This is a genomic window from Cryobacterium adonitolivorans (assembly GCF_004402695.1).
GTDB classification, from domain to species: domain Bacteria; phylum Actinomycetota; class Actinomycetes; order Actinomycetales; family Microbacteriaceae; genus Cryobacterium; species Cryobacterium adonitolivorans.
Map to the genome: position 1 here is coordinate 1 of NZ_SOFL01000036.1, position 113122 is coordinate 113122.

The 113122-nt window shown below is 62.7% G+C and carries 109 protein-coding genes and 6 pseudogenes (1 of these 115 cut by a window edge); 48 read left to right on the forward strand and 67 right to left on the reverse strand.

Annotation, left to right across the window (positions count from 1 at the left end; all coding sequences use genetic code 11):
* The 3 genes from E3O42_RS10795 to E3O42_RS10805 all read right to left on the reverse strand — a co-directional run.
* On the reverse strand, window positions 1–691 hold a 691-nt coding region (locus tag E3O42_RS10795; protein WP_134453953.1), incomplete at its 3' end, for a cytochrome c biogenesis CcdA family protein.
* A gap of 66 nt (window positions 692–757) precedes the next feature.
* Entirely contained in the window at window positions 758–1021 is a 264-nt protein-coding gene (locus E3O42_RS10800; RefSeq protein WP_134453954.1) for a hypothetical protein, read from the reverse strand.
* 273 nt (window positions 1022–1294) lie between these two features.
* Entirely contained in the window at window positions 1295–1930 is a 636-nt protein-coding gene (locus E3O42_RS10805) for a DUF3105 domain-containing protein (RefSeq protein ID WP_134453955.1), read from the reverse strand.
* A 648-nt stretch (window positions 1931–2578) separates the two neighbouring features.
* On the opposite strand from E3O42_RS10805, the gene E3O42_RS10810 reads away from it, so the two are divergent.
* From E3O42_RS10810 to E3O42_RS10820, 3 genes are all read left to right on the forward strand, one after another.
* Entirely contained in the window at window positions 2579–2836 is a 258-nt protein-coding gene (locus tag E3O42_RS10810; RefSeq protein ID WP_134453956.1) for an SHOCT domain-containing protein, read from the forward strand.
* 240 nt (window positions 2837–3076) lie between these two features.
* Window positions 3077–3601, forward strand: coding sequence for a YncE family protein (locus tag E3O42_RS10815; RefSeq protein ID WP_134453957.1), 525 nt, complete (start codon window positions 3077–3079; stop codon window positions 3599–3601).
* A 70-nt stretch (window positions 3602–3671) separates the two neighbouring features.
* Entirely contained in the window at window positions 3672–3959 is a 288-nt protein-coding gene (locus tag E3O42_RS10820; RefSeq protein WP_134453958.1) for a YncE family protein, read from the forward strand.
* Between the two features lie 160 nt (window positions 3960–4119).
* Here E3O42_RS10820 and E3O42_RS10825 read toward each other — a convergent pair whose 3' ends face one another.
* From E3O42_RS10825 to E3O42_RS10845, 5 genes are all read right to left on the reverse strand, one after another.
* Entirely contained in the window at window positions 4120–6075 is a 1956-nt protein-coding gene (locus tag E3O42_RS10825) for a heavy metal translocating P-type ATPase (protein ID WP_134453959.1), read from the reverse strand.
* On the reverse strand, window positions 6072–6458 hold the full coding sequence (locus tag E3O42_RS10830) for an ArsR/SmtB family transcription factor (protein ID WP_134453960.1): 387 nt from the start codon (window positions 6456–6458) through the stop codon (window positions 6072–6074). The genes E3O42_RS10825 and E3O42_RS10830 overlap by 4 nt, the downstream gene beginning before the upstream one ends.
* 66 nt (window positions 6459–6524) lie before the next feature.
* On the reverse strand, window positions 6525–7775 hold the full coding sequence (locus E3O42_RS10835; protein ID WP_134453961.1) for an MFS transporter: 1251 nt from the start codon (window positions 7773–7775) through the stop codon (window positions 6525–6527).
* The gene (locus E3O42_RS10840) at window positions 7768–8157 is read right to left on the reverse strand and encodes an ArsR/SmtB family transcription factor (RefSeq protein ID WP_134453962.1); all 390 of its coding nucleotides are present in this window, start codon (window positions 8155–8157) and stop codon (window positions 7768–7770) included. The genes E3O42_RS10835 and E3O42_RS10840 overlap by 8 nt, the downstream gene beginning before the upstream one ends.
* Window positions 8158–8581: 424 nt before the next feature.
* Complete coding sequence (locus tag E3O42_RS10845) at window positions 8582–8869, reverse strand: hypothetical protein (protein WP_134453963.1); 288 nt, start codon at window positions 8867–8869, stop codon at window positions 8582–8584.
* Window positions 8870–9105: 236 nt separating this feature from the next.
* On the opposite strand from E3O42_RS10845, the gene E3O42_RS10850 reads away from it, so the two are divergent.
* From E3O42_RS10850 to E3O42_RS10860, 3 genes are read left to right on the forward strand one after another with little or no spacing between them, the layout of a single operon-like run.
* A complete protein-coding gene (locus tag E3O42_RS10850) occupies window positions 9106–9819 on the forward strand; it encodes a phosphatase PAP2 family protein (RefSeq protein WP_134453964.1) in 714 nt (237 codons plus the stop codon).
* A complete protein-coding gene (locus tag E3O42_RS10855) occupies window positions 9809–10483 on the forward strand; it encodes a response regulator transcription factor (protein WP_134453965.1) in 675 nt (224 codons plus the stop codon). The genes E3O42_RS10850 and E3O42_RS10855 overlap by 11 nt, the downstream gene beginning before the upstream one ends.
* Window positions 10480–11493 carry a sensor histidine kinase gene (locus tag E3O42_RS10860; RefSeq protein WP_134453966.1) on the forward strand — a complete coding sequence of 338 codons (1014 nt, stop codon included), beginning with the start codon at window positions 10480–10482 and terminating at the stop codon, window positions 11491–11493. The genes E3O42_RS10855 and E3O42_RS10860 overlap by 4 nt, the downstream gene beginning before the upstream one ends.
* Before the next feature lie 27 nt (window positions 11494–11520).
* Here the strand turns inward: E3O42_RS10860 and E3O42_RS10865 are convergent, their stop codons facing one another.
* A complete protein-coding gene (locus E3O42_RS10865; protein ID WP_134453967.1) occupies window positions 11521–12171 on the reverse strand; it encodes a DedA family protein in 651 nt (216 codons plus the stop codon).
* Window positions 12172–12374: 203 nt separating this feature from the next.
* Here E3O42_RS10865 and E3O42_RS10870 point away from each other — a divergent pair, with 203 nt between their 5' ends.
* Window positions 12375–13172, forward strand: coding sequence for a COG4705 family protein (locus E3O42_RS10870; RefSeq protein WP_134453968.1), 798 nt, complete (start codon window positions 12375–12377; stop codon window positions 13170–13172).
* A 33-nt stretch (window positions 13173–13205) separates the two neighbouring features.
* Window positions 13206–14059 (forward strand): annotated as a pseudogene (locus E3O42_RS10875) (undecaprenyl-diphosphate phosphatase).
* A 6-nt stretch (window positions 14060–14065) separates the two neighbouring features.
* On the opposite strand, the gene E3O42_RS18530 reads toward E3O42_RS10875, so the two are convergent.
* A complete protein-coding gene (locus E3O42_RS18530) occupies window positions 14066–14482 on the reverse strand; it encodes a GtrA family protein (protein WP_241984770.1) in 417 nt (138 codons plus the stop codon).
* Window positions 14483–14524: 42 nt separating this feature from the next.
* Window positions 14525–15196: a polyprenol monophosphomannose synthase gene (locus E3O42_RS18535; RefSeq protein ID WP_241984771.1), complete on the reverse strand. Its 672-nt coding sequence runs from the start codon at window positions 15194–15196 to the stop codon at window positions 14525–14527.
* A 257-nt stretch (window positions 15197–15453) separates the two neighbouring features.
* On the opposite strand from E3O42_RS18535, the gene E3O42_RS10885 reads away from it, so the two are divergent.
* Window positions 15454–16890: a glycosyltransferase family 39 protein gene (locus E3O42_RS10885; RefSeq protein WP_206751226.1), complete on the forward strand. Its 1437-nt coding sequence runs from the start codon at window positions 15454–15456 to the stop codon at window positions 16888–16890.
* Between the two features lie 168 nt (window positions 16891–17058).
* On the opposite strand, the gene E3O42_RS10890 is transcribed toward E3O42_RS10885, so the two are convergent.
* The 11 genes from E3O42_RS10890 to E3O42_RS10940 all read right to left on the reverse strand — a co-directional run bounded on the left by E3O42_RS10890 (window position 17059) and on the right by E3O42_RS10940 (window position 27182).
* Window positions 17059–18003 (reverse strand): sensor histidine kinase, encoded by a 945-nt coding sequence (locus E3O42_RS10890; RefSeq protein WP_134453970.1) that lies wholly within the window; start codon window positions 18001–18003, stop codon window positions 17059–17061.
* Window positions 18000–18680, reverse strand: a complete 681-nt coding sequence (locus E3O42_RS10895) for a response regulator transcription factor (protein ID WP_134453971.1) — start codon at window positions 18678–18680, stop codon at window positions 18000–18002. The genes E3O42_RS10890 and E3O42_RS10895 overlap by 4 nt, the downstream gene beginning before the upstream one ends.
* Before the next feature lie 21 nt (window positions 18681–18701).
* On the reverse strand, window positions 18702–19130 hold the full coding sequence (locus tag E3O42_RS10900) for a hypothetical protein (protein ID WP_241984772.1): 429 nt from the start codon (window positions 19128–19130) through the stop codon (window positions 18702–18704).
* A gap of 143 nt (window positions 19131–19273) precedes the next feature.
* A complete protein-coding gene (locus tag E3O42_RS10905) occupies window positions 19274–20245 on the reverse strand; it encodes an ABC transporter permease (protein ID WP_134453973.1) in 972 nt (323 codons plus the stop codon).
* A complete protein-coding gene (locus E3O42_RS10910) occupies window positions 20238–21137 on the reverse strand; it encodes an ABC transporter permease (protein ID WP_134453974.1) in 900 nt (299 codons plus the stop codon). The genes E3O42_RS10905 and E3O42_RS10910 overlap by 8 nt, the downstream gene beginning before the upstream one ends.
* Window positions 21134–21871, reverse strand: a complete 738-nt coding sequence (locus tag E3O42_RS10915) for an ABC transporter ATP-binding protein (RefSeq protein WP_134453975.1) — start codon at window positions 21869–21871, stop codon at window positions 21134–21136. The genes E3O42_RS10910 and E3O42_RS10915 overlap by 4 nt, the downstream gene beginning before the upstream one ends.
* A 711-nt stretch (window positions 21872–22582) precedes the next feature.
* The gene (locus E3O42_RS10920; RefSeq protein ID WP_166787968.1) at window positions 22583–23740 is read right to left on the reverse strand and encodes a sensor histidine kinase; all 1158 of its coding nucleotides are present in this window, start codon (window positions 23738–23740) and stop codon (window positions 22583–22585) included.
* Between the two features lie 95 nt (window positions 23741–23835).
* Complete coding sequence (locus tag E3O42_RS10925; RefSeq protein ID WP_174844258.1) at window positions 23836–24504, reverse strand: response regulator transcription factor; 669 nt, start codon at window positions 24502–24504, stop codon at window positions 23836–23838.
* 44 nt (window positions 24505–24548) lie between these two features.
* Window positions 24549–25313, reverse strand: coding sequence for an FAD:protein FMN transferase (locus E3O42_RS10930; protein ID WP_241984773.1), 765 nt, complete (start codon window positions 25311–25313; stop codon window positions 24549–24551).
* A gap of 1 nt (window position 25314) precedes the next feature.
* Complete coding sequence (locus E3O42_RS10935) at window positions 25315–25773, reverse strand: FMN-binding protein (RefSeq protein ID WP_241984774.1); 459 nt, start codon at window positions 25771–25773, stop codon at window positions 25315–25317.
* Window positions 25770–27182, reverse strand: a complete 1413-nt coding sequence (locus tag E3O42_RS10940; protein ID WP_134453977.1) for a ferredoxin reductase family protein — start codon at window positions 27180–27182, stop codon at window positions 25770–25772. The genes E3O42_RS10935 and E3O42_RS10940 overlap by 4 nt, the downstream gene beginning before the upstream one ends.
* Window positions 27183–27306: 124 nt before the next feature.
* On the opposite strand from E3O42_RS10940, the pseudogene E3O42_RS10945 reads away from it, so the two are divergent.
* Together E3O42_RS10945 and E3O42_RS10950 are read left to right on the forward strand one after the other, a co-directional pair.
* Window positions 27307–27706, forward strand: a pseudogene (locus tag E3O42_RS10945) (VIT1/CCC1 transporter family protein); the annotation flags it as partial.
* 109 nt (window positions 27707–27815) lie between these two features.
* Window positions 27816–28244: a hypothetical protein gene (locus E3O42_RS10950; protein WP_134453978.1), complete on the forward strand. Its 429-nt coding sequence runs from the start codon at window positions 27816–27818 to the stop codon at window positions 28242–28244.
* 219 nt (window positions 28245–28463) lie between these two features.
* Here E3O42_RS10950 and E3O42_RS18030 read toward each other — a convergent pair whose 3' ends face one another.
* Window positions 28464–28622: a hypothetical protein gene (locus E3O42_RS18030; protein WP_166787969.1), complete on the reverse strand. Its 159-nt coding sequence runs from the start codon at window positions 28620–28622 to the stop codon at window positions 28464–28466.
* 144 nt (window positions 28623–28766) lie between these two features.
* Complete coding sequence (locus E3O42_RS10955) at window positions 28767–29696, reverse strand: NmrA family NAD(P)-binding protein (protein ID WP_134453979.1); 930 nt, start codon at window positions 29694–29696, stop codon at window positions 28767–28769.
* A 17-nt stretch (window positions 29697–29713) separates the two neighbouring features.
* Here E3O42_RS10955 and E3O42_RS10960 point away from each other — a divergent pair, with 17 nt between their 5' ends.
* Entirely contained in the window at window positions 29714–30163 is a 450-nt protein-coding gene (locus tag E3O42_RS10960) for a MarR family winged helix-turn-helix transcriptional regulator (protein WP_134453980.1), read from the forward strand.
* A gap of 126 nt (window positions 30164–30289) precedes the next feature.
* Here E3O42_RS10960 and E3O42_RS10965 read toward each other — a convergent pair whose 3' ends face one another.
* From E3O42_RS10965 to E3O42_RS10985, 5 genes are all read right to left on the reverse strand, one after another.
* Window positions 30290–31462, reverse strand: coding sequence for an MFS transporter (locus E3O42_RS10965; protein ID WP_241984775.1), 1173 nt, complete (start codon window positions 31460–31462; stop codon window positions 30290–30292).
* Window positions 31463–31536: 74 nt separating this feature from the next.
* Window positions 31537–32292 carry a respiratory nitrate reductase subunit gamma gene (gene narI / locus E3O42_RS10970; RefSeq protein ID WP_134454121.1) on the reverse strand — a complete coding sequence of 252 codons (756 nt, stop codon included), beginning with the start codon at window positions 32290–32292 and terminating at the stop codon, window positions 31537–31539.
* Window positions 32292–32897, reverse strand: a complete 606-nt coding sequence (narJ, locus tag E3O42_RS10975; protein ID WP_134453982.1) for a nitrate reductase molybdenum cofactor assembly chaperone — start codon at window positions 32895–32897, stop codon at window positions 32292–32294. Before narJ ends, narI begins: the two co-directional genes overlap by 1 nt.
* 38 nt (window positions 32898–32935) lie before the next feature.
* Complete coding sequence (narH, locus tag E3O42_RS10980) at window positions 32936–34657, reverse strand: nitrate reductase subunit beta (RefSeq protein WP_134453983.1); 1722 nt, start codon at window positions 34655–34657, stop codon at window positions 32936–32938.
* On the reverse strand, window positions 34657–38385 hold the full coding sequence (locus tag E3O42_RS10985; protein ID WP_134453984.1) for a nitrate reductase subunit alpha: 3729 nt from the start codon (window positions 38383–38385) through the stop codon (window positions 34657–34659). Before E3O42_RS10985 ends, narH begins: the two co-directional genes overlap by 1 nt.
* 218 nt (window positions 38386–38603) lie before the next feature.
* On the opposite strand from E3O42_RS10985, the gene E3O42_RS10990 reads away from it, so the two are divergent.
* The 4 genes from E3O42_RS10990 to E3O42_RS11005 are packed head-to-tail and all read left to right on the forward strand — an operon-like array spanning window position 38604 to window position 42940.
* Window positions 38604–41021, forward strand: a complete 2418-nt coding sequence (locus E3O42_RS10990) for a nitric-oxide reductase large subunit (RefSeq protein ID WP_241984776.1) — start codon at window positions 38604–38606, stop codon at window positions 41019–41021.
* Window positions 41021–41722, forward strand: coding sequence for a hypothetical protein (locus E3O42_RS18185; protein WP_174844259.1), 702 nt, complete (start codon window positions 41021–41023; stop codon window positions 41720–41722). Before E3O42_RS10990 ends, E3O42_RS18185 begins: the two co-directional genes overlap by 1 nt.
* Window positions 41719–42633, forward strand: coding sequence for a slipin family protein (locus E3O42_RS11000; RefSeq protein ID WP_134453985.1), 915 nt, complete (start codon window positions 41719–41721; stop codon window positions 42631–42633). The genes E3O42_RS18185 and E3O42_RS11000 overlap by 4 nt, the downstream gene beginning before the upstream one ends.
* Window positions 42626–42940 carry a hypothetical protein gene (locus tag E3O42_RS11005; protein WP_134453986.1) on the forward strand — a complete coding sequence of 105 codons (315 nt, stop codon included), beginning with the start codon at window positions 42626–42628 and terminating at the stop codon, window positions 42938–42940. The genes E3O42_RS11000 and E3O42_RS11005 overlap by 8 nt, the downstream gene beginning before the upstream one ends.
* Before the next feature lie 4 nt (window positions 42941–42944).
* On the opposite strand, the gene hemG is transcribed toward E3O42_RS11005, so the two are convergent.
* From hemG to E3O42_RS11025, 4 genes are all read right to left on the reverse strand, one after another.
* Complete coding sequence (gene hemG, locus E3O42_RS11010; protein WP_166787970.1) at window positions 42945–44429, reverse strand: protoporphyrinogen oxidase; 1485 nt, start codon at window positions 44427–44429, stop codon at window positions 42945–42947.
* Between the two features lie 48 nt (window positions 44430–44477).
* On the reverse strand, window positions 44478–45680 hold the full coding sequence (locus tag E3O42_RS11015) for a TIGR04053 family radical SAM/SPASM domain-containing protein (protein WP_338144948.1): 1203 nt from the start codon (window positions 45678–45680) through the stop codon (window positions 44478–44480).
* A 285-nt stretch (window positions 45681–45965) separates the two neighbouring features.
* Window positions 45966–46097: a transketolase C-terminal domain-containing protein gene (locus E3O42_RS18540; RefSeq protein WP_338144952.1), complete on the reverse strand. Its 132-nt coding sequence runs from the start codon at window positions 46095–46097 to the stop codon at window positions 45966–45968.
* Window positions 46098–46300: 203 nt separating this feature from the next.
* Entirely contained in the window at window positions 46301–46708 is a 408-nt protein-coding gene (locus E3O42_RS11025; protein ID WP_134453988.1) for a hypothetical protein, read from the reverse strand.
* Window positions 46709–47310: 602 nt separating this feature from the next.
* On the opposite strand from E3O42_RS11025, the pseudogene E3O42_RS18550 reads away from it, so the two are divergent.
* Window positions 47311–47537, forward strand: a pseudogene (locus tag E3O42_RS18550) (transposase); the annotation flags it as partial.
* A 30-nt stretch (window positions 47538–47567) separates the two neighbouring features.
* On the opposite strand, the gene E3O42_RS11035 reads toward E3O42_RS18550, so the two are convergent.
* The 3 genes from E3O42_RS11035 to E3O42_RS11045 form a co-directional block, all read right to left on the reverse strand.
* On the reverse strand, window positions 47568–47762 hold the full coding sequence (locus tag E3O42_RS11035) for a helix-turn-helix domain-containing protein (RefSeq protein WP_241984777.1): 195 nt from the start codon (window positions 47760–47762) through the stop codon (window positions 47568–47570).
* 55 nt (window positions 47763–47817) lie between these two features.
* Complete coding sequence (locus tag E3O42_RS11040) at window positions 47818–48156, reverse strand: response regulator (protein WP_198414118.1); 339 nt, start codon at window positions 48154–48156, stop codon at window positions 47818–47820.
* A 160-nt stretch (window positions 48157–48316) separates the two neighbouring features.
* On the reverse strand, window positions 48317–48643 hold the full coding sequence (locus E3O42_RS11045; protein ID WP_134453990.1) for a PepSY domain-containing protein: 327 nt from the start codon (window positions 48641–48643) through the stop codon (window positions 48317–48319).
* Between the two features lie 313 nt (window positions 48644–48956).
* Here E3O42_RS11045 and E3O42_RS11050 point away from each other — a divergent pair, with 313 nt between their 5' ends.
* Window positions 48957–50936: an APC family permease gene (locus E3O42_RS11050; RefSeq protein WP_134453991.1), complete on the forward strand. Its 1980-nt coding sequence runs from the start codon at window positions 48957–48959 to the stop codon at window positions 50934–50936.
* Window positions 50937–51590: 654 nt separating this feature from the next.
* On the opposite strand, the gene E3O42_RS11055 is transcribed toward E3O42_RS11050, so the two are convergent.
* The 6 genes from E3O42_RS11055 to E3O42_RS11080 are packed head-to-tail and all read right to left on the reverse strand — an operon-like array spanning window position 51591 to window position 59425.
* On the reverse strand, window positions 51591–52292 hold the full coding sequence (locus E3O42_RS11055; protein WP_134453992.1) for a response regulator: 702 nt from the start codon (window positions 52290–52292) through the stop codon (window positions 51591–51593).
* On the reverse strand, window positions 52273–54852 hold the full coding sequence (locus tag E3O42_RS11060; RefSeq protein WP_134453993.1) for a sensor histidine kinase: 2580 nt from the start codon (window positions 54850–54852) through the stop codon (window positions 52273–52275). Before E3O42_RS11060 ends, E3O42_RS11055 begins: the two co-directional genes overlap by 20 nt.
* A 3-nt stretch (window positions 54853–54855) precedes the next feature.
* Window positions 54856–55464: a potassium-transporting ATPase subunit KdpC gene (gene kdpC / locus E3O42_RS11065; RefSeq protein WP_134453994.1), complete on the reverse strand. Its 609-nt coding sequence runs from the start codon at window positions 55462–55464 to the stop codon at window positions 54856–54858.
* A 32-nt stretch (window positions 55465–55496) separates the two neighbouring features.
* Entirely contained in the window at window positions 55497–57659 is a 2163-nt protein-coding gene (gene kdpB / locus E3O42_RS11070) for a potassium-transporting ATPase subunit KdpB (protein ID WP_134453995.1), read from the reverse strand.
* A 2-nt stretch (window positions 57660–57661) separates the two neighbouring features.
* Complete coding sequence (gene kdpA, locus E3O42_RS11075; protein WP_134453996.1) at window positions 57662–59335, reverse strand: potassium-transporting ATPase subunit KdpA; 1674 nt, start codon at window positions 59333–59335, stop codon at window positions 57662–57664.
* On the reverse strand, window positions 59336–59425 hold the full coding sequence (locus tag E3O42_RS11080; RefSeq protein ID WP_103461949.1) for a potassium-transporting ATPase subunit F: 90 nt from the start codon (window positions 59423–59425) through the stop codon (window positions 59336–59338).
* A 680-nt stretch (window positions 59426–60105) separates the two neighbouring features.
* On the opposite strand from E3O42_RS11080, the gene E3O42_RS11085 reads away from it, so the two are divergent.
* Both E3O42_RS11085 and E3O42_RS11090 read left to right on the forward strand, forming a co-directional pair.
* A complete protein-coding gene (locus tag E3O42_RS11085) occupies window positions 60106–60420 on the forward strand; it encodes a hypothetical protein (protein WP_134453997.1) in 315 nt (104 codons plus the stop codon).
* Between the two features lie 24 nt (window positions 60421–60444).
* Window positions 60445–60654 carry a hypothetical protein gene (locus E3O42_RS11090; protein WP_166787971.1) on the forward strand — a complete coding sequence of 70 codons (210 nt, stop codon included), beginning with the start codon at window positions 60445–60447 and terminating at the stop codon, window positions 60652–60654.
* A 496-nt stretch (window positions 60655–61150) separates the two neighbouring features.
* On the opposite strand, the pseudogene E3O42_RS18965 reads toward E3O42_RS11090, so the two are convergent.
* Window positions 61151–61716: pseudogene (locus E3O42_RS18965) on the reverse strand (DUF6611 family protein).
* An 89-nt stretch (window positions 61717–61805) separates the two neighbouring features.
* Window positions 61806–63620 carry an APC family permease gene (locus E3O42_RS11095; protein WP_241984797.1) on the reverse strand — a complete coding sequence of 605 codons (1815 nt, stop codon included), beginning with the start codon at window positions 63618–63620 and terminating at the stop codon, window positions 61806–61808.
* A gap of 309 nt (window positions 63621–63929) precedes the next feature.
* Between E3O42_RS11095 and E3O42_RS11100 the strand changes: the two genes are divergently transcribed.
* Window positions 63930–64604, forward strand: coding sequence for an NAD(P)H-binding protein (locus E3O42_RS11100; RefSeq protein ID WP_166787972.1), 675 nt, complete (start codon window positions 63930–63932; stop codon window positions 64602–64604).
* 657 nt (window positions 64605–65261) lie between these two features.
* Here the strand turns inward: E3O42_RS11100 and E3O42_RS18745 are convergent.
* Together E3O42_RS18745 and E3O42_RS18555 are read right to left on the reverse strand one after the other, a co-directional pair.
* Window positions 65262–65390, reverse strand: coding sequence for a hypothetical protein (locus E3O42_RS18745; protein WP_255455071.1), 129 nt, complete (start codon window positions 65388–65390; stop codon window positions 65262–65264).
* A gap of 122 nt (window positions 65391–65512) precedes the next feature.
* Window positions 65513–65869, reverse strand: coding sequence for a cation efflux transmembrane domain-containing protein (locus tag E3O42_RS18555; RefSeq protein ID WP_241984778.1), 357 nt, complete (start codon window positions 65867–65869; stop codon window positions 65513–65515).
* Window positions 65870–65940: 71 nt separating this feature from the next.
* Between E3O42_RS18555 and E3O42_RS11110 the strand changes: the two are divergent.
* Window positions 65941–66360, forward strand: a pseudogene (locus tag E3O42_RS11110) (ABC transporter permease subunit); the annotation flags it as partial.
* A gap of 66 nt (window positions 66361–66426) precedes the next feature.
* Here the strand turns inward: E3O42_RS11110 and E3O42_RS11115 are convergent.
* The 7 genes from E3O42_RS11115 to kduI form a co-directional block, all read right to left on the reverse strand.
* A complete protein-coding gene (locus E3O42_RS11115) occupies window positions 66427–67926 on the reverse strand; it encodes an aldehyde dehydrogenase family protein (RefSeq protein ID WP_134454001.1) in 1500 nt (499 codons plus the stop codon).
* A 30-nt stretch (window positions 67927–67956) separates the two neighbouring features.
* Window positions 67957–68916 carry an ABC transporter permease gene (locus tag E3O42_RS11120; RefSeq protein WP_166787973.1) on the reverse strand — a complete coding sequence of 320 codons (960 nt, stop codon included), beginning with the start codon at window positions 68914–68916 and terminating at the stop codon, window positions 67957–67959.
* Between the two features lie 29 nt (window positions 68917–68945).
* Window positions 68946–70466: a sugar ABC transporter ATP-binding protein gene (locus E3O42_RS11125; protein WP_134454003.1), complete on the reverse strand. Its 1521-nt coding sequence runs from the start codon at window positions 70464–70466 to the stop codon at window positions 68946–68948.
* On the reverse strand, window positions 70463–71308 hold the full coding sequence (locus E3O42_RS11130; protein ID WP_241984779.1) for an ABC transporter permease: 846 nt from the start codon (window positions 71306–71308) through the stop codon (window positions 70463–70465). The genes E3O42_RS11125 and E3O42_RS11130 overlap by 4 nt, the downstream gene beginning before the upstream one ends.
* Before the next feature lie 203 nt (window positions 71309–71511).
* Window positions 71512–72543: a sugar ABC transporter substrate-binding protein gene (locus tag E3O42_RS11135; RefSeq protein WP_241984780.1), complete on the reverse strand. Its 1032-nt coding sequence runs from the start codon at window positions 72541–72543 to the stop codon at window positions 71512–71514.
* A 116-nt stretch (window positions 72544–72659) separates the two neighbouring features.
* Window positions 72660–73424 carry an SDR family oxidoreductase gene (locus E3O42_RS11140; protein WP_134454125.1) on the reverse strand — a complete coding sequence of 255 codons (765 nt, stop codon included), beginning with the start codon at window positions 73422–73424 and terminating at the stop codon, window positions 72660–72662.
* 5 nt (window positions 73425–73429) lie between these two features.
* Window positions 73430–74248 (reverse strand): 5-dehydro-4-deoxy-D-glucuronate isomerase, encoded by an 819-nt coding sequence (gene kduI / locus E3O42_RS11145; RefSeq protein ID WP_134454006.1) that lies wholly within the window; start codon window positions 74246–74248, stop codon window positions 73430–73432.
* A gap of 110 nt (window positions 74249–74358) precedes the next feature.
* Here kduI and E3O42_RS11150 point away from each other — a divergent pair, with 110 nt between their 5' ends.
* Together E3O42_RS11150 and E3O42_RS11155 are read left to right on the forward strand one after the other, a co-directional pair.
* Window positions 74359–75144 carry an IclR family transcriptional regulator gene (locus E3O42_RS11150; protein ID WP_198414121.1) on the forward strand — a complete coding sequence of 262 codons (786 nt, stop codon included), beginning with the start codon at window positions 74359–74361 and terminating at the stop codon, window positions 75142–75144.
* An 11-nt stretch (window positions 75145–75155) separates the two neighbouring features.
* Complete coding sequence (locus E3O42_RS11155; protein ID WP_134454007.1) at window positions 75156–75383, forward strand: tautomerase family protein; 228 nt, start codon at window positions 75156–75158, stop codon at window positions 75381–75383.
* Between the two features lie 297 nt (window positions 75384–75680).
* Here E3O42_RS11155 and E3O42_RS11160 read toward each other — a convergent pair whose 3' ends face one another.
* The 5 genes from E3O42_RS11160 to E3O42_RS11180 form a co-directional block, all read right to left on the reverse strand.
* Window positions 75681–76493, reverse strand: coding sequence for a helix-turn-helix transcriptional regulator (locus E3O42_RS11160; RefSeq protein ID WP_134454008.1), 813 nt, complete (start codon window positions 76491–76493; stop codon window positions 75681–75683).
* 121 nt (window positions 76494–76614) lie between these two features.
* Window positions 76615–78051: an MFS transporter gene (locus tag E3O42_RS11165; RefSeq protein ID WP_134454009.1), complete on the reverse strand. Its 1437-nt coding sequence runs from the start codon at window positions 78049–78051 to the stop codon at window positions 76615–76617.
* A 1-nt stretch (window position 78052) separates the two neighbouring features.
* A complete protein-coding gene (locus E3O42_RS11170; protein ID WP_134454010.1) occupies window positions 78053–78583 on the reverse strand; it encodes an NADPH-dependent FMN reductase in 531 nt (176 codons plus the stop codon).
* 128 nt (window positions 78584–78711) lie between these two features.
* Window positions 78712–79584 carry an alpha/beta fold hydrolase gene (locus E3O42_RS11175; protein WP_241984781.1) on the reverse strand — a complete coding sequence of 291 codons (873 nt, stop codon included), beginning with the start codon at window positions 79582–79584 and terminating at the stop codon, window positions 78712–78714.
* Complete coding sequence (locus E3O42_RS11180) at window positions 79581–80159, reverse strand: alpha/beta fold hydrolase (RefSeq protein ID WP_134454011.1); 579 nt, start codon at window positions 80157–80159, stop codon at window positions 79581–79583. Before E3O42_RS11180 ends, E3O42_RS11175 begins: the two co-directional genes overlap by 4 nt.
* A gap of 180 nt (window positions 80160–80339) precedes the next feature.
* Between E3O42_RS11180 and E3O42_RS11185 the strand changes: the two genes are divergently transcribed.
* Window positions 80340–80867 (forward strand): MmyB family transcriptional regulator, encoded by a 528-nt coding sequence (locus E3O42_RS11185; RefSeq protein WP_134454012.1) that lies wholly within the window; start codon window positions 80340–80342, stop codon window positions 80865–80867.
* A gap of 7 nt (window positions 80868–80874) precedes the next feature.
* On the opposite strand, the gene E3O42_RS11190 is transcribed toward E3O42_RS11185, so the two are convergent.
* Window positions 80875–81672: a helix-turn-helix transcriptional regulator gene (locus E3O42_RS11190; protein ID WP_134454013.1), complete on the reverse strand. Its 798-nt coding sequence runs from the start codon at window positions 81670–81672 to the stop codon at window positions 80875–80877.
* Between the two features lie 103 nt (window positions 81673–81775).
* On the opposite strand from E3O42_RS11190, the gene E3O42_RS11195 reads away from it, so the two are divergent.
* The 9 genes from E3O42_RS11195 to E3O42_RS11235 all read left to right on the forward strand — a co-directional run bounded on the left by E3O42_RS11195 (window position 81776) and on the right by E3O42_RS11235 (window position 90860).
* Window positions 81776–82717: a helix-turn-helix transcriptional regulator gene (locus tag E3O42_RS11195; RefSeq protein ID WP_134454014.1), complete on the forward strand. Its 942-nt coding sequence runs from the start codon at window positions 81776–81778 to the stop codon at window positions 82715–82717.
* Window positions 82702–83496 carry an SDR family NAD(P)-dependent oxidoreductase gene (locus tag E3O42_RS11200; RefSeq protein ID WP_134454015.1) on the forward strand — a complete coding sequence of 265 codons (795 nt, stop codon included), beginning with the start codon at window positions 82702–82704 and terminating at the stop codon, window positions 83494–83496. Before E3O42_RS11195 ends, E3O42_RS11200 begins: the two co-directional genes overlap by 16 nt.
* Before the next feature lie 47 nt (window positions 83497–83543).
* The gene (locus E3O42_RS11205) at window positions 83544–84383 is read left to right on the forward strand and encodes an alpha/beta hydrolase (protein WP_134454016.1); all 840 of its coding nucleotides are present in this window, start codon (window positions 83544–83546) and stop codon (window positions 84381–84383) included.
* Entirely contained in the window at window positions 84364–84546 is a 183-nt protein-coding gene (locus tag E3O42_RS11210) for a hypothetical protein (RefSeq protein WP_134454017.1), read from the forward strand. Before E3O42_RS11205 ends, E3O42_RS11210 begins: the two co-directional genes overlap by 20 nt.
* A 424-nt stretch (window positions 84547–84970) precedes the next feature.
* Window positions 84971–85318: a cupin domain-containing protein gene (locus E3O42_RS11215; RefSeq protein ID WP_134454018.1), complete on the forward strand. Its 348-nt coding sequence runs from the start codon at window positions 84971–84973 to the stop codon at window positions 85316–85318.
* Between the two features lie 169 nt (window positions 85319–85487).
* Complete coding sequence (locus E3O42_RS11220) at window positions 85488–86669, forward strand: ROK family transcriptional regulator (RefSeq protein ID WP_134454019.1); 1182 nt, start codon at window positions 85488–85490, stop codon at window positions 86667–86669.
* Between the two features lie 144 nt (window positions 86670–86813).
* Window positions 86814–88334, forward strand: coding sequence for a multiple monosaccharide ABC transporter ATP-binding protein (mmsA, locus tag E3O42_RS11225; protein ID WP_241984798.1), 1521 nt, complete (start codon window positions 86814–86816; stop codon window positions 88332–88334).
* Window positions 88335–88372: 38 nt separating this feature from the next.
* Window positions 88373–89674 (forward strand): multiple monosaccharide ABC transporter permease, encoded by a 1302-nt coding sequence (gene mmsB / locus E3O42_RS11230; RefSeq protein ID WP_134454128.1) that lies wholly within the window; start codon window positions 88373–88375, stop codon window positions 89672–89674.
* A gap of 76 nt (window positions 89675–89750) precedes the next feature.
* Window positions 89751–90860 carry a substrate-binding domain-containing protein gene (locus tag E3O42_RS11235; protein ID WP_134454021.1) on the forward strand — a complete coding sequence of 370 codons (1110 nt, stop codon included), beginning with the start codon at window positions 89751–89753 and terminating at the stop codon, window positions 90858–90860.
* Window positions 90861–91034: 174 nt separating this feature from the next.
* Here the strand turns inward: E3O42_RS11235 and E3O42_RS11240 are convergent, their stop codons facing one another.
* Entirely contained in the window at window positions 91035–93548 is a 2514-nt protein-coding gene (locus tag E3O42_RS11240; protein WP_134454022.1) for an MMPL family transporter, read from the reverse strand.
* A gap of 142 nt (window positions 93549–93690) precedes the next feature.
* Here E3O42_RS11240 and E3O42_RS11245 point away from each other — a divergent pair, with 142 nt between their 5' ends.
* Together E3O42_RS11245 and E3O42_RS18970 are read left to right on the forward strand one after the other, a co-directional pair.
* Window positions 93691–94266 (forward strand): TetR/AcrR family transcriptional regulator, encoded by a 576-nt coding sequence (locus tag E3O42_RS11245; protein ID WP_134454023.1) that lies wholly within the window; start codon window positions 93691–93693, stop codon window positions 94264–94266.
* A 332-nt stretch (window positions 94267–94598) separates the two neighbouring features.
* On the forward strand, window positions 94599–95390 hold the full coding sequence (locus E3O42_RS18970; protein WP_198414122.1) for a CocE/NonD family hydrolase C-terminal non-catalytic domain-containing protein: 792 nt from the start codon (window positions 94599–94601) through the stop codon (window positions 95388–95390).
* 129 nt (window positions 95391–95519) lie between these two features.
* On the opposite strand, the gene E3O42_RS11255 is transcribed toward E3O42_RS18970, so the two are convergent.
* Entirely contained in the window at window positions 95520–95981 is a 462-nt protein-coding gene (locus tag E3O42_RS11255) for a MarR family winged helix-turn-helix transcriptional regulator (RefSeq protein ID WP_134454024.1), read from the reverse strand.
* 60 nt (window positions 95982–96041) lie between these two features.
* Between E3O42_RS11255 and E3O42_RS11260 the strand changes: the two genes are divergently transcribed.
* Window positions 96042–96356 (forward strand): DUF2316 family protein, encoded by a 315-nt coding sequence (locus E3O42_RS11260; protein WP_134454025.1) that lies wholly within the window; start codon window positions 96042–96044, stop codon window positions 96354–96356.
* Entirely contained in the window at window positions 96353–97267 is a 915-nt protein-coding gene (locus E3O42_RS11265; protein WP_134454026.1) for an aldo/keto reductase, read from the forward strand. The genes E3O42_RS11260 and E3O42_RS11265 overlap by 4 nt, the downstream gene beginning before the upstream one ends.
* A gap of 168 nt (window positions 97268–97435) precedes the next feature.
* On the opposite strand, the gene E3O42_RS11270 is transcribed toward E3O42_RS11265, so the two are convergent.
* Window positions 97436–98218: a mechanosensitive ion channel family protein gene (locus tag E3O42_RS11270; RefSeq protein WP_134454027.1), complete on the reverse strand. Its 783-nt coding sequence runs from the start codon at window positions 98216–98218 to the stop codon at window positions 97436–97438.
* 502 nt (window positions 98219–98720) lie between these two features.
* Here E3O42_RS11270 and E3O42_RS11275 point away from each other — a divergent pair.
* The gene (locus E3O42_RS11275; protein WP_134454028.1) at window positions 98721–99476 is read left to right on the forward strand and encodes a ZIP family metal transporter; all 756 of its coding nucleotides are present in this window, start codon (window positions 98721–98723) and stop codon (window positions 99474–99476) included.
* Between the two features lie 175 nt (window positions 99477–99651).
* Here the strand turns inward: E3O42_RS11275 and E3O42_RS11280 are convergent, their stop codons facing one another.
* From E3O42_RS11280 to E3O42_RS11290, 3 genes are read right to left on the reverse strand one after another with little or no spacing between them, the layout of a single operon-like run.
* Window positions 99652–100797 (reverse strand): mannitol-1-phosphate 5-dehydrogenase, encoded by a 1146-nt coding sequence (locus tag E3O42_RS11280; protein WP_134454029.1) that lies wholly within the window; start codon window positions 100795–100797, stop codon window positions 99652–99654.
* On the reverse strand, window positions 100797–101357 hold the full coding sequence (gene hxlB, locus E3O42_RS11285) for a 6-phospho-3-hexuloisomerase (RefSeq protein ID WP_134454030.1): 561 nt from the start codon (window positions 101355–101357) through the stop codon (window positions 100797–100799). Before hxlB ends, E3O42_RS11280 begins: the two co-directional genes overlap by 1 nt.
* Window positions 101354–102058, reverse strand: a complete 705-nt coding sequence (locus tag E3O42_RS11290) for a ribulose-phosphate 3-epimerase (protein WP_198414124.1) — start codon at window positions 102056–102058, stop codon at window positions 101354–101356. The genes hxlB and E3O42_RS11290 overlap by 4 nt, the downstream gene beginning before the upstream one ends.
* A gap of 210 nt (window positions 102059–102268) precedes the next feature.
* Between E3O42_RS11290 and E3O42_RS11295 the strand changes: the two genes are divergently transcribed.
* Together E3O42_RS11295 and E3O42_RS11300 are read left to right on the forward strand one after the other, a co-directional pair.
* Window positions 102269–103756: a PTS mannitol transporter subunit IIBC gene (locus tag E3O42_RS11295; protein ID WP_134454031.1), complete on the forward strand. Its 1488-nt coding sequence runs from the start codon at window positions 102269–102271 to the stop codon at window positions 103754–103756.
* A gap of 195 nt (window positions 103757–103951) precedes the next feature.
* Complete coding sequence (locus tag E3O42_RS11300; RefSeq protein ID WP_134454032.1) at window positions 103952–104938, forward strand: sugar-binding transcriptional regulator; 987 nt, start codon at window positions 103952–103954, stop codon at window positions 104936–104938.
* Window positions 104939–105282: 344 nt separating this feature from the next.
* Here E3O42_RS11300 and E3O42_RS18560 read toward each other — a convergent pair.
* A pseudogene (locus tag E3O42_RS18560) lies at window positions 105283–106167 on the reverse strand (ribokinase).
* On the opposite strand from E3O42_RS18560, the gene E3O42_RS18565 reads away from it, so the two are divergent.
* Window positions 106081–106278 carry a hypothetical protein gene (locus E3O42_RS18565; protein WP_241984805.1) on the forward strand — a complete coding sequence of 66 codons (198 nt, stop codon included), beginning with the start codon at window positions 106081–106083 and terminating at the stop codon, window positions 106276–106278. The pseudogene E3O42_RS18560 and the gene E3O42_RS18565 overlap by 87 nt on opposite strands.
* Window positions 106279–106515: 237 nt before the next feature.
* Here the strand turns inward: E3O42_RS18565 and E3O42_RS11310 are convergent, their stop codons facing one another.
* Window positions 106516–106776 (reverse strand): hypothetical protein, encoded by a 261-nt coding sequence (locus E3O42_RS11310; RefSeq protein WP_134454033.1) that lies wholly within the window; start codon window positions 106774–106776, stop codon window positions 106516–106518.
* A 95-nt stretch (window positions 106777–106871) separates the two neighbouring features.
* Here E3O42_RS11310 and E3O42_RS11315 point away from each other — a divergent pair, with 95 nt between their 5' ends.
* The 6 genes from E3O42_RS11315 to E3O42_RS11340 form a co-directional block, all read left to right on the forward strand.
* Entirely contained in the window at window positions 106872–108296 is a 1425-nt protein-coding gene (locus E3O42_RS11315) for an APC family permease (protein ID WP_134454034.1), read from the forward strand.
* Window positions 108297–108349: 53 nt separating this feature from the next.
* Window positions 108350–109108: a DeoR/GlpR family DNA-binding transcription regulator gene (locus tag E3O42_RS18780; protein ID WP_134454035.1), complete on the forward strand. Its 759-nt coding sequence runs from the start codon at window positions 108350–108352 to the stop codon at window positions 109106–109108.
* On the forward strand, window positions 109014–110672 hold the full coding sequence (locus E3O42_RS11325; protein WP_206751227.1) for a GMC family oxidoreductase: 1659 nt from the start codon (window positions 109014–109016) through the stop codon (window positions 110670–110672). The genes E3O42_RS18780 and E3O42_RS11325 overlap by 95 nt, the downstream gene beginning before the upstream one ends.
* Before the next feature lie 17 nt (window positions 110673–110689).
* On the forward strand, window positions 110690–111730 hold the full coding sequence (locus E3O42_RS11330; protein ID WP_166787974.1) for an SIS domain-containing protein: 1041 nt from the start codon (window positions 110690–110692) through the stop codon (window positions 111728–111730).
* Window positions 111727–112659, forward strand: coding sequence for an ROK family protein (locus E3O42_RS11335; protein ID WP_134454038.1), 933 nt, complete (start codon window positions 111727–111729; stop codon window positions 112657–112659). Before E3O42_RS11330 ends, E3O42_RS11335 begins: the two co-directional genes overlap by 4 nt.
* A 163-nt stretch (window positions 112660–112822) precedes the next feature.
* Window positions 112823–113122 carry the 5' portion of an HAD family hydrolase gene (locus E3O42_RS11340; RefSeq protein WP_241984801.1) on the forward strand. Its footprint extends 384 nt past the window's final position, so 300 of the gene's 684 nt are visible here — the first part of the coding sequence; the start codon lies at window positions 112823–112825; its stop codon lies beyond the right edge, outside the window.

The following is a 113122-nucleotide window of genomic DNA, read 5'->3' on the forward strand; positions in this document are numbered from 1 at the left end:
CGGGCGCCATGCCGATGCCTCGAACCGCGATGATCATGGTCACTATGCCCATCCCGAGCATCAAGCCGCCGGACAACAGGCTCGACAGCGGCAGCCGTCGCCCGCCGGGTCTCAGGGCGACAGTGCGCGCCGTGAGCAGGCGGCTATTGCTCCAGTCCTTCCGATCCCACACCAGCGCCAGAACGCAGAGCGGCGCGACCATGCCGAACACGTAAGCGACACCCACCAGCGCGGCGGTAGAAATGGACGACGCCGCCCCAGACATCGCGGCAACTCCGGCCAGCACCGGTGCGCAACAAGCACTCGCCGCGCCAGAAAACACGCCCAACCCGTACACGGAGCCAATTCCTGACCCCGAACTCTTCCCCGATGGCATCGGGAGCATCAACTTCCACCCCACCAACGTGGCGACACCCACAACGACCATGGCAATTCCCACCACGCTGAAAATCCAGAAATGGTACTGCCCCAGGGCACGGCTCACGATAGCGGCACCCAACGCGATGGGCAGGATGATCGTGCCCACGCCAGCGGCGAAAACCAGTGTCATGCCCAAAATCTGGCCGCGACGGCGGAAGCTGGACGCGAAGAACGCCGGCAACATCACCGACACACAACACGGGGCCAATAAGGCGACGATACCGCCTAAAAACGAGGCGAGAATCGTGGTGGAGAGCAGGACCTGCTCCATGTATTGCTCCTTCAAAAATGCACGGACTCACCGCCGTGCCGTGGGGACGGGGCGGACGCCCGAGGGTCAAGCCTGGGTCGTGGTCTTTGCGGTTTCGTCGGTAGCGGCGTGAAGGTGGGAGTCGTTCGGGGTGTCGCTGCCCTTGGCTTTGCCGCTACGCATCATCATGAACACCATCCCGATCATCATCACGGGGCACGCCAAAACCGCTGCGATGGGAAGCGCCTCACCAATCGACCTGCCGGCCACAAGCAGCCCGCCGAGGATGACGACACCGATCACGATCATGCCGATGAGATGAGACTTGCCGCCGTGGTTGTGCCCGTTCATGGACCTTCTCTTTTCTGGGGTTCGGATTGGTGGAGCGCGTCTTTCGGTGGCGTGTCGCGGCCTCGGCTATTCACCGGGAAGATCTGAGCGATAGCCCACACACCGAGAATGACGAACACCACACAAATTCCGGCAAGAATCGGCCACGCACTCATGACCATCACTTCCTCCTACCGGAATGTCTTGACATGACTGTGGCCCCTCTACCCGCGCCTCCCGGTGCAGGTTTGACGAAGAAACGATAAAGAATGCTCCTCATCTCCGAGGGAGCTCTCAGCCTTGGACTCCCCCAGAACAGGGTGCGCCGGGCTCGGGGGTCTGTGGGCCTTGTAAGTAGGTCGCGAGGAATTCGCTCAGTCGCGGGTCACCGGCACTATCAACCTGGAGCCGCTTACCCCACGCAGTGGCGATGATCGGTGCCGGCAGGTCCGGATACGGGCTCAAGATCTCATACGAATTCACTGCCGCGTCAGAGGTAAGGACCTCAAGCTCAGGCGCAGGCAGGTCAGATTGGTACGTCACCCACACGGCACCGTGCTCAAGGGAATGGACGGCACGCCACGTATCCACCGGCTGCGTGTAAACCCCACAGTTAGTCAGGTCCTCGGAATGGTCCCCGCCGACCGGTGGCAACTCCGGAAAGGCCACAGTGCTGAGGACGTGGTCACGGCTGAGCTCAGAAAAACTCTCAACTCCGTCGATCGTCGACCCAAGCGCTGAGTTGCCATCAGGCTCTGCCTGCGGACCACTGAAGACGACGAACCCTACGGTCGCCAGTAGGCCGGCGATCAGGACGGCACCTGAGCCGAGGAACAATATCTTCCGTCGTCGCTCGTCCTTCTTCATCTTCCCTCGGGCCTCGGCCACGATCGCTTGCCGGTCGAGTTTTCGCTTGCTCTTCGATTGCATTTCTAATCAGTTCATTTCTGTGGGTGCTGTCGGTTGTGGTGTTTTCTGTGCCAGGCGGTTGGCTCAGGGGTGATGGGTGTCGTGCGCTACTCGCGAGGATCCCGTGGAGGGTTGCAGCGTTGGCCCGCTTATCAGTGGGCCAACGATGAAAGAGGAGAGGAAAAACGTCACAGTGAAGATAGCTAGGGCAATTCCAGGGGCCCACTAGCTCGCGAGTTTTCGGCGCAGCGAACTGAGCATCGGCACCGAGGCTACAAAGCCAAGGACACCGAGAAGGACGGTTCCGCCGCTACCCGCTACGAGTGCCGAACCGACCAGAGGGCCGATGTGATGGCGGACGTACGGCACCAGGCCCGCGACCCCTCCCAAGACCCCAGTGACCACCGTCCCAATGGTCCTAGGTCGGGCCCGGGACTTCGCTGCAGGCGGCGCTAACCCGACGATGGAGACATCGTCAGTGCGTGCCGATGGAGTGCTCATCGTTCCACCATCGCGCGCGAGCGCATCGGTAACGATGGAGTTTCAGTAAAGAAACGATCAAGTATTGAAGGAACCACATGGAAACTTCATAGTTCCTTCGACAGTTCCATATTCGGGGGCAGAAGACTCGACGTAGGAGCGCTACTGGCGCAGACGAAAGGAAATTCCATGATGGGAAATTATGCGGGCGGTATGGGCGGGTTCGGCTGGATCCTGATGGGTCTGCTCTCGGTGACGCTGATCGTCGCCATCGTGTGGATGGTCGTAGGAATGGTCACCCAGCCCCGACAAGCATCCGCCACCGCAGCGACGCCTGAGTCGAGGATCGACACTCCAGCCGACATCCTGAAGCGCCGGCTGGCTAGAGGTGAAATCGACACAGCGACATACGAAGACCTGAGCTCCACGATTGACAACGTTCGCTAAACGCGCGGGCCTGTTGGCGATCCGAGCCTGTAGCCCAAAGAAACACTGGGCGGATCGCCGGTCCGGCGCCCGAGCAGGGCCCACCGCTACACGGTGACCAAACCAAAGGAATCGGCCCCTGAATAAGCGCCACCTCACAACCGTGCAGTCACAGTCGGCGTCGCTGCAGTCGTCGCCACGACTGCCATCGTTGCAACCACCACCGAAAATTCTAACGCGAAGGCAGCCTCCCACAACGACATGGTCGCCCGCACCATTTGGGTCGCTAACGAAGATGGCGACAGCCTCACCGCGATCGACGCTTCCACCAACACAGTCGCGACTACCCACACGGGTGTCGACAGTCCTCACAACGTTCGAGCCACTCAGGGTGCACAATCTATCTGGGCGGCGAGTGGCAAGACGTCGATAACTGTGGAGATCGACTCACAAACGAACGCCGCAAACGGCGAGTCCGCCACCGGCGCGATGCCGGCCCACGTCATCGTGACACCCGACGAGACCCGACCCTACACAACGAACAATGCCGACCACACCGTCTCAGCCGTCGACATCGCCACCATGACGACGATCGCCACGATCCCGGTCGGCGACGGGCCTCACGGACTGAGGCCAAGCCCCGACGGCAAAACCATTTATGTGGCCAACAACAACGGAACGACGCTCGGCGTCATCGACACCGCTACCAACACCCAGATCGACGAGATCGAGGTGGGCAAATTGCCCGCACAGTTAGCGTTCTCGCCCGACGGAGACTTCGTGTAAGCATCTAAACGGCGACAACACTGTAGCAAAAATTGACACCAGCACCCGTAAACGCGTTTCCACACTTCCGGTGGGCGTGGTCCCAATCCAAGCGTTCGTCAGCCCCGCTGGTCAATACCTTCTGGTCGCCAATCAAGGCACAGAAGAGTATCCCGGCCGAACGGTTTTGATCATCGACACCAAGACTTTCGATTTTGTCCGCACTGTCGAGACCGGCGTCGGCGCGCATGGCGTCACCATCGACCCGACGAGTCGACACGCCTACATCACCAACACCTTTGATGACACGGTCTCGGTGCTCGACCTGAAAACGTTGAAGGTCGTCGATCTCGCCATGGGCGTCGATGATTGCACCTGACGGTGTCCTCGAGGCCAGGCAGCGCATGCTTCAGTCCGTCGTGCGTGACGGATCCTGCCAGAGGCGGACCCAGATGTCGCTCCGAACTATTCTGTGAAACGCACCAAGGCAGGCCTGCGTTGCACCACTCGAACCCGGATTGCTGAAGAGTGGTTCAGCGCTACTTGGTCACTGCGGTGGGAGAAAGCTTCTTGGCCCGTGGCCTGGACAAGTCAGGCCACGCTTTTGAGCGGAGGAGCCGTAGCCCGTTGAGGCCGACGATGACCGTGGAGCCTTCGTGGCCGGCCACGGCCAATGGCAGAGGCAGGGTGGAGATGAGGTCCCAGGTCACGAGGACGGCGATGAAAGTGCCCGCGATGACGAGGTTGGCCACGATGAATCGGTGAGCTTTGCGGGAGAGTTCGATGGCTCCGGGGATGGTGGAGAGATCGTCTCGGATGACGACAGCGTCGGCTGTTTCGAGGGCGAGGTCGGAGCCGTGGCGTCCCATGGCAACACCGATGGTCGCCGACGCGAGAGCTGGCGCGTCGTTCACTCCGTCGCCGACAAGGAGCACCGGGATACCGTCGCTTTCGAGCCGGCGAACGGTGGCCGCTTTGTCCTCAGGCAACAGTCGGGAGTGCACTTCGGTTATGCCTGTCCGCTGGGCGATGTCCGCGGCGGTGCGCCGGTTGTCGCCGGTGAGTAGGTGCACCGGACGAGCGGTGATCGAGGCGGTGTGAGCAACGGCCGCCGCCGCGTCGGGACGGAGTGCGTCTTCTAGGGTGATTGTCCCGAGGAGGTGTCCGTCGACGAATACCTCGACGACTGTGCCGATCACGTCCGCGTGCTCGTCTCCCGCCTGGACCACGCGCACCAGCTGACCGGCGATGATTCCCTCGACACCGTGTCCAGGGAGCGCACGGAAGTTCTCTGCGGGAGTTACATCCGTACCGGCTGCGCGGACGATAGCGCGGCCGAGCGAGTGCTCGCTGTGCTGCTCGACCGCAGCCGCGAGATCGAGCACCGCAGTTGATTCCATTCCCGGGGCGGGGGTGACCCCGGTGACGACCGGTGCTCCTTCGGTCAGGGTTCCGGTTTTGTCGAAGGCAACGAGCTGCGTCCGCCCCATGGCCTCCATGACCGTGGCGGACTTAATCAGAATTCCGTGGCGGGCGGCGTTGGCAATGGCCGCAAGCAGCGGCGGCATGGTGGACAGTACGACGGCGCAGGGCGAGGCGACGATCATGAACGTGATCGCGCGCAGAAGGGAATCTCGGAAGTTCTCCCCGAGGACAAGCGGCAGGGCGAAGACGATGACGGTGGCGATCACGACGCCGAGCGAGTACCGCTGCTCCACCTTCTCGACGAATAGTGCTCGCGTCGACTTGGTCTCCGAGGCTTCCGCGACCAAGGACACCATCCGGGCCACGACAGACTCACTCGCCGGGCTGGTGATCCGCACCGTCATCGCTCCTGTGCCGTTGACAGTCCCGGAGAGCACGTCCTGCCCCGGTCCTCGTCGCACGGGCACAGATTCGCCGGTCATCGCTGCTTGGTCGACTTCACTAATCCCATCTACGACGACACCGTCGCCGCCGATACGCTCACCCGGACGGACAAGGATGAGGTCCCCCGCGCGGAGCGCCGCAGTATCGACGATGTCCAGAGCGTCGCCCGTGGCAGTCCGGGTGAGCCGGGTCGCCTGTTCGGGGGCGAGGGAGAGAAGGCTGGTCACCGAGTCAGCGGTCCGCTGGGTGACGAGGGCTTCAATGGCACCGCTGGTCGCGAAGATGACGATGAGTAGCGCCCCATCGAAGACTTGCCCGATCGATGCCGCGGCGATCGCCGCGACGATCATCAGTAAGTCGACATCGAGTACTTTGTTTCGCAGCGCGGTGATGCCCGCCCAGGCCGGCTCCCAGCCTCCCGTGAGATAACAACCCAGGAAGATCGTCCACCAGACCGGTGCTGGAGCGCTCGCAAGCTGCAGTGGCCACGCGACCAGGAAGAGTAGTAGCGCCAGTCCCGCCCAGCGCACTTCCGGCAGGCGTGCGCCGGTGCGGAGGATCGACGGCGGCTTGGCGAGGACGCGGCCACCGGTCCGGATGGGCGCTGGGGCGATGGTGCTCGTCATGCGCCGGCGGTCTCCGTGCCTGTGGTGGCGAGATCGAGGTGGTGGTGGCGGGGGGTGCCCCCCAGGCTGTGCTCAGCTTGGAAGATCGCATCGCGAACCAGCTGGGAGGCGTGCTCGTTCTCGAGGCGGTAGAACACCTTGGTCCCCTCCTGGCGGGTGGAAACAATTCGGGCAAGACGCATCTTGGCCAGGTGCTGAGACACTGACGCCGGAGTCTTATCGACAATCTCGGCAAGGCTGTTTACCGACAACTCGAGGGCATCATTGAGCGCCAGGATCAGGCGCACCCTCGTGGCATCTGCCAGCATCGTGAAGATCTCCACTGCGAGCTCCACGAAGTCACTCTCGGGCAACCGTCCACAAATCCGCTTGTCTGCATCCATACGCAGATAGTAGCAGACTCAGTAATCGATCGCTGTAACCTGCATCGCACTGGTCGTGAGCGGCTGTCAGCGCCCCGTCGTGGACGGTGCGGGCTGCGTCTCGGCGCCCGGAACCGGCTCCGCAGGTTTCCACTGCCGCATCGCGACTGCTCCGGCACCCACCGCGATGGCCGCCAGGATCAGTGCCGTCGGGGCTAGGCCCAGCGTCGCGCCCAGGACCCCGGCCAGCGGGTAGGTGAGAATGAAGCAGGCATGGGAAAGCGAGAACTGGGCCGCGAACACAGCGGGCCGGTTGTTCGCATCGGAGTAGCGTCGCAATAACCGAGACGATGGGGTCAGGATTAGCGAAGTCGCAGCGCCCAGAACAAACCAGAGAGCCAGCACACCTAGCCAGGACGCAGGCGAATCCGGCGTCGACGCCAGAATCGCGACGAGGACCAGTGCGACCGGCAGGATCGCACACCCGGTCAGCATCACCCGGCGATCGGGGTAGCGGTCCAGGACCGGTGGCAGCAGTAGGGCAACGAGCATGGACCCCAAGCCGTAGCAAGCGAGGGTCAGGGCGAAGTCGACTTGACTGCGGCCCAGTGTGTTCTGCACGAGGATGACGGTGTTGACGATCACCATGGCCGTCGCCGCGGCGACAACCAAGTTCATCGCCAGCAACGCGCGCAACGGCCGACTACCCCAAAACACTCGTACGCCCCGGGTCAGACGCTCCAAGAATGGGGTGCCTGGGGACGATTTCAGTTGCGGAAGCCGGGTCGAAAGCACGAGCACCGCGGAGCCCACGAAGCCCAGCGCGGTCCCCACGAATAGTGAGTGGTAGCTGATTACGGTGAGTAGGGCGGCGGCGAGTATTGGGCTGAGCAACGATTCCAGATCGTACGCCAGGCGCGACAGGGATAGCGCCCGGGTGTACTCGCTCTCCTTGGGCAGGACTTCCGGGATCAACGCTTGGAACGCGGGCGTGAAGGTGGCCGATGCGGCCTGCAGGATGAAGATCAATACGTAGATCTGCCAGGCCTCGGTGACGAAGGGCAGCGAGAGCGCGACCCCGGCGCGGAGAACGTCCGAAGACACCAGCAGGACCTTCCGCGGCACGCGGCTGGTCAATGCAGACACGACCGGGGCAACGCCGACGTAGGCGAGCATCTTGATCGTCAATGCGATACCCAAGACAACGCCGGCGTCTCCGCCGGCCAGGTCGAACGCCAACAGGCCCAAAGCGATAGTGAGCAGCCCCGTGCCCACCAGCGCAACGACCTGAGCGCTGAAAAGCTTGCGGTAAGCCGAATTCCGCAGCACCTCACGCACGCGAGCTCCACTCCAACTCGGTCGCGGCGCTCTGCGGCGCCCGGTGGTGGGCGGGCATTCCGTCGAGGGCGTGTTGCGCCTGGAAAATGGCGTCGGCAACCAGTTGGCGGGCGTGCTCGTTCGAGAGTCGGTAGAACACCCGGGTGCCGTCGCGGCGGGTGGTCACGATGTGGGCCAGACGCAACTTTGCGAGATGCTGCGACACTGCAGCCTGGGACTTATTGACTGTTTCCGCGAGCTGGTTGACTGCGAGCTCCTGATCGCGAAGGGCCAGGATAATCCGAAGGCGCGTGGCATCGGCGAGCATCGCGAACACCTCTACGGCTAGTTCGACGTATTCACTGTCGGGGTCCGCTGCGGAACCATTCGCATCTGCATTCATACGCAGATTATTACACACGATCCGGGTCTGCGGGTCAGTGGCCCCATCACGAAGATGCCTGGCAGCTAAGGAGACGCCATGCGACGTGGTCGACCCTTGTCGACGCCAGGGCGACGAGCGATCATTGGTGCCCCACCCGAGCTGTTCAGCAGCACCACGCCGTCGCATCCTTTTGGGTTGCTCGGTGCGCCCACATCGAGCCTCTCGGATGGATGGGTCGGTCCCCGCCCTACCTTTGCGAGCCCAGGGCCGCGCTCACCGCCTGCGCGGGAACAACAGCTAGACCCCGGGCTCCCTTTATGTGGAGTAGAAGTCCCCGGTCTGCACGCGTCCCGAGTGGGAGCGCGCGGTCGGACCAGGTGGGCTGGCAAAACCGGGCGCCAAACTGCGCGAGGTCAGAATCACCTCGCGCAGTTTTGTGTTGTCAGTCTTGGGTGCCGTCTTCCACTGCAACTCCGTTGATGTCGTCGCTGGTGTCTTCGGTGGTTGACTCGGTTCCCGTATCGTCGGCGGTTTCGCCGTCGTTGGTGCCGTCTTCCACTTCGGTGCCTGCGTCGTCGGCGGTTTCGCCGTCGCCGTCGCTCACGACTGAGTGGGTCGATGTCGGTGCGCTCGGTGTAGCGAGTGCGGCGCCGGTCAGGCTTAGCCCGCCAGCGAGAGCGAGAGCGATGATCGCAACACTGCCACCGACGATTTTGGTTTTCTTCTCCATGGTTGGAACGCCTTTCGTCTGGTTAGAACACGCGAACTACGAGTTCTTTTTCGAGGTTAGGTCGGGGTGCATGAGATGACCGTGAGAGTGAGCATGCCGCTGACAATGCTTTCCTCCAGGCCTGCCAGGGCGCATAGAACTCCTGGGCTGTCCCGCCAGTGGGTGGAAGGGCGGCCTTGACCTCGTTGGGGCCGTTTCTTAGAAATCTCTGTGACGGCGGAGGGCACGCTGGGGGGATGATCAGCGAAACTCACCGGCGCAGCATGCTCGTGCGTGTGGCTCTGTTTGCCATGGCTGTGCTCCTTGTGGTGGTGGGTGCAGGGTTGGTACTGACTGCGCAGGGTGGGTGGACGGCCACTGAGATGAATTTTCTTCGCCAGGTGAATTTCGCTCATACCCCGCAACTTGACAGCGTCGCAATGGGCATTAATTGGTTGTTCGGCCCCGCTGTTGCTCCCGCGCTCGTGGTGCTCGGCTGCGGCGTGGTCCTCTTGCTCGAACGGAAAGCCTTTTCAGCCCTCCAGCTTTTTGTGATCGTGACACTCCCCTGGATGGGCAACGAGGCGGTCAAAGCACTGGTCGGCAGGCCCCGCCCGAATATTGCGTCGCTCCCTCATATTCTGGTTCTCGAGCCCGGCGGCCTGAGTTTCCCCAGTGGACATACCAGTTTCGCCGCCTGTCTTCTAGTGGGCATGATTCTCACCATCCGCGGCCGGCGGTGGCGCGCGCCGCTCATCGCAGCGGCGATCATGGTGGTCCTCGCCACTGCAGGTTCGCGTGTCTATCTCGGGGTGCACTACCCAACCGATGTTGCCGCTTCGATCGTCTACTCGGTCGCCGCAGTCACTTTGATCAATGTCATGTGGCTGCTGTTGATGACACACTGGGCTAGACGCCGTCCTGGCGCACCTGCCGTGCACGCCGTTCGAGGAGCTTCAGATGACCGCTGAAGGCAAGGACCGTGCTCGGCTGCTCTTGATCGAGGACGACGCAAAGTTGGGCCCACTGATCAAGCAGGTGCTGACAGAAACCTACGAGGTCACGTTGATTGCCGATGGCGCGGAGGGCCTTGCCGTCGGGGCGATCGGTGATTTCGAGGTCATGGTCATTGACCGGCGATTGCCGTCCTTGGATGGACTGAGCGTTGTGGACGCGCTTCGACGCAAGCTCGTGACCACCCCGATCCTGTTGCTCACGGCCTTGGGTACCACCAGAGACAAGGTAGATGGACTTGACGCCGGCGCGAACGATTACTTGGTCAAACCGTTCGAGTTCGACGAGCTCTTCGCCCGGTTGCGTGCTATCCGCAGGGTGTTCACGGGAGAGGGTCGCACCCTGGTCGTGGGCGGGTGGGCTTACTACCCGGACAGCCGCACAATCTACTCCCCGTACGACGGCCGTATCCTTCTCACTACCAAAGAAAACGACCTGCTCAAGCTACTCGCCGAAGCGCCTCACCGAACCTTTAGCCGCCAGCAAATCCTGAGCACGGTCTTCAACGCGGACGACACCGCTGGCACGGTGGACACCTACGTGCACTACCTTCGACGCAAAACCGATATTGACATTGTCCTGACCGTGCGCGGACAGGGCTACCGACTGGGACAACCGTGACACACCGCCCCATCCTCGACAGTGACACCCTCGCGGTACGACGAGCCTCACGGCTCGTTGGCACCCGAATCGCGCTCACCTGCGCGGCCGTCGTTGCGGTGGTCATCCTCGCCGTGTTCTTGTACATCCTTTCGGAGATCCCAGCCGCTGAACTCTTTGAACCCGTGCCTGACCCCGATAATTTACGGCTCAGCGCCGTTGAGCTTCTACGCGCAGCTGCCGTGCTGGGTGTGGCCTTGATCGCCCTCGCTGGGGTGATGAGTTGGTTGGTCACCCGGCGGGCAGTCCAGCCTCTGGGCGAGGCGTTGCGTATTCAGCGCGCGTTCGTCGCCGACGCCAGTCACGAACTGCGCACGCCGTTGGCCGTGCTGGATGCGCGGCTGCAGATCCTGCAACGTTCGCTACCAGCTGATGACCCGTCAGCCCCCGCTGTCGCCGAGCTGCGGAGCGATGCGAAAGAGTTGATCAACATCGTGAATGATCTTCTCGAGTCCGCGGAAGTAGGCAATTCCGCAGCCCACGACGCCGAAGTCGTCGACGTGAACGCGGCCGTCGCCACTGCCGTGCGGTCAATGTCGCTGATCGCCGTTGAGAAACAGGTCAGTGTAGAGTTCGATGCCGGCGGCCCCGCGTCCGTGCACGTGCCAGCGGCCAGCATCGTCAGGTGTGTGGTGGCCTTGCTCGACAACGCTCTGCGCTTCGCGCCTACACACTCAATTGTCCAGGTGGAGCTGACGGGGACGAAGAAGACAGTTTCGGTCACAGTCCGTGACAGTGGCCCTGGCATTCAAGGCATCGATCCGGCTCGAGTTTTTGATCGTTTTGCGCATTCCGGGCACGCCCTAGACGGCGGCGGGGACGCGCGAACCGGTTTCGGTATCGGGCTCTCGCTGGTGCGGGAAATCGCTGTGCGCTATGGCGGAAGCGTTACCGTTCTGGCCAGTTCTGATGAGGGCACCGCCATCCGGTTCACAGTGCCCCGAGCAAAGCAGTCACCGCGCACTGCGTAGCCGCTGATTGAACGATGCGGGTAGAACCTACGCCACCTGTCGGCGACGGGTGATCACGGTGCGAATCAGCACGGGGACAATAGAAATCACCACGATTCCAATCAGCACAACGTCGATGTAGCGGGCAGCGAATTCGGATACTCCGGGAATGTGCGCCAGAGCGTATCCCAGCAAGACCACGCCCGTCGCCCATACCGTCGCGCCCACGACGTTGAAAAGTGTGAAAAGCCCCCGGCGCATCTTGCCGACCCCTGCAGCTACTGGGGCGAAGGTGCGAACTACGGGGACGAACCGGGCGACCATGACGGCAGCCGGTCCGAAACGATCAAAGAATGCTTGAGTACGCCGGACGCTATTTCTGCTGAATAGCCCAGATTCTCGGCGCTCAAAAATAGGTGGCCCGGTTCGGCGACCGATGAAGTAGCCGAGCTGATCACCGAGGGCGGCGGCCAGCACAATCGCAGGAATGACCACCCATAACGGCTGGCTGATGACGCCGCTGAGAGTGAGCACCCCGGCAAAGAAGAGGAGGGTGTCCCCCGGGAGGAAGAATCCGATGAGGAGCCCGGTCTCGGCAAACACGATGGCGCAAATAGCGACGAGCCCCCAGGCGCCCGCACCCGAGATGAGCACTTGAGGGTCAAGGAAACCGGATAGCGGCAGCATCGAGTGAATCATCCATTCACTCTCACAACCCGTTTCTAAGAAACGGCCAAGAAATGCTGCAACCCCCAGCCGAACCGGGGCGTCGGAACCATTGCCCACCGGACCGTTTCAGCGGTCCTGAAAAAACTTCGGCAAAAGCGGCCCTTCTGTGAGAAGTCTTAGACCCGGGCCGTTTCGCTGGGCACTGATAGTCCCATTCAGAAGGAGCGTTCCCCATGAACTCAGCGCATTCCAGCACCCTGTCATCCACCCGCCACATGCTCAACAAAGTGCCAGAAGTCACCCTCGTCTTCTGGATAATCAAGGTTCTGGCTACCACGGTCGGCGAAACCGCTGCGGACTTTCTTAACGTCGACCTGGGTCTCGGACTCACCGTCACCTCGATCATCATGGCCCTGCTCCTCGTCGCGGCCCTCGTCGCCCAGTTCAAGCTCCGCCGCTATATCCCTGCCGTCTACTGGCTCGCCGTCGTACTTATCAGCGTCGTAGGCACCTTGATCACGGACAACCTCACCGACAGCCTCGGTGTGCCGCTCTGGCTCACCACAGCCGTGTTCGCCGTGGTCCTGGCCGTGACCTTTACGGCGTGGTTCTTGTCAGAGAAGACCCTCTCCATCCACTCGATCTTCACCACGCGGCGGGAGACGTTCTATTGGCTCGCCGTGCTCTTCACCTTCGCGCTCGGGACCGCAGCCGGCGACCTGGTAGCCGAGAGCCTCAATTTAGGTTTCTTCGTCGCTCTGCTGGTCTTCGCCGGTGCGATTGCGCTCGTGACTGTCGCGTATTTTGTCTTCCGCATCAACGCTGTCCTGGCGTTCTGGGTCGCGTACATCCTCACCCGGCCCCTCGGGGCGTCGACCGGCGACCTCCTCTCCCAGCCCACCGCCGACGGTGGCCTCGGACTGGGCACGACAGGAACGAGTGCTTTGTTCCTCGCCGTCATCCTCATCCTGGTGACAGCCCTCTCCGTGCGATCGCGTAGGGCCAACGCCGAGCTCACAGCAACCGTCTAAACCGACGCCCACCGCCGGATACCGGAGCACATCATCGACACAGTCATCGCCGTCATCCTGGGCATCGTCCAAGGACTCACCGAATTCATCCCGGTCTCCAGCAGTGCGCACATCCGCATCGTCGGCTCACTGCTGGGTACGGGGGCGGACCCAGGCGCCGCGTTCACCGCGATCACCCAACTCGGTACCGAGACAGCCGTACTGCTCTACTTCTGGCGCGACATCGCACGCATCATCAGCCGGTGGTTCCTCTCCCTGACAAAGCGGGTGCCGCGTTCGGATCCGGATGCACGCCTGGGCTGGTTCATCATCCTGGGCTCTGTCCCCATCGTGATCCTCGGTGTGGCGTTGCAGACGCTGATCGAGTCCACCTTCCGCTCCCTCTGGATCGTCGCCGTCACTTCGATCGTCTTCGGAGTCGTGCTCGGCATTGCCGACGCCATCGGAGCGAAGAGGCGCCGGCTCGTCGACCTCACCGTGGGCGACGCCGCCATCTTCGGCGGCGCCCAGCCCTCGCACTGATCCCTGGAGTATCGCGGTCCGGCGGCACGATCACCGCAGGCCTGTTGATGGGTTACGAGCGGACCGCCGCCGCTCGCTACTCGTTCCTTCTCGCCATTCCCGCCGTTTTCGGCAGCGGCCTGTACGAGCTCTACAAAACCGTGGGCACGTCCTGCGGCACTGTCAGTGGAGCGTGCACACCCGAGGTCTTCACCGGCGCTCAGACGGCGCTGGCAACCGGAGTTGCCTTCGTCGTCGGCCTCGCAGTGATCTCGCTCCTTATGCGGTATCTGGCCACCCGCAGCTTTCTACCGTTCGTCATCTACCGCATCGCCCTCGGAGTGGGACTCATCGTCGCACTCACCACGGGTGCCCTGACGCCCTAACCCGGCTCAGCGTTCCTGCGCCATGCCGTCGAGCGCGATCAGGGACACAGACGGGTGAGGTGCCGTGCTGCGCAAAGGCCTGTAGACGACGCGGGAGTGATAGACAAAGCGGACCACAAAGCCCACGGCCAGCAGCAGTGCTTGCACCAGCAAACTCGACACCGGTAGGGCTTCGACAAGAAACCAGAGGGCGGTCGTTCGGAGAGCCGTCTCGCTCCCGTTGAACACGAACGACTGCGCGAAGCGAATCCACACGGAACGGCTGCCCTCACGCAAGTCGTGAAACACGAAACGCTCGAGCAGCACAAAGTTGCCCACGATGGTGACGAGCGCAGCGGTCAGAGCAGCCGTCAAGTACCAGACTCCCACGGCCTGAAGCCCGGCCATGATCGCCACGTTCACGACCGCGCCGATCGCCCCCACGGCGGCGAACCCGGACAGACGACCGAATCGCAGCGCGCCCAGCTAGGTGACGAAACGCAGACCCTGCCGGAAGTCGGCTTTCGAGGAGCCAGCCACACGCTTGCCGAAGACGAAAGGCTCCTCGACGATCACCAGGCTGCCCCTGGCGAGGATCTCAAGGAGAATCTTGAACCCGCGAGGGCGCAGGCCTGCAAGATCGACGGAGTCGCGCCGTAAAGCGAAAAACCCTGTCATCGGATCGGTGACGTTGCGGAGCTTGATGGGAAACATCGCCCGGGTGAGCAGAATGCTCCCGTTGGATATGAAGCGGCGAAGCCGGTTGTCCAGACCCGTCGACGATCCGCCGTGAAGATGGCGGGACGCGACCACGATGTCGGCCTGCTGCTCCGCACCGCTAGCCAGCAGCACAGGGATAAGTTCGGGCGGGTGTTGCAGGTCGCCATCCATCACCACACACCAGGTGCCGGTGCTTGACGAGAGACCCTCGCGCACTGCACCGGACAGCCCGCCGACCGGATCGTCCCGATGGATTATGCGCACCGGGATCGTCGAGCGAGCAGCCACCTGACGGATGATATCCGGGGTGTTATCAGTCGAGTCATCAACAAAGACAACCTCTACTCCCCCGCTGTTCATCACTGCGACAATCCGGTCAACAAGGATTTCGATATTCGGTGCCTCGTTGAAAGTGGGGATGATGATCGTGACGTCCATGGCCCTCACCGTTCGATTGACATTCGTAATCCCACTCTCGCCCGGCCTTTGTAAGAAACGGCTAAGGATAGACAGTCCCTCCTGCCGGTGAAATCTAGCTCGCACCAGCAAACATTCTTAGATACTTCTGAGGATTGGAGCGCTGTAGTTGCACTATGGCGATCTCACCGAGTAACGCGGGCGCCACCGAGCGGCGGGACCGTACGGTATTCGCTTCGACAGCGGCCGTGATAGCCCTGGCCGCGACGCTCGTGTCGTTGGCCGGCTCCTGGATTCCTTCGCTCTGGGGCGATGAAGCGGCCAGCATCATGTCCGCCAGCCGGAGCATTCCGAGCTTGGTCGCTATGCTCGGAACCGTCGATGCTGTGCACGGCGCCTACTACCTGGGGCTGCACGCGTGGATTGCCGTTTTCGGCGCCTCCCCGTTCTCGGTACGCCTGCCCAGCGCCCTCGCCGTTGGCATCACTGTCGCCGCGGTGATGGTCATTGCGCGGCGCTTGGGGAACGTGCGCGTGGCGGTCGCCGCCGGGGTCATCTGTGCGGTGATTCCTCGGGTCACCTACATGGGCTCGGAAACGAGGTCCTCGGCCTTCGCTGCAGCGATCGTCGCCTGGCTCACGGTGGTCCTCTTATCCCTCCTCGGTCAGCAGACGCCAGCTCGCCGTTGGTGGGTCGCCTATGGCGTCCTCCTCACAGTCGGCATCTACGTATTCATATATATCGTGCTGATCATCATCGCGCACGCGCTGATTCTTTTGAGCGTTGAGGTGCCTCGCCGGCGTCTCATCGGCTGGGTGAAAACCGTCACGGTCGCAGTTGCCGCTACCCTGCCGGTCTTCGTCTGGGCCGTACTCGAACGTGGCCAGGTCACGTTCCTCGGGCATCGAAATGAAATTACCCCCTATAAACTTCTGGTGTCGCTGTGGTTCGGCCAACCGCTCTTCGCCGTGGTGGCCTGGACCCTCCTGGTGTTGGCGTTGGTCGCGGGTACGACCATCCGGTTGCGAGGTCCTCAGGCGCCGTTGGCGACGGTCCGTTTGTCCCAACTCAGTGTTCTGGCAACAAGCTGGTTGCTGGTTCCCGCCGTGCTCCTCATCGGCGGGTCATCGCTCGTGCCCGTCTACACGGCCAGGTACCTCTCGTACTGCGCCCCCGCCGCATCGCTGCTGATGGCGATCGGTTTGGATTGGGTGACCCAGCGTCGCCCGCGGGCCATGGCCGCAGGCCTACTAGTGATCGTGCTGTGTGCCACCCCGGCCTGGCTCGCGCAGCGGCAGCCGATCGCGAAGAACAACAGCGACTTCGCCCAGACCAGCGCGATCATCGCCGCGCACGCCGTACCCGGAGACGCAATCGCCTTCGACGAGTCGGTGCGCCCATCTCGAAGGCCTAGGCTTGCGCTTCACCTGTACCCAACCGCTTTTGTCGGGCTCAACGATGTCACCCTCCAGGTCCCCTACCAGGAAGGCACCAGCTGGCATGACTTGGCATACTCCCTGTCAGATGCGGCGACGCTCGGTCGGTTCGACGGAGTACACCGTCTGTGGCTGATTGAGCGCTCCAACGGCGGCACACCCGACACCTATGGCCAGGCGACCCTTGCGGCGTTGGGATACACCGCAGTTCACCGCCATTACACCCACCGCAGTGTCATTTTCGAGTATGTTGACCGTCGAATTATCGCGACGCGGTGACCTCCTTGACAGCACGTTCACGAACCAGGATAGAGCTCGGCAATATGGTTAGGCGAGGTCGATGAGCGCCGATAGCCCAGTTCAGCTGCTTCGAGCTGGTGGCCCCGCATCCGCTTTGCGCAGTTAACCATCGGGTGAGCCGTGGAGCGTCGGGTACATGGGCTCGGTTCACGGCTGCCACTCAGGCACGGTCAGTGTGACGGTTGTTCCGGACCGGGGTTCTGAGACGAGGGTCACCTTTCCATGGTGCGCGGAAATGATTTGTTTCACTAGCGGGAGGCCTAGTCCGAAACCGGGTGTGTTTCTGGCGTCCTGTGCGCGCCAAAAGCGATCGAAGGCGTGGGCGGATTCTGTTGGGGTCATACCCACGCCGTTGTCCCTGACCAGGATTTGGGCGAACTTCCCGGCCGCGGAGACAACGATCTGAATGCTTCCGGATTCATTTGTGAATTTGACTGCATTGTCGACGAGATTGGTCAGCGCGCGAGTGAGCAGTTCCGCTGATCCATTGACAAGCACAGTGCGCGTATCGCTCGCGGTGATTCTGGCGCCAGATGCCTTGTGGTTCTGGACAACACTGTGAGCTATTTCGTTGAGCGATACGGGCTGGAAGGTCACTTCAAGTTCTTCGGCGCTCTCCCGGGTCAGCAGGAGCAGGTCGTTGGTCAATCTGGTGAGGCCTTCGGCGGCTTCCAGCGCTGTCGACATTGCTGCTTGATACTGAGCCGGAGTTCGCGATCGCGAGAGGGCAAGTTCGAGTTCACCCTGGATAACGCTCAGCGGGCTGCGAAACTCGTGTGATGCCCCGTCGACGAACCTCTGTTGAAGCTCGTAGCTGCGCCGGATGGGGGCCAGCGCACCCCGGGCCATGAGGTAGCTCGAAATGGGCAGGAGGATGACGAGAATCGCGTATCCGGTGGTGAGCCCCATGCGCAGGTTATCGAAGCCTTGTTCGGCGACGTTCAGTGATGACTGGCCGTCCAGTTCGGCAGCATCGAAGTCGAATGCTCCGGTGACGAACGAGTAGATGCCCAGTGCGAAAACGCCGAACAAGATCAGCTGTACGAGGGTATAAGTGAGGGTCAACCGGATCAGCGCGCGGCGGAAAATCATGTGTCTGCTGCGATCACGTAGCCGGCCCCGCGGCGGGTTTCAATAATTTCGACCTCACCTGACAAGGTCAGTTTCTGTCTGAGGTAACGGATGTATGTCTGCACAACGTTGCTATAGCCGTCGTAGTTGCTGTCCCAGGCGTGCGTGATCAGTTCGGACGAGCTGATGATCTGACCTGCGTTCCGCATGAGATATTCCAGAACGGCAAACTCCTTGGCGGTCAACACAATGGTTCGCCCGTTTCTGGTTGCTGTGCGTGTTGCGGGGTCGAGCGCGACTCCTTGTGCTCGCAAAATGGGCGCTTGGGCGCGGGGCGCCCGCCGCAGCAGTGCCCGAACACGAGCTAAGAGCTCAACAAGGTGGAAGGGTTTAACGAGGTAATCGTCTGCCCCGGCATCTAGTCCTTCCACTCTTCTTCGTGTCGAATCCAGTGCGGTCAACATGAGTATCGGGATGTCTTGGTTGAGGTCGCGAATGCGGGCGCATACGTCCATCCCACCGCGCGGAAGACCGGGCAGCATCAGGTCAAGGACGACGAGATCGTACGTCTCAATTTCGAACGCCTCAACACCCGCCGGGGCTGTGTGGACGACATCCACGGCGTACCCACCCTCTTGGAGCGTACGTCGGACGACGTCCGCGATCCGGACGTCGTCCTCCACCACAAGTAGTTTCATAAAAGGTCCTCGCCGGCCAGGCTAATCTGCCGCATCTCCTGCTCCAGACCCCTTGGTCGCTGTGGCGTTGGCCACCTGAACCCCGGCAGCGCTTACTTCAATGGTGAAGTCCACCTGATTCTTGGAACTTCGGTAGATGCTAAACGTGTTTTCCGGGAAGTGACCAGGACCAGCTTCTCCGTCAAACGACAGCGTACTCGTCGCCCCCGGAGCGAGAGTGAACCCAGTCAACGCCTGATAGTAGGCCTCGCTTTGACCAGTCGTCACGTCTGTCATAACGTAATAGGTCTCAAAAGATGACAGCTCACTGGTCGAGTCGTTACGCACGGTCACTTGAAGTCGGTCGTCGATCGCCGTCTTGGTTGCGGGATCCACGTTGTCTTCCGCGGCCGCGGACAGGATCGTCAATCCCGGAGCGGTGCTCGCGTTGACAATCGGGTTCGAGTTCACGGGCAGCACTGTGGCCGTTGATGCTCCTGAGCCAGCCGCTAGGGAGCTGGCCGGAGTCGGAGCAGAGGTAGCTGATTGGCAGCCGGCCAGCCCGAGGACTGATAGGGACGCCACCAGGGCAACGGGAATGAGCAGGGGTCGTTTCATGAGATTTTCCTTTGCAGATTGCGTCGGGTGGTAAACCCGACGGCGAATGTCACGGAGGCGAGGATCGCCGCCGCGAGTGTGATGGCGTAGCCCCACATGTCAGCCCACACCAGTCCCAGGGGCTGCTGGTTGTATTTGTCCTTGATGCCCAGGAAAGCGAAGGAGAGCCGCTCGAAGTGCTTAGTTATCGATGAGACCTCCAGCCCATTGCGGATGCTGTCGAAAACGGCGAAGTTCGCGAGCACTTTCAACTCGTCGGGCTTTTGGATTTGAAGCGTGGCGAACAACCCACCGGGGACCTGATTGTCGGGGTCCATGGTGTCGCCGATCTGGGGAATGATCAGCACGAACACCAGCCACACCACAATGGCCACGATGAGGCCGGTGCTGAGTCTGTGTGACAGTGCAGTGATGCCGATCGCCAGCGCGCTCCAGAACAACAAATACAGCCAGGCCACCACAGCGGCAATGAGGATGCGTGCGATATCGATCCCCTGCAGCGGCGCATTTCCGATCACCAGGATGGCAACCGTGGTCGTCACCGTCAGCAGTGCGACGACAATGAACCAGACAACCGCAAGGCCCAGCACCTTGCCTGCGGGAATCGCAAAACGACCCACTGGCCGGCTCAACAAAAGCTGAAGGGTGCCCCGGTACTTCTCCTTGGCCACAGTTCCGTATCCCAGAACAATGGCGAACAATGCCCCGAGGATTTCCAGGTACTCGACGCCGCCGCGCAGCAACTGCAGCGGAAAGAGTTGAGGGGCCGCCGGTACGGTCGTGCTGCCGCTTGCAGCCAACTGCTGCACATACAGGTTATAGGCGTCCAGTTGGGTGCGGAAGCTTGCCGCCGCTACGCCCACCGAGATTAGGGTCGCCACCGCAAGAAAGGCGATGAGCACCGCAAAAAGTCGGTCGCGGCGCAGGTCGAGAAGTTCTTTTTGCGCGATCACCCATGTGCTACTCATTGAGACCACTCCTCATTCGGCTGCGCGGGGTTGCCGCGACGATGACCATCATTACGGCCAGGACTCCTACAAGGATGAGAATGCTGAAGGCAGCGTTCCCTGTCACGGCGGTGTCCTGCAGGATGATGCTGGATGCGGTCTTGAACTGCTCCGTCATCGATACAGGACCGGTGACCATGGACACAATGTCGAAGTAGCCACCCGTTGAACTCACAGCTGGGACAGGGTTGAGCAGCGAAACCGGTCGCGCCGCCGTGCCGATTTGTGGGAGTACGAAGGCGACTGCGCTCCAAATCACGAACGGCACCAGAAGCGCGGTTGTTTCCTGCTTGCTTCTGAGGCCGGTGAGCATTCCCAATAACGCGAACGTCGTGAGTAAAACCCAGGACAGCAGGGCAAAGCCAATCACACGCCCGGTATCAGCCCAGCCCAGTGGCGCTCCATTGATGACGCTGATGATCACCCAGCTGACGAAAAAGCTGATCCCAATCGATGCTGCGAGCACCACCCCAAGCCCGGCCAGCTGTCCAAGAAGTCGGCTGACAGATCCCACGGGCCGGCTGAGGACAAGGTCAGTAGTCGCTGCTTTGCGATCCCGCAGAGTCGCCTGGACTCCCAGAACGATGGCCATCAGAGAACCAATCAACACCACGTAAATGACGGCGTTGCGCAGGTAGTACAGCGGAGTCACCCCGGCGAACGGGTTTGGCGCGGTTGTCAAACCGTCTGCAACGACTTTTTCGTAAACGCCGGTGACAGTTCGGTTGGTAACCCACCCGATGATGGACGACGCGATGATCATCCCAATGAATACGAAGAGCAGCAGATGTGCGGTGCGGGCACGACGGGTGGTGAGCATCTCGTGTCCAGCGCTGACCAGGAATGTGTTCACGATACGTGCCCCGACTCCAACCGAAAGTAGATCTCCTCCAGCGATTCCTCGCCAGGGAAGTCCGCGAGGGTTCTGGCCAGCGTGTCCTGGTGCACGAGCTTTCCATTTCGAAGGATTCCGATGCTCGTGCACGTCTTAGTCACCTCAGAGAGAAGGTGCGTGTTCATGAAGATCGTCATGCCGAACTCGGCGTTCAATCGCACAATCGTCTCGCGTAAGGTGCGAACCCCTTCTGGATCCAGCCCCGATGTTGGCTCGTCGAGAAACAGCACCGACGGCGAGTGGAGGATCGCCTGAGCGATCCCGACACGCTGACGCATGCCCTTGCTAAACGTCCCCACCCGCTGCCGATCATGTCCTTCGAAATCAAGGATCCGCAACACATCATGGATGCGCTGGTCCGGACGCCGCAAGCCCGACAACCGGGCGAAGAACCTCAGGTTCTCCATCAGGGTGAGATTGTCGTAGAACTGGACGTTCTCCGGTAGATATCCAATCGCCGCCCGCACGCCCATGGCGTCAGCGGTCACGCTGTGACCAGCCACTTCCGCGTTTCCCCGAGTCGGCTCGAGCAGAGTGGTCAAAACATTCACGGTGGTTGTTTTGCCGGCACCGTTGTGGCCGAGCAGCCCGAATACCTCGCCGATCCCGACCGCTAAGGACAACGCATCAAGCGCTACCCCTGAACCGTACGACTTCGACAGATTGTCGGTCGCGATTGCTGATTTTGTCATGCTACCGACCGTATTCAGGCCATCGTGAGACCACGATGAGAGCACCTATTTGCGGCCGCCGGGCCTCACCACCTGTGGCCAGAACCACTTCTCAGCTGGAGCACCTCCCGCCGGCACCCCGCCTCGAGGGCTTTCAGTCACGTGCGAAAGAATCCCCCAGGGCAAGACGAATGGTGGTCAAAGCGAACATGGAAGACACCCTCTGCACTGCGTATCAGGTTCGGGCTTCAACGCTCGCCTCGTATATGGAATGATGGCCGGTGCTTAACAGCGTCCTCGGCGGACTCGTCCTACTGTGGCTCACACTCATCCGGGTACTCATCTAAACCTCACGCGGGCAGGCAGAGAAAATCAAACTGTTCGACGCCCTCCGCCTCGGTCCCGACGTGGGGCGGGCCACCAACCGCCTCGCCCCCGACCCGACCGTCCAGCGTGTATGCAGACAAATTCGGCAGCTGGAGACACGGCATTACCTCGGCAAAGGTTGTGTCCACATCAGCGGCGTGCTTTTCGGCTTCTCATTATTGCCTCGTCAACGTGAGAAGCCACCGTGGGAAGGTCAGTGAGCCGCGTGCCTTTCTCCGGGCATCGGCGCAATGCGGAGCCAAACGGGCTCGCGGCACTACACGCTACGCTCCGGCCCGGTCGCAACAGTGTCCGACTGACATAGCGCCCCCGGATGCGCCCGTATTCAAGACGTGGCGGCGGGCTTCAGCCGAGCCTTAGCGGGATGCGAACGATGACTGCTGCGCCGCTGCCCGCTGACGAGTCGATCGTGACGTTTCCTTGGTGCCGGCGAGTGATCTCGGCGACAATCGAGAGGCCCAGGCCATAATGCCGTGAATTCTTCGTCCTTTCCCCTCGGGTGCTCCGGCTACTTGCGAACCGGTCGAACGCGTTCTCGACAATGTCGGGTGCGAAGCCGGCGCCGTCGTCTGTGACCCGCGCGATGGCCTGGCGATTGTCCTGGGTGATGGTAACGATGACTGCCGCGCTGGCGTGATCGATTGCGTTCGTCGTCAGCGCGACGACCAGTCTGAGCAGGGCGGCCTGGGACCCTGAGACGATTACAGGCTTGCTGGAGCCGTCGCGCCGCAGGGTGACGCTGTGGGCAGAGGCCTCGTCCTGCAGCAGGGCAATTGCCCGGTCGGCCGTGGCAGCCAAGTCGACCGGTATCGGTTCGGCGACGCTTCTCGGGTCTGCGGCGATCAGGAGGTCATCGAGGATCCCCGTGAGCGCCCGGGAGTCGCTCACGATCTCATCGACAGCATCGGTCACATCCGCGGGCACACCGGTTTGGTCGCGGCGTCGGAGCAGCTGGGCCCGGGTGGTCAGCAGGGTGAGCGGGGTGCGGAGTTCGTGACTGGCATCGGCGACGAACCGGCGCTGCAACGCGAGTGCGTCGGCGAGTGGACGAATCGCCCGGCGGGCCATCCAGTAAGCCGCGATCGCGGACACGGCAAGGGCCACAATCCCTGCGACCAGCAGGGCGGCGCGCAACCGGTTGAGTTCTTCGTCGTTTTCGTGTTGGTTGACGGCCACTTGCACCACGCGGGCGTCGCCTCCCCGACCGGTCTGGGTCGTCGTGAGCATCAGGTAGTGCTGGCCGTCGATCGCTCGACGGCTGCGCTCGTCGGCGCCCCCCGCGCTCACGCTCTCGATCGCCTCGGCGTCGAGCAGGCCAGACGGCAGGCTGGGCGACGACATCATCCGGGTGCCGTCCACGATCGACACATAGGTGCCTTCCGGGGCGTCTTGCGGGGAGTCCAGCCCCGCCGCGGTGGCCAGTGTCTGCCCTGCGGACTCGGCCACGCTAGCGCTCACCAACGCGAACACCATCCCGCCCACGATCAGCAGCATCGCGAGCATCAGGGAGGTGAACTGGGTGGTAAGGCGCAGAGCGGCTCCGCGCAGGCTATCAGTGTGTGCGGGCGGGCGAGACCGGGCTCGGTGCGGCGGGCGCGTCATGAGACCGGACCGAGCCGGTAACCGATGCCTCGCACCGTGTGGATTGCTGACCGGCCGAGTTTCTTGCGGAGGTAGTGCACGTACGTGTCGACCACCCCGAGATCGTCGGCGTCGGGGAACACGCCGGCAAGCAAGTCGGAACGTTCGAAGACCTGCTGCGGCCGCCGGGCCAGGCGCTCGAGCAGCTCGGCCTCCCGCGCGGACAGGCTGAGCACGGTACCCCCGGTGGTGGTCACCGTGCGGCTGCCGGTGTCGAGGTTGCCACCCGGTACGGCGAGGACCGGAATGGTGCTTGTGTGCCGACGCAGCAGTGCCCTGATCCGGGCGAGCAGTTCGTCGATGTCGAACGGTTTGGCCAGGTAGTCCTCTGCTCCACGGTCGAGCCCTTCGACGCGGTCGGCCGGATTGCCCAGGGCCGAGAGCACGAGCGCCGGCGTGAGCACGCCTTTGCTCCTCAGCCGGGTGAGCACGTCCAGCCCATCCATCACGGGCAGGCCCCGGTCAAGCAGGATCACGTCGAAAGGCTGGGTGAGGCCTTCGTGCAGCGCGCGCTGGCCGTCACGGGCGATGACGGTGTCGTAACCCTCGTTGGTGAGCAGTTGATCGAGCATCCTCACGAGACGAGCGTCGTCTTCGACGAGCAGCACCCTCGGATGTTCGGCCATGTTCGTAGTATATGGATCCATCGTCTCGTCGCGACCGGGGCCAGTCATACGGGCGCGAGTCCCGGCGCAGTCTGGAAGGCGGCGGTGGCGGTGAGCGCCCCGAGCTCGTCAACAGTGAGCACGTCGATGTCGAACCGGTCGAGCGCCTCGTCACGTTGGTGCACCCCGCCGGCGACGATGGCCGTGGCCAGCACGTCGGCGGTGACGATGTCGGCCGCCCGCACCGTCACTTGCCGGTAGGCGGCATCGGGGCCGGTGTGGGTGCGGGTGTAGCGCCAGATGTGTTCGCCGCGTTCGGCGGTACCCGAGGTGGCGACGGCCGAGCGGCCGGGGCTGAGCATCAGCGTGCAGAGCAGAGCGGACCGGTCGACCGGGTCGAGGATGCCCACCTGCCAGGGTGAGGTGGTGAACTTGCCACGGCCCACGAGGTCTCCACCAACGTTTAGGAGCCAGTCGGTCTGTCCGGCAGCGTCGAGCATCCTGGCGGCGGCGGCCATCGTCTGGGCCTTGACGATGCCGTTGAGGTCGACGATACCGTCGGGCCGGTGCGGGGTGAAGGCACCGTCGGTGCGGCGGCGCCAGTCCAGGGCCTCGGTGTAGGCCTGCCGCAGTTCGGCGCTGGCCCGGGACAGAACGAGGTGACCGGCGGCGACCCGGCTGAGCTCGGAGTCGGGGCGGTGCAGGCTGAACCGTCGGTCGGATTCGTCGAAGCAGCGGTTCACGTCATGCAGCACGGGCGCGGCGGGCAGGACTCCCGCGAAACGCAGGCTCACCATGGTACCCATGGTGTCGAAGGTGTGCACGGTCATCTCAAAGCCCGGCCTGGTCGAGGGCGGATTGCAACGAGGTGAGGTAACCATCCGTCGTGTAGGTGGCGCCGGAGACGCCCTGCACGTTCGCGGACTGCGCGGCCAAGACCTGTTGCCGCAGCACCGGTGCGGCGCGGTTGCTGATCGAGACCGATCGCTGGTCGTGGTCGGTCAGATGCAGGGCGGTGACATCGGTGATCGTGCCGTCGGCGACGGCGATCTGTACCTGCACATTGCCGAACCGGGTCTGGGCTGCGGTGCCGGCGAAGGTGCCGGATGCACCGGTCGCAGTCGGAGTGACCGTGCCGGTCGTGGCGGGTGCGGCCGAATCGGCGGCATCCGTCGTCTGCGACAGCGACGAGGTCTGGGTCTGAGTCTGGGCCTGCATCCCGAGTTGCCAGCCGACCGCCAGCACCGCCGTCGACGACAGGATGCTCAGGGCGAGTGCTCGCCGCCTCACCAGTCGAACCGTTCTACGTGGATCTGCTGCTCGGGCAGCCCAACAGCCCGGGCGTCGCGGATCACCAAGTCGGTCCAGGATTGTGGCCCGCAGACATAGAGGTCGGAGTCAATCAAGTCCGGGAACACCGACTGGATTGTGACCCCGCGGCCGAGGGCTTCGGCCGACAGCCAGGTGGCGAGCCCGGCAGGCCGTGGCCCCATCACCGCGAAGACCGCGTTGCCCCGCATGCTGGGCAGTGCGCTGATCTCGCTCCAGAGATAGCTTTGCCCGAGGTCGGTGGCGCGCAGCACCACAGTCGCCTCGCCGGGATGGAGGTCGGCGTACTCGAGGAGCGAGCGCACCGGTGTGATTCCGATGCCGGCGGCCACGACAGCCACCTTCGACGCCGAGCGATGCGCGGCGGTGAAAATGCCGTACGGTCCCTCGATCGACACTCGGGTGCCCGGGCTCACCCGGCCTAGCGCCGAGCTGCCGTTGCCGAGGCTGCGCACGGTGATACGGGCAGAGGTTGCGGTGGGCACTTTGGAGAAGGAGATCGGGTGCGGGTGCCACCAGGTCGAACCAGTCCAGAAACGCCAGATCGCATACTGTCCACCCTGAGTCTGCAGCCGATCGAGGCCGGTGCCGATGAGGTGCAGCGAGACTACCCCGGGGGCGATCGGCTCGACAGAGGCGACCCGGATATCGTGGCGAACGCTCCGCACGATTGGCACCACGAACCGGAATAGCCCGATCGAACCGAAAGCGAGCACGTAGAGAGCAATCCAGTAGACCCGCTGCACGGTGTCGGCGGCGAGCACTCCACCCACGCTCAATTGGTGTGGCAGCGCTACCAGCACGGCGGCGTAGCTGAGTAGGTGGATCAGGTGCCAAACCTCATAGGGAAATCGGCGACGCACCGCGACCACCGAGGATACGACCACGGCCACGAGGAGGCCGAGCCCGAGGTATGCCAGCGCCATGTCCGGACGCTGGAACAGCGCGACGGTCTCCGCGATCACGTTTGAACTATCGGCCAGCGCAGATCCGATCGTCAGTAGCAGGCCGTGCGTGAGGATGAGATACAGCGCCGGCTTGCCCAGCTGGCGGTGGAAAACCATCGCCGTGTCCTGGCCGACGACCCGGTCGATCAGCGGGAGCCGGGCTGCCAGCACGAGCATCACGAGGATGAGGTTGGTTCCGACCAACCCGCTCACTACCCCGCCGGCATAAAGCGCGGAGGCCATGTCGGTGACCTGCGACACACCGCCGTACGCGAGGTACAGCGCGACGGCCATCGCGACCGATGACCAGCAGAGGGCGATCATCAAGTCGGCGGCGCGCATCCGGCGCCGAGTGCGGAGGGTGCGCTCGCGGGCGGGCACGCTCTGTCGGATGGCGTCTACTGGTGCCGTGCGAAGCAACATAGAGGCTCGATTCTGGTGGATTGCGGGTGCTGACTCTCCTTAGAATCGCTCCCATTTCTTCCAGGATTCTTAGTCGGCCGCCTGGCCTGTCGTGTCTTCGGCGCGTTGGTGCTTGAGTGGGGGCATGTCCACAGAGGGTGATTCGAACGGGCCCCGGCTGCAACTCAACGAGTCCCACCGCGACGGAGCGGCGCTACGGCTGAACTGGCTGCGTGCCGGAGTGCTCGGCGAACGACGGCATCGTCTCGGTGGCTGCGATCGTGGTAAGCGACGCGTGGGCAACAACAGCGCCCGCCCCGATCCTCACGGCGGGTATCGCCGGCCTCGTGGGCGGGGCAATATCGATGGCCCTCGGCGAGTATGTGTCAGTGAGCAGCCAGAGCCACAGCGAACGGGCGATGATCGCCACCGAGCGCCAAGAGCTTCGGGAGATGCCCGAGGAGGAGCTGGAAGATCTCACCGCGCTCTACCTGGCCAAAGGCCTGAGCGAAACGACCGCCAGACAGGTTGCCGTGGAACTCACCGAGCCCCTGATGGCGATGAAAATTGACTCACGGGCTGCTCCGCCGTAGGGTCTGAATGTTGCCCCAGACCCCGGCAGCGGTTTTATCCGCAACGATCTGGGGAGCATGAATGCTTGACAGCCGGCTTTGGCCAGGCGCCGATGGCGCAACCAGGAACACGACTACTGTCGAAACAACCGAAGACGCCGCAAATTCGGTGACTGATGCCGCAAACCTCGCTTACAAACTCTCTTCAGAATTGGAATCAGTGGTTCGAGCCGTTCCTGGAGTGGATAACCTGTACCCGACCGAGCCCATCGCCGCGACGATTGTCGGTGCCATTGTCGATGCGCTTACGCAGAGAGAAAGGACGTCCAACCTTGTTACCGTCACCATGGGGGAAGCTGGGATAAACGTGTCCGTGGCTTTTCGCGCCCTCAACTCTGAGCCCGCCACCAAAGTGTGCCGGCTCGTATATAACTCGATAGCCCTGGTCCTCGATGCCCGTTCGATCACGCCAATCGATAGCGTCCATGTGACGGTTGCTAGCATCGGCTAAGTTACAGCCATATCCAGGCCGCGCGTCCGGAACCGGTGCGGGCGTCCGTTTCTGACACACCAGACGCCAACGCGGACGTCCTTCTTCGTGACCGCTTGAAACTTCGTCACATTCTGTGACACCGAAGTGTATCTCTATGGCGGCGGCGCCTAGCGGATCTGGGATCCAACACTCTACCCGACCGGCTCTGGACGCCCTGAGGACGACGCCGCCGATGAGTTATCTCCCCGACGACCTCGTGTCCGGCGAACTCTCATTGGGCGAATCGCTGTCGGTGTATTCACCCTCGACTTCCGTCTCGTCGAGGGTTGATTCCGGCGAGCCGGTCTCTGGCTCGGAATCGGTGTATTCACCATCACTGCCGGGATTGGCTTTCATGGGATTCTCTCTGTAGTAGGAGCTAGAAGTCTATGTCCCTGAACCGGGCAAGTACAGACGCTGAGGCCCGACGCTAGACAGCCACGGCTGTGTTTCATGGGAGCTTCACTCCCGGGACAAGATGCCGGTCGGAGGTCCGCGACCCTACCGCCGCGAGCGGCCAACGTTGGGTTGAGGAGCCCAAAGTTCTCCCTCTCGATGGGCAAACTGGTCGAAACGGATCGGGTCACGTCCGAGAACGTCTCGAACAGTTCGGGTGAGCCCATCGGCCATTCCCAGTCGTGCTGTGGTGTAAATCGCGAGAGTAACAAACACCATGCCCCAGGGCATCTTGAGACGTCGGCGGGCATGGAGCACGTAGCGAATCGCTCCGGGCCGGGCGTACCGGATCGGGCGTCCAAGCTCCGCGGTGAGGATCTGCGCGATCCGCGCGTAGGTCAGCGCTTCGTCGCCGGTCACCGTCAGCGCCCGATTCGAGTGAGCCTGAGGGTCGAGGAGAGCGGCCGCAGCTACAGCGCCGACATCTTCTGCGTCGACGAACGCCGTCGCACCATTGCCGGCCGGAACAACGAGCTCGTTGCGGTCACGGATGTCCGTCAGATGAGTGGTACTGAGGTTCTGATGAAAAAATGAAGCACGGACGAAAGTCCAGGCGATTCCGCTCGCGCGAAGCCATGATTCGATGGCCGCGTGTGGCACCACCTTGTTCTTCTCAGCGCCCTGAATCGAGAGGAATACGATCTGTTCGACGCCTTTCCCGCGGGCGAACTCAAGTGCCGGGAGCATCTGTTTTTTCGGCTTCCCCAGCTGGGGCGGGCGCAGGAGGAACATTTGGCGCACCCCAGCGAACGCTGCCGCCCAGGTGGACGGATCGGTGAAGTCGAGACTGACACTCTCCACCCGATCGCCAAACATCTTGTCAACCGAGTCACGGTTTCGTCCCGCTGCCCGCACCGTCTTGCCGGCGCTGAGCAGAGTATCCACCACGGCGCGACCCACGTTGCCGGTCGCCCCGGTGACCAGGATCGGTTGTTGAGCTTTACCAATCCCCGACTTCTCGTTCGTCTGTTGCATATGTGTAGAGTACACCTATGACCGTTGATCAGGACTGGGATCGAATTGACGCATCCCTCATCCGCATGCGTCGCCTACTGGGGAACCCCCGCGGGGTGACTGACGGCGTTGATCTTTCGGCCGTGTTCGTGGTGGATACGATTGCCCGTCGAGCGAAGGACCGGATGTCGACACGGATTACCGACATCGCTCGCCACCTTTCTGTGAAACCATCCACCGCAAGCCGACTCGTCCGTTCTACTGAGGCGGCCGGCTATATTCAGCGTTCTGCTAGCCCGGACGACACGCGCAGCGTCGTTCTGCACCTCACGTCGAGGGGCGAGGAACTCAATACCAGCGCCAGGGCCTTCCGAGCTGACATCCTCCGCAAGGCGACCGTGACGTGGGACGAAAAAACCATCGCCACCTTTGCACGTCTGTTAGACGAATTCTCCCTGGCAACATCTGGGAGCACGGCGGACCGCTGACCTAACCACTCGCAACCACGACTAAATACGAGGTCAGCGGCTCCTCGATACCGTTCGCACACACTTCGGAACTTGACCAGTTGCGGCTGAGCGGGGCCGTCATTCTCGTTCCTGTTGACGCAGGCATCACTGATCTGTGGTGACAAGCGTCTTGTCTTTCACAAAAAGGATCGTGAAACCCAGAGCAATCAGAGCGGTGCCGGCGAGGAGTAGTAGCCCGATCGCGTAGCTGTTTTCCGCAGCGTTGTAGGTGGCCCCCATAACCAGCGGCGGGAAGTAGCCGCCTAGCCCGCCGGCCGCGCTGACTATGCCGCTCACCGCGCCCACGTTGGCGGCCGGTGCGTTTCGTCCGATCCAGGCGAACACTCCCCCGGCGCCGAGGCCCAGTGCCGATGCCATCGCGACGAAGGTGAGGCCGGCGGGAATCTCACCGTCGGGGCGGAGGTTCACCAACCAGGCGAGAACTGTGACCGCCGCGAGCGAGCCGATCACCACCGGTTTCGGGCCGATGCGGTCGGCAAGTATCCCTCCGACGGGGCGGAGAATCACGGCGGCAACCGCAAACCCCGCCGTTCGGGTTCCGGCGGCAGTGAGGTCGAACTCATAGATCTGGCGAAGGTAGGTGGGCAGGTACGTGGAAAAGGCGACGAATCCACCGAAAACCAGCGCATAGAGAAAGCTCATCTGCCAGGTCACGCTGAGCCGCGCCGCGGCGGTGAGTTTGGGAAGGAAAGGATCAGTGCTGGCCCTGAACCCGGGGGCCTCGGCCATGAAGAGCCACACGACTGCGGCAACAACGACGAGGAGCACCACGAGGATGAGGTGCGTGGGAACGTAGCCGAACCATTCCACCAGGCGTGGCGTGAAGAATGCCGACAACGCGGTACCGCCCATCCCGGCACCGAACACCCCGGTGGCGAAGCCACGTCGGCTCGGCGGATACCAGTGACTAACAAACGGGATTCCCACGGCAAAAACGGTTCCGGCAACTCCGAGGAGCAGCGCTGCGGCCACCAGGAAGACGTAGGCGTTGAGGGTTCCTGCAATCGCAACGAGCACCAGAGCAGGGACGGATGCCAGTAGTACCAGCGTGAACAGGAGACGTCCGCCGAACCGGTCGGTGAGCACGCCCACCGGGATTCGGCCGATTGATCCGACAAGCACGGGCATCGCCACGAGCACGGACGTCTGGGCTGACGAGAGATTCATGGCATCGCTGTAACGGATGCCCAGCGGCGCGATACTGGTCCACGCCCAGAAGCACACGACGGATGCGAGCGTCGCGAGGGTGAGATTCACCCCTTTGCTGTGGTGTGCTCGCTGCCGCGCAGTGTTTCTCGAGCCCGTCGTTGTGTCCATCGCCACGACTCCGATCAGCGTTTGTCAGGGGTGCGATCCTCGGTGCCGATGGGCGCCCACCCGCGTCGCACCGGTCGCACCTGCCCGGCTTCGCGATCCCTGGACCGGTAGACGATGTAGGGCCGGAACAGATAGTGCAGAGGAGCGGTGAAAGCGTGCACCAGCCGCGTGAACGGCCAGATGGTGAACAACAGCATGCCAACGAGGGTGTGGATGTGGAAGGAGAACGGAGCGGCGGCCATCGCAGCGATATCCGGTTGAAAGATGAATAGGGAACGGAACCAGGGCGACACGGTTTCGCGGTAGTTGTGGCCGTGCTCGCCGCTGAAAACGCTCGCGAGGGTGGTCCAGAGACCCAGGACAATCGCGGCGGTCAACACGACGTACATGATCTTGTCGTTGGTAGTCGTGGCCATGAAGACCGGCCCGGTCTTGCGTCGTCGATAGATCAGGATCACGATCCCGCCGAGGGTGCATACCCCCGCAACTCCGCCGACCAGTAGGGCATTGAAATGATAAAAGTCCTGGCTCATCCCGAAAAAGAGTGTCCACGACATGGGGACCACCAGGCCGAAGAAATGCCCGGCGATCACGGCGAGGAGCCCGAAATGAAATATCGGCGATCCGATTCGCAGGAGGCGTGATTCGTAGAGTTGGGACGACCGGGTGGTCCAACCGAATTGGTCATAGCGGTAACGCCAGATGGTTCCCCCGATCAGGATCGCCACCATCACATAGGGGAGGATGCCCCAGAGCAGCACGTCCCACATCATGAGCCGGCATTCAGGGGAAGCAGGCGCGGGTCAAAGGGTTCGAGGCCGACACTTTCGGCCGGTGGGCCGACGCCCGCCATGGATTGCACAGCCTGCCGATCGGCCGGTGATGGGCCGGGAAGTGTGGCGCAAATGCCTTCCACCACGGTGGCGTACGGCGACTCATGCTCGGTGAGCGCGAGCCGGAGCATTTCGACGCTGGGTCGGTATCGGATGAGCAGATCGCGGCCCGCCACGGGGCCAGCCACAGCAGAGAACTCGAGTACCAGCGGCAGAAAGTCCGGAAGCTCACCGTGGGTGTTGGTCAGGTAGTCGCTCCCCCGGTACACCTGCTTGAATTCAGCCAGCACGTCACCCCGGCGGCGGGTGTCGCCATCGGTCCAATACGACAGATAGAGCGGATGATGCTTGCTCAGATCGAACGTCTCCACGTAGGAGCGCTCCAGGGTGCCCAGCGCGGTGCTCTCGAGGTACCCGATGAAGGAGGTGAGATCGGGCGCCGCCGGGCCCTGTTCGGCCAGCGCGGACCGCATCAACTCGCATCGTTCCACGAGTTTTGTGTCCGGGTAGGACAGGCACCAGGACGCGGCCTGATAGAACACGCGCTGCGCCAGGCTGCGGGCGGCGGCTCGATCGCGCCTCACAGCGAGCCGCCCTCCGCGGGCGGGCGCAAGTCGGCTGGTGACGGCGGCGCAGCGTGCGGTTGGTCGCGTTTTTCGGGGAAGAGGCCGGCGGGGCTTCCGTTGCCGTCCCAGTTGAGGAGGTTGACGCGGCCCTGGAGTGCCTGCTCGCCGGCAGGAGTGTCGGACGTCTGCCGGTCTTTGAGCGCGTAGAAGTTCTCCACAGCGACGGGTGTCGGCCGACCGCTCGCCTCCCCGAACGGCGAGTCTTCATACATGCCCGGTCCACCCTCGAAATCGACCGAGCACCCCATCTCCTCCAGGTCGTGTGCCTGCTCGACATGTGCCTTGGGAATGACGTAGCGCTCGTCATACTTCGCGATCGCCATCAGCCTGTACATCTCGTACATGGAGCCCGGTGACATCCCCACGGCTGCCGGGATCGACGGGTCGGGTTCCTGTTCCATAGTGATTGCGCGCATGTACGCGCGCATCGCCGCAAGCTTGCGCAACACCTCGGTGATCTTGTCGGTGTCGCCGGCGGTGAACAGCTCGGCGAGATACTCGACGGGAATGCGAAGCGCGTCAATCGCTCCGAAGAGATTGCCGCTGTCTTCGGCATCGTGGCCCTGCTCGCTCAGCAGGTCGACGATGGGAGACAGCGGGGGCACGTACCAGACCATGGGCATGGTGCGATATTCCGGGTGCAGCGGCAGCGCCACTTTGTACACCTTCGCGAGCGCATACACCGGTGACTTCCTCGCCGCTTCCAGCCAGTCGGCGGGGATGCCCTGGTCGAGGGCGGCTGCGGACACCTCGGGGTCGTTGGGGTCGAGGAGCACGTCCATTTGCGATTCGTACAGGTCGGTCACGTCCGTCACCGCGGCGGCCTCGGTGACCCGGTCGGCGTCGTAGAGGAACAGGCCGAGGTAGCGAAGTCGTCCGACACAGGTTTCGGAACACACGGTGGGAAGGCCCACTTCCACCCGCGGATAGCAAAAGGTGCACTTCTCGGCCTTACCGGTCTTGTGGTTGAAGTAGATCTTCTTGTATGGGCAGCCGGTAATGCACTGGCGCCAGCCGCGGCATTTGTCCTGGTCGACGAGCACTATGCCGTCTTCGACGCGCTTGTAGATGGCACCGGACGGGCACGATGCCATGCAGGAGGGGTTGAGGCAGTGCTCACAGATACGCGGCAGGTAGAACATAAAGGTCTGTTCGAAGGCGAACTTGATCTTGTCTTCCGACTCTCGCCGCACCTTTTCGACGATGGGGTCAAGGTGTCCCATCTCCGGGGCGCCGCCGAGGTCGTCGTCCCAGTTGGCCGACCAGCTGATTTTGGTGTCTTTGCCCGTGATTAAGGATTTCGGGCGGGCCACCGGGAAGTCATCACCCAGCGGAGCGTCGATCAGGGTTTTGTAGTCGTAGGTCCAGGGCTCGTAGTAGTCCTTCAATTCGGGCTGCACGGGGCTCGCGAAGAGTCCGAATAACTTCTTCAGACGTCCACCGCCCTTGAGCACCAGTCGGCCTTTTTTGTTGAGCTGCCAGCCACCCTTCCACTGTTCTTGGTCTTCGTAGCGGCGCGGGTACCCTTGTCCTGGCCGGGTTTCGACGTTATTGAACCAGACGTATTCGGTGCCGGCGCGGTTAGTCCACGCCTGTTTGCACGTCACCGAGCAGGTGTGACAGCCGATGCATTTATCGAGGTTCATCACCATGCCCATTTGAGCCATCACGCGCATCAGTACCGCACCTCCTGGGAACGCTTTCGGATTGTGGTGACCATGTCCCGCTGATTGCCGGTGGGGCCCAGATAGTTGAAGGCGTAGGACAGCTGCGCATACCCGCCGATGAGGTGGGTGGGTTTCACAAGCAGGCGGGTCGCCGAGTTGTGGATACCACCCCTGCGGCCCGTCGCTTCCGACTTCGGCACATCGATTGTGCGCTCCTGCGCGTGGTAAACGTAGACGACACCCGCGGGCATCCGATGGCTGACCACCGCGCGGCACACGTAGACGCCGTTGTTGTTGACACACTCGATCCAGTCATTATCGGCGACCGAAATCGCCGCCGCATCCATGGGGCTGATCCAGGCCGTCGGACCTCCCCTGGACAGCGACAGCATAAAGAGGTTGTCCTGGTACTCCGAGTGGATCGACCACTTCGAGTGCGGGGTCAGGTAGCGAACTGTGATCTCGGTAGTTCCGTTCGGCCCGAACCGAGGTTCGCCGAACAGGCGCTGCATATCCAACGGTGGTCGGTAGATCGGCAGGGCCTCGCCAAGGTCGCGCATCCAGTCGTGGTCGAGGAAAAAGTGCATCCGGCCGGTGAGGGTGTGCCACGGTTTCAGGCGTTCGACGTTGATCGTGAACGGAGAATACCGGCGCCCACCGGTTTCCGACCCTGACCACTCTGGCGAGGTGATCACCGGGACGGGCGCCGCTTGCGTCTGCGCGAAGGTTACCCGCTTCTCCTCGGATCCTTCGGCGAGGTCGACGAGCCTCATGCCGGTCTGCTCTTCAAGTTCACGAAAACCCTGCACGGCCAATTCACCGTTCGTAGTACCGGAGAAGCTCAGGATGGCCTGGGCGAATTTCGCATCCGTATCGATGGCCGGGCGGCCGTTTCCCGCTCCGCCGCGCATCACCCCGTTGCTTCGGGCCAGCCGCTCGATTTCGTGCCCCATCCGGTAGGTGATGTTCTTGACGGTGAAGCCGCGTTCCTCCGCGAGCGGTCCGACCGTGGCGAGCTTTTCCGCGATCGCGGTGTAGTCGCGTTCCACGATCGAGAAGACAGGCATGTTCTGACCGGGCACCGCCGGGATTTCGGTGTCGCGCCAGTCGCGCACCACGCCACCGGGCTGCGCTATCTCCCCCGGCGTGTCGTGTTGCAGCGGCACACTGACCAGGTCCCGCCGGGTGCCGAGGTGCGTTTTGGCCTGGCGGGAAAACTCCTCGGCGAGTAGTCGGAACGTGTCAAAGTCGGTTTTCGCCTCCCACGGCGGGTCGATTGCGGGACTGAAGGCGTGCACGAAGGGGTGCATATCGGTGGAGGAGAGGTCGTGTTTTTCGTACCAGGTGGCGGCGGGAAACACGATGTCTGACAACAACGTGGTCGACGTCATCCGGAAATCGGCTGAGACGAGTAGGTCGAGTTTTCCCTCCGGCGCCTCGTCGTGCCATTTCACATCCCGAGGTCGGGCGGCGTTCACGTGGTCGGCGCCCATCACGTTGTTGTGGGTACCGAGGAGGTTGCGTAGAAAGTACTCGTTGCCCTTGGCGGATGAGCCGAACAGGTTCGAGCGCCAGAGCACCAGTGTGCGGGGCCAATTCTCGGGAGCGTCCACATCGTCGATGGCCGGGATCAGCCGCCTGTTTTTGAGGGCGTCGGCGATCCAGGTCGGGGCGTCGGGCGCCTCCCCCGCTTCCACCGCGGCTTGTGCCTCATCGGCGAGATCGAGCGGGTTGCGGTCGAACTGCGGGTAGAACGGCATCCACCCGAGCCGGTTCGACTGCGCAAGGGTGTCCGCGGTGTGCATCCCGTCAAAATGCCCCTCGGCGAGGGGGGACTTGAGGGAGTCGGCCGAGTAGCCGTCCGAGCGCCACTGATCGGTGTGCATGTACCAATACCCGGTACCGATCATGGTGCGCGGCGGTCGGCTCCAGTCCAAAGCGTTCGCGAGGGAAATCCATCCGGTGATCGGGCGGGTTTTCTCCTGGCCGACGTAGTGCGCCCAGCCGCCGCCGTTACGCCCCATGCATCCGGTGAGCATCACCAGCGAGAGCACCGCGCGGTAGGTGGCGTCACCGTGGAACCACTGACAGATTCCGGCGCCCATGATGATCATGGACCGCCCCTTCGATTCCTCGGCGTTGCGGGCAAATTCTCGCGCGACCCGGATGCACGCGGCGGCTGGCACACTCGTGATCTCCTCCTGCCAGGCCGGCGTATACGGGGTCGACGCATCGTCGTAGTCGGCAGCCCAGTCGCCCGGCAGCCCCGGACGACCCACACCGTACTGAGCGAGCATCAGGTCGAACACCGTGGTGACCAGGTGCCCGGCTACCCGCCGGACCGGCACACCGCGGGTCACCACCGACCCCTCCCCGGAGGGAGCCTCAAAGCAGGGCATCCGGATTTCGGCGGTTTCGGCGGGTATACCGGCGCCGGACTCGTCGAGGAGGCTCAGGACCGGGTCGACACCCTCCAGGTCAAGATTCCACTTGCCCTTGCCCGCCTCTCCGTACCGGTATCCGATGGAACCGTTGGGCACCACGGGAGCGCCGGTGGCCGAGTCGATCAGAACCGTCTTGAACGCGGCATCATGAGTGTTCGCCTGGTCGGGCAGGTCGGCCGCCATCAGGAATTTCGTCGGCACGAGGCCGCCGTCCACGTGCTCCTCGATTCGGACGAGGAAAGGCAGATCGGTGTAGCGGCGCACGTAGCCGCTGAAGTACGGAACCTGCCGGTCGACGAAGAACTCCTTGAGCATCACGTGGCCCATGGCCATCGCGAGCGCAGCGTCGGTGCCGGCCTGGGCGGGCAGCCACTCGTCCGCGAACTTCGTGTTGTCGGCATAGTCCGGACTGATCGCGACCACCTTCGTGCCCCGATACCGCACCTCGGTCATGAAATGTGCGTCGGGCGTACGTGTCACCGGAACGTTCGATCCCCACATCATCAGGTAGGTGGAATCCCACCAGTCCCCCGATTCGGGCACGTCGGTCTGGTCGCCGAAAACCTGCGGAGAGGCCACGGGGAGGTCGGCGTACCAGTCGTAGAACGAGGTCATCACCCCACCGATGAGCTGGATGAACCGGTTCCCCGCCGCGTGCGACACCATCGACATGGCGGGGATCGGGGAAAACCCGGAGCACCGGTCCGGACCGTATTTCTTGATCGTGTGCACGTGGGCGGCTGCGGCAATCTCCACCGCCTCCTGCCACGGGATCCGGATGAGCCCGCCTTTGCCTCGCGCCTGCTGGTAGCGACGCCGGCGATCAGGGTCGCCCACCACGTCGGCCCAGGCGAGCACGGGGTCCTTCAGCCGGGCCTTCGCCTCCCGGTACATCTCGACGAGCACACCCCGGGCGTACGGGTAGCGCACTCGCGTCGGCGAGTAGGTGTACCAGCTGAAGGCGGCACCGCGGGGGCACCCGCGCGGTTCGTACTCCGGACTGTCGGGGCCGACCGACGGGTAATCGGTCTGTTGCGACTCCCAGGTGATGATGCCATCGCGAACGTAGACCTTCCACGAACACGACCCTGTGCAATTCACCCCGTGGGTGGACCGCACCACCTTGTCGTGGCTCCACCGATCACGGTAGAACACATCGCCCTTGCGCCCGCCCTCGCGGAACACTGCGCGTCCATCATCTGTATGGTCCCACCGTGTGAAAAAACGGCCCAGCGCCAACATGGTATCCGACGCTTTCCCGTCCAGACCGGCAGGCACTGGAGTAGCTGCCATGGGGCAAATACTATAGTTCGTCCTCCCGGCGCGCTAGGAAACTGAGTTCTTTTCATCCCGCCGGATATCGACAGTGAAAATGTGTTGCGGTCTGCGCAAGCATCTCGTTACAATCTGAGGAAGTTTCGTTTTTGCTGTTAATCTGCCCAAATGCTGGGGCGGATGCCGTTCAGGCCTCTCCAGTGTCATGGACTCCATGTGTAATTGGAGGGGACCTCGTGGTCCAAGCAACGCCGAGGAACACCAAGGACAAGAGCCCCCGTTCTGATCTTCTCGTTTCCAAGGTCTGGGTTCAGGGCGCTGCTCTGGTAATGATCTTCGGATTCTGCGTGATGGGCTTTCTGGCTCTGCGCACGTACACCAACTCCATGCCACAACCGTCGGAGACGGTCACCACGGATGGAGAAGTGATCTTCACATCTGCCGACATCACGGCCGGTCAACAAATCTTTCTGCGACGCGGCTTGCAGCAGTACGGTTCCATTGTGGGCCACGGAGGCTACCTCGGCCCGGATTACACCGCCGACTACCTGAGACGCTCCTCGAATATCATCCTTGATGATTTGCAGGCCACCGACATGCAGGATCCGCACGGCGAACTTGTCGAGATGATGCGCACGAACCGATACGACCCGAGCAGCAAGGCTCTCACCTATACCGACCTGCAAGCCAGCGCCTTCAAGGACCTGAAGTCGCATTACGCCGACTATTTCGGGGAACCGAGCACTAAATACGGGCTCATTCCCAACTTGATCACCGACCCGGATGAGATCCACGAGCTCACGGCGTTTTTCGCCTGGACCGCATGGGCCGCCGCAGCGGAACGACCGGGACACGAATACTCATACACAAACAACTGGCCGTCCGAACCGCTCGTCGACAACGGACCAACCGCCGACATGATTGTCTGGAGCGGCCTCTCCCTGGTGGCACTGCTCGTCGGAATCGGTGTGCTGTTCGGCCTCTACGGTCGCTGGAGCCAGAAAATGGGCTGGCACGCTTCCGAAGCGCCTGCCCTCGCTTTTCGACAACCCGGTGACGTCGCGGTCACCCCCGGACAGCGGGCCACAGCCTGGTTCTTCTTCGTCGTTGCCGTCCTGTTCCTCGGTCAGGCCCTGCTGGGGGCTGCGCTGGAGCACTACCGCGCCGACCTTTCGAGCTTCTTCGGAGTCGATTTGGCCCAGTTGCTCCCCTTCAACCTCGCCCGCACCTGGCACGTCCAGCTCGCGTTGCTGTGGACAGCCGCATCGTTCCTCGCCGCGGGGATTTTCCTCGCGCCGTACATTTCCGGGCGCGAGCCCAAAGGCCAGCACTGGCTCGCCTACGGGCTGCTGGGTGCCGTCGCGCTTGTCATCGCCGGCTCATTCACCGGCGAAGCACTCAGCGTATTCGGGGTGGAATGGGCCAAGGGTTCGCCGTTCTGGGACCAGCAATGGGAGTACCTCGACCTGCCGAAAGTTTGGCAGGGACTCCTTGTCGTTGGTTTGTTCCTGTGGATCGCGATCATCTTCCGCGGTATCCGTGCCCGGCTGAAGTCGGAATCACGGTTCAACATGCCGTGGCTGTTCTTTTACGCGGGCCTCGCCATCCCCGGTTTCTATGCCGTTGGCCTGCTCGCGGGCACGGAAACCCACCTCACCGTCGCCGAGTATTGGCGCTTCTGGGTCGTGCACCTGTGGGTAGAGGACTTCCTGGAATTGTTCACCACTGTCATGGTCGCCTACATCTTCGTGATGCTGGGTGTCGTGCGCCGGAAGATCGCGATGCAACTCATCTTCCTCGACGTGATCCTCTATTCGGTGGGCGGCGTGATCGGCACAATGCACCACCTGTACTTCTCCGGCACACCGGTAGAACACATGGCCCTGGGCGCTTTCTTCTCCGCCCTGGAAATCATCCCGCTCACGTTCCTGACGATAGAAGCCTGGAGCTTCCTCCAGCTCGGATCTCGCCAACAGTCTCGAAGCTCCGCCCCGTTCCCCCACCGCTGGGCGGTGATGTTCCTCGTCGCGGTCGGATTCTGGAACTTCCTCGGTGCCGGCGTGTTCGGGTTCCTCATCAATTTGCCGATTGTGTCTTACTACGAGATCGGGACGGCCCTGACCGCAAACCACTCCCACGCGGCGATGATGGGTGTCTACGGAATGTTGGGTGTGGGACTGGGCCTCTTTGTGCTCCGATACCTGATACCGGCGGAGCGGTGGCCCGACCGGCTCGCCAAAATATCGTTCTGGTCGCTGAACATCGGGCTGGCATGGATGACCTTCGCGACGCTGCTCCCACTCGGCGTCATCCAACTCTGGCACTCCATTAATGACGGCTATTTCGAAGCCCGCGAACTTGGATACATCACCCAACCCGGCAACGCGATCCTCGAGTGGCTCCGAATGCCAGGAGACATCATCTTCATCGTCGGCGGCGTTCTCCCCTTCCTGTGGATCACCTGGCTCGGTGTCCGATACCGGATAAAGGCAACCACGCACGAAGTTCCCATAGAGACGCTGTTCGTGGAAGAGACTCCGGTCGACGACGGCACCCCCGCCGGCACTCCCGCTCTGCCGTCGTCTCGATACGGCTCCGACCGCCGCAACAGCACCGGCACAGGCACAGGCACCGACGTCAACGGGAGCAGCTGATGGGCTCGATAGACCCGGCTGTCTGGCTCGGGTCCGGATACGCGGTGTTCCTCCTCGTGGCGGCGCACCTGCTCGACCTGACTGCCCGCCGCACGGCAGTCCAATCGAATCGGTGGCACACCGGCGGGTTCACCTACCATCCACGCCACGACGCGTGGGTGTGTCCGGAGGACCAATGGTTGTGGCCGACCTCGTTCGATCCCGACAACCGGGTGATGCGATACCGCGGCACGCCCAGTATCTGTAACGCCTGCCCACTAAAATCCGTCTGCACGACCTCCGAAAACGGCCGTCAAATTAGCCGGAACATTGACCCGTGGCCGAGCTCAGAGGCAGAAAAATTCCACCGCGGTATCGCCTGCGCCGTGGTCGTCCTCGCCCTGCTCTGGCCGCTGGCAACGATGCTCGGCCCCCGCACTCCGCTCGAGTTGGTCATCCTGGGTGCGACCGTTGTATTTGTCGCACTGGGTAGTTGGCCGTTGTGGTCCCATTTCCGGCGCACCCCCACCGGATTTCCCCTCCATGTTCCCGTCGAAGGTCTTGATGAATCCATCGCTGGGGCGCAGGCCAGTGGACTGCGTGAAGGCCGCCGGAAAGCCGTCTACGCCAGCACCCGGCGGACCGGCCCTGTACCGGTCACCATCGAGAAGGGACCGCCGGATTCCGACAGGCATGTGAACCCCGGCGGGGGTTCACTATGACGGCCGTGCTGATATCCGTCGCCGCGATTGTGCTGCTGGCTCTGATCTATGCACTCGCGTCGGTCAAGGTCCTCCGCGAATACGAACGTGGCATCGTGTTCCGGCTCGGCAGAATCGGCGCACTTCGCGAGCCCGGCCCTCGCCTCGTGCTCTTCGGAATCGACACACTTGTCAGGGTCGAACTACGCATAGTGACACTCACGATTCCGCCTCAGGATGTAATCACCAAAGACAACGTGCCGGCCAGGGTGAACGCGGTCGTTTTGTTCCAGGTCACCGATCCAGTGCGCTCGGTCATGGCCGTGGAAAACCACGCGGTCGCAACCTCGCAGATGGCCCAGACGACCCTCAGGTCGGTGGTCGGGCGCGCTGACCTCGACACACTCCTCGCGCACCGGGCAGACCTGAATGAGGATCTCGCCCACAGCATCGATGCCCAAACCGAACCGTGGGGGGTGCACGTGACGGTGGTCGAGATCAAAGACGTCGAAATCCCCGAGGCCATGCAGCGCGCCATGGCCCGCGAAGCGGAGGCCGAACGCGAACGCCGAGCAAAAGTGATCAATGCCCACGGCGAACTCCAGGCCTCCGAAGAATTGCGCTTGGCCGGTGAGACGCTCAGCCGAAACCCTGCCTCCCTGCAGCTGCGATATCTGCAGACCCTGCTTGAACTTGGTGCAGACCAGAATTCCACGGTCGTTTTCCCATTACCGATCGACATCATCGGGCCATTCCTGCAGAAGCTGCCCGACATGCTCGACCGGTTCGGCAGTGCTTCCCCGAACCAGTCCCCCGGTGCCCAGAGACATACCGGTGCGTCACAGGATGGCACCCCTCTTGATGAGAGCGCACGCTTTGCTGAACGCTCCCGCCGCCCCTCCGATGCCACCGAAAGGTCCGACCGTGAGTGACCCCGACCTCAGCGTCGACCCCGCCCGAGCCTCCGCGCCCAGCGCCGATGGTGCGGGCGACGGTTCCCAGACCCCTCGGCAGCCCAGTACCCGCGGCATCCGCTCTGTCGTCTTCGGCACCCTTGTCGCTGTCTTCGCACCGTTGGCCGGTTTCCTCGGTGGCACGATCGTCGGATCGACCGGATCGATGACCGAACTCGACCCGCTGTTCGTCTGGCTGTTCCTCGGACTTATCGTCGGCGGAGCCGGCGCGATTCTGGCCATCGTGGGTGCCTTGAGATGGATAAGGGCGAACCACGTACCGTGACAGTTCAGTCCGAGCGCGAAGCACCAAGGTTGCGCGGACGCGCCGAATCCTGGGCAGCCATTCGGGCGCTGACGATCGCATCCGCCGTGCGCTGGGCGTCGGCGATGCAACTGGCCAGCCCCACTCCCCGATAGGAGGACCCGGTCAGGTACAGGCCGGGCAGCTCGGTCAGCGCTTCCGTCATGGCCTCGAGCCGGGCCTGGTGACCCACCAGGTACTGCGGCATTCCCTGCGGCCAGCGCTGCACGAACAGCTCAAGCGGCTCGCCGGCCAGCCCCATCGCCTCGCCCAGTTCGGCGCGCACCCGCAACACGAGCGTTGTCTCATTGATGGTGAGCCAGCGGTCATCATCGTGCCGGCCGACCATGCAGCGCACCAGCACCACGTCGTCGTCGGCCAGGTGCGGCCACTTCAGGCTGGACCAGGTGCAGCCGACGATCAGCCGGCCCTCCTCAGGCGGCACCAGAAACCCGGTACCGGCGAGATCTGCCGGGAAAGCCGCCCGCGGGTAGGCCAGGCAGATCGTAGCCACGTTGGCGTATTCGATCGCGCCGAGCAGAGCGCCGAGCTGTGGTGCGGCCGCACCGATAATCCCGGCCGACGCGAAGGCCGGCGTGGCCAGCACCACCACGTCCGCGCCGATGACGCTCCCGTCGTCGAGGTCGACCCTGTACGCGGTGGCCGGCCGCTCCTCCGTGAGCGTGAGTTCAGGGCTGACCGCGGTGACCGCGCTGCCCCACCGGACCGTGGCACCCGGCAACGTGGCGGCGAGTGCGTTGATAAGTCCCTCGAGCCCGGTGTTCAGTGTCACGAGTGAGGGCCCGGTGCTACCGCCGCCGGTGGGAGGCGCGGGCCGCCGCCGCATACCGAGGTAGAGACTGCGGTGGGTGCGAGCGAGGGCGGCGATGCCGGGAGCGGTGCTCTGGGCGCTGAGCGTATCGGCGCGGCCGGCGTGGATGCCGCCCAACAGGGGTTCGACCATACGGTTGAAGACCTGGGCGCCCATCCGGGCGCGCACGAGTTCGCCGACCGACGGATCGGCCGAGGCCGTCCGGCCGCGCGGCAGCACCAGGTCGCAGGCGGCGCGGGCCAATCCGAGCGGCGAGAGCAGCCGGGATCGCACGAGCGGCAGCAGTCCCCCTGGCACTCCGAACATCGTGCCTGCCGGCAGCGAACGCAGGCGATTGCGGCTCCAGATGCGCGCGCCGCCGCCGTTCGGTGTCACCACCGCGTCGGCCAGCCCGAGGTCTTCGATCAAGGCCACCGCTACAGGCGCGCGCACCATAAGGGCGTCAGGGCCGGTATCGAGCCGATGTCCCGCGAAGGTTCGCGTGGCAATCTTGCCGCCCAGCCGGTCAGTACCCTCGACCACCGTGATCTGCGCGTCCCTGCCGAGTCGACGGTGCAGAAAGTACGCCGTCGTCAGGCCGCTGATACCGGCGCCGACGATGGTGACGCGGGTGGGTGCGGACCGGGTGCGTTCTGACACTGTTCTTCTTCCGTGATCGGACATTGGATTGAGCAAGCCGGTGCGCAGCTACTGGAGCGCCGGTTCGTAGACGCAACTGGGGTCGGCGGCGAGCGGATCACCGGTGACCGCGTAAGCGTGCGAACGCGACCCACCGCAGACCGCGCGGAACTCGCAGCGGCCACAGCGGCCACCGAAGTTGTCGGGGGAACGCAGATCTTGCAGCAGGTCGGCGTCCCGGTAGATCTCCGGGAACGGCCGGTCGCGCACGCAGCCGACCGCGACGGGGAGGAACCCGCTGGGGTAGACCATGCCGACGTGGTCGACGAAGGCGAAACCTCGGCCTGAGTTGACGTCGATCGGGGGTCGGGCCGCGCGCCGCTTCGGTTCGTCGCCGGTGAGCAGCTCGGCGGTGTTCCGGCGCAGCTGGGCCCGCAGGGGGCCGACCGGAAACGCCGTATCGAGGTCTGTCACGCCGGCGCGCTGGATGGCGATGCGACGGTAGTGCGGCGCTTCGGTCGCCTTGATGGCCACGAGCTCTGAAACGTCGTGCATCCAGTGCAGTACCTCTTCCTCCTGCTCGGCGGTGAGGGGGTGCAGCAGTGTGCCGCGCCCGGTGGGAATCAGGAAGAACACGCTCCAGAGTGTGGTGCCCAGCTCGAGTACAGTCTTGAGAATGGCTGGCAACTCGTGCACGTTGTCGGCGGTGACCGTCGTATTGATCTGCAGGCGGTAGCCGACCTCGCGCACCAGGCGGGCGGCGGTCATGGTGTTGTCATAGACGTCGTCCACGCCGCGGAAGGCGTCGTGGGTGGCGGCGGATGCCCCGTCCAGCGACAGCGAGATGGCCTTCGCTCCCGCGTCGTGCAGTTCCACGAGCACCTCGCGGGTGAGCTTCGGGGTCACCGAGGGTGAGAGGGCCATGCTCAGGCCGAGCGCGGTGCCGTGGGCGACGAGTTCGGGCAGGTCGGGCCGTTCGAAGGGGTCGCCACCGGTCAGTACGACGAGCGGGCGGGGCGTGCCGAATGCGGCCAGGTCATCGAGCAGGGTCTTGCCCTGCGCGGTGCTGAGTTCCATCGGGTTGCGGGTGCGGATGGCGTCGGCCCGACAGTGTGTGCAGACCAGTTGACAAGCCCGGGTCACCTCCCAGATAACAATGAAGGGCCGCTCGGCGGCGTCATGGTGCAGCAGGCGCACCGGGCGTTTGCGCGGGGTTTCGGTCATGCGGTAGTCCTCACCCAGACGGATGCGGCCCGGGTAATTGACCGGCACGGCAAGCGCCTGTGGTTTCGAGCTGCTCCGGGGTTTCCGCGGAACCTCTGCTCGAGGCCTTTTCAGGCCCGCCTAATTGTTAGCACGATCATCATTCTTATCTCGGACGAAGTTCCGGTTTTAATGCGGTCTCCCGAATCCGCACCTCGTGGTGAATGTTCACGAGGCGTTGATCGCGACTGCTCCCCCTCGGGCACAAGCTGCTCCGACGGCGTGCCGGCGTCGTAGGCCTCGTACTCCAAGGTGGCCTTGTCGGTCTCGATCTCCACGAGTACGTCGCCCTCTTCAGTACGGCATCGGCACCTCGGCCATGGCGACCCGGCGAACCGGGGCGTCCAGGTGGTCGAAGGCGCCGTCCGAGATGGTCGAGGCGATTTCGGCGCCGATCCCGTAGGTGAGCCAGTCGCCCTCGAGGATGACGGCGGCGTGGGTCTTTCTTCACGGACTCCACGACGGTGTCGCGGTCCAGCGGGCGCAGGCTCCGCAGGTCGATGACCTCGATGTCGCGTCCGTCGGACTCGGCGAGTTGTTCGGCGACCTCGCGGCCAGCACCGGGTCGTCGCCGCGGATGGCCGCGAGCATCATCGCCTTGGCGTCGGCGGGGGTGCTCGGGGCCACGACTATGGTTTAGTCGCTTTGGCGAGCGTCGCCGGGGCCCCTTTCTTCTTCAAGGCCGTGGTCTTCTTCGGAGCAGAGGTCCTCTTTGAAGCGGAGGACTTCTTTCGAACTGAGGTGTTTTTCGGGGCTGAGGCACTTTCTCTATCGGCTTTGATGACCTCCGCAGCCAGCTGACGGGTGGCATTCGCGTGCTTCGCGGCGAGTTTTTCGGTCTGTCTGGACAGTTGAAGCGCTTTCTTACGCAGCTTTTTGTTTGAGCCCTTTACAGCCTTGCGGGCGGCCTTGACTGATTTCTCAGCACCGGCCAGAGCCGCATTCGCCTTCTTCTGAGCGGTTTTCTTCTCAGCGGCTTTAGTCCTCGCTGAACTCTTAACAGCGGTCTTTTCGGTGTCTATTTTCGTCTGCGTCATTCTGTGCACCTCCGATATGCCGACCAAGCTGGGTCGTTCTCTTCACCGCATTGAACCTGGCCTGTCGATCGGGGAAACAGACCTTAACGCCATGCTACCTACGGCGAAAAGGTAATCGAGGATGTGCGCGGCGAACAGGACCCTATTGGGGCTTCGATCGACACGCAATCCGAGTTCGACCTCGTCAGCGTCTAATTTACCGAGATGCTTGGGGAATGTTGAGCGATCAGGAAGTCCTCGAGGTTTGACATCGCTTGGTTCACCATGCGGCGTGCTTCGTGCACAGTTGCGGCCGCCTCGGCCGTCGTGGACGCGCCAATCGAGACTCCCGCGATTCCCTGGAGCCGGTGGCCTACCCAGCGCAGATGCAGGCGGTCGACTGTCGTGATGCCCGGCACAGCGAGCAGAGCGGTATTCGCGCGGTCAACGAGGTTGGGCTCGATGCCGTCCATTAGCCGTCGCCCGATGCGCTTGACTGTGCCCCAGAGCAGCACGATGATCGCGCCGGAGCTGAGAATGCCGACTATCGGGTCGGCCACCGGGAATCCGAGCATGGCGCCAATTGCGCCCGCGATCACCGCGAAGGACGAGGACACCACACGATGGCTCCAGACCATTCTGCCCTGCTCGACCTGCTGGGAGAACTCAAACTCACCGATGTCACCGACCGAATCCGCGTCGCGACCGAAACCCTCTACCAAGAATTGATCGATGCGGAAGCGACCGCGTTCATCGACGCCGCCCCATTGAGCGCTCCGGCGACCGCACCACCCACCGCAACGGCACCCGGCCCCGGACGTTGAAGACGCGACGAGGGCGAGCATCTATACCGCCCACTTCACCGGCGGGAAGCTGCGGTTTACCCACGGCGATGCTCCTGGACCCAGGCGAGCACGTCCTGAACGTCATTGCGTACGTGCCGGCCGAGATTCAGGTACGGCGTACCCGAGCGGGTCAGGCGCCAATCTTCCAGCGTGCGCTCGGGCAATCTGAGAAGCTCGGCGAGCTCGTGCTGGGTCAGAAACTTCGCGGTGAGCTGCGTTCTCGCGTCCAAACCCAGAAGGTGTGTGGGCGCTACCGTGAGCTTGCCCGTGTGGGCCGTGACAGGGTCAGGTCGCGATGGTGGTCGTGGGCGAGCTTGTGCACCAGCGGTGAGCCGAACAGTGGCACGCTTTCCTCGGGCGCTCCACCAGCGGACTCTGCTGGGGCCGACATCCGAGGCCGGCACGGCCGCGATAGTGGTCAGCTCCCGTGTCGAGAGCCTCCGCTTCGTCGAGGTCTCCATCTTTAGCAATCAGCATCAGGATAGGCGTCCAGTTACCTGCCGAGCGAAGATCGGCGCAGATCAGAAAGCCGTTTCGACCTGGCAACATGGTGTCGAGAATGATCACGTCATAGGGGAATTCTGTTGCCCGCCATAAGCCACCGATGCCGTTCGATTCGAACATCCACCGTGAAACCCTCTGCTTCCAGCTCGCGTTTCACGGCCGCGGCGACTTCCTCGTCGTCGTCGTCCACGACGAGTACTTTTATCTGCGACTCCGCATGCCGTCAGGACGATCATCCAGCGCGGGGTCGGACTGTAGGCGCAACCCGACCCCGTGCGGCTTACTCGTCGGTACTGCTGTCGGGGGTGGCTTCAACAACCTGGAACTGTTCGTCTAGTTGCACGTCGACCTGGGACCCGTTGTCGAGGGTAACTTCCACTTCGTAGTAGCTTTCCTCGTCGTTGACCTCGGTTCCTGTGACGGTTCCTTCACCCGTGTGGGCTAGCGCGGATTCACTGGCCTTCTCCAACGCGAGTCCCGAGATGGCTGTCTCTGATTCGTTAGGATCTGCGCCATCGTCGCTGGACGCCAGGGCCAGGCTCCCGCTCGCCAGGACGATAGCCGCGGCCACCGCCCCGGTAGCGGCGAGTTGAGTTCTGCGTTTCATGATTCCTCCTCTATTCCTGTTTGGACTCGGGCGAGTCCATCGCGCTCAGATTAAACCCCTGGTACTGAACCTCACCTGAATCGGTACCCCGTGGTCCGCGCTCGGGCCTCCGCACGGCCGGGCGCGCACTTGCTCGGGCGGGCATAGCCTGATGATTCACACCTCAGTCGGAATACGCACCGATGCCCACTTTCTCGGGAGAACAGCGGTACGTCCATGCGATTCGGACGACCGTCGCTAGACGCCTTTTCTACGTCGTACACTCAGGTTGTTGCGAAGCAGAGTTGCCTCCAGGAAGAAGTGAACGAGAGACATGACTGAAGAGATTTTCGCCATGCCGGCAAGCGTTCCGGGACCGGTGGTGCATGGAAAGCCGTCGGGTGGCCTCAGTAAGTGGCTACTGCGCGACACTGTGCAACCGGTGGGCCCGGAAAGTGCGGAAAGCCGTGATGCTGCGCACTCGTGGTGGAAGGTCATGTGCCTTACGGGGGTGGACTACTTCTCCACTCTGTCTTACCTGCCGGCGATCGCGGCTCTAGCAGCAGGTGCGTTGTCCCCATTGGCCACGCTGCTCATTGTGGCCTTGACCCTCCTGGGGATGCTGCCGATGTATCGCCGTGTAGCAAAGGAAAGCCCCAACGGCCAAGGCTCCGTCGCGATGCTCGAACGGTTGCTCCCCTTCTGGTGGGGCAAGCTGTTCGTGCTGGTTTTGCTGGGATTCGTGGCTACCTCGTGGATCATCACCATCACCCTCTCCTCAGCGGATGCGACCGTGCACTTGCTCGAGAACCCCTTAATCCCCGAGGCATACCGGGGGCTTGCCGTGCCGGTCACGGTGTTGTTCCTGCTGGTCCTTGGCGGCGTCTTCCTGCTGGGCTTCACCGAAGCGGTCACCGTTGCCATCCCGCTCGTAGCGATATTCCTCGCCCTGAACGCTGTCGTCATCGGCGTTGGCCTGGCGGACATCCTGGCCCACCCGTCAACTGTGGCCGACTGGTTAACTCTCTTGGCCTCCACCGGAGGAGGCATCGGTGGGATCCTCGTGCCAGCGCTACTGGCCTTCCCCCTACTTGTGCTCGGGTTGTCTGGGTTCGAGACGGGGGTGAGCATGATGCCGCTGATCGCCGCGACCGGCAAAACCCCACAGGAGAGGCTGGAATCTCGGATTCGGAACACCCGAAAACTCCTGACCACCGCCGCAGTGATCATGAGTGTTTATCTGCTCTTGAGCAGCATCGTGACCACGCTGCTGATCCCCGCGGAAGAGTTTCAGGAGGGCGGAGAAGCAAACGGGCGTGCGCTCGCCTACCTAGCCCACGAGTTGATCGGAAACGGCTTCGGCACGGTCTACGACATCAGCAGTGTCCTAATCCTCTGGTTCGCTGGAGCCTCCGCGATGGCGGGCCTGATCAACATCGTGCCCCGCTACCTACCCGCCTACGGGATGGCACCCGAATGGAGCCGCGCCGTACGCCCGGTCGTCCTGGTGTACACCGCCATCAGCATCATCATCACTATCGGGTTCGGCGCCGACGTCAACGCCCAAGCGGGCGCCTACGCAACCGGCATCCTCGCGATGATGGTCTCCGGCGCCTTCGCCGTCACTGTCTCCGCCATACGCCGCAAACGCCCGATGGCCCGAATCGGGTTCGCGCTCCTGACCGCCATTTTGATGTACGCGCTATTCGAGAACATTCGGGAGAAGCCCGACGGCATAGCAATATCGGCAATGTTCATCCTCGGCATCGTCGTCGTCTCGCTTATCTCCCGCATCACCCGCACGACAGAGCTTCGCGCGGATCGGATCGAATTCGACGAGCAAGCGCGCCGCTTCATCACCGATTCCCTCAAGCACGACAACGCACTTAACCTCATCGCCCACCGCCGTGGGATTGGAGACAAGGCCGAATACGCTGAAAAAGAAGAAGAGCAACGATGGATCAATCCGATCCCCGACACCGCAGACATCCTCTTCCTCGAAATTGAGGTCGTCGACCCCTCCGAGTTCCGGGAAATCTTGCAGATCGTAGGCATCGAGGTCGACGGGTACCGTGTCCTTCGCACCAGCAGCCCCGCCGCACCGAACGCAATCGCTGCAATCCTGATAGCCCTCCGCGACACAACAGGTGTGCGCCCTCACGCATATTTTGAATGGTCCGAAGGCAATCCGCTGATCCACATGTTCCGCTATCTACTCCTTGGACGTGGAGACACCCCACCGTTGGTTCGAGAGATCCTACGTGAGAGCGAACCAAACCCACGCAATCGCCCTCTCGTTCACGTGGGCGGCTAGATACGACACCCAAGTCGAGACGCACTCCATCTACCTGACGGAGGAAAAGGGGGCATCCTTGTCGCGGGTAGTGCATCGGCTTTAGGTCTTCAACACTGGATCTGTGCTGGTGCTGTGCACTCCCACAAGGAAAAGACTCTTTTCCCAGACGCACCTCGTCGGCGCTACTCTGCCCGCGGTGGATGCTTCCTTCGAAGAGCAACGACGTGTTCCTTAGCCTCGTCAGGTTTGGTGGTCGGTGGGCACCTTAGACAGGTCGCAATTGGAGGCTAAGAACCCGGGCGTGGTGTTCCCTGCCTAACTACTGTGATCCTCATGTTGCACATGGATATGACGGCCGTTCTAATCCGCGAGCGAATGCGCGTCTGTGTAGAAGCGTGCGCGGAGCTAATCGAGTGGGCGAGCGTTGCGCCAATGAGTGTCTGGCCTTGTCGGGCGATGGAGGATTCACCGCGTGTGCAGTTCACACTGCTGCAATCGCAATTCTGAAACCGTGTGTGGAAGTTTGTGCTGAATCAGTGATCGCATGTGAACGTCGGCTCAACACAACAACATCGCGTGTGCAACGTCTGCACGGAACTCGAAGTCGCCCTTTCCCACACGTATGAGTAGTTCGCGGGTACCCACGGCCGCCCAGTGAGTTTGCGCTGCGATTCATTCACCCACTGAACGGTCCGGCAGGAATCGGTATCCCATTCCCGATTCAGTGAGCAAAAACCGAGGCCTGCCGGGATTGGGCTCAATCTTTTTTCGGAGCTGCGCAATGTAGAGGCGCAGGTACCCGGTGTCGGTGATGTGTTCGGATCCCCAAATTTCGGTGAGGAGGCTTTGCCGGGACACGAGTCTGCCGGCGTTTCTGACAAGCACTTCCAGGACCTGCCATTCCGTCGGCGTCAGTCGTATGAGGTCAGTTCCGCCGGGTGTGTCCTTGGTGATGGTCTTGGCCCCAAGGTCGATGGTGATGTCGGCGATTCGTGTGACGGGCTCGGTTTCTTGATTGGGGACGCGTCGAGTGAGGGCGCGGATGCGTGCGAGAAGCTCGTCGATGGAGAAGGGCTTGGTGACGTAGTCGTCCGCGCCGGCGTCAAGCGCGTCAACCTTATCGGCTGCGCCGGTTCGCCCGGAGACTACGAGGATAGGGGCGTGGGTCCACCCGCGCAGACCCTGGATGACTTGGATGCCGTCGAGTTCGGGCATGCCCAGGTCGATCATGAAGAGGTCGGGACGATGCGCAATCGCCGCGTTGACGGCTTCCGTCCCGTCGGCGGCGGTGATGATCTCGTAACCGCGCGCTCCGAGGGTGATGCGCAGGGCTCGGAGTATTTGGGGGTCATCGTCAGCGATGAGGATTTTCATGTCGCTCCTTGCCCTGGGATGCGGGGTCGGTCTGGTTGGAGGTCGATGAGCTCTCACCCGGCGATAAGCCTGGAGGGCCGGATGCGCTGCTTGCTATGGGGAGGGCGATGACCATGGTGAGGCCCCCGGCGGGGGTGGTCTCGGCTTCGAGGGTGCCGCCCATGCCCTCGGTGAAACCTTTTGACAAGGCAAGGCCAAGGCCGAGGCCGGTGAGGTTGTCCGTGTCGCCCAGCCGTTGAAAGGGCACAAAGATCTCCTCACGCCGTTCGGGGGCGATGCCGGGACCGTGGTCGATGACGCGAATCTGGACGGTGCCACCAAAGCTGCTAGTGGCGATGCGGACTCGCGTCCCAGGTGGAGCAAACCGGGCGCCATTGGCGAGGAGGTTTACAACCACCCGTTGGAGGAGGCCATGATCTGCCAGGAGGTCCGGAAGATCTGGATCGAGATCGAGTTCAATATCTTTAGGACCAAGATGCAGTTCGTCCAACGACGATAGAATCACGTCTTCCGCATCCACACCGTCGAGCATGACTCCAAGTACGCCGGCCTGAACTCTGCTGACGTCGAGTAAATCGGTCACGAGTGAGGCGAGGGTTTGGAGGCTCTCATCTGCAGTCGCGATGAGCTCGTCCCGATCAGCGTCAGACCAGGTGACATCGGTTGAGTGGAGCCCGCTGATAGCAGCGGTAGCTGCGGCTAGAGGGCGGCGAAGGTCGTGGCTTACCGCGGTCAGGAGCGCGCTTCGCACACGGTCCGCCTGGGCGAGCGGCCCCACTTCGTTGGCGGTGGCGGTGAGGTCGGAGTGTTCCATTGCCGCGTCGATCTGTGCGGCGATCACGGCAAGCAGCCGCCGTTCTGAGGCCTGCAGGTCCCCGCCGTGGAGTTCGAGTGTGGCACGGCTCCCGACCGGCACAATTGTGAGCTTGTGGTTGCGGGTGGGTTCACCGTCCTGCACGATGATCCGCCCGTCCGCGGTCAGGCGAACTCCGGTGAGGTTGAAGGCCTCGCGAGTTCGGCTGACCAGCGCTTGGAGCGCACTTTGACCCCGCAAGACGCTTCCGGAGATTGTGGCGAGAAGTTCGGACTCCGCTGCTGAGCGTTTGGCTGCTCGGGTGCGCCGCGCCGCTTGGTCTACGACGTAACTGACCAGGACGGCGTTCACGACGTAGAGCACGAGCGCCAACAGGTGCAACGGTTCATCGACGGTGATCGTGTTCACCGGTTCGACGAAGAAGAAGTCAAGCGTGAGGCCTGATAGAAACGCGGCGAACAGGGCTGGCCAAATTCCGCCGACCAGGGCGACGAGGACGACGAGAAGCTGGTACGTGAGGACATCGCTGGTGATTGACTCTGGGCTTCGCAACGACACGAGCAACCAGGTCACGAGTGGCCCGCCGATCAGGGCGAGGATGAACCCAACAATGCGGCGTTTCATTGTGACCGCGCCCGCGAGACGAGGGAGGGTGAAGCGCCCCCCGGCCGCGGCGTGGGTGACGATGTGGACGTCGATGTTGCCGGATTCACGGATCACCGTTGACCCGATTCCTGGTCCCGTTAAAGCAGCCATCAGTCGGCTCCTGCGGCTGACTCCAAGCACTAGCTGCGTGGCATTGGCTCCCTTCGCGAATTCGACGAGCGCATGGGGGATGTCGTCGCCGATAACCTGGTGGTAGGTGCCGCCGAGCGTCTCGACAAGGGCTCGTTGTTGGGCCAGCGCTCCCGGGTGAGCGGAGCGCAGGCCGTCTTGGCTGGTGATGTGCACCGCGAGGAGTTCGCCGCCTGCGGAACGCGCGGCTATGCGGGCGCCGCGCCGGATGAGGGTCTCCCCCTCCGGGCCGCCGGTGAGAGCGATGACGACGCGTTCTCTGGCTTCCCATTTACTGTCGATTCCGTGCTCAGCACGATAGCTTTTCAGCGCGGTATCGACCTCGTCTGCCAACCAGAGCAAGGCGAGTTCACGCAGGGCGGTGAGGTTGCCCAGCCGAAAGTAGTTCGAGAGTGCGGCGTCGATACGTTCCGCCGGATAGACCCGCCCATCGGCGAGGCGCGCGCGCAGGGCTTCCGGTGCGAGATCGACCACTTCGATCTGGTCCGCTGCGCGGAGCACCTTGCCCGGGATGGTCTCGCGCTGCGGCGCACCGGTGATTTGCTGCACGACGTCATTGAGGGATTCGATGTGCTGGATATTGACGGTGGACATGACGTCGATCCCCGCATCCAGCAGGCTTTCCACGTCCTGCCACCGCTTCTCGTGCTCCGAGCCGGGCGCGTTGGTGTGGGCCAACTCGTCGACGAGGGCGATGTCGGGTTTCCGCGCGATCACCGCGGCCAAATCCATCTCTGTCAGTACAACGCCCCGGTGGGAGACCGTGCTGCGCGGGATGATCTCGAGACCTTCCGCCATTGCGGCAGTGGCAGCGCGGCCGTGGGTTTCCACGACCGCGACGACCACGTCCTTTCCTTCTTGGAGGAGGCGTTGGCCTTCCTCGAGCATGGCGTAGGTTTTGCCGACACCGGGGGCGGCGCCGAGCAGCACCCGTAGCCGCCCTCGTCTCATCGCCTAGGCCTTGAGGGCTTCGACGGCGATGTTCAGCTGCAGCACGTTCACGGTCGGCTCGCCGAGGTAGCCGAGATCGCGGGCTTGGATGTGGCTCTGGACGAGAGCTCGCACATCTTCCACGGCCAGGTCTCTTTCGGCGGCGATGCGTTCGACCTGCAGCAGCGCATACTCCGGGCTGATGTGCGGGTCCAGGCCCGAAGCCGACGCCGTGAGGGCATCCGCGGGGATGTCGTCCGGGGTCACGCCGTTGAATTCGGCAATCTGCGCCTTTCGTTCCTCGATCGCCGCAATCAAATCTGCGTTCTCGGGGCCGTAGTTCGACCCGCTGGAGGCTCCGCCGTCGTAGCCGTCGCCGGCGGCGGAGGGCCGCGGCTGGAACCACTGGGGCAGAAGGTTGCCGTCCGCGTCGGAGAAGGACTGCCCGACAAGCGCGGATCCGACGGTGTCGCCGTTCACGGTTACGGTGGAGCCGTTGGCCTGGGCGGGAAGGGCGAGCTGCCCGACGGCGGTGATGACGAGCGGGTAACCCACCCCGAGAACGGCGGTGAGGACGAGCATGGCGCGGAGGGCGACCCAGTAGTGCGGGATGCCCGAGCGGGGTGAGCTCATGATGAGATCTTCTTTCTAAAGTCGAGCGTGGGTTAGAAGCCGGGAAGTAGACCGACGACGAGGTCGATCAGCTTGATCCCGATGAAAGGGGCTATGACGCCGCCAACGCCGTAGACCAGCAGGTTGCGGCTAAGGATCTTCGAGGCACTCAGCGGGCGGTACTTCACGCCGCGTAGGGCCAACGGGATCAGGACAACGATGACGACGGCGTTGAAGATGATCGCCGACAGCACGGCCGACGATGGGGAATGCAGCCCCATGATGTTGAGGACGGCCAGGCCGGGGAACACTCCCATGAACATGGCGGGGATGATCGCGAAGTATTTCGCGATGTCGTTCGCGATCGAGAACGTGGTGAGGGCACCCCGGGTGATCAGCAGTTGCTTGCCGATGCGCACGATGTCGATCAGCTTGCTCGGGTCCGAGTCCAGGTCGACCATGTTGCCGGCCTCTTTCGCGGCCGAGGTGCCGGTGTTCATCGCCACGCCGACATCCGCCTGGGCCAGCGCGGGAGCGTCGTTGGTGCCGTCACCGGTCATCGCGACCAGGTTGCCGCCCTTCTGTTCCCGGTGGATGAGGGCAAGTTTGTCTTCCGGGGTGGCTTCGGCGAGGAAGTCGTCGACGCCGGCTTCGGCAGCGATCGCCTTGGCGGTGAGCGGATTGTCGCCCGTGATCATGACCGTGCGGATGCCCATGGCCCTCATCTCAGCGAAACGTTCCTTCAGGCCTTCCTTGACGATGTCTTTGAGGTGCACAACTCCGAGGATGCGGCCCTCACCGGTCGCGCTTTTCACCGCGACCACGAGTGGGGTTCCACCGCTGTTCGCGACGCGCTCCACATGTTCGTCAAGGTCGGCGAGTACAGAGCCGGCAACTCGTCCGTTCTCTTCGATCCAGGCGATGACCGCGGAGCCGGCGCCCTTTCGGATTTGCACGCCGTCGGGCTGGTCGAGTCCGCTCATTCGGGTTTGCGCGGTGAAGGGAACGATGTCCCCGACCGCGAATTCACCCACGTGGATGCCTTCCACTGCAGCGAGGTCGACGACCGACTTCCCTTCGGGCGTGGGGTCGGCCAGCGATGAGAGCGCGGCCGTGCGGATGAGCTCGTCCGAGCCAACACCGTCCAGGCTCACGAATTCGGAGGCTTGGCGGTTACCGTAAGTGATGGTTCCGGTCTTGTCCAACAGCAGGGTGGTTACGTCACCAGCGGCTTCAACGGCGCGGCCGGACATTGCCAAAACGTTGTGCTGCACGAGCCTGTCCATGCCCGCGATACCGATCGCCGAGAGTAGCGCACCGATGGTTGTCGGAATCAAGCAGACCAGCAGGGCCACGAGGACGGGCAAGCTGACCACGGCCGCCGAGTACGACGCGATCGGGTTGAGCGTGAGGGTGACGATCACGAAAATGATCGTGAGGCTGGAAAGAAGGATGTTCAGCGCGATCTCGTTCGGTGTCTTTTGACGCGACGCGCCCTCGACCAGGCCGATCATCCGGTCAACGAAGGTCTCGCCGGGCTTGCTGGTGATCTTGACCACTATTCGGTCGGAGAGCGCCCGAGTGCCGCCGGTGACGGCGCTACGGTCGCCTCCGGACTCACGCACCACGGGAGCCGACTCGCCAGTGATTGCAGACTCGTCAACTGAGGCGATGCCCCAGATGATGTCTCCGTCGCCGGGGATCAGGTGGCCGGCAGTCACGACAACCACGTCTCCTAGCTGGAGGTCAGCGGAAGATACCTCCTGGAGGGGCGTGGTCGTCGCTGCGGGGTCGTCGTCGGGGCTGTACCCGGTCACCTTGTGGGCCATGGTGCTGGTGCGGGTTTTGCGCAGGCTGTCAGCCTGCGCCTTGCCACGGCCCTCGGCGACCGACTCGGCGAGGTTGGCGAACAGCACCGTCAGCCACAGCCAAACGGCGATGCCCCAGGTGAAACTCGCCGGCACCGCAGAGCCGCCGGACGATGCCGGGCCGCCCAAGAACGGTTCGGCGATGGCGAGGACAGTGGTGAATGCTGCACCGACCTCGACGATGAACATGACGGGGTTGCGCCACATTTGCTTCGGGTTGAGCTTTTTAAAGGCTCCGGGCACGGCGGCTAGTAATTGCTCGGCGCTGAACGCGCTCTGCGATCGTGGGGCGTGTGGGGCGTCGGATTTCTGCGGCGTCAGAGCGGGTGTTGTTGTGGTTGTGGACATGGTTACTGCAGCCCTTCCGCTAGGGGACCCAGCGCGAGTACGGGGAAATAGGTGAGAGCGGTGATGATGACCGTCACACCGAGGAGGAGGCCGACGAACTGCGGCCGATGAGTTGGCAGCGTGCCCGCGGTGGCCGGGACCTTGTCCTGCGTGGCAAGGGAGCCCGCGAGGGCAAGGACCAAGACGATCGGGATGAACCGGCCGAGCAGCATCGCCACACCGAGAGCGGTGTTGAACCACGGAGTGTTCGCGGTGAGGCCAGCGAACGCCGACCCGTTGTTGTTGGCCGCTGACACGAATGCGTACAGAACTTCCGACAATCCGTGGGTGCCGGCGTTCCAAATCGAGGTCGACTCGACGTCTGCCCGCACCGCGGGAATCGCGAAGCTCAACGCCGTACCCAACAAGGCGATGGTGGGAGTGACCAGGATGTAGAGGCTCGCAAGCTTGATCTCCTTCGGGCCGATCTTCTTGCCCAGGTACTCCGGGGTGCGACCAACGAGCAGACCACCCACAAATACAGCGATGATCGCGAGGACCAACATGCCGTAAAGGCCGGAGCCGACGCCGCCGGGAGCGATCTCACCGAGCATCATATTGATCATCGGCATCATGCCGCCGAGAGATGTGTACGAATCATGCATCGAGTTGACCGCACCGGTCGAGGTCAAGGTGCTCGTCGACCCGAACAGGGTAGACGCGAAGATGCCGAAGCGTTGTTCCTTGCCCTCCATGGCGCCTCCCGCAAGCTGCGGCGCTGTACCAGCACCGTTCAACTCGAAGAGGGTGAGGAACGTGAGCGAGGCAACGTAAATCGTGCCCATCACGGCGAGGATCGCGTAACCCTGCTTGTGATTGCCGACCATGCGACCGAAGGTGCGCGGAAGCGCGAACGGGATCATCAGCATCAACACGTTCTGGAACAAGCTCGTCCAGGCGTTGGGGTTCTCGAAGGGATGCGCGGCGTTGGCGTTGAAGAATCCGCCACCGTTGGTGCCGAGGTTCTTGATCACTTCTTGCGAGGCGACCGGCCCGCCGGGCAGGTTTTGAATCCCCCCGCTGAGGGTTGTGATCTCGGTGAAGCCGTTGAAGTTCTGAATCACGCCACTCGCGATCAATACCACCGCACCGAGCACCGACAGAGGCAGGAGCAGCCGTAAGATACCCCGGGTCAGGTCAACCCAGAAGTTACCAATCGTCGCCGACTCACGCCTCGTGAAACCGCGCACCAGCGCGATAGCGATAGCGATACCCACGGCCGCGGATACGAAGTTCTGCACCGCCAAGCCGGCAATCTGCACGGTGTAGCCCATAGTGAGGTCGGGCGAGTACGACTGCCAGTTCGTGTTCGCGACGAACGACGCCGCGGTGTTGAACGACAGGCCTTCCGGAACGGCAGGGAGTCCTAGGGAATACGGGAGTACTGCTTGGAAGCGCTGCAGAAGGTAGACGAAGAGCAGGCCGACCACCGAGAAGGCGAGAACGCCGCGCAGGTAGGACTGCCAAGTCTGTTCAACGCCGGAATCGACCCCGATGAATCGGTAGAAGCCCCGCTCGACCTTCAGGTCTTTCCGCGAGGTGTAGATGCGGGCCATGTAGTCGCCGAGGGGACGATACAGCAGGGCGAGGATGAGAACCAGGCTGGCCACCTGAAGGATCGCGAAGAAGACGTCCATCTAGAATCGCTCCGGTTTCACGAGGGCGACCACGAGGTACACCACAGCGGCAACGGCCAACGCCGCGGCAAGCAGGTCAAAGAAGATCACAGCTTCTCGACCCCCCAGCCAATGACGCCGACAAGCGCGAACACGGCGATGACGCCGAGCACGTAAACAATGTCAAGCACAAGTAACTCCATCTGGAGAAGGACGACACGACCCGAAAGCGGAACGTGGATGCCGCAGCGGCACGACATCCGATTAGATACCCTCGGTTTCGCGGAAAACCGGGCCCTAACGGTATCCATGCGCTCTGCCGATGGAACCTAACAAAATCCATACGCTCAACGCCGATCTATGTCACAGCGCTCGCCCGTCCACAAAGAAGCTTCGGCCCGATTGCCCGTAGCTGCGTAGAGGTATCGTTCGGTTCCGTGACATTCCCGCATGGGTTCCGTTTGGGGGCCGGTTTTGCACCCGGGTGCCCGTTAGGACTGAAGAATGACTACTCCTGACAGCCCCACATTGGAGCCCCTAAAACCCACCGATCTGGGAACGAGGTCCGGCTCATGACGCTCACCGCGATAATGCCGTCCCTCCGGCGCACGCTACCGGATCCTCTCAACATCGATGCTGCCGCCGTTATCCCCGGCACGACGGGCGAAAATCGCCCTACCAGGACGCCGCGGTCGTCGTCGTTCGCGTTACAGCGGTCTTGAAGAACTTCGACGCCGCCCGTGTGGTCCTCATCGATGCGCGCCTGGACAGCATCAACGTGACCTGGCGGGATGGAGCTGCCCGACGACCTGCGTGAAGGCGACCTGCTCGCCATCCCCTGTACCGGTGTTGTCGCCCTCCGCGACGTCCTCAACGGAGCCTCACTGGTGCAAACCAGCCGCGACGAGACGCCCACGGTTCGCATCGGCCCGGCCGGTAACCTCTGGGCACAGCAGACCACATCATCGCAACGCTTCATCACGGTGCTCCTCACCCGAGTGGAAGAGACCGGGTTCACCGATTCGCACCGGCGACTCGTCGTCTGGGTCGACGCCGAGCTCGACCATTGCCGCCCAAATCTGTCCGCGGCACGTGTCGTCGGCTGACGCAGCGTGGCTCATACCAAGCGCATGCAACTTCGCCCGCAATTAAAGGACGACATGCAATGGGTATGGCTGCCGGCCGACGTGGCCGTCGGTGACCTGATCGCCGTTCCCTGCGAAGGAACCGTACCCCTCAGCGACGCCCGTCGACACAGCCGTCACCCAGGCTGGCTCGGGGAAGAGCGTTCAGACGATCCGGATGATGATCTCCCCTTCGCCCGCGCGTGCTTGAAATGAGAGTTCACGCCGCACTGGCGGTGCCACCGATCCCAGCGCCCTCGATCGTCCTCCGGGGCGACGAGGTCGACTCCCTGCGGGACTTCGCCAAATTCCGAACGTGCTCGCGACTCCCCCGATCCCGGGCCGGACCTTCCGCCGCCGCGCGGTTCGAGCCGTAGCGACAGGCATAAATGCGACATCACCCGCGCTTACAGTCCGGGGATTGAAGTCCCGACTTCGACAAGAGCTACTCCCGAGCCAGCGGCTGTGCGATTGGTTGCCTCACCTCCAGCACGTCATTTTTGGTCACCGACTGTGACCAACCCGAGTTGCTCGCAGAACTCATCAACCAGCGCGCCTCACTCCGCCCGCTCGACCCATATCTGGCATTACCGTGGCGTTCCGTGGCGGAACAGCCAATTCAGCAGCCGGCTGTTGCCGCGTACTTCTCGGCCATAACAACCTGCTCTCTCTCCACGAGACCCACCAACTCCCCTGGAAGGAGAACTGGTGGCTACCCGTCCTTCAGAGCCAAAAAGAGATGCTTCTGGGCGTTCGTGAAGACGTCCCACCACACCGTCTCGTGCTCTGCGGGTGATGAAACGCCACTCGCAAGCGCCACGTCGGCACTGGTCATCCATCGGGCACCAGATTGGATCTCGTCGCCGTCAGCTCCAGCACCTGCCGGCGGACCGGGCCCGCCCACCGGGCCACGGCCACAGTTCCAACAAAATAGAACGCGACACAGGCGGTGATGATCACCAGCCTCGACGCACCAACCGCGGCGAGCGTGACAAAGAGTCCAAGAACTCCCACAAGGTCCAGCACTGTCCAGCCACGCCACAAGCGAATCCACCGACGTTGGTGCGTCGAAATCCCCGGCGGGTACAACACGAGTCTGTAGCCCACGCTGCCATACCGGCCGACCGAGACCGTGCAGCCTCCCCATCTGCACCGCCCATCAAGGACACGAGAGAGCCACCGGCTAAGCCATATTCTGGAACTGAGCGTTCGCGCACTAGTCACCTCACAAGAGTCGACCCGGAAACTCGTGGCGTGAACAATCCACACGGAACCCATGCAACAACGACGGAAATCCTGACGGCTTCCTTACGGTCTACGCTGACGGCATCGGACCGCCTGACCATTGCGACTCATCGTTGGAGGTCTCAGCTGACGTGCACGTGCGGTCGTCGTTTGGCGTTCGGCTCCGATTCGCGTAGAACTTCACGGGTCACTGGTGCGATTTCACCGAGGCCAGTGAACAGGAACTTGAACATGTTGGCGAGCGGGTTCCCCTGGGTCCATTCGAAGTAAATCTCCGGAATCAGACCGGTTTGGTCGCGGATCTCCAGGAGCACGGCCGCGATTGTGTTGGGCACGTTGCCGCTGGTGACCTGGAGTACCCGGTACCCGTGCTTGGCCACCCCGCGCACCAGCAGGTCTTCCTCGAAATCGGATGAGTCAGACGGGTGCACTTCAAGGAAGATGATCGGTGAGCCCGGCGGGATATTGCCGAACCGGCGCTCATCACGGCTCTTGTTGCGATACTCAATCTCGGTGTCGTCGTCGGGTTCGTGCGAGATGATGCGGATAACGTCGTAGTCCTCAGCATCCCCGGTCACAAAATCGTGGGCGGCCGGGTCCAGGATGACGGAGGTAGCCCTGATTTCGAAGGAACGACGCACTCGGGAGACCAGCGAGGTCACCATGATGCCCAGGATGAACAGTGCGGCGATGCGGACACCGTCGGGACGTTCAACAATGTTGACCACGGTCGTGTACACCAAAATCACCGCAATGACTCCGAACCCGACGGTCTGCCAGCGCTGCTGTTTGCGGCGAGCGGAGAGCGTCACCGCGACAGATGCCGATGTCATCAGCACCAGGACCCCGGTCGCGTAAGCGCCGCCTTGCGCATCGACGCTGGCCTGGAAGGCGATAGTGATCACGAACGCGATCCCCACGAAGACCAGCACGAGCGGCCTCACTGCGCGGGCCCACTGCGGCGCCATGCCGTATCGCGGCAAGTAGCGGGGCACCAGGTTGAGCAGGCCGGCCATCGCCGATGCACCCGCGAACCAGAGGATGCAGATGGTGCTGATGTCGTACACCGAACCGAACAGTGGTCCCAGGTATTCGTGGGCCAGGTACGCCAGGGCCCGCCCATTCGCCGGCCCGCCAGGCTGAAAGGCGGCCTGTGGAATCAGCAGCGTCGTAACAATGCTCGAAGTGATCAAGAATCCGCTCATGATCAGCGCCGCGGTGGTGAGCAGCTTCTTGGTTCCGCGGATCCTGCCTGCGGGATAGTCCTCAGTGTCGGTCCGGCCCCCCTTGACCTGGGGCATGACGGCCACCCCGGTCTCGAAACCCGATAGACCCAGGGCCAGTTTGGGAAAGACGAGCAGCGCGATACCGACCATGATGAGCGGATTACCGTGTTGCACGGTCAGCGCTGCCCACCAGTCGGTGATCAGGACAGCGTTCGAGGCCACGTGGCCGATCGATACCACGATGACGACCAAGTTGAGCAGGAGATAGACCGCGACGAGAACAACGGCGATACCGATCGCTTCCTTGAAACCACGGAGAAAAACGATGCCGAGCAGGGTGACCAGGAACAGCGTGACCAGCACCTCCTGGCCGTGCAGCCAGGCCGGCGCGAACGGGTTCTCGATGGCGTGAGCGGTGGCGTCGGCCGCGGACAGGGTGATAGTGATCATGAAGTCCGTCGCAGCGAATCCGAGCAACACAAGGACGAAGATTTTGCCGGACCACCACGGCAGCAGCTTCTCAAGCATCTGGATGGAGCCGGATCCGCGGAAGCTCTCCTCAGCGACCCGCCGATACACGGGCAAGGCACCCAACAACGTCAGGGCCACCAGGACAATGGTTGCGATGGGCGACAGTAGCCCTGCGGTTAGGGCCGCAATCGCGGGCTGATAGCCCAGGGTCGAGAAGTAGTCCACGCCGGTCAAGCACATCACCCGCCACCAGGAATGCGTCTTCTCGACCGTGGCCGCAAGCGGGCCTTCCTGAGTTCCCTGACGGTTGCCGCTGTCCTGTAGCAGCCACGCCCGAATGTTCCTGGACGAAGAGCTCGGTTTATTCACGAGCACACACTACGCCACCCAACACCCGGCCAAGCAACAGAGAGATACTCCGATTTCGTCGCGGGATCGGGTCACCGGTTCATTTTTCGGTGTGAGACTGGGCATACCGATGCTGTCATAGGGGACAAATCCCACGTGCGAAGGTCTCGGAGACGGCGATGGGGCGCGATGCAGGCACGAGTGTTGCAGAAGCTTCTGGATGGCGGCGCGCACGTTAGGGCGACCGGTCGTAGCGTCGAGTCGGTTCGGCGTGTATTCGGCGACCGCGTGGAAGCCGTTGCGCTTGATTTCACCGACGCAACTACCTGGGAAGCCGCCTTTGCTGGGGTGCAGCAAATGTTCCTGATGCGCCCACCGCGCCTGGGGAGACCGAAAAAACAGATGCTCCCGGCGCTGATATTCGCCCGTAACCAGGGGATCTCGCAAATGGTTTTCCTGTCGCTGCAAGGAGCAGAAAAGAACACCGTCGTGCCGCACGCGGCGATCGCGGCGTGGCTTCGTGATTCAGGCGTGGTCTGGACATTCGTTCGGGCGTCGTTCTTCCACCAAAACCTGTCCACCACCCATCTGACTGATGTTCGCGATCGGGACGAGATCATGGTCCCCGCAGGCAACGGAGCGACGGCATTCGCAGATGTGGAAGACGTCGGAGCCGTTGCTGCAGCCGCGCTCCTGAACCCGTCCGCGCATGTGAACACCGCATGGACGGTGACCGGGAATGAAGCGCTGAGAAGTTGGTCGGCCTATCCGCTGCGCTCGGCCCGGTATCCTGCGGTGTATCGTGCATGCCCGCAGGAAGTTGGGTCACTGCGGCGATTTACACCACCGCCCGGCTGGGCATGGCCGCGGGCCTGACCGACGATATCCGTCAGGTTCTCGGCCGCGACCCAGTCGGGTTCGCAGTGTTCGCCCACCGCGACCGCACGGTGTGGAATCCGCGATAGTCCGAGCGAACGCGCTCCTCGGTCAATCGCAGAGCGGTACAATCATCCAGCTTCAGGACGAGGTCGGGCTCGTGTCCGTTTGATCCTCGTGAGGACTGTCCCTGTCGGTGTATTCGCCATGAGGAGCGTTGTTGAATTTCATGAGCTTCTCTCTCGAAGCGAATGCTGAGTTCATCTCCTCTTCTGGTCCGTGAGGAGCTGGCCAATTGCCGGAAAAGTGGTTCGGGTCCACCATCGTCGGGCGCCACTCCCCCACCGCCCAAACCACTTCGATTGCACTAAACGCGAACCGCTCACGCGATCCCCACTCAGAGCTAAACCTGCCACCGTCGAAATCACTGAGGTGCGTCCCCGTCACAATCAGCACGCATCGCACTGAGCAATGGAAGACTGGCTAATCGTCACGACGAATTCGCGGCTTCGCCTGGCTGGTTTGTTCAAGGCGTGCGCGAGAGGATCAAGGCAGACTCCACGATGCCAAACCACTGACCCCGCCTATTTGTCCCGCGGTCGTCATCCTCCAGGCTCACGGCCGCGTCCGCGAACGCAGAGTCCTGTTTCCTATTTTTCAACGCTCTCTGTGGGACTGCTGGGCGATCAGAAAGTCGTCAAGGTTGGGCAGCGCGTGCTCCAGGGCATGATGCGCGTCGTGCACGATTGATGCCGCCGCCACCGTCGTGGTCGCGTCGATTGCCACGATCGCGGCTCCCGGGAGCCGGTGGCCTACCCAGCGCAGCTGCGCGCGGTCGACTGAGGTGATCCCGAGCACAGCGAGCAGAGCGGCATTCGCCCACACTGATGCGATACACCGCGACGGCCTCATTGCCGGCGAAGCCGATGATGCCGGCGGCAACGACCCTCCAAAGGTTTTCGAGTGGACGTGGACCCAGGAGTCGAGCGATCGACTGCCACGCCGCGACGACGGCGGAGAGCCACGACCACGACGATGAAAAGCCCGGCGAGATCCTCAGCCCGGCCCAACCCGAAGGTGTCACGGCGGGATGCGGCGCGGCGGCCGAGAATGAAGGCGACCCAGAGCGGTACGGCGGTGAGGGAGTCGGAGAAGTTATGGATGGTGTCGGCCAAGAGGGCAACGGACCCGCTGATGAGCACGACCCCCAGCTGCAACACGGTGGTGCCTAGGAGCACGACGAGGTTGATCTTCAGCGCCCGCACACCCTCCTTGCTGGCCTCAAATGCGTCATCGATCGAGTCGGCGGCGTCGTGGCTTGGCGCTGCACTACATGCTCTCCCGCACCAGCTGGGGTCGTTCCGTGTACGCGGTCGGCGGCAACGTCGAGGCAGCGCGCCGCGCCGGAATCAACGTGCGTTGGGTCTACACATCCGTCTTCATGGTCTGCAGCACGCTCGCGGCGGTTGGCGGCATCCTCGCGGCATCCCGACTAGCGGCGGCGAGCCAGAGCAGCGGCGCAGGCGACGTGAACCTGAACGCCATCGCCGCGGCGGTCATCGGTGGCACCAGCCTCTTCGGCGGACGGGGAACGGCCTTCGCAGCGCTTCTGGGAACCATCGTCATTCAATCCATTTCCAGTGGACTTACCCTACTCAACCTCGACTCATCCTTCAGATTCATCGTCACCGGCATAGTGTTGCTGCTCGCGGTCACTCGGAGTTGCCAAGATTCCACGTCCTGGAGATTCCCCTAGCTACAGCGATTCACAACTCAATGATCATCCACTCCGCCACGACGAAATGCAGCGCCGGCGCAGATTTTACAGTTCCGCGATGACTGTCTTCAACTGGGTGTAGTCGTCGAGGCCAAAGGAACCCAACTCACGGCCCCAACCCGATTCCTTGTATCCACCACGGGGAAGGGTGACGTCGTCGGCATGCCACGTGTTGAGCCACACCGTTCCCGCTCGCAGGCGTGCACCGACCTTATGCGCCCGCCCGATGTCACGGCTCCACAGTCCCGCGGCTAGACCGTAACGGGTATTGTTGGCGAGTCGCACTACTTCGTCAACTGTGTCGAATGGCACGGCGGTCACGACCGGGCCGAAGATTTCCTCCTGGTGGATAGCCATCTCCTCAGTGACGTTGGTGAAGACCGTGGGCCGCACAAAATATCCCTCGCGATCGACCCGATCACCGCCACTCGTGGGCGTCGCGCCGCCGGCGGCACCGTCGCGCAGGTAGCCGAGGACCTTGGTGTACTGCTCGTCGGAGATGAGCGGCCCCATTTCGGTCTCGGGGTCGAATGCGCCACCGACGCGGATAGCCGTCGCGATGCGGGACACGCCCTCGACGACTTGATCGAACACAGCGCGCTGTACGTAGAGCCGCGACCCATTGACGCAACACTGGCCTTGGTTGAAGAAGGCCGCATGGGCGGAACCCACGATCGCCTTGTCGATATCGGCGTCGTCGAAAACGATGTTGGGCGCTTTGCCGCCCAGCTCGAGTGAAACCTTCTTGAGGTTGCCGCCGGCGGCCGCGACGATCTTCTTGCCGACCTCGGTCGAGCCAGTGAACGCGACCTTGTCCACGTCACGGTGCGCCGCGAGCGCTGCTCCCGCGTCACCGAATCCGGGGACGACATTGAGCACTCCCGGGGGCAGACCCGCCTCGAGGAAAAGTTCACCGAGGCGAAGCGCTGTCAGCGGGGTTTGCTCCGCGGGCTTGAGTACAACAGTGTTTCCCGCGGTGAGAGCGGGGATCACTTTGAAGCACGCCATCACCAGGGGGAAGTTCCATGGCACGATTCCTGCGACGACTCCGACGGGCTCCCTGCGCGTGTACGCATGAAATTCCCGGATATCACTCGACATCGGGATCGTCGTGCCCTCCATCTTGGTGGCCCAGCCGGCGAAGTAGCGGAACAGCTCCGCGGCGGTTGCTACATCCCCTTCCTTGGCTGACCCGACAGGCTTACCGTTGTCGAGGCTCTCAAGCTGTGCGAATTCATCGGCGTGTTGTTCGAGCAGATCGCCCATAGTCCAGAGCAAGCGGGCCCGAGCGCGGGGGGTGAACCTGCTCCATGCCGAGCCCTCATCGAAGGCACGGCGCGCTGCGGCGACCGCCAGGTCCACGTCGTCTATGCCCGCCTGCGCAACTGACACGAGCGGCCTGGCGGTCGACGGGTCGATGGTCTGGAACGACCGACCGTCGGTCGCATCGCGGAACACCCCGTCGATGAGGAGCTGCTTCGGCGACGAGAGGTAACTCGTGACTTTGGGAAGTAGGTCAATACGTGACATTTGAATTTGTGACATTGTGTGCGGAACCTTTCATGGTGGGTGTGTCTATTTCATGACCTGAAACTTTGAGCGGTCGATTGTCAGCGATACCGCGCCGATGACGAGTACACCGTAAATGATCTGTTCAATCGAGGGATCGACACCCGCAACCGAGAGGCCGACACGCAGGACGGTGATAATAAGCACACCGATCACGGTGCGTCCGATGCCACCGTAGCCGCCTGTGATCGCGGTGCCGCCAACAACAATCGCGGCAACCACAGGCAGCAGCAAGGAGTCGGCCAGGCCCGGTGCACCGCTATAGGTGCGGGCCACTAGCAGTCCGCCAGCGAGCCCGGCGCATGCGCCCGATACGGTGAATGCCGCGAGCTTGATCTGGGCAGCGGGCACACCCGCGAGCACGGCCGCGGGTTCCGCGCTGCCCACCGCCTCAAACCAGCGTCTCACGGGCGTGAACCAAAACACGGCGGCGATCAGCACCGCGACCCCTGCGGCGATGAGAGCAGCCGAAGGGATCCGGGCATCACCGATGCGAGTGAATGCCCACTCAAGCGAGTCGCCTTCGACTCCGACCGTCGCGGCGCTTGACGCGACGAGCCCGATACCGCTCCAGACAGCAAGGCCACCGAGCGTGACAATGAACGACGGTATTTGGGCAACGACGTGCACGGCACCCTGGATGAGTCCTGCAGTGGCGCCGACGAGCACCGCGGCGAGCACCGCCCAGCCTCCGAGCGCCGGCACCCAGAGCGCTACGAAGACCGAGCACATCGAGGCGAGCGCCGCGACCGACAGGTCAATGCTGCCGCAGAGAATCACAAGCATCGCCCCCGCGGCGAGCACGAGAAGGGGTGCCGCCGAGTCGGCCGCGGTCAGGAGGCTGTTCGGGCGCAGAAAAAGGGGGTTGGCCAGCGCGACCGCAAGGACGAGCACTACGAGGACGATGCCCGGCATGAAACGGAGGAATAGTGCCCGCGCGTCGCGCACCGGAATGGCCCGTCGCACCGTTCCGATCTTGTCATCAACTTTGATACTCATATCATCCTCTCCAGAATCTCCAACGGAGAGGGTTTGGATGAGACGGGCGCTGGAATTTCGGCACTGACTTTTCCGTCTTTCATAACGATCACACGATGGCTCATGGCGATGGTTTCTTCCAAACTGTCCGCGAGAAGCACTATGGCGACATCCGTCGCACTGAGAGTGCGGATCAGCTTGTAGACCTCGGACTTTGCGCCAACATCGAGTCCGCGGGTTGGATGGTCCAGAATCAGCACGCGCAAGTCGCCCGACACCATCCAGCGTGCCAGTACAGCTTTCTGCTGATTGCCGCCGGAGAGCGTAGCGATCGACGCGGCGATCGACGGTGCCTTGACCCGGAGCTTTTGCACCCAGTCGTTCACGATCCGTCGTTCGCGGGGGCGATCGAGGAATGGTCCATTGCACACTGTGGTGATGTGCGGGAGGGTCACGTTCTCGGCGATTGTCATGGTCGCGACCATCCCCTCCCTGCGACGCTCGGCCGGCACGAAGCCGAAACCTGCTGCGATCGCAGCACGAGGCGAACGAAAGCGCTTGACCTCGCCCTCAATCGAGATGTGCCCCGAGCTCAGTGTTTCGGCGCCGAAGAGGGCGCGACTCAGTTCCTCACGACCGGATCCTTGCACCCCGGCCAGTCCGACAACTTCTCCGCGTCGTACGTCGAACGAGACCGCATCACATACTCCCTTGAGAGAGACGCCAGAGACTCGCAGCCGCACTGGCTTCGCGCTTACGTCGACTTGAGCATCCTCGTGGTAGTGGCTACCTTGGGCGTCGCGACCGATCATCATGCGTTGAAGCTCGGCTTCGTCAGTCTGGCCTGGCACGAACTCTCCGACGGTCTGCCCGTTCCTGAGCACATAGACGCGGTCCGCGACCTTCATCACCTCATCGAGTCGGTGGGAAACGAAGACGACGGATGCATGAGTACGCAGGCGCTCGATCTGAGCGAACAGAATCTCGATCTCGTCGGAGTCGAGCACCGAAGTTGGCTCGTCTAGCAATACCACCGGCTCGGCATGCGTGCGCTCCTCGATCGCGAGCACCTTGGCAATCTCGACCAGCTGGCGCTGGGCAAACGAGAGGGTGTCGGTGATGGCCATCGGGTCGACCAGGCAGCCGATCTTGTCGAGCTGCACCTGCGCACGCCGGGCGAGTTCCCGCCAGCGATAGATGCCGCCGCGCACTGCTCCGCCCTCGGCGCCCAGCAGGATATTCTCCGCAACCGTGACGTTGGGGATTAGCGACTGCTCCTGAAAGACCATGCCGATTCCGGCCGAGCCGGCGTGCGCCACGGAGCGCAGTTTTACGGCATTGCCGCGCAACTCGATACGACCGCTGTCGGGCTGCACGAGTCCGACTAGGGACTTAAGCAGCGTCGACTTGCCCGCGCCGTTCTCGCCGATGAGGCCGACGACCTCGTGCGGTCGCACTTCGAAGGTGACGCCGCCGAGCGCGGTGGTCTCGGCGTACCTCTTCTTGAGGTCGACGACGTTGAGCACAGGAACGCTCACTTGACCACTCGCATTCGTTCACGCAACGGCCAGGTGGTGATGGCCACCGCGGCGACCACAATGATCCCCTGCACAGCCTTCTGGACGTACGGACTGACTCCGATAAGCACGAGTCCGTTAGCGAGAACTGTAACGATGAGCACACCGACAACCGATTGAATGACACCGCCACGACCGCCGGACAGCAGGGTGCCGCCGACGACCGCTGCCGTGATCGCGGTGAAGTTCTGACCGGCGCCTGCTGCGACGATGCCCGAGCCGAGCTGGATGGTCACCATCACGCCACCCAGCCCGTAGAGGGCGCCAGCGAGGGTGAAAGCAAGCGTCTTGTAGCGCGCAACGCGCACGCCCGAGAGCGCCGCGAGATCTTCGGCTCCGCCGATCACTCTCGCATAGCGACCGATGCGCGTGTATCGCTGGATGAGCACTCCGACAACGACCACGAAGGCCGCGACAAAGGTCAAGCGCGTAAGGCCGAGCACCTGGCCGTTGGCCCACTCGGCGACGGCCGGGGAGGAGATTGTGGGCTGGATACCGCCGAAGAGTACGGTCGCGACGCCGATACCGATGGCTGAGACGCCGAGGGTTGTCATGAATGACGGGATGCGCAACCGTGTAGACAAAAGCCCGTTGGCCAAGCCAAAGCACGCGCCGAGCGCGACCGCCGCGATGATTGCCACGAAGCCGAGATCCACGTCGTTGCGATTGTTGGCGAGCAGCAGCGCGACGGAAAGTCCTGATGCCGCCATGACGCCTTCAATAGAGAGGTCGATAGCGCCGAGCAGAAGTACAAATGTCAGGCCGACGGTAATGACCGCGAGCACCGAGGCGGAATCGAGCACATTCCGCAGGTTCGTCCAGGTACGAAACTGTGGACTGGCGATCGAGAATGCGGTGCACAGAGCAAGAAGCGCCGCAGGAGGGCCGTACGTTCCAAGCATCTCCGGCCTTGAGAACAGGCCGGTTGCGGGTGGCTGGACGGGACGCTCGACGGCGCCCCGTCCAGCCGGGGACAAAAGCGTCCCCGGCCGGAGGGATCTCATTGCTAGCCCAGTGCCTTGTCGACGCGGTTGAATACGTTGGCGCAGTCAAAGTCGGCGAGGTCAATGCTGGGCGTGAGGTAGTCGGCGGCGTTGTCCTCGGTTACAAGGAACTGCTTGGCGAAGAACTCGCGGTTCTTATTCGGCTGAGCCGTGACATCAAGCTCGCCGGTGAGAGCGCAGTATCCCATCGCCAGGCCGATGCCGCCCTGCCAGGGACCGTCGCTCGAAACCGTCGCGGTGATCGCCCCATCCTCGATCGCCTGAACGGCTTCCGGCACGGCGTCGATACCGACGACCTTGACCTCGCCGGCCAAACCTGCGGCGTCCAGTGCCTTGAGAGCGCCCAGCGCCATGTCGTCGTTGGCCGCCCACACGCCGCCGACGTCAGCGCCGTACTTGGTGAGAAGCGTCTTGGTGATATCGAACGCCTTGGTGCGGTCGAAGTCCGCGGCTTGTTGGTCGAGCAGCGTGATACCCGGGTACTCCTCGAGCGCGAGCTCCAGTCCGGCGAAGCGGTCCTTTGCCGCGGCAGTGGCGAGGATGCCCTGCAGCGCGATCACGTTGCCCTCGCCGCCCATGCTTTCGAACATCGCCTTCGCGATCTGGTAGCCGGAGTCGACACCGTCGTACGTGATGTGTGCGATCCAGGAGTCATAGCCGTCCCACGGGTGCACGTCGGCGGGTTTGTTCCACTGCGTCACCACATGAGCCCCGGCTTCCTCCACCGCCTTGACGATCGGAGTGGTGTCCGAGTCGCTGTTCGGCAGAACGTTGAGGACCATGCACTCGGGGTTGCCCGTGCTGAGCTCCTGACGTATCTGCTCGAGCTGCTTGGGTGACTCCCCCGCATAGGTGAGGCGCTTCTGCTCGAGATCGAGGGACTCGGCCAACTCCTGACCGCCATCGAGCCAGGACTTCTCGTAGGGGTTTGTCTCGTTGCGCACCTGACCGATGAGCTTGATGTCCTCGGGTGCGCACGCGGCACCCGAGGTCGATCCAACTGCACTCGCGCTACATCCCGCGAGGGCAGCCATTGAGACTGCAATTGTGGCCAGAGCGATTGCCCGGCGCGAACGCGTCATTGTGTTCACTGTGCCTTCTCCATTTTCTTCTTGGGTGTGTTTGGGTTTTCAGGTGAAGCAGGGCCCGGTCATCGGGACATCCATCCGCCATCGACGACGAGGGTGTGCCCGGTGACATAGTCGGATGCTGGTGAGGCAAGGAATATCGCCGCCCCACCGAGATCCGCTGCTTCTCCCCAGCGCCCGCTGGGAATGCGAGCGAGAATTTCCGACGAACGCGCCTCGTCAGCCTGAAGCGCGGCCGTGTTGTCGGTTGCGATGTATCCGGGAGCGAGGGCGTTGACCTGCACGCCGTGCTGCGCCCACTCGTTGGCGAGCGCCCGCGTGAGTCCGAGGATGCCGTGTTTGCTCACGGCGTAGGTCGCCACCGTGCGCCCACCCTGAAAAGCCAGCAGGCTCGCGACGTTGATTATCTTGCCCCGGCCCCGGGCGATCATGCGCTCGCCAAAGGCCTGGCTGAGGATGAACGGCGAGTGCAGATTCACCGACATCACGTGGCCCCACGACTCGACAGTGACGTCGACGCTCGAGCCACGTTCGATTACTCCCGCGTTGTTGACGAGAATGTCAACGTCATGCTCTTGCGCGACGGTGCGCGCGAAGTTCTGCGTGGCAGCCGTGTCGGAAAGATCGATGTCGATGCACCGCACCTCGGCGCCGAGTGCTTGGAGCTGCTGCCTTGTACCATCTGACGATCCCGGGCGTCCGGCGAGAATCAGTTGCGCCCCGGCACGGCCGAGCGCGAGCGCGATCGCCTGCCCGATGCCGCGGCCCGCGCCCGTGACGAGCGCCGTGCGGTCCTCGAGGGAAAATGGGGCACTCACGTTACGCATCGCGCTCACCGCAGGTCACTGATCTTGACCGGTTCGAGGTCGGTGTAGTCGGTGTTCTCGCCCGCCATCGCCCAGACGAACGAATACGGGGCCGTGCCAGCACCCATGTGCAAGGACCACGAGGGAGCGATGACTACTTCTTCTTCGGCGACAATGAGGTGGCGAGTGTTGTTCGGCTCGCCCAGCAGGTGCACGACACGGTGATCAGGGCCGAGGCCGGTGTAGAGGTAAACCTCGGTTCGGCGACTGTGACGGTGGGGCGGGAGTGTATTCCACACCGACTTGAGGTCGAGAACTGTCACGCCGAACTGGAGTTGGCACGAGCCGTGGCCGCCGCCCCAGACGTAGCGGTACAAGGTACGGCCGCCGGCGCCAAGTTCGTCGACGATTGAAACCGGCGCGACCGAGTCACGGGCGATGAGCACCGTTGGGTGGGTTTCGTGCGCGGTGGCCGAGACGAGGTAGAACCGTGCGCCCTTGCCGCGGAATGACACCTTCGACCCGCGACCGACGTAGAGACCGTCGAGAGGCCCCAGTCGGTACGGCGTGCCGTCGACAATCACGTCGCCCGGTTCGGCGAGGTTGACCACGCCAAGCTCGCGACGCTCAAGGAGCAGGTCGGTTCCGAGCACGTCTAGTCCACTGGGCTCGATGTCGTGGTCACCCGGCACAACACCGGCAACGACTATGCGATCGTCGGCGAGGTAGGTGCCGCGAAACTCGCCCTCAACGAACAAATCCTGAACGAGGAACTTATCGCGAAGGTCCCCCGTGGATGCGCCTATCAGGCCATCGGGGCCCGTGGTCTGCCTAACTGAAATCATGTGGCGTCCATCCTCATCCTTGAGCGACGTTCTGTATCTTGTACGGAGACTAAGCCTGATGCGCAAACTAGTCAAGTGGGCGTATGCTGTTCCGTATGTTGGATGATTCAATGGACGGCGAGCACGCATCGGGTATGTCGGAGTTCTCGCCTGTGAAGTCAGCGGACCGCACACTCGAGGTGCTCGAGCATCTCGCGGCGAAGGGCTCTTCGAGCCTGGTGGAGATGTCACGCACCCTCGACATACCCAAAAGCAGCCTCCACAGCATCCTGAGAACCCTGGAACACCGGGGCTGGGCCGAGTCCGACCCAACCCGATCCACGTATCAGCTCGGCATCAACGCACTGCTCATTGGCGCCTCGTACGTCGATCAAGACCTGATCGTGACCCGCACGTCAGAATCACTTGACTCACTGGCTGCCGCGACGGGCGAAACAATCCACCTCGGGCGACTCGAGGGTACAGATGTTGTCTACTTGGCAAAGCGGGAGTCGCGGCATCCGCTTCGCATGTTCTCGGCCATCGGTCGCCGATTGCCCGCTCACGCCACCGGGTTGGGAAAGGCGCTGCTTGCAGAACTCGACGACGAGCGCGTTCTGGCCAGGTTGGTCGATCCCCTGCCCGCGATCACCGAACGGACCATCACCACGAAAGCCGAGCTGGTGGCACGTCTCGCAACGGTGCGCGCAAGCGGCTACGCGATTGACGACGAGGAAGCCTGTATCGGCATGCGTTGCTTCGCCGTCTCGCTGCCCTTCGCCAATCCGCCCAAGGACGCCATCAGCTGCTCCGTCCCTTTCGCTCGCCTTGACGAGGACCGCGAAAGGGAGATTATCTCGCTACTGCTTGAGACAAAGGTCCAACTCGCCCGCCAATTCAGCGGACGACGATTCTGAGGAGAGTACCCATGCCGAATATCACCGTCCAACTTCTCGCAGGGCGCGACATCGATCAGCGCCGCGCCTTCGTGCAAGACGTAACCAACAGCGCCGTGGAGACCCTTGGTGCACGCCGAGAGGACGTCCGAATCGTTTTCGAGCAGATCACACCCGACATCGTCGCGAACGGTGGAGTCTTTGCAAGCGAAGACGAGAGCCGGTCCGAGGTCGTAAACCGCTTCGTTCCCGAAAGCTAGGTGTTCACGGCCGTCGCTGTCAATGACATGCGCCTCGGCGCTGACCATCCTCTGCCCAAGTCGACGAAGCTGACAGAGAGACGACAGCAGCGCAGCGAGCTTTACGCTGCTCGCCGTCACACGGGGAATGGTCGTTGTGGTCGCGGCTGAAGATCGTACTCATGCGCTTGCGCGAATTGAAGGTCGCTGTCGCCGGAGCCGCGAGTGGCCTGGCCGTCTGAAAGGGGCTCGCAGTCCACAGTTGATCACCTTCCACGACGACGCATCGACGCTCAGATTGCTTGGCGAGGTCCCTAGCTATTCCATGGCCGCGAGCACCGCGAGCCGTTCAGCGGTAAGCGTGTTGGGCTTCGCGTGATATAGAAAGATCGTGTGCCCATCTGTGCCGATTAAGGGCAAGCGAGTGAAATGAAGTGTCAGAGGCCCGACAAGTGGATGCCGCACAACATGAACGCCGTTCGAGACCTCGATGACATCGTTGCGTCCCCAGAGCTCCCGGAACCGCTCGCTGCGCACTGTCAGGCCTTCCACGAGCTTGCGTAGCCGCTCGTCATCGCCTCGCTGGCCGAACATCGAGCGGAGCAAAGCGACCGAGCGGGCGCTCAACGCTTCCCATCCGTCGTGGAACTCACGGTCCGCAGGGTCGACCAGCAGGGAAAGCAAGTTATTTACGCCGACTCGGTAGTTCGGACTTAGTGCGCGCGCAAGCGCGTTCGTGGCGAGCACGTCGATGTAGCGATTGTGGACGACTGCAGCCGTCATCGGCCACGAATCGATCAGCCACTGCACGCTCTCATCTACCGCATCGCGAGGTTCCGCAATGCCGGCAGCAGAGGGTCGCGCGAGCCCATGGAGGTAGGCAGCAGCGACGTCGTCCAGTAGGAGGGCACGTGCGAGGGAGTCTAAGACCTGCTTGGACGGCTGCGCCTCACGCCCCTGCTCCAGCCGCAGATAGTACTCGGTGCTGATTCCGGCGCGGCCAGCTACTTCTTCGCGGCGCAGCCCCGGAACCCTACGACGCTTCACGCTTGGCGGAAGACCGGCATCTTCCGGGAGCACGAGCTCTCGGCGCGCGCGCAGGTACGCCCCTAGCCTGCTCTGCGCGACCATACTCGAGGTTACCGAATACCGGGGCGCCTCACCAGTGCGGTGGTCACCGGTCTAGCGGGCTTGCAGTGATTCGGCACGGCGCAGTGTCACGTGTGGGATTTGGTGTTCTTGAGGATCGACGTCAGCGCATTATCCGTGGAGCGAAGGTTGGCGGCAGTGTGAGGATCGCACGGTCGGTGCAGTTCGCCGCGGCTTCAGCCGGAATTGGAGAATCGCTGGCGGAGCCGTTGCGAATGCCGACGGCAGAGATCACTGACCCGGTTAGGAAGAGGCCAGCAGTCACAGTGAGCGCACGGTGGAAACTGCCCGTGGTGAGGGCGGAGCCAATGACCGTGCTCATGAAGGCGATTGCCACGAGCCCAGAGATGCGGGCAACGGCGTTGTTCACGGCGGACCCGACGCCGGCTTGCGTGGCCGAGATGGAGCTGAGGACGGCGGTTGTAAGCGGCGCCACGGTGATCGCGAGTCCTGTGCCGTAGAGAAGGAGCCCGGGGAGTATCTGCCACCAGAAGTTGATCGGCGATCTGGCGGTGAGCATGAGCAGGAATCCTGCAGCGGCTAGGGCTGGGCCGAGTGTCATAAAGAGTCGGGGGCCATGCTTTCCTGCGAGCGTGCCAAAGGTGCGGGACAGGGCGAGGGAGATCAGCGCGATGGGCAGCGTTGCCATGCCGGCCATTGTGGCGGTGAATCCGGCCGCTTCTTGGAGGAAGAGGACGACGACGAGGAGGCCCAACGATACGCCCGCGTAAATGGCCGCGGTCGCCAGGTTGCCGTTGCGGAAATTCTGACTTCGAAACAGCGTGAGCGGGAGCATCGGGTAAGCGGTGTGTCGTTCCCACAGGATGAACGCGACAAGACATGCCAGACCGATGGTGAGTGGGGCGAGAACGAGCGGGCTGGTCCAGCCGAGATTCTGTTGTTCGATGAGAGCGAATACCGACCCGGCGAGTCCGAGTGCAGCCAGCGCTGCACCCAGCGAATCGATCGACGCTTGTGTCCGGCGGTCAGAACTTGTGGTACCGCCTCGTGTGAGGAACAGCGTCACGAGGATCGGTATGACGTTGATAGCGAAGATGTGGCGCCATCCCAAGGTGTCGACCAGGATCCCGCCGAGAAGCGGGCCGACAATGAACGCGGTGCTTGTCCATGCTGTCCAAGCGCCAATCGCTCGCCCTTTCGCCTCTCCGGAGAATGTCGAAGTAATCAATGCGAGCGAGCTGGGTACGAGGAGCGCTGCTCCGATTCCTTGCACGCCCCTCGTTGCGATCAGTACGCTGGCCGTCGGCGCGAGGGCGCATGCGATAGACGCGAGACCAAACACACACAGTCCGATGCGAAGGATGCGGAGGCTCCCAAAGGAATCTGCGAGCGATCCGGCGAGGAGGATCAGTGAGCCAAGGGAGAGGAGGTACGCGTCAAGAACCCACTGCTGAGTTCCCACACCTCCACCGAGGTCTTTGGCTATGGCCGGCAGGGCGACGGTGACGATCGAACCGTCGAGGAACGCGGCGAACGATGCGAGGATCGCAACGATGAGAGTGACCCGTGGCGTGGTCATCTCAGCCCACCGTCAGGTCGTCCAGCATTGTGCCCAGGTGTTGTTGTTCGCCGCTGCTGGCGGAGAACTGGTTGTTTCGCACTCGCGATCGCACGTTTGGAATGGCGAGTGTCAGCGGAGACTGTGTGAGCCCGATCGCGTGCAGGACGGCGTCCATTGCGCGCACACCCCGTGTGCCCCCTGAGCCTCCGCCGTAGGACACGAAGCCGGCGCGCTTGCCGTGCCACTCCGCGTAGAGGTAGTCGATAGCGTTCTTGAGTGACGGAGCGTAGCTGTGGTTGGACTCGGGGGTGACAAATAGGAACGCATCGGCCAACGTGACGCGGGCGCTCCACGCGGGGGTGTTCGGCAATGCGTATTGGGCGAGTCGTGGATGGTTGGGTTCGTTCATCATCGGAAGGTTGAGGGCTGCCAGATCGACGAAGTCCACGTCGAACCGCGTGTCAGCGGCGACTCGATCTTTCACCCACTGGCCGATCGGTAGCCTGACCCGGCCGGGGTGCACACTTGCGACGAGAACGATGATGTCCATGATGCTTCCTTCCCATGGTTACGAGGCGGGTCCTCGTGACGCGGCTTCGTCGGACCGAGACCGCCCCTCATAAGGGACGGTCCCGGATCGGATCGTGTGAAGTGAACGGGGAATCGTGAACGCTTCGATCAGCGCCGCGGGGACGCCGAATTCGCAGCCGTCACAATGACCCCGGTGACAGCAAGTGGCTTCGCGATCATGGACAGGTGGGAGGCTTTCACCTCCGTAACCGTCGACTTTGCTCGCGTGGCCATCTCTAGTTGTTTTGCCTGCGGCAGGACGAGGTCCGCAGTACCGACCACGTACCAGCTGGGCAGAGTTTTCCACGCTGCGGACGTAGCCGGTTCTCCCAACGCGCTCAGGGTGATCGGCTTTTGTGACGCGCCGAGCGCACGAGTGATGGGTTTGGCGACGTCTGCGGCAAACAAGGTTTCGAATGCGGTCGGCTTCAGGTATGCGTCGAGGTCGCCGGCGGGGGCGTCGGGATAGGCGACGAAACTGAAGACCGTAGTCGGGTCCGGGACGTTCAGTGCGGAGGTTGATCCCGCGACAATCTGCCCCACGCTCTCGCCCACGTCGGGGACGAAGGCGTCTACGTAGACCAGTGCAGCGACGTCAGGGTCTGTGAGCGCGGCGTTGCTGATCACCGCCCCGCCGTATGAGTGGCCTACGAGCACGACTGGCCCGTTTGTGGCTTGTTGCAGGAAGGCTGAGAGGTATGCGGAATCGTTTGAGAGTCCACGAAGGGGGTTGGGTGGCACGAGCACGGTGTAGCCGGCTGTTTGTAGGGCGAGTGTCACCGGTGTCCAGCTGGAGCTATCCGCCCACGCGCCGTGCACCAGCACGATCGTCGGCTTTGCCGTTTTCGACGGTGTCGACGTCTCTGGCGGGGCGGCTGTTGCAGCGTGATACGGCAGTACAACCGTCAGTGCGAGGATTGCGGCCCCGACGACGACTCCGAGAAGCCGCGACCCACGCCACCGCGAGACGACGCCGGTCACGATGACACCAGTTCTTCGGTGGCGCGCGCCGTGGCGACCGCGGCGGTGATGACGGCTGCGACGTCTGCGGGGTTGCTGACCGTTACGGCGTGCGACCCCGCGATCTCGACCACTGTTGCGTTCATGCGTTCCGCGTTGGCGCGCTGGGAGTCGGGGTGGATAGCGTTGTCGGCTGTTGCTATGACGAACCAAGAGGGCAGACTCTTCCATGCCGGCTCACCTGTGAGCGATTCGGTGAATGCGCCTGCCGCGACGGGTCGCTGGCTCACAGACATCGGTGCGACCCGGGACGCCGGCAGGTCACCTGCGAACACTTGGTGGAAAGCTGCCTGTTCAATATAGAGTTCTGGTGCTGGTTCGGCCCCGTTCGGGTACGTCCTGGGCTTTAGGGCACGGCCGAGCAGAGTCGGCGGGTGCGCGGCGACGTCGTGGGTGAGTCCGCGGAGCGGGTTGGAGATCGCCACCGAGCTGATGCCGGTAGCGTGCAGTTCCGAGATGGCGTCGGCCCAGCTCGCACTGTCGGCGAATGCGCCGTGCACTAGAGCGACTGTGACATCGCCTTGGTTGGTATCCATCACTTCTCCTCGGGTGGGTTAGGGGCAGCAGAACGCACGCCCAATGCTCGTGAAGGTACGTGGTGGTCGTCCGCGTGCGCGTGGCCGCGGTTTGCATAGGAGTGGCAGGGATAGGCCAGACCGCTACCTGTCAGCGGGGGGGACAGTCAGTCCGCGGATCGCGAAGCTAGGCTCGCCACTATGGAGCATGTCGATCACCTGGTTGTCGAGATGATCGAGTCGCTACCGACGACTCCGGCTTTTGTGGCGGACGAGAAGTTCGAGGTGCTGAGCTCGAACCGGCTCGCGCTGGCTATCTCACCCAGCTTCCGGGTGGGGACGAACTTGGCGAGAGCGACGTTCCAGGATCCGAGCGCGCACGACACGCTGCCTCAGTGGTCGGATGCCGCGAGCCAGCTCGTCGCGATCCTGAAGAGGACTGCGGCCTCGGCGGCGCCGGCCCCCGGACTTGAAGAGCTACTCGGGGAATTGTCTTCCCGCAGTGCGCAGTTCTCGGTCGCGTGGGCAAGTGAGTCCATTCCGATCGACTACGAGTTTGTGCTTGTGATGGACCATCCCCAGGTCGGACTGTTGGAGATCACTTTTCAGCACCTGCGACTTCCGGATAGCACCCAGACACTCGTACTCGGTCACGTCGCACCGGGCAGCAAGTCGGAGCGGCGACTGTTCGCGTTGGCGGGTTTGATCGAGTTGCTTGATGAGGAGTGAAGCGCGTTCAGGCGGCGAGTGAGCGCAGTGCGTCATCTTCGGGTGTGCCTGGCACTGCGAACGTAGCCACCAGCATCAGCCGAGGGTCGCTGGGCACGGCCAGGTTTTGCCAGCTGAGCCGGACGAGACCGTGCTCGGCGATGTAGTACGACCCGGCACCGTTTGAGAAGGTTCCAACGTCGTGCCGCGCCCAGAGACGCGCGAACTCTGGCTCTCGGAGCATGAATTTGCCCACCACCTCGTGCAGTCGCGGGTCGTTTGGGTCGGTTCGTTCGCGCATAGAGGCGAGGGCCCGGACCACTTCGTCCTCCCAGTTCGGCAGGAATGCCTTCGCGCTGTCGCTGAAGATCTGGTCCAGCATGCTTCCACCGGGATAGATCGCATCGGGCAGGAGCCGGCTGGCCAGCAGGTTGCAGGCCAAGACGTCGAGGCAACCGTTCAAGACGTACGCCGCGGTGTGATCCCAGGAGCCGAGGAAATCAAACACCTCTTCATCCAACGAGCCGACGGAGGGCGCGAAAACGCGCTCGGGAACCGGGGTGACTAGCCGTTGCAAGTAGATGGTTGCTTCATCGTCGAGCAGGAGCGCTCTCGCCAGCGCTTTCAACACCTGATCGGAGGGGTGGGAGTCGCGGCCCTGCTCGAGGCGCAGATAGTAGTCGCTGCTGATGCCCGCGAGCATCGCAACCTCTTCCCGGCGCAGCCCGAGGACACGCCGACCGTCGTCAACGGCAAGTCCGACCTGACCGGGATGAACCATCTGCCGGCGCGCTCGAAGAAAATTGCCGACGGTGTTGTCGTCCATCTCGTCACATTAGACCTCGCGGCTCGCATTATCGATGGTGCGGCTAAAACGGTAGTAGTAGGGGGGACACGCTGAGCTTGGGAAAGTCTCTTACGATCAGCGCATGGAGACGCTTGCTGACTACCTCCGTGCACGCCGCACCCTGGTGGAACCCATCGATGTTGGGCTCCCGGCCGGATCGCGTCAGCGGCGCGTCGCCGGTCTCCGTCGGGAAGAGGTTGCGATGCTCGCGGGCATCAGCAGCGACTACTACCTGCGCCTTGAGCAGGGCAGGGAGCTACATCCTTCCTTGCCCGTGTTGAACGGGCTCGCGCTGGCGCTGCGGCTCGATCAAGCGGCAGTGGCGCACCTGCACCGACTTGCTCGCCCGTATCTCGGTGAGAGACGTCAGCTCGACGACACGGTGAGCGTCAGCGTACGGACCCTGGTCGAGCAGATGCCTGCGATTCCCGCGTACGTGCTCAACAGGTACCTGGACATCCTGTACGTCAACGCGTTGGGCCGCGCCCTGAGTGCGGACTTTCGACCGGGCAACAACCTCGCAAAGCTTGTCTTTTTCGCGACCAGTATTCACGACAAGACGTGGAGGGCGACTGCCCGGCGAACAGCCGCGTATTTGAGGTCTTCGGTTGATCCGACCGATGATGGCCCGGAAATCACCTCATTGCTTGAGAACCTTCATGCCGGCGGCGCCGAGTTCACCGAAATCTGGAGTCGGCATGAAACGCTCTCCGCATGGGGTACGCCGACGACGTTCAGCCACCCGGAGGTTGGGCCAATCGAGTTGCGGTACCAGACGTTCGATCTCCCGGCGACCGGCGGCCAGATGCTGGGCATGTTCGTGCCGGCTCCGGGAGGGCCCTCCGCCGAATGTCTCCAGATGCTGATGTTGTTTACCCGTGATCCGGCCAATACCGAGGGTGTCCCCATCACACCCAGGAACACGGGGACCACGCCCCCTCAGGTAGCAGCGCTCTACCGTCGTAGCATGAGCAAAAACCAGCAGCACCTCGATTCTGCGGGGACGACGTGGACCTCGGCCTGACCGGCAGGATCGCCGTCGTCACCGGCGCCAGCAAGGGCATCGGCCTGGCGGCATGTCGCGCGCTGGTCGCGGAAGGAGCCACCGTGATCGCCGGGTCGCGCACCGGTTCCGCTGCCCTCGATGAATTGGTGGCTGGCGGTTCGGTCACGTCGGTGCTGGTGGACCTCGGTGAGCCCGAGGGACCAGCACGTTTAATCGAGTTTTCCGATGACCTAGGTGGACTCGACATCCTCGTGAACAACGTCGGCGCCGCGAGTCTCCGGTTGACTGGATTCCTACAGATCACGGACGAGCAGTGGGCTTCGACGATGGCACTTAACTTCATGTCGGCGCTTCGCGCCACGCGGGCCGCCATCCCGCGGATGATCGCCCGGGGAGGTGGAAACGTTGTGACTATCGGGTCGGTGAATGCGTTTCTTCCGGATCCGGGAGTCATTGACTACTCGGCAGCGAAAGCCGCCATCTGGAACCTGTCGAAGTCTCTTTCAAAAGAGTTCGGCGCCCAGAATTTGAGGTTCAACAGCATCAGCCCCGGTCCCGTCGAAACAGCCTTGTGGCTCGGTGAGCACGGCGTTGCGCAGACTGTGGCGACCAACACGGGCGTGGACTTCGAAACCGCGAAAGCGCAAGTCGTCGCAAGTCAGGGCGGGTTTTCGACTGGTCGGTTCACCACCCCATCTCAGGTCGCCGACCTCGTGATCCTTCTGGCCAGCAACCGTGCCGGCAACGTGACCGGCGCCGACTTCCTCATCGACGGCGGACTCGTCAAGACCCTCTGACCCTGCACCCCCACGTCACACCACACACCGGAAAGGGAGACTCACCCATGTCCCACACCACCACCCCGATCGTTTTCATTCACGGCCTCTGGATCCACGCGTCTGCCTGGCAACCATGGCAGGAGCTGTTCGCCAGCAGAGGGTACGAGACCTCGGCGCCCGGGTGGCCCGGCGACGGCGACACCGTCGAAGCGACCCGCGCCAAGCCCGACGCGCTCAAGAACGTCGGTATCGAAGCGATCTGCCACCACTACGCGGACCTGTTCACCGAGCAGGGAATCAAACCGATCGTTGTCGGGCACTCCTTCGGTGGTCTGATCGCCCAGGAACTCCTTGCCAACGATTTCGCTACCGCCGCAGTCGCAATCGATCCAGCCCCCATCAAGGGTGTAAAGATCCTGCCGTTCTCGCAGCTGAAGTCTGGCTTCCCCGTTCTGGGCAACCCGGCTAACAAGGGCCGCACCGTTTTCCTCAACGCGAAGCAGTTCCGGTACGCCTTCGGCAACGCGATCTCCGAAGAAGAATCTGACGCTCTGTTCGAGAAATGGACGATCCCCGGCCCGGGCCGGCCGCTGTTTGAAGACGCCACCGCCAACTTCACCCGCAACTCACCCGCCGGGTTAGACACGCACCACGGCGTCCGCGGCCCGCTCCTGCTCACATCCGGCAGCGCCGACCACACCGTGCCCAAAGCGGTGACGTTGGCCGTGGCCAGGCTCTACGCCGACAACACCGCATCGATCACCGAGTACCACGAATACGAGGGCAAAGCGCATTCGCTGACCATCGACGCGGGCTGGACCGAGGTCGCCGAGGACGTACTAGCATGGCTGGCCGAACACGGCCTCGCGGCCAACACAGCGCCGAGTGAAGAATTCGCGAGCTAATCAATCTTCACCACGGGCGCCGCCGGCCGCCTTCACCGGGTTCGACGTGCAACTGCATGGCGAACACTGGCGAGAGGGCACCGGCGATCACGCGATCGAAGACCTCAACCCCTGGACTGAGGAGCCCATCCTCAGAATCCGCAGCGCGAGCCTGGAAGCCTGAGTGCTTGCTTCCATGCCGCAGCTGCAGCGCAGCGGTCTTGGGCACGTCAGCCCTCCGTGAGCGTGCAGCGGGGATGCGCCGCGCCGCCCAGATCACTGAGCGTCGCAAGGAAGAGGTCATCGGGTGGCTGATCCGCGAATCCGGCGGCATTGCGGTGAAATGCGCCACGGCTTCTCAACGACTCGTGCCGACACTCTCTCGCCCCGGCGACGGTCCCCCAGACTTCTTTAGAAGAGGAGGTCATAGGTCCGCATGTTCTCGCGCCGCCCACCCCTCGACGATCCTTCCGTTGGCGACGGCGTAGATAGCGATTCCTATCCAGTGGCTGACTTGCCGCGCATTCGGGTCTGGTGCCTCGCCATCGAACTCTGCAGGCATTTTCTCGCGACGATCACTGACCCAGCATTGTGGATAGCATTAGAGGATGACCGAGCCGGTAGTGCGGGTAACGCTTCTAGAGCAATCCTTAGATGACAAAGTGACGGCAGCCGTCCAGGTCCGTCGCATCACGATGCAGCCAGGTGTCGCGGGTGGTCCACACCAGCACAACGGGCCTGTCTTCGGAGTCATCGAAGCCGGTTCGATTTTCTTCCAGGTCCTTGGAGGCCCCGAGACGGTTCTACACACCGGAGACGTGTTCTACGAGCCTGCGGACGTTCTCATCGATCGGTTCGATGCAACTTTCGAAGGCGCAACCTTCCTGGGCTACTTCCTGTCCGGCCCCAATGAGAAACCAGAACTCACTCCGGTCGTTCGCACGCCCAAGCCCTGATACGACTTCACGCCCGCTGGAACCGATCGCGGTTGAACAACTGTCCCCTGTTCTACACACCATCCTCTCCATCGACTAGCCGACCGCCGACGCGCCCGGGCCGCCCCCGCCGCCGCGTTTTTGCGTTCACATATTGACGGCAAGAGCGGGATGCTGCACTCTTGATTCCATGCCGGTTCGCCAACGAAGGAATCCAGGGTCCCAGACTGCTCTGCGACTCTCGAACCAACAGCGAATCCTCTCCAACCTGGTCTCCTCCGGGCCCACGACACAAGCCGATATCGCCCGCAACACCGGGCTCTCCGCCGCCACAGTCTCGAACATCGTCAAGGTCCTCGTCGACCGCAGTCTGGTCTCAACGTCGCCTACCACGAGCTCGGGCCGACGCGCCCAACTGGTAAGCCTGTCGTCGACCAACGGCGCCGTTTCGGTGGGCATCGACTTCGGGCGCCGCCACGTGCGCATCATCGTGGCCACGCTCGACTACCGGGTGATCGCCGAGAAGGAAATCGAGATCCCCCTCGGCTACACCGCGGCCGAGGCGCTCGACATCGCGGCCAACCTGCTCACCTCCACCCTGAGCCACGCCGGGGTGCAACACTCGGCCGTGCTCGGCGTCGGCGTGGGTGTACCCGGGCCTATTGATCGCCGCACGAGCACCGTTGTCAAGGGGGCCATCCTGCCCGAGTGGGTCGGCGTCACGGTAGGCATGATGGAGGAGAGCTTTCAGGTGCCTGTGCACCTAGAGAACGATGCCAATCTAGGTGTGCTCGCCGAGGCCACGTGGGGGCCGCACGCCGGCACTCCCACTGTCGTGTTCGTCAAGGTGGGCACAGGCATCGGCGCCGGACTCATCCTCAATGGGACGCCGTACTCCGGAAATATCGGCCTGACCGGGGAGATCGGTCACACTCCCATCTACGAGCACGGGCTGCTGTGCCGTTGTGGCAACCGCGGATGCCTCGAGACGGTGGCCTCGACGACCATCATGATCGAGCTGCTGTCCCGCACTCGCGCGCGGCCGGTGCGCACACGCGACATTGTGCGTCTCGTGCTCGAGGGTGACGAACGCGCCATCCGGGTGGTCGAAGAGGCCGGCTTCGCCGTGGGTCGGTCGATCGCAGCGATCGCCAACCTCGTCAACCCCCACACCATCATCATCGGCGGGCCGCTGACGGATTTGGGAGAAATGCTGCTACGGCCGATCCGGAGCGGATTTGCACGCTACGCCGTACCGATGATCGTGGAGACCACACAACTGGTGATGTCTTCACTGGGCGAGCGAGCGGAGGCGCTCGGCGGAGCGTCCCTCGTGCTTCAGGAGTCGGGGATTCATCCAACCGTTGGCTGATCGTTGCCAAGTCGTTGCGTTTATAAGTTGACGACAATGGAAGTAGGGTCTAACTTCAAATTCGGGGCCACAAAAGCGTGGTTCCGTCAGACGAGGAGGTCAGCCGTGGAGACGGATCGCAGCAGTCACCCCACCATCCTGGAGATGCAGTCCATCACCAAGGAATTCCCGGGCGTGAAGGCCCTCGACAATGTGTCGCTCACCGTTAGGGCACGAGAGATCCACGCGATCTGCGGCGAGAACGGTGCGGGCAAGTCCACGCTGATGAAGGTACTCTCCGGCGTCTACCCCTTCGGGACCTACGACGGCGACATCGTCTACGAGGGCGCGGTGGTGCGCTTCCGCGACATCAGGCAGAGTGAGGCCGCCGGCATCGTCATCATCCACCAGGAACTCGCGCTCATCCCCGAGCTTTCGATCACCGAGAACATCTTTCTCGGAAACGAGCCGGGCCGAGCCGGCGTCATCAACTGGGTCGAAGCTCAGCGCCGGGCGATCGAACTGCTCGCCCGGGTGGGACTCGACGACGACCCCGACACCCAGATCAAGAACATCGGAGTTGGCAAGCAGCAACTCGTCGAGATCGCCAAGGCACTCAACAAGAACGTGAAGCTTCTCATCCTCGATGAGCCCACCGCCGCACTCAATGAGAACGACTCGCAGCACCTGCTCGACCTGATCCTCGGTCTCAAAGGCAAGGGCATCTCGTCGATCATGATCTCCCACAAGCTCAACGAGATCGAGCAGATTGCGGACCAGATCACGATCATCCGTGACGGCAAGTCGATCGAAACGCTCGACGTCAAGGCCGACGGCGTCGACGAAGACCGAATCATCCGCGGGATGGTCGGGCGCACACTGGGCAACCGGTTCCCCGAGCACACCGCCGAGATCGGCGAAGTCTTTTTCGAGGTGCGCGACTGGACGGTGCAGCACCCGCTCACCACCGAGCGCCTCGTTGTGAAGAACTCGAACTTCACCGTGCGCCGCGGCGAGGTGGTCGGCTTCGCCGGGCTCATGGGGGCAGGCCGCACCGAACTCGCGATGAGTCTTTTCGGTCGCTCCTACGGCAAGTTCATCTCAGGCCAAGTCTTCAAGGATGGCCAGGAGATCAAGTTGCGCACCGTCGCCGAGGCCATCGGACATGGTATCGCCTACGTGAGCGAAGACCGTAAGTCGCTCGGTCTGAACCTGCTTGACACGATCAAGCGCTCCATCGTGTCGGCGAAGCTGAGCAAGATTTCCCGCGGCACCGTGGTCAACGAGCTCGAAGAAGCCCAGATCTCCGAAAGTTACCGAAAGAGCCTGCGCATCAAGACTCCCACGGTCGAGGAGGGCGTCACCAAGCTGTCCGGCGGAAACCAGCAGAAGGTGGTGCTGGCGAAGTGGATGTTCACCGATCCCGACCTGCTCATCCTCGACGAGCCGACCCGCGGCATCGACGTGGGAGCCAAGGCCGAGATCTACCAGATCATCCGTGACCTCGCCGCGCAGGGTAAGGGCATTATCATGATTTCGTCGGAGCTGCCAGAACTACTTGGAGTCTCCGACCGCGTCTACACGATCTTCGAAGGCAAGATCACCAATGAACTCCCGGTCGCCGAGGCCGATCCCGAAACCCTCATGCGGAGCATGACCTCGTCCTCACAGAAAGTAGACGCGTAATGAGCGCACCCGTAACCGAGAAAAGCGGCGGATTCGACATCCGCGACTTGAAGAAACTGTTCGGCGGCGGTGGTTCGCTCAAGCAGTTCGGCATCCTCGGGGCCCTCGTCGTGATCATCATCTTCTTTCAGATTTGGACAGGGGGTAAAACGCTGCAGCCCGGCAACATCATCAACATCGTGCAGCAGTATTCCTACATCCTGATCCTGGCCATCGGCATGGTGATGGTGATCATCGCCGGCCACATCGACCTCTCGGTCGGCTCGGTCGCGGCCTTCACCGGCATCATCGTGGCGCTGGCGATGAAGGACTGGAACTTCCCGTGGTGGGCCGCGATTCTCCTGGGCCTCGTCGTTGGCGGGCTGATTGGAGCCTGGCAGGGCTTCTGGGTCGCCTACATCGGGGTCCCGGCGTTCATCGTGACCCTGGCCGGCATGCTCATCTGGCGCGGTGGCAACCAGTTCATCGGTGACTCGGCAACCGTGCCCGTCGGCACCGGGTTCCAGGTCATCGGCAAGGGCTACCTCCCCGAGGTCGGCCCGAACTTCGGTCTGAACAATCTCACAATGCTTCTCGGGATCCTCGTGGTGGTGATCCTCATCGCCCTTGAGGTGCGCGGTCGCCGTACCCGAAACGTGATGCGCGCGTCGTCCGAGCCCATCTGGCTCAGCGTGCTCCGTGTCGTCATCCTCGGCGGTGTGGTGCTGGTGGCCGCCTACCTGTTCGCCACCGGTCGAGTCGGCACCAGCTTCCCGGTTTCCGGCATAATCCTCGCCGTGCTGGTCGTGGCGTACTCCTTCCTCACGAACAAGACGACCATCGGTCGCCACATTTACGCGGTCGGCGGCAACAAGCACGCGGCCGAGCTGTCGGGCGTCAACTCGAGACGCGTCAACTTCTTCGTGATGATGAACATGTCGGTGCTGGCGGCTCTGGCCGGCATGATCTTCGTCGCTCGTTCGCAGGCCTCCGGCCCGTTCGACGGAACCGGCTGGGAACTCGACGCGATCGCAGCGGTCTTCATCGGCGGCGCGGCGGTCTCTGGCGGTATCGGAACCGTCGCGGGCTCCATCATCGGCGGACTCGTGATGGCCGTGCTGTCCAACGGCCTGGCACTCAAGGGCATCCAGTCCGACCTCGTTCAGATCATCAAGGGCCTCGTCCTCTTAATCGCCGTCGGCGTTGACGTCTACAACAAGTCGCAGGGACGCCCGTCGATCATCGGACTGATGACGCGCAACAAGGGCGGCCAGGCACCGACGGACGACGCCACTTCAGCCCTGGTCACGCCGGGCGGCGGAACGCCGGACACCGCGGTGCCAGCCGATCTGAAGAAATAGCATCACTCACCCATTTTTACTCCCCGGAGAATCACCTCCACCCCCTGCACCACACACAGAAAAGAAAGAGATCCCAATGAAGAAGATCCTTTTTGCTGCGACCGCCGTCATGGCAGTCGCCGCACTCGGCCTCACCGGCTGCTCCTCCGACAACGGACGCGGCAGCGAAACGGGCACGGATGAGGCCGCCAGCGGCTTCTCTGCCGACTCGCTGATCGGCGTCGCACTTCCCGACAAGACCAGTGAGAACTGGGTTCTCGCCGGCAGCCTCTTCGAGGAGGGACTCGCCGACGCCGGTTTCGAGGGTGACGTGCAGTACGCCGGTGCCAGCAACGCTGTCGCTGACCAGCAGCAGCAGATCTCCACCATGGTCACCAATGGGGCCAAAGTCATTATCGTCGGAGCCAAGGACGGCGCGCAGCTGGGCACGCAGGTTGCTGACGCCAAGGCCGCGGGCGCGATCGTCATCGCGTACGACCGCCTCATCCTCAACACCGACGACGTCGACTACTACGTCGCCTTCGACAACTTCAAGGTCGGTCAGCTTCAGGGCCAGGCTCTTCTCGACGGTATGGCCGCGAAGTTCCCGGATAAGACCACCTACAACGTGGAGCTCTTCTCCGGTTCCTCCGACGACTCGAACTCCGCGGTGTTCTTCGACGGTGCCATGGACGTGCTGCAGCCGAAGATCGACGACGGAACGCTGAAGATCGTCTCTGGCCAGACCGAGATCAGCCAGACGGCAACCGATGGCTGGAAGCCCGAGAACGCCCAGCGTCGAATGGACACCCTCATGCAGGGTACCTACCAGGCCGAGGCCGTCGACGGCGTCCTGTCGCCGAACGACACCCTCGCCCGCGCCATCATCACCTCGGTGAAGGATGCTGGACAGGCCGAGCTCCCCGTCGTGACTGGTCAGGACTCCGAAGCTGCTTCGATCCCGCTGATCATGTCCGGCGACCAGTACTCCACCATCTACAAGGACACCCGCGCGCTGGTCAAGGAAGCGATCGCCATGGCGTCCGCTCTGCAGGCCGGTGACGAGCCCACCGTCAACGACACCGAGTCGTACGACAACGGCAACAAGATCGTCCCCGCCGACCTGCTCACGCCAGTCATCGTCACCAAGGACAACGCTGCCGAGGCATACGCCGAGAACCCCGACCTTCTCGCACTCACCAAGTAACACCCGCTAGACACGGCGACACCGGTCGGCCCCTCCGGGCCGGCCGGTGTCATTGCCAATTTGACCCGCAAACTGCAGTCGCTTGCGAATAAGAATTCGACGCAGGTGTTCATCCGTGAATGGCCACGGTAGCTTCGAACTCGATGCACCTCACACACGTGGTGAATGTCGCCTTCAAAGGCGAGAGGCTGGGTGGGGCGGTTTCGGGCCCGTGATCGCGAGGTGCTCGAGCGACGCGCCCTCCACATCGATGTTCGGCAATAGCCCGTCTAGCCGATTCGGAATCCACCAGGCGGCGTCGCCAAGGAGGTGCATGGCGGCGGGGATCAGGAGCATCCGCACGATAAATGCATCGAGGAGAACGCCGAATGCCAGACCGAATCCGATTGGTCGGATTGTCGCTGACTCCGAGAAGATGAACCCCGCGAAGACGGCGATCATGATGAGTGCTGCGGCTGTGACTACGGGCCGGCCCAGGCGGAGGCCGCGTTGTACCGCGTCCCGTGCTGTGGAGCCGTGCGCGTAGGTTTCTCTCATTCCGGACACCAGGAACAGCTGGTAGTCCATAGCCAGGCCGAAGAGTACCCCGATTTCGAGTATCGGTAGGAAGCTGAGGATCGGGGCGGGGTCGTGGACTCCGAAGATCGCGCTGAGCCAGCCGAACTGGTAGACCGCTGTGAGGGCGCCGAGAGTGGCTAAAAGCGAGAGTACGAAGCCGGCGGTCGCGATGATGGGCACGAGAATCGAGCGGAAGACGACGACAAGGATGATCAGGGACAGTGTCAGGACCACGGCGAGGTAGATCGGGAGAACTTCGCCCAGTTTCTCCGAGATATCGATCTGTGCGCTGGCGGTACCTGCAACGCCGAGGGTAACAGCGCCTTCTTCAGTCTCCACGGGGGAAATGTTGCGAAGGTCGTGAACGAGGTCCTCAGTAGCGATGCTCGATGGGCCGCCGGTGGAGATGATTTGGAAGGCGATAGCGGTGCCGTCTGACGATATGGCGATGGGAGCGACGGCACTAACGTTGTGTTGGGCCGCGATTTTCGTGGCGACGGCAACCTGTTGCTGGAGCAAGGCAGATCCCGTGGCTGGTTCCGGGAGATCAGCCACGACAACCAGTGGGCCGTTTTGGCCCACCCCGAATTTATCGGCGATGGTGGCGAAGGTCTTGTAAGGGCTGGAGGACGTTGCTTCCGACGATCCATCGGGGAGGCCGAGCCGCATCGTCAGCGCGGGGAGAGCGACAACTCCCAGAAGCGCGACTCCCGCAACGATGGTGAGCACCGCACGCCCTGTCGACATGGGTACGGCGACGATGGCGGCGGCATCTCCCATTTGCTTTCGCTCCCTCTTGCGAAGGATGCGTATGCCGGCCAGCGACAGCATCGCGGGAGTGAGGCTGATCGCAACGAGGATAGCGACCGCGACCGAGACAGCGCCAACCGTACCCATGAGGCCCAGAAACGGAATTCCGGTGATGTTCAAGGCGAGGAGCGCGACGATGACAGTCGTGCCGGCGAAGACGACGGCGTTGCCAGACGTGCCGTTGGCCAGTCCGATGGACTCAGCTAGCGGCATTCCCCGCTTGAGCTGGGACCTGTGTCTGTTGATGATGAATAGAGAGTAGTCGATGCCCACCGCGAGGCCCAGCATGACGGCGAGGAGTGGGGTGATCGAGGTGAACTCGATGAGACCCGAGAACGAGAGAGCGGCAAGGAGAGCGACACCGAGCCCTACCATCGCGCTGATAAGCGGCAGCGCTGCCCCCAATACTGTTCCCAGCAGCACGAGCAGCACTACCGCCGCGATGACGATCCCGACGGCCTCACCCGGACCGACGAGGTTGGGTGTGCCTTGAACCAGCTCGTTGGATATCGTGACCTCAACACCTGGGATGCGCGCGTCAGCGGCCGCGGCAACGACCTGGGCCTTGAGCTCAGGCGGCACGACGAAGGCGTTCTTGGTGAATTGCACTGTCGCGAGCGCCGCTGTGCCGTCCTCTGAGACGAAACGGATGTTCTTTGACAGGTCGAAAAGTGAGGACCCGAGGTCTAGTTGCAAACCGGGCTCCGTCAAGGATTGCGCGGCAGAGTCGAGGTCGGTCTGCTGTGCTGTCAAGAGCGTCCTCTGGGCGTCGAGGAATTGCTGTTGTTGCGCAAATTGCGCCTCTGCATCGGCGGAATCGCCTGCTTGGGAGCGTGCAGCATCGAGTTGCGTTTGCGCGTCGGTGAGCTGCTGCACGCCGACGTCGAGCTGGTCTTGCGCCGCGGCGAGCTCGGTCCTTCCGGCATCGAGCTGTGACCGCCCGTCGACGATTTGCTGGCGCTGATCGGCCAGTTCGGTTTCGATTGTGAAAGGGTTCTTTGCGGCTTTGACGCCCGAGAATCCAGCAATGTCAGTAAGCAGGGCGTGGATCTGCCCCTTATGCGTCTGGGTGAAGGGCTGACCGCCGGAGGTGGAAAAGACGAGGCTCGCTGTCCCTCCACTCACCGTGGGGAACATCTCCTCAAGCTGTTCGCTCACCTTCGCCGTCGGGGTGCCCGGGATCGTGATCGAGGACGAGATCGTGCCCGCGCATAGCGCATAACTGGCACCTGATAGCGCAAAAATCACGATCCAGGCGTTGATGACGCTCCACCGCCGTCGTGCGGCGAATCTTCCGAGGCGATAGAGAAGATCAGCCATGTCGAGAACCCGTTCTTTTGGGAGGAAGCCGCGGAATCACGAATCCTCATTGTTATACATACTGTATAGTCCATCACTATACAGCGTGTCAGTTTCTACTGTACGTGCTGTAAAGTAACTATGATCGTCAGGAAATTAGGGAGTGTTCACCGTGGCACGAGTAGCCCGCACCACTCGTTCCGAGCAAACGGCTCAGGCCAAGCAGCGCATTCTCGACGTTGCCGGCACGATGTTTGCCGAGCACGGCTATGACGGGACCGCCATGCAGGACGTGGCGACGAAACTCGGGCTGACCCGAGCTGCGCTGTACTACCACTACTCGTCCAAGGCTGACATCTTGCGCGAGATCATCGACGCCGAGACGTCACGATTCTTCGCGACGCTAGACACCATTAGCGCGATCAAGTCCCGAACCGATCGAATGGATACGACGGTAGCGGCGCTGGTCGCTGCTGGGCTCAATCAGAGACTGCGCATCGTGTTTCTCGTCTCTGACCCCGCTGTGAGCGCCCTCCCGAACACCGCCGACGGTCGCCCAAACGTCGTCGATCGCGTCGCCAAGGTGATCTACGGCGAAACGCCGACCCCCGAACAGCTGTTCGCTGTGAATGCCGCATTCATGTCGTTTGCGGCAGTATCAGCATTCCCGCACCTTACGGATGAGCAGCTCTCGCCCATACTGACGCGTGCACTGCATCGCCTTCTACGGGTTCGTTAGGTTCCTGGCCCGGCATCGCAGGCGGAACAACGATCGTCCGTTGGTCCCCCAGGCCCGAATGCTAAGCCACGAGCTGTCGCACCTCGCGCTGCTGTTTGATGGCCAGTGCATCGCTCGCGACCGAGATCGCTTGGCTCTCATAGAAGTCGGGTGACCGTTGACGGAGTAGACCGATGCGAGACGGGTGCCGCTGCCGCAACGAGCGCCCAGATCGCCCTCCCTTAATGGCTGGGCAACGATATTCTCCACGCCCCGACCGTCGCTCTCGCCGGAATCGAACAGGTTTGCCAAACCGCTCTGAAGCGTTGTAAGTGTTTTGTATGCAGTGAGTTATGGGGCGTCCTGGTGGCGCCTGCCCCTACCGACTGCTGAGCATCCACAACACCCAGGAATGGCCCGACTACTACGACGAGCAGCACCAGGACGAGCTGCGTCACTTCTTCGACCACTTCCTCAAAGACCACGACAACGGCTGGGAGCAGATGCCCCCCGTGCGCTATTCCCTGCTCGACGTTGAGGGCGGCGACCGGATCGACATTTCGACCGAACAGTTTCCACCGACCGAATCCGTGCCCAGGAACTTCTATCTCGACGGCCGCTCGCACGCGCTGACTACCACGGCGCCCGGCGCCGAACTGCCGGTGGCGTATACCGTGGCGGCGAATCCGGACGCCGCGTCCTTCCTCACGCGCTTCGCCGACGAGACGGTGCTGGTGGGCTACCCGAAGGCGCACCTGTTCGTCGAAGCCCGCGACTGGGACGACATGGACATTCTCGTGCTCGTGCAAAAGCTCGACGCCTACGGCACTCAACTGGAGGCGTTCACGGTTCCGAATCAGAGCGCAATCGCACTTGACCTCACCGACCGCGGTGCGACGATTCTGAAGTACAAGGGCTCAGACGGTCGACTGCGGGTCGACGCACGAAGTGCCCGCACACACCTTCGACCAGGTCGAGAAGCTCGCACCCGGCGAGATCGTCGAAATCGAAATCGACTTGTTGCCGGTCGGGCTGGTGTTCCGCCCGGGCGAGCAACTGCGCTTCGTAGTCAGCTCCCGCAACGTGCTCGGCACGATGATGCCCGGTATCCGCGAGTAAATGACCAACGCCCTGAGGACGAGTAAGTAAGGGCTCATTGATGTCGCTCAGCCGCCATCACGCCTACTCAACTGCCGTCCCTGGGCAGTCAGCTGGCCGTCACAATTGACCCGGGCATTGCCCGCGCCGAAGCGGCGCTCAACGTCGTGGGCGCGCTAAATCGAGTCGGGCGCGGCGATGCGATCGAGGGCCTGCCTGAGGTGCTCGACCTGCACGCCGGTGAACGGCTCGATCAAGTGCCGACGCACAGCTGCAGCGTGGACCGGCTGCGCCACGGCGACGATCTCGATTCCTGCGTCGGTCACCTCGACCTCGACGCCGCCGGTGACCCGCCGCCTGGTGACCAATCCCCGATCCTCCATCCGGGACAAGTGGTGAGACAGGCGGGTCCTGTCCCAGCCGAGCACGACCGCGAGCTGATTCTGGCGCACCGTCCCGTCGACGTCGGCGGCGTGAATCAGGATCGCCATGTCGGGGTCTGAAAGCCCTGTAGCCGCCCGAACGTCCTCGGCGACTCGAGTGCGCAGGACTTCGTGCGCCCGCTTCCACGCGAACCACAACGCCCGCTCGGACAGACTCAAGGGCGTGCTTGCCGGCAGATCTTTGCGTGTTGACATATCGACACAATAGGCGCATCCTGTTGATAAGACAACACCTGCTTGGTGGGAAAGAAGCTCATGTCCCTGAATCGCTCCGAACGCGGCGACACTTGCAACGAACTGAACGCTAACCTCGTTCTCTCCGGCCTTACCCCCGAAAACATCGGAGGAGCCCTGGGCTGGACGCTGGACCGTACGACCGCCGCCCTCGCCGTGGCCGGGGCAGCGCCGCGCGACGTATGGCTAGTCCGCGACTACATCGACGCGGCGATCATCGCCGCCGGCAAGACCCCTCACCCGTACTCGTCCCTGACCGAGCAGATGCGCAGCGCGGCTGACTCCTGGTTCGGACTGATCGACGTCGCCGACGTCATAACCGGAGCCGCACGATGACCGGGCCGACTCCATCAACCGTTTCCCGCCCGACCCCCGGGGGCACGTTCCTCCTGGTCGGCCGCCCCACCCCTCGGATCGGGTACGGAATGGGGCAAGTCACCCGGAAGGCCACGGACACTGCGGGACGAGAGAACGCGTTTGCGGTGCTTCGCCACGCCTTCGACCTCGGCATCACGCACTACGACACCGCACAGTTCTACGGAAATGGCCTCGCCAACGAGCTACTGCGAGACACGCTCGGCGCAGTCCGCGATGACATCGTGATCGCGACCAAAGCAGGCGCGAAGCCGCTGCCGGATGCCCCGATCCCCCTGGGGGCCGCGCAGACGCCGTTCGAGCTGCGCGAAGCGGTCGAGCAGAACCTCCGCACCCTCGACACAGACCGGCTCGACATCGTGAACCTGCGTCGCATGGACTTCACCCCCGGCCTGTTGGCCGAGGGCGACCAGATCGTCCCGTTCGAGGATCAGCTGGCCGAGATGACTGCACTCCGAGACGAAGGGAAGATCGTCGGCATCGGACTCAGCCACATCACCCTCGACCAGCTCAGGACAGCTCTGCCCGCAGGGATCGCATGTGTGCAGAACATTTACAACTTGGTCAGCAGGGGCGATGAGGACATGCTCGCCCTGTGCGAAAAGCACGGCGTCGCGTGGGTGCCGTACTTCCCCCTCGGCGGCGGTTACGGGAGCCTCCGGAAGGTCGTCGACTTACCGACGGTCATCGACACTGCCGCCAAGCTCCACGCGACCCCATCTCAGGTGGGTCTCACCTGGCAGCTCGCTCACTCACCGAACACCATGATCATCGCCGGCACCAGCAGTATCAACCATCTCAATGAAAACACAGAGGCGGCACGGCTCGAACTCGGGCCCGGCATGATCTCTGCACTCGAATTAGGAACATGACGGCTGCCTGATAGGCGGCGTCCGCACGGCCTAAACACGTCGGGCACATGCCGGAGATAGGCGCGGGTATCCCAGCTCTCCTCGGTGGGCTTTCAGCTCGCTCTGCGGGGGCCGATCCGAGAGCGTTATCCCGGCGGCCAGTCGGCCGCCGGGATGACCCAGAACTGGCTAGGGGCGGCTACGCGGTCCGCGGTCAGCCGCGACTGCCGTGATGTTCGGCTGCTGAGCTTCCTGTGTCCGTTGGGTGAGGGACGGCGCGTTCTTGGCCTGCGCGGCGATCTTCGGCACCTCTTCCTCGGCCTTGTTGAGGTAGGACTCCCAACGGGTCTGCATCGGCTTGATCAGACCGCCACCAACGCCCACGACGAGGATCCCGACAATGGCAGCCAGGATCGCGATAAGAATCGGGGTGGTGACCGTCACGGCGATGTTTACCTGGTTGAGGGCGGCGATTACCCCGATAAGGATGATGAAACCGCTGGCGAGGTTGGCGAGCAGCTTCCCATAGGAGAGACCGCCCAGGGTGCTGATGATCAACTCGCGGACGGCGGCTGCGATGGCGAAGGTGATAACGATGATGATCAGCGCTACGAATATCAGCGGCAGGTAGGCGATTATCCCCGCGAGCAGGTCGCTGATCGGGTTCGGCCCGAACACGCCGAAGGCGAGCTGAAGGACGAACAGGAAAAGGAAGTAATAAACCAACTTCGCGACGATGTCGGACGCGTCGTACTTGCTGCGGGCTAGCGCCTTCTTGATGCCGCCTCGTTCCACGGCGCGATCGAAGCCGACCTTCTCAAGGATTTTCTCGATGACCTTGGCAAGCAGTTTCGCGATGACTAGCCCGAGAATCAGGATCACTAGGAAAAGAAGCAGTTCGGGAAGGAAGGTGATGATGTTTGAGATTGCCACTGCGAAGCCGGATTGGATGGATTGAAGGGTGTCGTCCATGAGGTTTCTCCTAATGCACTCGGCCTCGGTGCGTCCAAGTGGAGCGTGAGGCAGCCAAAAACTGCTCAGCCGAAGGTAGCTGTTACTTAATAGACGCAATGACCCGCCGCTATGTCACGCCAAAGAAGAACATCTGCTCCCGACAGATCAGTGGGGTCGTGACGGCTAACCCGCAGCTGGCCAACAAGCTGTTGGCCAATCGCCTGGAGGCTGCATCCCCGTCTTACCCGACAACCTCGATTCGCGAGGATCGTTGTCGGCTCACCCACCGCCGCCGAGCGTTCGGTCTTCACTCCGGCTCTGCCGGGAAACCACCGGCGGGCAGTGCAGGCGCGCATCGGCGAGGTGGATTAGACCAATGGATTGGGCATTCCCGGGTTGAGCGGCCCCTCAGCCCAAGGTATCCGCGCGAGGTCACCTATGATGGGCGAGAGTAAAGCCCGGTGACAAAACAAAAACTTAGATGACGGCATTTACCGGACCCTGTGGGAGGTAAAAGACCATGCCAGCGTGGATGCAGGCTTTGTTCTGGGGAACACTTGCGGGCGCGGCACTGGTCCTCGGCTCAGCATTGTCGTGGTGGTGGAGGATCCCTCCCAAAGTTGTCTCCCTTGTGATGTCCTTCGGCGCGGGTGTGCTGATCTCCGCCCTAGCCTTCGATCTGGTCGACGAGGCGGCCCGCGGCGGGGGCCTGTGGCCGACAGCGGCCGGTTTCCTGGCAGGCGCAGTGGTCTACGTCACAGCGAACGCGCTTCTCGCGCGGCGGGGGGCCAAACACCGGAAGCGCTCTGGCGGCAAGCAGCCCTCGGAACAGGACAGACCAGGCAGCGGTACCGCGATTGCGCTCGGGGCCCTGCTCGACGGCATTCCCGAATCGGTCGTCCTCGGGCTTGGATTGGTCGCTGGCGGTTCGGTCAGTCCGGCGATGCTGGCAGCGATATTCATCTCCAATGTCCCGGAAGGTCTCTCCAGCACAGCCGGAATGAAGAAGGCCGGCCGGAGCGCCGGCTACGTGTTCGGGGTTTGGGGAGGAATAGCCTTAGTTTCCGGAATCGCCTCTCTCATTGGGTACGCCAGCCTGCAAAGCGCCTCGGCCGAACTTGTTGCGTTCATCACTGCGACAGCCGCCGGTGCCATTCTGGCTATGCTCGCCGACACCATGATCCCCGAGGCCTTCGAAGAACATCACGTCCTCACCGGGCTCAGCGCCGCTGTGGGCTTCCTCACCGCCTTCACAATCAGCCAGGCAGGCAAATAAGCACGCCCTGTGTGTGTCAAGCGCCAGTCTTCCAGTGTGTGATCGGGCAACCGGAGTAGCTAGCAGCCCGTCACGCCGAGAGTGTCATCCGCTGACGGATTGACTTCGATACCAGAGGTCCGCCCCTTTGACCTTCGCCACGCCGTTCAGGTGTCCTGGGGAGTTGCAGGGGCGGCTACACCAGCGACGGCTCCACCGACGCGGTCTCGGCCAGCAGAGCAGCGAAGAGTGGGTGACTGGCCTCGATCCCCGTAACCCGGGTCACAAAGGTAGCCGGCGCGTGGCTTGCGAGAAGCGACTGGAGCTCAACCGACTGCGCGTCATCGAGCACGTCGAATCGAAGTGCTGCACCGTAAGCCCGGACGAGGGCCGCCGGATCGCCCCCGGACTCGGCAAGTCGCGCGGCGGGAGCAATGAAACGCTCGGTGCGCGAGATCTTGCGTAACGGTTGCCTGCCGATGCGTATGCAGGTGTCTGGAAGATCCGGATCCTCGAATCGCTTGATTGCTTGTGCGATGTAGGCCGCGAGTTCCTCAGGATCGAAGCCGTGGCTGTCCACGAGCAGCGCCGAGCTTGCGGCGACTACCGCGTCGACCTCGGCGCGCACTGAGGGAATCGCCAGTGCATCCGCGATGCTCTCGGCCCCGGCCAGAAAGCCGTAGTAGGCCGTCGTGGCGTGGGCGGTGTTCACCGCGAAGAGCTTGCGCTCGATGAAGGGTGTGAGGTTGTCGACGTAACGAGCATCGGGAATCTTCGGTTCCGCACCCGTGAAGGGTGTGCGGTCGATGATCCACTCGAAGTGTTCGCCGACAACGACGTCAATCCCGCCGGATGCCTGGCCAGGGACGATGCGGTCGACTGCAGTGTTCGCGAACACAGTCCTGTTGAAGAGAAGCGCTGTGTCGATCCCGCCGTCGGCGACATGCTCGCGCAGCGTGTCCGAAGCACCGATCGCGTTCTCGCATGCGAGAATCGCGAGTTTCGGAGCATCCGATGCTCGCGCCAGGATTCCCGCACGAATGATCGGCGCGATGAAGGGCAACACAGTTGCGCCTACCGCACAAGTGACGACGTCGGCCGCGGCGACAGCTCGCGCTGCAGCGTCCGGATCGGTCCGCGAATTTATCCCGGAAATGCCATCGACGAGGTGAACGACGCCGATCGGGCCGATCTCGCGGACCTCGTATTTCGACGCCGCGTTGATCGCGTCGATGAGTGTGGCTGACACGTCGACGAAGGTGACGTCGTAGCCGGCCCGGTGCAGGGCGAGTGCGATGAAGCCGCGGCCGATATTCCCGGCTCCGAAGTGGACGGCACGCATTATTCGAGGTTTGCGTGGTTGCGCCACAGCGAGGGCATGTCGAGTTCATCCGCGCGGACGATCATGAGCGCCACAGTATCGCCGAGCAGCAGGAGGCATTGCTCGAACAGGCTCGTCATGGGCTGGATCGACGGGATCTCGTGAGCGAGGTTGAGCTTGGTCTGCACGGGGATGCGAACGAAGTGATCTGCGTAGTCGCGCATTGAGCTTTGAGCGTTGGACCCAATGTGCACAACCCTCGCTCCATGTTTCTTTGCCCGCGCAGCTATCGCGAGCGGGATCGCGCTTTCACCGCTCCCGGAACCCACGATCAGTACGTCGCGGTCGGTAATCGCCGGCTCCGTAATTTGTCCGACAATGACCGTGTCGACGCCGAAGTGCGCAAGTCGCTTCGCGATCGCCTGCAGCGAAAGAAGAACACGCCCTACCCCGACGAAGAACACTCGGTCCGCCGAGCGAACCGCGTCCAGCAAGGTGTCGACATCCGCGGCATCGATCGCACCCATCGTCGCGGAGACTTCGGCCGTGATGTCCTGCTGGGCCTGACCGAACGCGCTCATGCGGCCACCTGCACAGCGCGGTCGAGGCCTTCACGGACGGCAACGTCGAGCAACAGCTTGTTTTCCGCGAGCGTTGCACCCTTTCGGAACAGGCTAGTGCTCCCGAGGACGAGGTCTCTTGCGCCCGCGGCTACCAGGCTCGGCACCGACTCCAACGAGACCCGGCCGTCGACCTGCAGCACAACCTCGGACCGCGTCGAGTCGAGGAGCGCGCGGAGCGCACTGATCTTTTTCAATGCGTACGGAACCTGCGCCTCGCTCGCATCCGTCGCATAGCCCGGATTGATGAGCATCAGGCACACCTTGTCGACTTCCGGCAGGACCCAGTCGAGAACGTTGAGCGGCGTCGCCGGGTTCAGCGCGAGGCTTGACTTGGCGCCGGAGCGCTGGATCACGCGCAGGAGACGATCCACGTGCCGGGTGCCCTCGACATGAAACGTCACCGAATCCATCCCGATGTTGAGCATTTCTTGCACGAAGTAGTCGTTGTCGGTCGACATGACGTGGGCGTCCAGGGTCATGCTCGTGACCTCGCGGATTCGTTTGGCCGTTTCCAAACCAATGGGCATGCTCGGGCTGAACCGTCCGTCGAGGATATCGACGTGCAGCGTGGTAACTCCGGCTGCTTCCACGGCTTGAATCGTCGACTCGAGATTTGCCAGATCGCCCGTCATGACAGACGCCGAATATTGAACGCTCATGAGCGCTCCCTTCAATAGGGGTCGTCCGCCACTTCGATTCAATTCGTCGGGTTGACAGGACGACTATTGATGGCGAGACTATCACATGAGCGCAGTTGCTCATATGAGAAAACTGAGAAGATAGAGCAGCACAGACGAAGGAGTCTCAATGAAAACGTCCAGTGATCCGGTAGCAGAACGCGCTGCCGGTGTGCGGCAAGGCGCTCACCGATGAGCGCCAGCACGACCACCACGAAGGCATCGGGAGGCGGGGTCCGCGCGCGCATCCAAGCGTTCGGCGGCTTCCTCACCGCCATGGTGATCCCTAACGTCGGCGCCTTCATCGCCTGGGGCTTTGTTACCGCCTTGTTCATCCCGACTGGCTGGATGCCGAATGAAGAATTCGCGCAGCTCGTCGGCCCGATGATCAGCTACATGTTGCCGCTTCTCATTGCGTTCACGGGAGGGCGTCTCGTCCACGGCGCCCGAGGCGGCGTGATCGGCGCAGTCGGTACCATCGGCCTCATCGTCGGCGCCGGCATTCCGATGTTCCTTGGCGCGATGATCATGGGCCCACTGAGCGCCTGGCTCCTGAAGCGAGTCGACAGGTTCTTGGAGCCCCGCATGCGCGCGGGGCTTGAGATGCTTGTGAACAACTTCAGCCTCGGCATCCTGGGCTTCGGGCTTTGCCTGCTCTCATTCGCCGCGATCGGACCTGGAATCGAAGAGCTCAACAAGTTGCTGTTGGCAGGAATCAACGCGCTAGTTGCAACAGGCGTCTTGCCGTTGCTCGCACTCCTTAACGAGCCGGCGAAAGTTCTCTTCCTCAACAACGTCATCGACCAGGGCGTCTACTACCCGCTCGGCCTTCAGCAAGCGGCAACCCAGGGCAAGTCCATCTTCTTCATGGTCGCCTCCAACCCTGGTCCCGGGCTAGGGCTCCTCACGGCCTTCCTCTTCTTCAGCAAATCGAAGTTGATCCGCCGCAGCACCCCCAGCGCGATCCTGATCCACTTCATCGGCGGTATCCACGAGATCTACTTCCCGTACGTCTTGATGAAGCCGCTTACGATCGTCGGGATGATCGCAGGTGCCGCGTCCGGGATCGCAACGTTCTCGCTCTTTGACGTCGGACTCGTTGCTGGGCCGAGCCCGGGGTCGATCGTTTCCTACCTGCTGTTGACCCCCCGTGGCAACTACCTCGGCGTTTTGACGGGTGTACTCGTCGCTGCGATCGTGACGTTCGTCGTGACGGCCGCGATTCTGAAGTTCGATCGGTTCCGTAGTGGCTCGACGCTGGACGAGGAGGACGAAGGCCTCGAAGCAGCCCAGAAAAAGAGTTCTTCGATGAAGGCGGAGGGTCGGGGCCATCTCGCCAGCGCCCTCTCTCAGACCGACGCACGCCCCACCTCCATCGTGTTCGCGTGCGACGCCGGCATGGGAAGCAGCGCAATGGGTGCCTCGGTATTCCGTAAGCGACTCACCAAAGCGGGCATCACCGATATCGCGGTAACTCACGCAGCAATCGAAAACATTCCGATCGACACAGGTCTAGCGGTCATCCAGCGAAACCTTGTCGAGAGAGCACGGCGTGTGCACCCGCACCTCACGATCATCCCGATCGCCAACTATCTCGGCGACCCTGCCCTCGACGAACTGCAGGAGAAGCTCGCGGCCATCCCCGCGCCTGAGGCTTCGCGGGATTCTCTGAACGGCTGACCCAACGGTGACCCCCGGGCAGGACGTGAAGCACGCACTCACGTCCTGTCCGGCTTTCGTTACCCACTCAAATGCGCCGACGCCGCCGGTCTTCGCGCTCAGTACGCGCTTAGGATCACAGCTAGGCTGCTTGTGCCGCTCGGTTTCCGGGCCGAAACCATAAAGCCCACGAACTCCGCGAAGCAAGGACGAGAGATGGACGAAGAATTCAGCCGCGACACGTTGGCTACCGTCGCTCGTCGTTTCTATCTCGAAGACGTCTCAAAGGTGGAGCTCGCCGCCGAATACGGGATTTCCCGCTTCAAAATCGCACGGATTCTCCAGATCGCGCGCGAGTCCGGCGTTGTTACGATCGAGATTCACAACCGTGACGACCAGCGGCGCTCCCTCGGGGAACGGCTCGCGACCCATCTCGGACTTGATGAGGTCCTTGTCGTCCCGAATGGCGACTCGGAGGACGCAGACCGCCAACGCATCGCTTTCGAGTCCGCCCGATACCTCTCCAGAATCACCCGGCCTAACGACACGATCGGTGTCTCGTGGGGCCGCACCATATATGCGCTCACCGAGTACCTTCGGGACCTGCCCCCCTGCACTGTCGTCCAGTTGACGGGAACGGTCGGCAACGACGTCTCCCAGTCACCTATGGTGGTTCTCCACCGCATCGCCGCCAGGCACCCGCTGTCGACAATCGGAATTTTCGCGCCCCTTTTCACCGCGACCCCCCTCGCCGCCCAGGTTCTGCGCTCAGAGAAGAGCATTGCCGACGCACTCGCGACCTACGACCGGCTGACGACGGCCGTCCTGGCGATCGGCTCCTGGAATCCTCCGATCACTCAGATCAAGCCGCTTCTCGATCCCGAGGAGCTTGCCGCCCTCGACGCTGAACTCGCTGTCGCCGAAGTCGTCGCGAGTTTTCTCGACGCGGACGGGCGAATCATTGATCTTCCGTTCAATCAACGACGAATTGCCATCGAGGTCGAACAGTTGCGTTCCACACCCCGGGTCATCGCTGCCGCTGGGTCGGTCGCGAAAGTACCCGCGATACACGCTGTCGCCTCGGCGGGGATACTCACCATGCTCGTCACGGATGAAGCAGCCGCGCGTGAGCTCCTCCTGCTTCCGAAGATAACCGCACCCACCCGGCCCGCTAACAACTCTCCCCTCGAGCACTCCGCGTAGGTAAGCGGCATGAATCGGCGCGATCCACGGTTGAAAGGTGGGGGAATTTGTGCTTGAGCCCAGGGCCGAACCCGGTTTGAAACTCCTCGGCGCGAATGCGAGGCTGAGAGGCTACTAAGGCGAGCGCTCGCACTTGTCGGGCCGGGAACGCTACTCCCCCGGTACTGTCGGATGTATGAGCAATGCAACTGTGACCAACGACGAAGTGGCCGTGCGAGCACGCGCCTTGTCGTCTGCTTTTCGGGTGGTGCGCCGAGCGCCAGGCCGGACTCGGCAAGCCGAGTCGCAGAGCAGCTCGTCGACTGCAAGAGCGGACCTCCAGGAGTAATATTGCCGGGATCCCCTTAGGGTCTCTGGCCGAAGGATTGACTTCCCGCAACCCACGCATCGACGTCGCTCCGATACGGGTAGGACAATTGCGCCCCCATCGCCTCAACAGACAATGAGGCCATGGCTGAAGCGAACTTGACCGCATCACTTAAATTCGATCCGCGTGCCAGCTCGCACGCGGTCGCTCCGACGAAAGCATCGCCAGCGCCCGTGGTGTCGACGACATGAACCGGGAAGGGCGGCACGGTGTCGATTCCGCCTTGATCGCCGTAGAGGGCGCCAACAGCTCCTAGGGTGATGACGACTGAGCGGACTCCCTGATCGAGGAAGCGCTGCGCGAGCTCAGGGAAGGAGCTGCTGCCTTCATCATCGAGCAGCGTCCGCGCCTCGTGTTCGTTGACGACGAGCGGGTCGCAGACGGCTAGGGTCTCCGCAGTGAGCCGTTCAGCGGGGGCCGCATTGAGCAAGACACGAACGCCTCATTTGGCGGCCATCGCCGCGACGTGCTCGACGGTGCGAAGCGGGGATTCGAGGTTGAGCACGAGGATGTCCGCGTTGGACCATCCGTCAACGGTCGCTTTCGTGAACTCGATGTCGAGGGCGTGGTTCGCCCCGGGAGAGACAACGATGGAGTTCTCGCCGTCAGGGGTGACGAGGATGACAGTAGTGCCCGTCGGACGATCCACCATGTCGACCCCGCTAACATTCACGCCGACCTCTGCAAGGCGGGATCGAATGAGAGCGCCGTTTTCGTCTCTGCCGACACATGCGTAGAAGGCGGTGATGGCTCCGGCTCGCGCGGCGGCGGCGGCTTGATTCCCACCCTTACCTCCGGCGAACACGCGCAGATCGGATCCGAGCAGCGTCTCACCGGCATCTGGTCTGCGCGGCACTTCCACGACAAAATCGATATTGGCGCTACCCACGACGGCTACGCGATTCATGAGAACTGCTCTCTGTCGGAATTGGTTGATGGTTCGGTTGGTGGACTCACGCTGGTACTTGCGTGAGGCCTCGCCGGGTCCGCGCCCTGATCGCACGGCGCACCGGAGCGCCGCGAGGATCAGTGCGACGATGGTGATGACGTAGGGCGTGAGCAGCGCGAGTGATGAGTTGACGCCCCCCAAGTGCCAGGCGGTCGGCTAGTCCGTCCGCAGCTCCGAAAATGAGGCAGACGACAAGCGTGGGCAGCGGGCGCCCGGCGGCGAAGATGACCGCCGCCACGACGATGAAGCCGCGGCCCGAGGTCATTCCGGCGGTGAAGGAGCCGACGCCATTGCGAGTTGCGCGCCGGCGAGGCCGCACAGCGCACCCGACGCGATGATCGAGATGAATTTGACCTGGAAGACGCGAATGCCTGCAGCAGAGGTGACCGCGACGAGTCCGGACTTGGCGGCCGCGGCGACGATCCTGTCGTCAACCGTGGCGGTGGATATAGTCCGATCTCCTTCGGTGCAGCAGTCCGCGCATCGAACATCCAAGCAAACATTATCCAGGTAAATGGTCAACCGTACTGTTGCTTCGCACAAATGACGTGTTAGAGTTTGTCTCTGATCATCTCAGTTCGACTCAAGGGAGAGCGAAGTTGTCAACGATTCCCAGTATGAAATCCGCCCCGAATGCCACACTCAGTTCCGGGCTCAGTAATGGCTCGATCGGCCTCGGTGGAGCGCTTATGCAGTCGATCGCCCAAATCTCCCCCACCCTGGGCATCTTCTATACGATCGCCTTCACGACCGGGCAGGCGGGCATATCGGCACCGTTGACATACCTGGCCGCTTTCTTGGTCTGTTTGGTAATAGCGGTGCCAATGCTGGGACTCGCTCGCCACCTTCCGTCCGCCGGAGGCTTTTACACATACGTGTCTGCTGGCATCGGGCCCAGGTCAGGATTCATTACGGGATGGCTGTACGCCCTCATGGTGACGATCGTGCCCGCGGCGCTTGCCGCATTCACCGGAGCCGTCCTGCAGGACGAGTTGACCGGCAAGTACGATTTCGCGGTTCCGTGGTGGGTGTACTCAACAATCATCCTGGCAATCTGCTTCGCCTGTGCTTACCGGGGCATCGTTATCTCAATCAAGTTCCTCATTGTCATGACCATTTTTGAGATGGTCGTCGGACTTGGTCTTGCCGTTTCGGGGATCCTGAACCCTGGATCTGGTGGGGTGAACCTGGACGGATTCAACCCGGTGAATATCTCCGACGGATCCGGCTTCTTCCTCGCCATCGTGCTGTCAATCTTCGCTTTTACGGGCTTCGAGAGCGCGGCAGCTGTCGGAGAAGAGTCTCGGAACCCGAAACGCATAATTCCTCAGGCGATTTTTGGCTCACTCGTCCTGATCGGGATCTTCTACGTCGTCACTGCCTGGGGATTGCAGATCGGTTGGGGCACCAACGACCTGGAGGCTATGGCCTCGTCACCGACGGCCCCGGCGTTCGTCCTCGCGGACAGGCTCTGGAGCGGCGCCTCGATTATCGTACTCGTCGCGCTGGTCAACTCGGGCTTGGGCGTGTGCATAGCTTGCACGACGAGTGCCACCAGGACCATCTACGGCATTGCCCGCACCGGCGCACTGCCAGCTGCGTTCGCACGAGTTCAGAAGACGCATAAGACGCCGATCACCGCCGTCGTTGCGCAATCCCTCATTGCCCTGGCCATCTGTCTGGGGGCTGGCCTGCCGCTCGGTCCGTACAACCTTTTCAACGTATTGGGGACCACCGGCACCTTCGTCTACATCCCGATCTTCGTCATGATGAACATCGCTGCCTTCCGCTACTTCCGGCACAAGCATCCAGAGGAATTCAATGTCTGGGCCTATGTCGTTGCTCCGATCGTGTCGACGAGCGCTCTGGTCCTGATCGCTTACAACAGCCTCGTGCCGTTGCCTGCCTTCCCGGTCGTTCTCGCACCGTTCATCGCTACTACCTATGTCCTGATAGGCGTCGTGATTCTCTTCGGAAGGAATCTTCGGCCAGGAAATCGAGCGTGGATGAACCGAGCTGGCGAACTCCCTGATGTTGACTAGTCCCGTACCGCGGGTACGGCGCCATTCATGCCACCACAAAGAAATGACCGTTAATGAACGCAGAAGTCCGGCAACAAGAAATCCTCACCCAATTGGCCCGCCGCGGCGAGCTCAGCATCACTGACCTCAGCACCCGATTCGGTGTCTCCGAAATGACCGTGCGCCGGGACGTCAATCAACTCGCAGCTGCAGGGCTCGCGGTCCGAACCCATGGGCGGGTAGCACCCGCGGCAAGCAGCAGCTTTGAACCACCGTTCAGCCTGCGGACTCGCACGAACGTCGAGGCTAAACGCAAGATCGCAGTCCTCGCGGCACAGCAGATCATCGATGGGCAAACGATCATCCTCGACGGCGGCAGTACCGGTGTAGCGATAGCCGAGGAACTCATCGGTCGAAATATCACCGTCTGCGCCCTCAACGTCCGGATCGCGGAAGTCCTGGGCGCCGACCGGGCGACCACGGTCATGATCCCCGCCGGCACCATCCGTACCGGCGAGCTGAGCGTGATCGGATCCGATGCTGAGGCCTCACTGCGAAGGTTCCGGTTCGACACCTACATCATGACCGCATCCGCAGCCTCGATGGGCAGCGGCTTCACTGAATGGAATGTGGAAGATGCAGCGGTCAAACGCGCCGCGCTGAGTGCATCCCGGCGAACCCTCGTCGCATTCGACGCCGCCAAGTTCGGCCACGAAGCATTCGCGAGAATCTGCGAACTTGACGACGTCGACGCCCTCATCACTGACGACACCCTCTCCGCCGAACACCGACAAGAGCTCACGGTCGGTGGCACAGAACTCCTTATCGCTTAACCCCAATGGAACCAGGAGAACGATGAATTACCCAGGCAACCAACTCCCCGATTCCGTCGAGACCATTGTCATCGGCGGCGGAACAGGGGGCGCCGCTTTCGCTGGAACCCTCGCTGCGCACAGCGCAGAGACCATACTCCTCGTCGAATCGGGACCGGACTATGGGCCGCAGTCAGAACTGCGATGGCCAAACGACATGCTCGATGCCCGATCCATACCTCTCTCCCACGACTACGGCCTCCACACCTCGGCCACAAACGGCATCGGCACCCTGGATCTGCCCCGCGCCCGCATCTTGGGCGGCTGCTCAGCTCACAACGGGTGTACCGCGTCGGTTGGTGCCCGACATGACTACGACGAATGGGCGGCCGAAGGAAACCCGGGATGGACCGCAGCCGAGATCGAGCCCATCCTCGACTGGGTCCGTGACAAATTCCGGGTGCGCCGATACAAGATGGACGAGCTCACCCCACCGCAGCAGGCATTCGTGCATGCGGGAATTGCCTCCGGGCTGCCTTTTGCCGATGACCTAGACACCATCGAAGCAGCTGAAGGGATCGGCCCCATGCCGGTCAACGTGCAGGACGGCATCCGCTACAACAGCGCGTTCGCATTCCTCGACGAAATCCGGGACCGACCCAACTTCACCGTCCTCGCCGACTCGACAGTCACGCGAATTCGGATCGACGACGGCGTCGCAACCGGGGTATACGTCGACCATCCCGACGGACCAGCCTTCATCGCCGCAAGCCGGATCGTACTCGCTGCCGGGGCCTACCACTCACCTGCACTGCTTCTCTCATCCGGCATTGGACCGAAGGACGAACTTGGCGATCTTGGCATTGAGGTTCAGCTCGACCTCCCGGGTGTCGGGAAGCACCTCCTCGACCACGCCTGCGTTCAGCTCGATTTCACCGGCCAACCCGGACTCGTCGATGAGCTCGCTGCACTGCCGTGGAACCCGGACGAACAAACCGTCGGTCGGGCGAAGTCGTCGCGGTGCGACGAGGGCCCCTACGACATCCACGTCTTCATGGTCGCGGGCGCCAACAGCGGACATCCAGGCCTGCCACCCATCACCCTCTACGGCGGTGCGATGCGCGCACGATCCGAGGGCACCGTGACCCTTGGTCCAGACCTCGATGTGAGCCGCCCCATCATCGATCACAGGTACGGAACCGACCCCGACGGATACGACCGGCAAGTCCTGAGGGAGTCCCTCGACCTGCTCAACACGATGGTTTCGCAACCCGAGCTTGCCGCCATTCTCGGCGACCCCGTTCCCGGACCCGGCGGTGACCCGCTGGCAAACATTGTCAATTACTGCCACCCAGCCGGCAGTTGCAAGATGGGTCCCGCTACAGACCCAAACGCAGTGGTCGACCACACCGGACGAGTGCACGGGATCGCCGGACTTTTCGTCGCCGACGCCTCGATAATGCCCGCGATCACCCGCGGGAACATCAATCTGCCTACAGCCATGATCGGAGCCCGCATCGCCGCCGGTCTCCTCGACCTCAGCCCCGCGATGATCGCCCCAACACGCTCCACCCCGAGCGCATGACTCAGGACACTCCAACCATGACAACAGACCTCACGCCCTTCGAAATCGATGTTCTGGAACAGCCGGACGCCCTCAGAGCCCTCGCGCATGCCGCCTCTGAAGTCGGGCTGGATGAACTTGCCCGGCGACCGTGGGAGCGGGTGATCCTCACCGGCATGGGTAGCTCCCATTTCGCCGGAATTCCAACCTGGCAAATCCTGGCTCACGCCGGCACGGCTGCATGGGCGATCGACGCGGGGCAACTTCTCGATACTCCCGGTTTGATCACGCCACGGTCGCTCGTGATCGCGACCTCGCAATCGGGTGCCAGCGGCGAGATTGTCGAACTCATTGACCGTCTGGGAGACGGGCGAATTCCGAAGGCCCACCTCGTCGGAATCACGTCCGACCCGGAGTCGCCGCTCGCAACGGCGGCCGACCTTTTCCTCCCCCTTCACAGCGGTAGCGAAGCGACGGTCAGCACAAAAAGCTACCTCAATTCGCTCGCCGTGCATCGCCAGATCATCGGCGCTTTCACCGGTGAGCACCGCGACATCATCCGAGAAGGCATCCTCGAGGTCGCAGACAGCGTTGAACGAACACTCGCGACAACTCAGGTCGCTACCCTCGCCGGGCAGGCGCTGAACTTCTCCCATTACCGATTGGCCACCGTCGGAAAGCGCGACCACGCAGCCACCGCTCTCTTCGCCGGTCTCATTACTAAGGAATCGTCAAAAGTCGCGATTGAGGGGCATATCGGCGGCCAGTTCCGGCACGGACCCTTCGAACTCGCCGGTCCCGGACTGACCGTATTCATCTACGGCGCGTATCGATCCGACACCGATCTGTCTATAGCCCACTTGGCGGACGATCTCGTCGCTACTGGGTCGTCGGTCGTACTCATCGGCGACCTGCGCGTCGAGGGCGCAACCACTCTGGGCGACCGCCAGACCTCTCCCCTGGGAGGGCTGGCAACCGGTGCGGTGATGGCGGAATTGTTCGCCATCGAGCTTGCGAAGGCCAACGGTGTCACACCGGGAGCATTTGCCTTCGGTAGCAAGATCACCACAGCGCTATGAGTCCAGAGCCACCCCGCCCGCCAGGCGTTTTTGTCGGGGTTGATCTCGGCGGTACGGCCACGCGGTTCGTCGTGACGGACGCTCGCTTGCGGGTGCTGGACTCCTACACTGCCTCCACGCCCTCGAATGGATCGGAGAAGGACCTCACGGCCTTCTTCGTAAGCGGCATCAGCAAAGTGGCAGGGGCCCGCCCGCTCACGGCAATCGGCGTCGGTGCCAGTGGTCCGATCGATCGTGACGGTGTCATCCAGAACCCCGACACCCTTCCCGCGTTCACCGGCGCTGACATTCCCGGGATCCTGACCGATACCTTTCATCTCCCCAGCTTCATCGAGAACGACGCTGTTACTGCAGCTCTCGGAGAAGCCGTCTCCGGGGCCGGACGGGGATTCGACACCATCCTGATGGTGACCCTGGGGACAGGAATCGGCGTCAGCATGCTTCAAGGTGGTAAACCCGTCCGCGGCGCCGACGGGCAACATCCCGAAGCTGGCCACTTGAGCATTGGCGGCCCTGCAGCGCCCTGCTACTGCGGGAGAACGACCTGCTGGGAACAAGCAGCATCCCGGCAAGCTCTCCAAAGAGCCAGCACAGGCCAGTTACCGCACCCTTCGAACACCTCGGACGACATTCGCGCCGTTGCCGACCTGGCATCCACTGGCGACCGAGGCGCAATCGAACTTTTAGACAGCTACGGCCTTCGACTGGCCGACGGACTGGCCACCCTCCTGACTATCTACCGACCTGAAATCCTCGTGCTCGGCGGCAGCGGCGCAACCTACCTCCCGCACTACCGCAGATCGCTTACGGCATCCCTCGACAACCTGACCGATACGTTCCCTCGGCCGACAATCACCGGTGCCGACTTCGGCGAATACGGTGGGGCGATTGGTGCCGCCGCCTTGGCCCGAACAGGACACCAACTTTGAGGTTCATCCGCGGTGATAGCTTGTTGAATGGGCACCCCGGACCATGAACCAGAATCCACGCCAAACTAACCCCTGCAGTGAACAGGAAACATCGGAATGACATACTCCACCCCTGAATTAACTTGCGTCTTAAGCGAAATCGTGGTTTTGGGCTGTGACCAGCATGCAGCCTGAGCTGGCGGCGGTGCTCTGGGACATGGATGGGACAATAATCCATTCCGAGCCCGTTTGGGGAGAAGCTCAGCATCGACTCGCTTCGCAACACGATTGTCGATGGACCGACGCGGACGCGACGGCACTGATCGGCTCCACGATGGAGCAGACGGTGCTGGCGCTGCACACCGCCGGGATAGGCCTAGACGGTACCGCAATTGCGGAATCACTCGAGACCGCTGTCGTCGACTCGCTTCACGAGCGGATCGTGTGGCGGCCCGGGGCTGTAGAACTTATCCGAAGCCTTCGA

What these genes read in the sequence shown, in the direction of transcription:
- E3O42_RS10800 (WP_134453954.1), bottom strand. Translation starts at nt 1,021, where the DNA reads ATGAACGGGCACAACCACGGCGGCAAGTCTCATCTCATCGGCATGATC.
- E3O42_RS10805 (WP_134453955.1), bottom strand. Translation starts at nt 1,930, where the DNA reads ATGCAATCGAAGAGCAAGCGAAAACTCGACCGGCAAGCGATCGTGGCC.
- E3O42_RS10810 (WP_134453956.1), top strand. Translation starts at nt 2,579, where the DNA reads ATGATGGGAAATTATGCGGGCGGTATGGGCGGGTTCGGCTGGATCCTG.
- E3O42_RS10815 (WP_134453957.1), top strand. Translation starts at nt 3,077, where the DNA reads ATGGTCGCCCGCACCATTTGGGTCGCTAACGAAGATGGCGACAGCCTC.
- E3O42_RS10825 (WP_134453959.1), bottom strand. Translation starts at nt 6,075, where the DNA reads ATGACGAGCACCATCGCCCCAGCGCCCATCCGGACCGGTGGCCGCGTC.
- E3O42_RS10830 (WP_134453960.1), bottom strand. Translation starts at nt 6,458, where the DNA reads ATGGATGCAGACAAGCGGATTTGTGGACGGTTGCCCGAGAGTGACTTC.
- E3O42_RS10840 (WP_134453962.1), bottom strand. Translation starts at nt 8,157, where the DNA reads ATGAATGCAGATGCGAATGGTTCCGCAGCGGACCCCGACAGTGAATAC.
- E3O42_RS10845 (WP_134453963.1), bottom strand. Translation starts at nt 8,869, where the DNA reads ATGGAGAAGAAAACCAAAATCGTCGGTGGCAGTGTTGCGATCATCGCT.
- E3O42_RS10850 (WP_134453964.1), top strand. Translation starts at nt 9,106, where the DNA reads ATGATCAGCGAAACTCACCGGCGCAGCATGCTCGTGCGTGTGGCTCTG.
- E3O42_RS10855 (WP_134453965.1), top strand. Translation starts at nt 9,809, where the DNA reads ATGACCGCTGAAGGCAAGGACCGTGCTCGGCTGCTCTTGATCGAGGAC.
- E3O42_RS10865 (WP_134453967.1), bottom strand. Translation starts at nt 12,171, where the DNA reads ATGATTCACTCGATGCTGCCGCTATCCGGTTTCCTTGACCCTCAAGTG.
- E3O42_RS10870 (WP_134453968.1), top strand. Translation starts at nt 12,375, where the DNA reads ATGAACTCAGCGCATTCCAGCACCCTGTCATCCACCCGCCACATGCTC.
- E3O42_RS18535 (WP_241984771.1), bottom strand. Translation starts at nt 15,196, where the DNA reads ATGGACGTCACGATCATCATCCCCACTTTCAACGAGGCACCGAATATC.
- E3O42_RS10890 (WP_134453970.1), bottom strand. Translation starts at nt 18,003, where the DNA reads ATGATTTTCCGCCGCGCGCTGATCCGGTTGACCCTCACTTATACCCTC.
- E3O42_RS10895 (WP_134453971.1), bottom strand. Translation starts at nt 18,680, where the DNA reads ATGAAACTACTTGTGGTGGAGGACGACGTCCGGATCGCGGACGTCGTC.
- E3O42_RS10905 (WP_134453973.1), bottom strand. Translation starts at nt 20,245, where the DNA reads ATGAGTAGCACATGGGTGATCGCGCAAAAAGAACTTCTCGACCTGCGC.
- E3O42_RS10915 (WP_134453975.1), bottom strand. Translation starts at nt 21,871, where the DNA reads ATGACAAAATCAGCAATCGCGACCGACAATCTGTCGAAGTCGTACGGT.
- E3O42_RS10920 (WP_166787968.1), bottom strand. Translation starts at nt 23,740, where the DNA reads ATGCTCGCGATGCTGCTGATCGTGGGCGGGATGGTGTTCGCGTTGGTG.
- E3O42_RS10925 (WP_174844258.1), bottom strand. Translation starts at nt 24,504, where the DNA reads ATGGCCGAACATCCGAGGGTGCTGCTCGTCGAAGACGACGCTCGTCTC.
- E3O42_RS10930 (WP_241984773.1), bottom strand. Translation starts at nt 25,313, where the DNA reads ATGACCGTGCACACCTTCGACACCATGGGTACCATGGTGAGCCTGCGT.
- E3O42_RS10940 (WP_134453977.1), bottom strand. Translation starts at nt 27,182, where the DNA reads ATGTTGCTTCGCACGGCACCAGTAGACGCCATCCGACAGAGCGTGCCC.
- E3O42_RS10950 (WP_134453978.1), top strand. Translation starts at nt 27,816, where the DNA reads ATGCTTGACAGCCGGCTTTGGCCAGGCGCCGATGGCGCAACCAGGAAC.
- E3O42_RS18030 (WP_166787969.1), bottom strand. Translation starts at nt 28,622, where the DNA reads ATGAAAGCCAATCCCGGCAGTGATGGTGAATACACCGATTCCGAGCCA.
- E3O42_RS10955 (WP_134453979.1), bottom strand. Translation starts at nt 29,696, where the DNA reads ATGCAACAGACGAACGAGAAGTCGGGGATTGGTAAAGCTCAACAACCG.
- E3O42_RS10960 (WP_134453980.1), top strand. Translation starts at nt 29,714, where the DNA reads ATGACCGTTGATCAGGACTGGGATCGAATTGACGCATCCCTCATCCGC.
- narI (WP_134454121.1), bottom strand. Translation starts at nt 32,292, where the DNA reads ATGTGGGACGTGCTGCTCTGGGGCATCCTCCCCTATGTGATGGTGGCG.
- narH (WP_134453983.1), bottom strand. Translation starts at nt 34,657, where the DNA reads ATGCGCGTGATGGCTCAAATGGGCATGGTGATGAACCTCGATAAATGC.
- E3O42_RS10985 (WP_134453984.1), bottom strand. Translation starts at nt 38,385, where the DNA reads ATGGCAGCTACTCCAGTGCCTGCCGGTCTGGACGGGAAAGCGTCGGAT.
- E3O42_RS18185 (WP_174844259.1), top strand. Translation starts at nt 41,021, where the DNA reads ATGGGCTCGATAGACCCGGCTGTCTGGCTCGGGTCCGGATACGCGGTG.
- E3O42_RS11000 (WP_134453985.1), top strand. Translation starts at nt 41,719, where the DNA reads ATGACGGCCGTGCTGATATCCGTCGCCGCGATTGTGCTGCTGGCTCTG.
- E3O42_RS11025 (WP_134453988.1), bottom strand. Translation starts at nt 46,708, where the DNA reads ATGACGCAGACGAAAATAGACACCGAAAAGACCGCTGTTAAGAGTTCA.
- E3O42_RS11040 (WP_198414118.1), bottom strand. Translation starts at nt 48,156, where the DNA reads ATGTTCGAATCGAACGGCATCGGTGGCTTATGGCGGGCAACAGAATTC.
- E3O42_RS11045 (WP_134453990.1), bottom strand. Translation starts at nt 48,643, where the DNA reads ATGAAACGCAGAACTCAACTCGCCGCTACCGGGGCGGTGGCCGCGGCT.
- E3O42_RS11050 (WP_134453991.1), top strand. Translation starts at nt 48,957, where the DNA reads ATGACTGAAGAGATTTTCGCCATGCCGGCAAGCGTTCCGGGACCGGTG.
- E3O42_RS11055 (WP_134453992.1), bottom strand. Translation starts at nt 52,292, where the DNA reads ATGAAAATCCTCATCGCTGACGATGACCCCCAAATACTCCGAGCCCTG.
- E3O42_RS11060 (WP_134453993.1), bottom strand. Translation starts at nt 54,852, where the DNA reads ATGAGACGAGGGCGGCTACGGGTGCTGCTCGGCGCCGCCCCCGGTGTC.
- kdpC (WP_134453994.1), bottom strand. Translation starts at nt 55,464, where the DNA reads ATGAGCTCACCCCGCTCGGGCATCCCGCACTACTGGGTCGCCCTCCGC.
- kdpB (WP_134453995.1), bottom strand. Translation starts at nt 57,659, where the DNA reads ATGTCCACAACCACAACAACACCCGCTCTGACGCCGCAGAAATCCGAC.
- kdpA (WP_134453996.1), bottom strand. Translation starts at nt 59,335, where the DNA reads ATGGACGTCTTCTTCGCGATCCTTCAGGTGGCCAGCCTGGTTCTCATC.
- E3O42_RS11085 (WP_134453997.1), top strand. Translation starts at nt 60,106, where the DNA reads ATGGAGCTGCCCGACGACCTGCGTGAAGGCGACCTGCTCGCCATCCCC.
- E3O42_RS11090 (WP_166787971.1), top strand. Translation starts at nt 60,445, where the DNA reads ATGCAACTTCGCCCGCAATTAAAGGACGACATGCAATGGGTATGGCTG.
- E3O42_RS11095 (WP_241984797.1), bottom strand. Translation starts at nt 63,620, where the DNA reads ATGTGCTTGACCGGCGTGGACTACTTCTCGACCCTGGGCTATCAGCCC.
- E3O42_RS11115 (WP_134454001.1), bottom strand. Translation starts at nt 67,926, where the DNA reads ATGTCACAAATTCAAATGTCACGTATTGACCTACTTCCCAAAGTCACG.
- E3O42_RS11135 (WP_241984780.1), bottom strand. Translation starts at nt 72,543, where the DNA reads ATGGCTGCCCTCGCGGGATGTAGCGCGAGTGCAGTTGGATCGACCTCG.
- E3O42_RS11140 (WP_134454125.1), bottom strand. Translation starts at nt 73,424, where the DNA reads ATGCGTAACGTGAGTGCCCCATTTTCCCTCGAGGACCGCACGGCGCTC.
- kduI (WP_134454006.1), bottom strand. Translation starts at nt 74,248, where the DNA reads ATGATTTCAGTTAGGCAGACCACGGGCCCCGATGGCCTGATAGGCGCA.
- E3O42_RS11150 (WP_198414121.1), top strand. Translation starts at nt 74,359, where the DNA reads ATGGACGGCGAGCACGCATCGGGTATGTCGGAGTTCTCGCCTGTGAAG.
- E3O42_RS11155 (WP_134454007.1), top strand. Translation starts at nt 75,156, where the DNA reads ATGCCGAATATCACCGTCCAACTTCTCGCAGGGCGCGACATCGATCAG.
- E3O42_RS11160 (WP_134454008.1), bottom strand. Translation starts at nt 76,493, where the DNA reads ATGGTCGCGCAGAGCAGGCTAGGGGCGTACCTGCGCGCGCGCCGAGAG.
- E3O42_RS11165 (WP_134454009.1), bottom strand. Translation starts at nt 78,051, where the DNA reads ATGACCACGCCACGGGTCACTCTCATCGTTGCGATCCTCGCATCGTTC.
- E3O42_RS11170 (WP_134454010.1), bottom strand. Translation starts at nt 78,583, where the DNA reads ATGGACATCATCGTTCTCGTCGCAAGTGTGCACCCCGGCCGGGTCAGG.
- E3O42_RS11180 (WP_134454011.1), bottom strand. Translation starts at nt 80,159, where the DNA reads ATGGATACCAACCAAGGCGATGTCACAGTCGCTCTAGTGCACGGCGCA.
- E3O42_RS11185 (WP_134454012.1), top strand. Translation starts at nt 80,340, where the DNA reads ATGGAGCATGTCGATCACCTGGTTGTCGAGATGATCGAGTCGCTACCG.
- E3O42_RS11190 (WP_134454013.1), bottom strand. Translation starts at nt 81,672, where the DNA reads ATGGACGACAACACCGTCGGCAATTTTCTTCGAGCGCGCCGGCAGATG.
- E3O42_RS11195 (WP_134454014.1), top strand. Translation starts at nt 81,776, where the DNA reads ATGGAGACGCTTGCTGACTACCTCCGTGCACGCCGCACCCTGGTGGAA.
- E3O42_RS11205 (WP_134454016.1), top strand. Translation starts at nt 83,544, where the DNA reads ATGTCCCACACCACCACCCCGATCGTTTTCATTCACGGCCTCTGGATC.
- E3O42_RS11215 (WP_134454018.1), top strand. Translation starts at nt 84,971, where the DNA reads ATGACCGAGCCGGTAGTGCGGGTAACGCTTCTAGAGCAATCCTTAGAT.
- E3O42_RS11220 (WP_134454019.1), top strand. Translation starts at nt 85,488, where the DNA reads ATGCCGGTTCGCCAACGAAGGAATCCAGGGTCCCAGACTGCTCTGCGA.
- mmsA (WP_241984798.1), top strand. Translation starts at nt 86,814, where the DNA reads ATGCAGTCCATCACCAAGGAATTCCCGGGCGTGAAGGCCCTCGACAAT.
- E3O42_RS11235 (WP_134454021.1), top strand. Translation starts at nt 89,751, where the DNA reads ATGAAGAAGATCCTTTTTGCTGCGACCGCCGTCATGGCAGTCGCCGCA.
- E3O42_RS11240 (WP_134454022.1), bottom strand. Translation starts at nt 93,548, where the DNA reads ATGGCTGATCTTCTCTATCGCCTCGGAAGATTCGCCGCACGACGGCGG.
- E3O42_RS18970 (WP_198414122.1), top strand. Translation starts at nt 94,599, where the DNA reads ATGGGGCGTCCTGGTGGCGCCTGCCCCTACCGACTGCTGAGCATCCAC.
- E3O42_RS11255 (WP_134454024.1), bottom strand. Translation starts at nt 95,981, where the DNA reads ATGTCAACACGCAAAGATCTGCCGGCAAGCACGCCCTTGAGTCTGTCC.
- E3O42_RS11260 (WP_134454025.1), top strand. Translation starts at nt 96,042, where the DNA reads ATGTCCCTGAATCGCTCCGAACGCGGCGACACTTGCAACGAACTGAAC.
- E3O42_RS11265 (WP_134454026.1), top strand. Translation starts at nt 96,353, where the DNA reads ATGACCGGGCCGACTCCATCAACCGTTTCCCGCCCGACCCCCGGGGGC.
- E3O42_RS11270 (WP_134454027.1), bottom strand. Translation starts at nt 98,218, where the DNA reads ATGGACGACACCCTTCAATCCATCCAATCCGGCTTCGCAGTGGCAATC.
- E3O42_RS11275 (WP_134454028.1), top strand. Translation starts at nt 98,721, where the DNA reads ATGCCAGCGTGGATGCAGGCTTTGTTCTGGGGAACACTTGCGGGCGCG.
- E3O42_RS11280 (WP_134454029.1), bottom strand. Translation starts at nt 100,797, where the DNA reads ATGCGTGCCGTCCACTTCGGAGCCGGGAATATCGGCCGCGGCTTCATC.
- hxlB (WP_134454030.1), bottom strand. Translation starts at nt 101,357, where the DNA reads ATGAGCGCGTTCGGTCAGGCCCAGCAGGACATCACGGCCGAAGTCTCC.
- E3O42_RS11290 (WP_198414124.1), bottom strand. Translation starts at nt 102,058, where the DNA reads ATGAGCGTTCAATATTCGGCGTCTGTCATGACGGGCGATCTGGCAAAT.
- E3O42_RS11295 (WP_134454031.1), top strand. Translation starts at nt 102,269, where the DNA reads ATGAGCGCCAGCACGACCACCACGAAGGCATCGGGAGGCGGGGTCCGC.
- E3O42_RS11300 (WP_134454032.1), top strand. Translation starts at nt 103,952, where the DNA reads ATGGACGAAGAATTCAGCCGCGACACGTTGGCTACCGTCGCTCGTCGT.
- E3O42_RS11315 (WP_134454034.1), top strand. Translation starts at nt 106,872, where the DNA reads ATGAAATCCGCCCCGAATGCCACACTCAGTTCCGGGCTCAGTAATGGC.
- E3O42_RS18780 (WP_134454035.1), top strand. Translation starts at nt 108,350, where the DNA reads ATGAACGCAGAAGTCCGGCAACAAGAAATCCTCACCCAATTGGCCCGC.
- E3O42_RS11330 (WP_166787974.1), top strand. Translation starts at nt 110,690, where the DNA reads ATGACAACAGACCTCACGCCCTTCGAAATCGATGTTCTGGAACAGCCG.
- E3O42_RS11335 (WP_134454038.1), top strand. Translation starts at nt 111,727, where the DNA reads ATGAGTCCAGAGCCACCCCGCCCGCCAGGCGTTTTTGTCGGGGTTGAT.